This is a genomic window from Cyanobium usitatum str. Tous (assembly GCF_963920485.1).
Taxonomy (GTDB): Bacteria; Cyanobacteriota; Cyanobacteriia; order PCC-6307; family Cyanobiaceae; genus Cyanobium_A; species Cyanobium_A usitatum_A.
On the sequence record NZ_OY986431.1, the window covers coordinates 57672 to 170059 of the forward strand.

Consider the following 112388-nt stretch of genomic DNA (forward strand, 5'->3'; position numbering starts at 1 on the left):
AGCAGGGAAGGCAGGGCCAGCACCGCGAAATGGAGGGCAAGCACCATTGGATTGCCGCTGCCATCCATCAGGATCCAGCCCTTAGCCGTGAGACCTGCGAAGGATCCAGCTGTGCTCAGTCCTGAGGCAACCAGAAAGGTGGTGCGTTGATGCGGCCGCCAGCTCAAGCGCCTAGGCGGCGGCTGTCAAGGGCCTCAGCAACCATTGCCTTGGCGCCCACGACCTCGCCGATCAGGTCGTAGGTGTCGGCAGCGGAGATGCGCACCTGCACCATGGTGCCTGGTGCTGCGCAAAGTCCGCCCTCACCTGGATGAACCCGCACTTCGCCATCCACCTCGGGGGCGAAGCGGGCGCAGCGGCCGAGCATCTCGCCGCTGCTGGGGTTCTCCTGCTCGATCAGCACATCCACGATGCGGCCCACCCAGGCGGCGTTGCGGGCGGCGGCGATCGGCTGCTGTAGGGCCATCAGACGGTCCTTGCGCTCTGCTGCCACCTCGGCGGGCACCTGATCCGGCAGGTCGGCGGCGGGGGTGCCCTCCTCCGGTGAAAAGGTGAACACGCCCACGTGGTCGAACTGCTGCTCGCTCACGAAATCGAGCAGGTGCTGGAAGTGCTCTTCGGTTTCGCCAGGAAAGCCCACGATGAAGGTGGTGCGCAGCACCGACTCGGGCAGCTGTTCGCGGATCCGCCGCAGCACGCCGCCGGTTACGTCCGCTTGCCAGGGGCGGTTCATGGCCCGCAGCACCTCGGGGTGGCTGTGTTGCAGAGGCAGATCCAGATAGGGCAGCACGTTGGGCACCTCGCGGTAGGCCGTAAGCACTGCCTCGGTGAGGCCGGTGGGATAGGCGTAGTGAACGCGGATCCAGGGGATTTCCACCTCCCCCAGGGCCCGCAGCAGCTCCGCCAGCTGGGGCTTGCCGGCCAGATCGAGGCCGTAATTTGTGGTGATCTGGCTGATCAACACCAACTCCTTCACCCCTTGAGCCGCAAGCTGCTTTGCTTCAGCCACGATGCTCTCGATCGGGCGGGAGCGCTGATTGCCGCGCAGGTGGGGAATGATGCAGAAAGCACAGCGGTAGTCACAGCCTTCGGCCACCTTCAGGTAGGCCAAGGCTTCGCTGGTGGTGCGGTAGCGGGGCAGGTGCTCGTCGCCCACGAAGGTGGGGTTGGCGCTCACCTGATTGACCCGCTCGCCTGCCTCCACCCGCTCCAGCACGCTGACGATGTGTTGGTAGTCGCCGGTGCCCACGATCGCCTTGGCTTCGGGGAGGCTTTCGAGCAGCTCCTCCTGGAAGTGCTGGGCTAGGCAGCCCGCGATGATCAGCTCCTTGCCCTGTTCGGCTAGCTCTACCAGGGTGCGCACCGACTCCTCGCGTGCTTCCTGGATGAAGCTGCAGGTGTTCACAACCACCAGAGTGGCGTCGCTTTCATCGGCACTGACTCCGTAGCCAGCCTCGGCTAGCAGACCCAGCATGTGCTCGGTGTCCACGCGATTTTTTTCGCAGCCCAGGTGGGCAAAAGCAACGGTGGGCTTGGCTGCAGGAGCTTGGGTTTCCTGGGTCACAGTTTTGCCAGGGCAGGGAATCACCCTACGTTGCACGCTGACGGCACCCTGAAACCCTGGTTTGCGCCTGCCACAATCAGGCCAGCCTGGGCAACGACCCGTGACCTCAACCCGCCTCAGCCAGCGCCTTAGCTCCAGCCGGCGCCGTAGTGATCCGGCCCGCCGCTGGGCTCGGGTGGCCATGGCTGTATTGGCCACCATCGGCGCCATCGATACAGGCGCCATCACCCTGAAGCGCTGGGGTCTGCTGGGTCCGCTGAGTTGCCCTGGCGGAGCCGAGGGCTGCGACAAGGTGCTGAACAGCGCCTGGGGCAGCTTGTTTGGCCAGCCCCTGTCTTTGTTTGGCTGGCTGGCCTACGGGGCGGTGTTGCTGCTTGCTGTGCTGCCGCTGGTGCTGCGCGGCGACTCGAGAGCGGCCCTTGCTCAGCGCAGTTGGTGGGCCCTATTGCTGCTGAATACGGGCATGGCCGTTTTCAGCCTGTTGTTGATGGGCTTGATGGTTCTGAAGATTCAGGCCTTCTGTTTCTTCTGCGTACTCTCAGCGACTCTCAGCCTGAGCCTGCTAGTGATCAGTCTCGTGGGTGGGGAGTGGGAAGACCGCGGCCAGCTGGTGTTCCGGGCCGTGATCGTGGCCTTGTTGGTAGGCATGGTGGGCCTGGGTTGGGCGGCTTCTGTGGATCGCCCCGCCGCGGTGCGGGGGGCTGGGGTTCCTCCCGTAGTTGTGGCCACCAGTAGGCCAGAAGCGGTTGGCCTAGCAGAGCATCTCAGCCGCACCGGCGCGGTGATGTACACGGCCTACTGGTGCCCCCATTGCCATGAGCAGAAGGAGCTGTTCGGCAAAGAAGCGAGCGCCAAGTTGGGCCTGGTTGAGTGCGCTGCCGATGGCCAAAACAGCCAGAAGCCACTGTGCGACACCAAGGCAATTGAGGGCTTCCCCTCCTGGGAGATCAACGGCAAGCTCGATTCCGGCGTGAAGTCCCTAGCTGAGCTCGCTCGGCTTTCTGGTTACGCCGGCCCAGTGCCCTGAATAGGGGCGGTGCTTGGGGGCTGGTGCATCTGTTGATCGGTGTGGCGCTGCCAAAAGGGCTGGGCGTGGGGCGAATCGGTGCGGTGGTGTCCCCCCCGGCTCTCGGTGCGAAACAGAGCAGCTTCGATTAGCAGCTCGGTCAGCACCAGCCGTTGCTGCAGTTCCTGCAGCCGCCGCAGGGCGGGCACCGCCGCCGGGTCGAATTGGACGCTCTGGCCCGGCTCCAAGTTTTGTAGTTGCCGCCAGGCTTGGCTGGTTTCGAGTTGCCGGCGCTGGCCCCGCAGTTGCTGCAGGGCAGGCCCCAGGCAGTGGCCATTGCGCTCTACCCCAGCCACCTGCCAGCAGAGATCCCGCAGGGCGCTGATCTGGGCCTCCAGGCTCTGTTTTGAGGGCAAGGGCAGCTGGGTGGTGGTCGGCGGCTCTCCTTGGTTGGCCGCGGTTGGCCTGGCCGGCGCCAGCTCGATTGTGCCCAGCTGGCGGGCAAACACCAGGCACTCCATCAGCGAGTTGCTGGCTAGCCGGTTGGCCCCGTGCACGCCCGTGCAGGCCACTTCGCCTACGGCATAGAGGCCAGGCACGCTGGTGGCGGCTTGGAGATCGGTCCAAATGCCGCCCATCCAGTAGTGGGCTGCCGGTGCCACTGGTATCGGTTCCCGGGTGGGTTCTAGCCCGAGTTCGCGGCAACGCCCCAGGATCGTGGGGAACTGGCGCTCCAGACGCGGCAGTCCCACAGGCCGCAAATCCAGCCACAGATGGTCTACGCCTAGGGCCTGCATCCTTCTGGCCAGGGCGCGACTCACCTCATCCCTTGGGGCGAGATCTGCTCCCGGCAGCTGGGCCACCGGGCTGGCTCCCGACCCTTCCACCAGGCGCGCCCCTTCGCCGCGCACCGCCTCCGAGATCAGGAAGTGGGGCGCACCCGGCAGCATGAGGGCCGTGGGATGAAATTGCACAAACTCCAGATCGCGCAGTTGTGCGCCGGCTTGCCAGGCCATCACTACCCCGTCGCCGCTCGCCAGGCTGGGGTTGGTGGTGTGGGCGAAAAGGTGGCCTCCACCACCGGTGGCCAGCACCACCGCCCGGCTGGCAAGCCAGTGGAGGCGGTTTGCCTCGAGCACGGCCAGGCCCACACAGCGGCCCTGCTCCAACCAGAGTTGCCAGGCCACAACCCCCTTGCGCTGTTCGAGCCGGGGCCGGAGCAGCACCTCCCGTTCCAGGGCTTCCACCAGGGCACCGCCGGTGCGGTCTTGGGCATGCAGCACCCTCCGGTGGCTGTGGGCGGCCTCCAGGGTTGTGCTCAGATTTTCGCCGTCGCGGTCGAAGGCCATGCCCAGCTCCAGCAGGCGCGCCACGCAGGCTGGAGCGTCATGCACGAGCCGCTCAACCGCCGCATGGTCACAGAGCCCGGCCCCCGCCACCAGGGTGTCGTCGATGTGGCTCTGAAAGCTGTCGTTAGGTCTTGTTACTGCGGCGATACCTCCCTGGGCCCAACGGCTGGCGGATCGTGGCGTGCTGCTGGGATCACTGTCCTTGCTCAGCAACAGCACCCGCAGATGGCTGGGCAACTCCAGGCAGGCCATGAGCCCGGCTGCACCGCTGCCAACCACCACCACATCCCAGGACTGCTCTGCCATGGCGGCTGAAGACATCCGACAAAGGTCGGCACTAAAAAAGCCGCCGGAAGGCCCCGACGGCTTTCAAGAGAAGTGAATTTTAGACTTCAGCGGTACTGGCCATCGTTGATGCGGTCGTCGCCTTCGTTTAGGGCGATGACCGCATCAGTGACGGTGAAGTTGTCCTTGTACTTGTTGAACAGTTCCTTTTGGCGATCGGTCAGATCGAGGTTCAGCACATCGTCAACGCTGGCGTAGGGCCCCCCAAGGACGATTTTGCCGGCCAGGGTTGGATACATGCCGGGATAATCCTGGAAGCGGCGCACCGAACAGTTGTTGAGGTCCACCTTGCCGGCGCGCTCGGCGATTTTGTCGTCGGCCTGGTTGCGACGATCGGCTGCGTAAGCCGGGGGTGGAATCAGCAACGTGATCAAGAGGCCGGCCAGCACAACCCCACTAATCAGCCAGGCAACCAGCCGTTTCATCACGTCACTCCGTTGAACTACGGGAAGGGAGGCGACGCGACATCGGTCACCAGGAATCCAACGTTACAGAGCCATGCCGGAATCTCTACCTGTAACCCTCCAGGATTTGCAGTTCTTCAGATCAGGCCGCTGAGGGTCGGTGCCCCAAGGGCGGCCAGCAGGAAAAGGGCATCTACCGCCAAGGTTGTGGCCAAGGCTGCGCTGGTAATGCGTCCCACCTCGCCCAAACCCCAGAGCCAGCGGCAGCCTTGAACCAGCACAGCAGCGCAGAGCACAACCAACACCAGGCTTTGGGGGGCGAGCACTTGCTGGGCGGCAGCTTGCAGGAGCAGGGGTGCTTGGGTGCTGCCCGCATTGAGGACCAAGGGCCAGGAGGGCATCAGCCCGGTACCGGCTATGGCTGCATCAGTGGCTGCCGTACCAAGCAGGGACCCTAAATAGAAACCGCAGGCAACTTTCCAGCGGCTCTGCAGTCCTGCCAGAGCCAGGGGCAGAGCAAAGGCCTCGATGGGTAGGTGCCACACCGGATGGAGCCGGCACCAGCCCCAAAACAGGCTGCCAGCCAGCCAGCTGCCGCAGAAACCAACCAGCAATTCTCCGGCACGACTGGCTCGAGGATTGGGGTGCCGACTCAGGGCTAGTGCCAGGCCAAGCAGGGGCACCGTGAATAGAACCGCACTGAAAGGTGCTAGCCGCACCCAGGGAGCCTGCAGGAAAACTGGCAGGGTGACCAAAAATCCGCTGATCAGGCTCAGGCCAGGGTTGCGGCACAGTTGCAGCAACGCACGCAGCGAAGGTACGGGCGGAAGGCCTGCCGGGGCTATTGCGCTGGGAGGAGCCCCGACCACCAAAAATTGTGAAGAAAGATGCGCAACCTTAAGGGTTCAAGCGGGTAGGCGCGCCATAGGGTCGCTTCAGCTCGTGTTGCCCGCGATGTTTTTGCCGAACCTGCCTGTTGCGGTGATCGGTTTCTGGGAAGCCTGCTTTCGCTCCCTTGTGCTGGGGGTTTTGCAGGGGCTAACGGAGTTTTTACCGATCAGCAGCACCGCCCACCTCAAGGTGGTGCCGGTGTTGCTCGGCTGGGGCGACCCGGGGGTGGCGGTCACGGCGGTGATTCAGCTGGGCAGCATCGCGGCGGTGCTGGCCTATTTCCGCTCAGACCTGGCTGAAGTGTTGCGAGGCGTGGGCCGGGCCTGCCGCCACGGTCAGTGGGGCGAACCCTCTGCTCGCATGGGGGTCGCCATTGCCCTCGGCACTCTGCCGATTGTGTTTGCTGGTTCGGCTTTGAAGCTTTGGGTGCCCGATTACGACAACTCGCCGCTGCGCAGCATGGCCTCGATTGCGGTCGTGTCGATCGTGATGGCTTTGCTGTTGGCATTGGCCGAGCTGGTGGGTAGCCGTCGCCGCGAGCTGGTTGATGTGCAGCCCCGTGATGGTGTCTGGGTCGGCCTGGCTCAGGCCCTGGCTTTGGTGCCAGGCGTTTCCCGCTCGGGGAGCACCCTCACTGCCGCTTTGTTTGACAGCTGGCAGCGCCCGGCCGCCGCCCGCTTCTCCTTTTTGTTGGGCATTCCTGCAATCACCCTGGCGGGGCTGGTGTCGCTCAAGGAGGCATTCAGTGCGCCAACTGGTGGCGGCGCCGTGCCCTTGCTTGTCGGAATCGTTGCCGCTGCGGTGGTGTCCTGGTTGGCGATTGCCTGGTTGCTGCGCTTTCTGCAAACGAACAGCACCTGGGTATTTGTCGTCTATCGCCTGGTCTTCGGGGTTGGCATATTGATTTGGCTTGGCGCCAGGATGGGAGTCTGAATCCCTATCAGCTCCTAACGCCGTGTGGAATGAGCCCTCTGCGGGGATTGCCCTGGCTGCCCTCGATAGCAGCTCTCCGGGGGCGGTGCGCTTACCGGCCCCTGCCGTGGTCGCCTCGGTGGAGCCTGGTTCGATCGCTGAGGAGTTGGGCTTTCAGCCGGGCGACCGCCTGCTCAGCATCAATGGCAAGCGCCCGCGAGATCTGATCGATGTTCAGATGTTGGTGGGAGAGGAAGAGCTCACCTTGGAAGTTGAAGATCCCGATGGATCACTGCATACGATTGAGTTGGAGAAGGATCTCGACGAGGGTCTGGGCCTGGGATTCACCGAAGCTCTGTTCGATGGCCTCAAGCAGTGCAACAACGCCTGTCCGTTCTGCTTCATCGACCAGCAGCCACCGGGTCGCCGCAGCAGTCTCTACCTCAAAGATGACGATTACCGGCTCAGTTTTCTTTACGGCTCCTACCTAACACTCACCAATCTCACCGCTGCTGATTGGCAGCGGATCGAGGAACAGCGGCTTTCGCCCTTGTTCGTCTCCGTCCATGCCACCGAGCCTGAGCTGCGCAGCCGTTTGCTAGTCAATCCTCGGGCCGCTCTGCTGCTGGATCAGCTGGGCTGGTTCGCCCAGCGGGATTTGCAGATCCACGCCCAGGTGGTGGTGTGCCCGGGTATCAACGATGGCGCGGCCCTACTGCGCACCTTGCAGGATTTGGCCCAATTTGGCGGTGGCGATTGGCCCGCGGTGCTCTCCGTGGCTGTAGTGCCCGTGGGGCTTACCCGTTTTCGTCCCGACGGCGATGCTCTCGTACCCGTCGATCGCCAGTCTGCCCGCCAGGTAATCGCCTTGGTGGAGCCCCTGCAGCAGGGCTTTCAGCGGGATCTGGGTAGTCGTTTCGTTTGGTTGTCCGATGAGTGGTATCTGATGGCGGGGCTGCCGCTCCCCCCCCGGGCTGATTACGAGGATCTACCCCAGCAGGAAAACGGCGTGGGCAGCATTCGCGCCTTTATTGAGGCTCTTGAGCTCGCTACCCGGAAGCTGCCCAAGGCCCTGGCTAGGCCGCGGCGGCTGAGCTGGGTGGTGGGCCAGCTGGTGGCCGAAGCCCTAGAGCCGGTGGTGGCCAGGCTCAATGCGGTTGAGGGGCTTGAGTTGATTTTGCATGGCTTGCCCAGCCCTTACTGGGGACAGGAGCAGGTGGTTACGGGCCTGCTGACCGGTTCTGATCTGCTTACCGGCTTGGCTGGCTTGGATTTGGGCGAGGCCTTGCTGCTGCCAGCGGTGATGTTGCGCCAGGGCGAACCGGTATTCCTCGACGACCTCAGCCTGGCTGAGGTCGAGGCCCAGCTGCCGGTGCCTGTGCAGCTGCTGAAGGGTGCAGACGACCTTGTGGCCTCATGTTTAGGCAAGTTTCCATTAACTCCTTAAGATCGAAGCGATTAGGCTGATTTTGGCGTGCTCAATTTCACTTCCCGCTTAGCTCTGCTTTGCCTGCTGGGGGCTCCTTTACTGTCCTTTGCGGCCAAAGCTCAGGAGAAGCCAGACCCTGCTGCTTCCCAGGCGGATTTGACTTTGCCCATGTCTTCACCGTTGCCACTGGCGCCTGAAGCGCTGCGTCGCGACTCGACCACAAAGTTGCGGGGCTATCGGCCACGCCTAAACCCAACCCTTGTGACTCCGGCAGCCACCAAGCTGGCTCCTGGGCTTGAGAATCTGCCCGCACCCGCCTCCTTGGCGCTGCCGGTTAAGCCAGAGCAAGTGCGAATAACAGAGTTGCGCCCCCTTGGTTTAGTTGAAGTAGAAAACCTTGCCGAAGTCAACAACCCCAATCTCAAGGCGATTGCCAGCCAGGTAGATCAGGCTCAGAGCAATCTTCGAGCCCAAATTTCCCAGTGGTATCCCAACCTCAACTTGGAGGCAAATTCACTACCCGTTTACAACACCGGTGAGCAGAGCAACACGGTGTTTAACGGTGTTAAGCAGACTCAGGCCATTAATCGTTGGAATTTAGGAGCTGCTATCACGGCCCAGTGGTCACTAATCAATCCTCAGCGGGTGCCGACTATAGCGGCGGCGCGTGATCAATTTGAAAAGGCCAAGTTCCAATACGTCATTGCTCTACGGGATCTGCGATTGCAGGCAGCGTCTTCGTATTTTGATCTCCAGCAGTCTGACGACCAAGTCCGTATTGGTCAGGAGTCCGTACGCGCTTCTTTAGTTAGCTTGAGAGACTCCAAGGCAAGATTTCAGGCTGGTGTGGCTACAAAGCTAGAGGTGCTTGAAGCTGAAACCCAGCTTTCCCGTGATCAGCAGCTCTTGACCAACTCTCTAGCTGCCCAAGCAATCGCTCGCCGCACCTTGGCAGCTCTTTTGGATTTACCCCAAAATGTAACCCCAACCGCTAAGGATCCGGCAAGGGTCTTTGGCATTTGGCAGCCCTCGTTGCAGGAAAGCATTGTTGCGGCTTATACATTCCGTGAAGAGCTGGATCAGGCTTTGCTGGATATCTCAATCGCTAACAGCCAGGCTAATGCAGCATTGGGTGCTGTTCAGCCCTTCCTAAACATATTTGCTGCGTTTTCAGGCAGCGTTTTTGACGGCCAAGATCCTCAAGTTCTAAACGACCCCGCAGGCGATGGAACGGAATACAACACTGCTATTGGCCTCAACCTGAGCTGGCGCCTCTTTGATGGCGGAGCAGCTGCGGCCCAATCACGGCAAAATAAGCAGCTTGCCCAAGAAAATACCTTTCGCTTTGCCCAGCGCCGAGATGGCATTCGCCAGGAGGTTGAAACAAGTTTCTATGAACTTGAAAAAAATAACCGCAACATTGTGACTACCTCTAGGGAGGTGATTTCGGCGCGCGAATCCCTGCGGCTAGCTCGTCTGCGCTTCCAGGCTGGTGTGACAACCCAGCGAGAGGTGGTGGACAACCAGCGAGATCTCACTCAGGCAGAGGTGCGCTATTCCGGTTCAATCACTGACTACAACAAGCGTCTTGCCGAGCTGCGTCGCCGAACTGGCCTAGATCAAGTGGCTGGTTGCACGCCCCAGTCCCTACCGGCAGTCAAGCCTGCCGGCGCTTCAGATGTTCCCGTCGAACCCACACCCCTAATCCCTGCCTGTCAGGCAGCTGCCCAGGGAGCAGTCTGACGCCATGCTGGCGTCATCTGTAGATACACAGCCTTCACTTGGGCTGCCCAACACCTTCAGATTGGGTTTGTTCCAGGGGTGTTTGGGGTGCCTAGCCGTCGTCTTCGCGGGCCTGCTTAACAGGGTCATGCTCAGCGAGCTTGGGTTCCCGGGTTTACTGGTTGGTGGGGCCCTGGCATTTGAACAGTTTGTTGCTCCCTCCAGGGTGTTGTTCGGCCAAATTTCAGATGCCCATCCCTGGGCGGGTCGTCACCGGCTTCCATATATATGGCTGGGCACTTCCCTGTTTTGTGGCTTGGCGGTGCTCTCTGTTCCCCTGATCTTTCATGTGGGTCGCTTGCTTGAAGCCGCTTCCCAGCCCGAGTTGGCATTGGGGATCGCGGCGCTTTGCGGCCTGTTTGCTCTTTATGGCTTGGCGATTTCCCTCGCCGCCACACCCTATCTAGCCCTTGTGATTGATTGCACCAGCGAGGCTGAGCGCCCCCGGGCGGTGGGCCTGATTTGGTGTCTACTCACTGTTGGCATTGTGATCGGGGCAATCTCCATCAATCTGAGCTTGCGCAGTCTTGATGGCATCACCGATCCGGCCCTTTTAGAGCCTGTGTTGCTTGGCTTCATGGGCCGGGTGGCGGCAGTGGTGCTTGTGCTCACGGTTGTGGCCACCCTTGGGATCGAACCCAGCAACAAGCAACTTGACATAGCTGCGGGCGGGCAGCGCAGGGAGGATTCAATCACCCTGGCCCAGTCCTGGGTGCTTGTCAGCTCAAGCCGTCAGGTCTTGGTTTTTTTCTCCTTTCTGGTGCTGTTCACCCTGGGGTTGTTTCTACAGGACCCCATTCTCGAGAGCTACGCAGCAGACGTGTTTGGCATGCCGATTGCAGCCACGGCATCGCTGAACGCCATCTGGGGTATGGGAACTTTGACGGGCTTGCTCCTGGCTGGGCTATGGATCGTGCCCAAGTTTGGCAAATTGGCAACTGCACGCCTGGGTTGCCAGCTGATCCTGGTCAGCCTGGTCTTTTTGGCTCTCGCTGGGTTGGCGCCCCGTGTGCCGGTGCTGCAGGTCGTCATGCTCCTGTTTGGCTTGGCTGCGGGCATTGGGACCAACAGCGCCCTAGTGCTGATGCTTGATCTCACCTTGCCAGAGGCTGCGGGCACCTTTGTGGGGGTTTGGGGTATGGCCCAGGCCCTATCAAGGGCCTTAGGGAAAGTGCTCGGTGGTGGACTGCTTGATCTAGCCCGTTTTCTCCAACAGGCTTTTGAGCTTGCTCCGTCTGTTTATCTCCCCTATGCGCTGGTTTTAAGCGTTGAGGTGCTGGTTGCTTTTGGTGCCCTGGTGTTGCTGCGTAGCGTCAACCTGCGCCAATTCAGGGAGGATACGGGCCGCAGCCTCAGCAAGGTGCTGGCCCTAGAGCTCGGATGAACCCAACCCCCCCAGTGCCTTCACCCCCAGATCTCAATCCAGGCCTGGTTGAGCTGATCGATCTTGTGGCTGAACGGCAGCGGGCCGATTTCGGCCATATGGCTTCCGATCTCAAATCAGACGGCAGCCTGATCACGGCCTGTGACCGCTGGAGTGATGCGACCCTGGTTGAAGGATTGGCGCGCTTGTTTCCCGGTGAAGGGGTGCTGAGCGAGGAAGGCAACAAAGCAGTGCCTAAGACATCTGCTTATTGGGTGGTTGATCCCCTTGATGGCACCACTAATTTTGCTGCTGGGATTCCCTACTGGGCCATTTCGATAGCGCGTTTTGAGGCGGGTCGTCCCGTTCTGGCCGTGCTGGATGTGCCACCCCTGCGGCAGCGCATCGTGGCCATTCGCGGTCAGGGCGCCTGGCGTAATGGTCGCCCCCTGCTGGCTCCCTCCGGGCAGAGCCACCCTGCAGGCTGCGCTTCCTTATGTAGCCGTTCGATAGGAGTGCTGCAAAAGCTGCCCAATCAACGCTTCCCAGGAAAAATCCGTTTGCTTGGGGTGGCAAGCCTCAATCTTGTCAGTGTGGCTATGGGGCAAACGATCTCAGCCCTCGAGGCCACGCCCAAGATCTGGGATCTGGCAGCAGCGTGGTTGGTGCTCAGCGAGTTGGAATGCCCGATCCGTTGGCTGGTGCGATCACCGGAGTCGATCGATGCTGGCTCCGATCTGTCAGCAGCCGATTTCCCAGTGCTGGCGGCCGATCGGCCAGAAACCTTGGCCCGCTTTATGCCCTGGGCCGATGCGCTTGTGGCTGGATCCTTGCCATAAGGGCAACCTGGTTCTTGCCATAAGGGCAAGCGTGGTGATATGTTTTTGGACTGCGCGCAAGGGGGGAAGCCCCGGAAGCGAGCAGGCTTACGACGGAGGAGGCGAGAGCCGACGGTGTTGTAAGTTTTCTGAGTCGCTGAGAAGCGGCGTTCCGCCGAGAACTCCCGAGAGGGGGAGGAAGCGGAAGCACCTGGACAACTAAAAAGTTTAGGAACTGACGCTTTCACTGCGTCACGGATCAAGGGAGCCTGCACCGCCCGAGAGGGAGGGTGTTGGAGCTTTGATTTTTTAGCTGAGAGATTAGCTAGTGACGGAAATAGCAGTGAAGGTGTGAGGTCCCGTCAAAAAAAAACATAGCGTGACGCGCCTGTTGGTTGGTTTTTGTTGCCTTCTCACGAGGGAACAGGAGCTGGTGTGCCGATAGGAGAGGCGAGCGCGACCGGATCTGGGATTCGGGAAAGTCAAGAGGAAAGAAATTTCTGAATGCACTCTTTGAAACCTTCTGTCAGAGGAAGGGGCTCCAACTGTGAGACCTGCGCCAGTGGGTCAAAGCGGGTGAGAAGCAATTCAGGTTGAGGCGAAAGCCGATAGGACGTGAACTACAACGGAGAGTTTGATCCTGGCTCAGGATGAACGCTGGCGGCGTGCTTAACACATGCAAGTCGAACGAACCTTCGGGTTAGTGGCGGACGGGTGAGTAACGCGTGAGAATCTGCCCTCAGGAGGGGGATAACGGCTGGAAACGGCCGCTAATACCCCATATGCCGAGAGGTGAAATGAATTTCGCCTGAGGATGAGCTCGCGTCTGATTAGCTAGTTGGTGTGGTAAAGGCTCACCAAGGCATCGATCAGTAGCTGGTCTGAGAGGATGATCAGCCACACTGGGACTGAGACACGGCCCAGACTCCTACGGGAGGCAGCAGTGGGGAATTTTCCGCAATGGGCGCAAGCCTGACGGAGCAACGCCGCGTGAGGGATGAAGGCCTCTGGGCTGTAAACCTCTTTTATCAAGGAAGAAGATCTGACGGTACTTGATGAATAAGCCACGGCTAATTCCGTGCCAGCAGCCGCGGTAATACGGGAGTGGCAAGCGTTATCCGGAATTATTGGGCGTAAAGCGTCCGCAGGCGGTTTTACAAGTCTGTCGTTAAAACGTGGAGCTCAACTCCATTTCGGCGATGGAAACTGTAAGACTAGAGTGTGGTAGGGGCAGAGGGAATTCCCGGTGTAGCGGTGAAATGCGTAGATATCGGGAAGAACACCAGTGGCGAAGGCGCTCTGCTGGGCCATAACTGACGCTCATGGACGAAAGCTAGGGGAGCGAAAGGGATTAGATACCCCTGTAGTCCTAGCCGTAAACGATGAACACTAGGTGTCGGGGGAATCGACCCCCTCGGTGTCGTAGCCAACGCGTTAAGTGTTCCGCCTGGGGAGTACGCACGCAAGTGTGAAACTCAAAGGAATTGACGGGGGCCCGCACAAGCGGTGGAGTATGTGGTTTAATTCGATGCAACGCGAAGAACCTTACCAGGGTTTGACATCCTGCGAATCCCTTGGAAACTTGGGAGTGCCTTCGGGAGCGCAGTGACAGGTGGTGCATGGCTGTCGTCAGCTCGTGTCGTGAGATGTTGGGTTAAGTCCCGCAACGAGCGCAACCCACGTCTTTAGTTGCCAGCATTTAGTTGGGCACTCTAGAGAGACCGCCGGTGATAAACCGGAGGAAGGTGTGGATGACGTCAAGTCATCATGCCCCTTACATCCTGGGCTACACACGTACTACAATGCTACGGACAAAGGGCAGCAAACTCGCGAGAGCTAGCAAATCCCATAAACCGTGGCTCAGTTCAGATCGTAGGCTGCAACTCGCCTACGTGAAGGAGGAATCGCTAGTAATCGCAGGTCAGCATACTGCGGTGAATACGTTCCCGGGCCTTGTACACACCGCCCGTCACACCATGGAAGTTGGCCACGCCCGAAGTCGTTACTCCAACCCTTGTGGAGGAGGATGCCGAAGGTGGGGCTGATGACTGGGGTGAAGTCGTAACAAGGTAGCCGTACCGGAAGGTGCGGCTGGATCACCTCCTAACAGGGATACAATAACTAATTGTGATGTCTGAGTATTTTATTCTCAGGCCATGATTCTGTCATCTCTAAGGTCGATCGGTACCTCAATTTGAGCGTTCAAGAAGAGCTGAGTAATCAGTTTAGAGATGAACATCTTAATTTCAGTTCCTAAACTTTGTCTAGGTCACCCCACAGCGGGTAAAGCCGAGAACACTAATTTTTTTATTTGTGTTTGATCTGGCAAGCCGAAAGGCGAGCTAGGTTGCGGCGAGAGCTCCTGGGCCATTAGCTCAGGTGGTTAGAGCGCACCCCTGATAAGGGTGAGGTCCCTGGTTCAAGTCCAGGATGGCCCATTCGTGTTTGGGGGTTTAGCTCAGTTGGTAGAGCGCCTGCTTTGCAAGCAGGATGTCAGCGGTTCGAGTCCGCTAACCTCCATCCAATGATGATGCTCATCCCTCAATCTGTAACTGCAAGTATTGCAGTAAGGAGTTTAGCTGTGATTGTGATCTTGACTGTTGTTCGCTGAAGATTTCAGCTTCTTTTCATTCTTTCCGAGTTAATCAGATGTCTGGTTGATTAGTTTGGTTGAAAAGACGCTGGATTCAACCTTGCCCTGGAGACAGGGCTGTTTGAATGTCAGCAGAACCTTGACAACTGCATAGGTAAAGTCTGGAAATAAAGCATCTCATGGATGCTTGATTCTAGCTTGAGTTTTATCCAGCAATGGATAAGGCTTAAAGTTGGTATCAAGAAAATTCTATTGAGTTTTTAGAGCCGAGAGCTTCCAGTTTTCTTCTGAGCCCGCCGAGGGTTTGGGAGTTTGATCCTGGCATTCAAACCGCAGGAGATACTCAAAGAGATTTGAGTGTTGATTGTAGGTGAATCTAGAGAGAATAGGCCTCAACAGCCTGAAGGACTGGGAGTTGAAATTGGTCAAGCTACAAAGGGCTCACGGTGGATACCTTGGCACACAGAGGCGATGAAGGACGTGGTTACCTGCGATAAGTCTCGGGGAGCTGGAAACACGCTTTGATCCGGGAATTTCCGAATGGGGCAACCCTTAGAACGGCCGCCTGAATCCATAGGGCGGCACGAGCCAACCCAGCGAACTGAAACATCTTAGTAGCTGGAGGAAAGGAAAGTAAAAACGACTCCCTGAGTAGCGGCGAGCGAACGGGGAAGAGCCTAAACCGATGCTTCCGAGCATCGGGGTTGTGGGACAGCAACGTGGACCAACGGAGTTAGAAGAAGCGTTTGAATGGCGCGCCACAGAGGGTGAAAGCCCCGTATTCGAAAACAAAGTTGGCCTAGCTGTATCCCGAGTAGCACGGAGCACGTGAAATTCCGTGTGAATCTGCGAGGACCACCTCGTAAGGCTAAGTACTCCTGTGTGACCGATAGCGAAACAGTACCGCGAGGGAAAGGTGAAAAGAACCCCGGGAGGGGAGTGAAATAGAACATGAAACCGTGAGCTTACAAGCAATGGGAGCCCGACTAATCGGGTGACCGTGTGCCTGTTGAAGAATGAGCCGGCGACTTATAGGCACTGGCAGGTTAAACCGGGAATGGTGGAGCCATAGCGAAAGCGAGTCTGAATAGGGCGATCGTCAGTGTTTATAGACCCGAACCCGGGTGATCTAACCATGGCCAGGATGAAGCTTGGGTGATACCAAGTGGAGGTCCGAACCGACTGATGTTGAAAAATCAGCGGATGAGCTGTGGTTAGGGGTGAAATGCCAATCGAACCCGGAGCTAGCTGGTTCTCCCCGAAATACGTTGAGGCGTAGCGTCTAGTGCTCCAGCAGGGGGGTAAAGCCACCGTTTCGGTGCGGGCTGCGAGAGCGGTACCAAATCGATACGAACTCTGAATACCCTGTGTGTAACTAGGCAGTCAGACTGTGGGGGATAAGCTCCATGGTCGAAAGGGAAACAGCCCAGACCGCCAGCTAAGGTCCCCAAATCAATGCTGAGTGATAAAGGAGGTGGGATTGCCCAGACAACCAGGAGGTTTGCCTAGAAGCAGCCATCCTCAAAGGAGTGCGTAATAGCTCACTGGTCGAGCGATCCTGCGCCGAAAATGAACGGGGCTAAGCATTGTACCGAAGCTGCGGATTTGAGTCTTAATTGATTCCGATGGTAGGGGAGCGTTCCATGCGGGGTGAAGCGTTAGCGTAAGCGGGCGTGGACTACATGGAAGTGAGAATGTCGGCTTGAGTAGCGAAAACATGGGTGAGAATCCCATGCCCCGAAACCCTAAGGGTTCCTCCGGCAGGCTCGTCCGCGGAGGGTTAGTCAGGACCTAAGGCGAGGCCGAAAGGCGTAGTCGATGGACAACAGGTCAACATTCCTGTACCTGTGATGTTTTGGGAAGGGGGACGGAGAAGGCTAGCCAAGCCAGATGTTGGTTACTGGTCCAAGCGTTCGAGGCGTTGAGAACCGGCGAAAACGGTTTGAGCTGAGGCGTGAGTGCGAGCTGCTACGGCAGCGAAGTTGGTGACGTCATGCTTCCAAGAAAAGCCCTATACCCGTTAAGGCATCATGGCCTGTACCCGAAACCGACACAGGTGGGGTGGTAGAGAATACCGAGGGGCGCGAGGTAACTCTCTCTAAGGAACTCGGCAAAATGACCCCGTAACTTCGGGAGAAGGGGTGCCACCGCAAGGTGGTCGCAGTGAAGAGGCCCAGGCGACTGTTTACCAAAAACACAGGTCTCCGCTAAGTCGCAAGACGATGTATGGGGGCTGACGCCTGCCCAGTGCCGGAAGGTTAAGGAAGCTGGTCAGCGTAAGCGAAGCTAGCGACTGAAGCCCCGGTGAACGGCGGCCGTAACTATAACGGTCCTAAGGTAGCGAAATTCCTTGTCGGGTAAGTTCCGACCCGCACGAAAGGCGTAACGATCTGGGCGCTGTCTCGGAGAGAGGCTCGGCGAAATAGAATTGTCTGTGAAGATGCGGACTACGTGCACCCGGACAGAAAGACCCTATGAAGCTTTACTGTAGCTTGGTATTGTGCCCGGGCTCTGAATGCGCAGGATAGGTGGGAGGCTTTGATCAACAGCTTGTGGGTTGTTGTGAGCCAACGGTGAGATACCACTCTTTCAGAGCTAGGGTTCTAACAGTCACCCGTTATCCGGGGACTGGACAGTATCTGGTGGGCAGTTTGACTGGGGCGGTCGCCTCCTAAAAGGTAACGGAGGCGCGCAAAGGTTTGCTCAGGCTGGTTGGAAATCAGCCGACGAGTGTAAAAGCAGAAGCAAGCTTGACTGTGAGACCTACAAGTCGAACAGGGAGGAAACTCGGCTTTAGTGATCCGACGGTTCTGCGTGGAAGGGCCGTCGCTCAACGGATAAAAGTTACTCTAGGGATAACAGGCTGATCTCCCCCAAGAGTTCACATCGACGGGGAGGTTTGGCACCTCGATGTCGGCTCATCGCAACCTGGGGCTGAAGTCGGTCCCAAGGGTTGGGCTGTTCGCCCATTAAAGCGGTACGCGAGCTGGGTTCAGAACGTCGTGAGACAGTTCGGTCCATATCCGGTGCATGCGCAGGAATATTGAGAGGATTTCTCCCTAGTACGAGAGGACCGGGAGGAACGCACCTCTGGTGTACCAGTTATCGTGCCAACGGTAAACGCTGGGTAGCCATGTGCGGAGTGGATAACCGCTGAAAGCATCTAAGTGGGAAGCCCACCTCAAGATGAGTATTCCCATGGCGTTAGCCAGTAAGGTCACGGGAAGAACACCCGTTGATAGGCTCTATGTGGAAGCGCAGTAATGCGTGAAGCAGAGGAGTACTAATAGACCGAGGGCTTGACCAAAACTCAGGCTCTAAACAAAAGCTTGTTTCCAGTTCACAATCATCTGACCGTAAGGTTGAGTGTTTGTCTTACCTATGTAGTTCTCAGGGTTCAACCTGAGGATGAACACTATCCTGGTGTCCATGGCGCAGTGGACCCACTCCGATCCATCTCGAACTCGGCTGTGAAACGCTGCAGCGGCAACGATATTTGGGGGGCAGCCCCCTGAGAAAATAGCTCGATGCCAGGTAAAACATTCATCCCAATCAACTGCTGCATTCTCTTGAAAGAGGATGTGTCAGTTGACTCAAAAGCCACCCTTAGGGGTGGCTTTTTTGTTGGTTAAGCTTTTGCTTGGGTAATGACATTCTGGTTGGTAACTACGGCAGCTGCAGCTAGTCTCCATCTAGGCCCAGGTGGTTGATAGCTAGTGCGTTCAAGAGCTCTCTGGGACCTGCGTAGCTGGGATGGTGGCCAGAGAAAGAAATTGCTGCCTTTTTGGTTGGCTTATAAGTTGTGGCTGAAGCTCGACTGTGTCGATCTCAGTGCTGCCTTCGCATATCACAGTCTTCAGTCTTTGTTCCCTGTGCTTTTGATAGCACTTTCCATTGCGTCTAGGTTGCTCGGTGGCGATGAGGGTTTGGTTGAAAGATTGTTGGTAGTCGTTTCTGAGATCTTGCCCAACTCGGCGATGCCGATTTTCTCTTCAACATTGTCAGCTTTTTTAAGGCAAGGATTCGGGGCTGGAATCCTTGGTGCCGTTGTTTTGATTTTAACGGCAAGTAACGCCTATCTCACCTTGCAGCGTGGCGCTGATCGCCTTTGGTGGAATCGCCCAGCAGGGCTTGAGGATTTGCCATGGAAGCGTGTGGTAGTTCGCTATGTGCGATTGCGTATCAAGGCTTTTGGCCTGGTGTCATTATTCGCCCTTTTTATTGTGGTCGATCAGGCGTTCACCAGCATGCGACTGCTTGGTTCGGCAAGCTTGTGGGCCCGTGCCCTGGAGATTTTGCCTATCGCGCGTGATTTGCAGCGTCCCGTATCATCAATCCTCGATTTACTGATTTCGTTGTTGATTGCTATTGCCTTAGCCATGTTGTTGTTGTGGGTATTGCCTTCGCGTCGTGTCGCTTGGCAACCTCTGTTCCCTGGTGCTCTATTAATAGGCTCAACCCTCACCATCCTTAATTTTCTGCTTGCGCGCATTCTGTTGGCAGTGGGGGTGCGCTTCCAGGCCTATGGATTGGTGGGGGGTGTGCTTTTGTTGAGTCTTTGGGTTTGGTTGGTTGGAGTCATCATTTACTACGGTCAATGTTTGTGTGTCGTCCTGGATCGGCGCCAGCGCGTCAGGATGGATGTATCTGCCCCAATTGAGATCAGCTGATGCAGCGATCACGTACCTGGCTCTGGTTGTTGTTAGCGCTCTTGCTGCTCCTTGCACCCGGTCCGGCTGGGCGCTTCGTGCTCGACCTGCTTGGAGGCATCACCCTGCTCCTGGTGCTGTTGCCCCTATTGCTGGGAGCAGCTGGCTTCGTGGCTTGGCAGGTGATTCAAAGAAGGTTGCGTACCTGTGAAGCGTGTGGTTTTGCATCCATGGAGAAGGAATTTTGCCCAGCATGTGGCAACGCTTTTGCCGCGCCTACGGCCGGGGCAGAGTCTGGCGAGCAGTTTGACGTTAGTAATGTCACCATCGATGTACAGGTCCTTAACGAGGATGAACCATCCACTTGAGCTTGCTGCTATTTACTTGCCGCTAGGTTTGGGCCTTCAGCCGCGCGCTAATTCCTCCAATCGCCGCTCTCGTAAATACAAAAATAGTGGGGCTCCACATGCGAAGGCCAACGTCACGCAGCTGAGCAGTACCCATGGCAGACCCCGCATTTGTAGCCGCTTGCTCTCCTGCACGATCCAAATCACCACCGCTGTTGCCCCTATTGCCAGGTCTCTCGATAGGGAACTAGCAGCCGGATTTGCATTTGCAAGCCGCACAAACATGCCTAAGTCGAAGCTTGATCCGTATTCCCTGATGAAATCTAGATTTGCAAGCCAGGGTAGTACTGCACCGCTGATTGCTAAGGCCAGATACAGCCATTTCAAGGTTGAATTCCCCTGAATGGCTACGGTGGTGTTGCTAGAGCTGGTTTGGGAATCGGCTGCCATGTTTTTAGTCGGTTCTAGGTGAGTTCTTTAAAGGGGACTACCGCTATTTCTCCTTCCTGCCACAACATCACTTCCTGTTCCACATGGGCGAGTACCGCTTCACAGCGATCCAGATAGGCGCGGGCTTGCCGGTATAGACCTGTCATTTCTTCGACATCCAAGTCCGTGGCTTGCAGGGCTGATAAGGCAAGTTGCAGGGCGGTGTGGGCTTCGTCGTATGAGAGATCGGCGCCAACGTTTTGGCTGCCTTCATCCTCTTTTGTTTTGCTTGTGGCTTTTGCTTTAGGCATCGTTCAGGGGGTCGCCTCAAGAGCTTGATGCAGAATCTCGCGCACCACGGCGCTCGCCCGCCCATCTGTGAGTTGGGCGACGATTTCGCCCCCTTGTTCTAGTTGTTGCACGGAGCGGACCACAACCCCTTTGCCATTGCGCAGTAGGCAGAAGCCCCTTTTGAGCTGGTGTGCGGGTGAAAGTGCTTGCAGCAGTTGCCGGGCATGCCCCAGGGACTGGCGCCGACTGGTCACTAGGGCAAGGGGATGTACCCCCGCTAGTCGCTCCCGATCCCGCGTGAGTCGCTGACGTTCTCCCTGCAGCCTCATTTGGATCAGTTGCTGCAGGTGTCTCCCCTGCTGCTGCAATGTCTGAACCGCTACGCGGCGATCTGGCAGTAGGGCCACGAGGGCAGCGGTGGGGGTGGCGGCCCTGTAGTCGGCTACGAGGTCGGCAACGGTGGTGTCATCTTCGTGGCCAATGCCGCTGACTACGGGCACTGGGCAGGCGGCTAGACACCGGGCCAGATCTTCGTGATCAAACACGGCTAAGTCTTCGCGGCTGCCGCCGCCTCGGCCGATCACGATCGCATCGATACCCAACTGCTCCACTTGGGAGCTCAATTTCTCCAGGGTTCGGCAGATGGCTTCATGTACGGGGCCTTGTACGGGTATTGGCACCACGACCACCGCTGTTGCCGGCCAGCGCTCGGCGCTTGTGCGCAGCATGTCGGCCAACGCAGAGCTTGGACAGCTCGTGAGTAGGGCAATGCGCCTTGGGAAAGCGGGTAGGGGACGCTTGCGAGCTTGATCCAGCAAGCCATCGAGGGCCAGCCGCTCTCGCACCTGTTCGAACTGACGCAGCACGGAACTCAGGCTTGGTCTGATGTCGAGTGCCTGAACGCAGAGGCTTGCTCGGTTGCTCCAAAAGTTGAGCTTGCCCACCACTACTACCCCATCCCCGTCTTCGGGAACGAAGCTGAGCTTCGCCAGCTGGGAAGCCCAAACCACTGCCGAGATTGATGCCTGCTCGTCGACCAGGGTCATCCAGAGATGCCCCTTTTTGAGCTGGGGCCTGCTCACGGTTGCGTCAAGCAGAAACCGAGGTGCAAAGCCCCGCTCCAATAGGGATGCGACCGCGCCATTCAGTTCTGTCACGCCGTAGCGCGGTATGCCTGAAAATTCCCCGGCCGCCGTCACGGCTGGATCTGGCGGTAGCAGATCCACCAGTAGAGGCTCACCAGGCCTGCTATCAGCGCTACCGATCGCCCAATCGGATGGTCAACGCGGATCAGCCCTGCGGCGCAGATCACTAGGGCGCTGCTAAGCAGGCGCGAGCCATCGCGACGGTTGTTGACGTAAAAGCGGGCCAAGGCAGCCTTGCCGGAAAGATCCAGTTTGGGCTAGCCAGGGGCCCTATTGCCCCACGCCCCTCAGGCTCGATTACTCCCCTGTTGCAGCCTCGCTTTGGTCAGGGCCGTCGCCTGGGCCTGGCCCGGGTCTTCCGGCCAGGGGTGACGGGGGTAGCGCCCGCGCAGCTCCTTGCGCACCTCCGGGTAGCTGCGCTCCCAGAAGCCCGCCAGATCCTGGGTGATCGCCGCCGGCCGGCCGGCCGGTGTGAGCAGGTGCACGGTTACGGCTAGCTGACCTGAGAGCACCATTGGGTTTGTGCGAGCGCCGAATAGCTCCTGCAGCTTTACCGCCAGCACGGGCTGGCCGCTGCTGTAGTCGAGCTTGACTTGGCGGCCAGAGGGCACGGTCAGGGTCACTGGCAGCAGCTGATCGAGTTGGGGACGCAGGCTCCAGGGGGCGGCACCCCAGAGGGCTTCGCCTAGGGGTAGTCCCTGCAGGTCGTCGCGGCTGCTGAGGCCGTTGAGGTGGGGGCCGAGCCATTCATCTAGCTGGGCAAGTAGCTGCTGGGGGCTGCAGTCGGGCCATGGGTCGCCTAAGTGCCGGTGGGCCAGGTTGAGGCGTTGCTGGAGTTGGCGGCTGGCGGGATCCCATGGCAGAGCTTCCAATCCCAGCTGTCGCAGGCCCTCTAGAAGGGCGCTACGAATCAAGGCCGGTTCGGCTTCGCTCCAGCTGCGGCGCTCAAGCACCAGCGCCCCTAGTCGCAGGGAGCGTTCGCAGCGCACCCGTTGACCTTCTCCATCCCAGCGCGCCTCCACTACGACCTGGCCTTGGCCGCCGGTCTGCTCCGCCAGTTGTCGCATTTGGCCGATATCAAGGGGAATCGCCAGCTGGATGCGAGCGTCCTGACCCTGGCCATCAAGCTGGGCAACGGCCAGAGCAGGGCAGGCCACCAGAGGATCGTCTGCATGGAGCACGGCGCCGCGGCCGCCACTGAGTAGATAGCGGCCCGGCTTGCCTGCCCTGGCTAAGGCCAGCCGTTCGGGATAGGCGGCGGCAACTAGCGAGGCCGCCGCTTCTGACAGGGTTACTGATCGGCCAAGCGGCCTTGCGGTTGTAGGGCTGGAACCCTGGCCACCAAGTTGCCTGACCTGGCGGTGCAGCTGGCTTTGCAGCTGACGCAGGCGGCGCTGGGAGCTATCGCCAGGGCGGTCTTCCCCTAGCCAGTCAAGTCGACGCAGCAGGTCACTGCCGGCCTCCTGCTGGTTGAGGGGGTCGCGCTCGCTCAGCAGCACAGCCAGGCCGCAGGCCAGCTCCAGTTGGCCAAGTTGCTCGCCCAGCAGTAGCAGCTGGGCGAGGCGCGGATGCACCCCCAGTTGGGCCAGGCGCTGCCCGTGGCTGTTCAGCTGCCCGGTGGCGGCTAAGGCCCCAAGCTGGTCGAGCTGTAGACGGGCCTGCTGCAGGTGTGCAGGTGCTGGTGGGTCGATCCAGTGCAGGTTGCTGCCAAGGGGATCGCCCCACTGGGCCAGTTGCAGGGCCAGGGGCAGGGGATCTACCTCCAGCAACTCCGGTGGATCGAAGGCGGGACGGCGCTGCTGTTCAGCGGGCGACCAGAGGCGCAGGCAGCGACCTGGCCCCAGGCGCCCGGCCCGGCCGGCCCGTTGCTCAGCGCTGGCTTGGCTGGCGGGCACGGTGACGAGGCCATCAAGTCCACTTCCCGGATCGAAGCGGTTGCGGCGGCTCAGACCACTGTCGAGCACCAGGGCTACCCCGGCCAAGGTGAGGGAACTCTCAGCGATGGAGGTGGCTAGCACCACCTTGCCCGCGGCGCTGCTGGCCGGGCCAATAGCGCGGCCCTGGGCCTCCAGGGGCAGGTTGCCGTGCAGGGGAACGCACTCGACGCCCCGATGGCTGGGCTTGCCCCATTCGGTGGCGGCGATCGCCCGGCTGCAGTCCAGGATCTCCCTCTGCCCGGGGAGGAAAACCAGCACGGTTTCGCCGTCGCCGCGCTGCTCTAGCCAGTGCTGCTCAAGGGCGCGCACCAGCTGTTGCGCCAGCCTTTCGCCTGGTCGCGGTGGCTGGTGGCTTATCGCCACCGGATAGCAACGGCCTTCGCTGGTCAGCACGGTGGCGCCAGGCAACTGCTCCGCCAGCGGGGCCAGGTTGAGGGTGGCAGACATCAGCACCAGCCGCAGCTCTGGTCTCAGCAGCTCCCTGGCCTGACGCACCAGGGCAAGGGATAGGTCGGTGTCGGCGCCGCGCTCGTGGAATTCGTCAAAGATCAGGCAGTCGACCCGATCAAGGTCAGGGTTTGCCTGCAAGCGCCGCAGAAACAGGCCGTCTGTCAGCACCTCCAGGCGGGTGGCGGCTGAGATGCAGGATTCGAGTCGCACGCTGTAGCCAACTTGCTGGCCGAGGGGCTCACCGAGCTCGGCCGCCAGCCTTTGGGCTGCCGCTTTGGCTGCCAGACGACGGGGTTCCAGCATCCAGATGCGACCAGATGGGGCACCTGGCTTGCCCGCCTCCAGGTTCAGTCCTGACAGCAGAGCTAGGGGTACCCGAGTCGTTTTACCTGCCCCAGGGGGTGCCTGGAGCAGCACGGTGGCACCGGGCCTGCAGGCTTCGAGCAGCGGCGCCAGCAGGCCGTCAATTGGTAGCGGTGGTGTTGGCAGGGGCTGTCCTTGTGGAATCAGCGCACGTGGCGAATGCCATCTACCGGGTGGTACGCCTCGCCGGTGAGCTCTTCGTAGACGATCGCCGGCAGGCCGGTTTCAAACATGGTTTGCAAGGCCTCCTTTAGGTAAGGATTCCAGCCACCAGTGCTTACCTTGCCGTGGCGAACTGTCCAGTCCCAGGTGCCTTGCAGGTCTCGGGGGATGCGCCCCTCCCGGTCGCGACGGGCCACGAGATCCTGAGATTCAACCAGGCCTACCAAAATTGGATCCCTGCCGTAGGCAGGCGTGATGCTCAACTCCAGCCGAATCGGATCTTCCTTGATCAGCTTAAGGCGAAAACGAGGTGGCAGTTTGAGACTGGTCAGCACTGCAGCCACTATTCGGGTCCGTTGATCCACCGTCTGTCTCCGCTAAAAAACGCTTGCTCAACGGAGAGCCTATTCAGCTGAGGTCACCTGGGTAAGCAGCTTGCTCGTTGTCGCCGCTAAAGCGAACGGTCAACAGGTCTTCTTGGGTGATCTGACCATCTGAATCAAGCAGCTCCGGATGGATGGTGAGGCGGCCGGTGCGGTCGAGATTGGACCTGATGTCGGCTGCTTGTGTTGCAGGCGTACCCATGGCGTCTCTGTCGCCTGGACGGGGAATGGCGCGGAATCCCTGACCCATCACCTTGAAGGCTTGCCATAGCAGGGCCACAAAGCAGGCCCCGTAGAGCAGGGGTAAAAGTTGGGAGAGCACAGTGTTCATGGCCGTAAAGCTGGCCTCAGATGGGTGGTCGCGTGTCGCAATCCATCATTGCCTGGAGCGAGCCGTTTGGGGATCAACGACTGCTACCTCTCCGGTATTTGCAACCATCCAGGCCCACAGGGTGCTGCAGGCGGCACCGAAGGCGAGAAAAGCAATTAGCAGTCGCCCGGTGTCCATGGATTGAAAGATTTGTTAACCAATAATAGGGTTGATTTGGATTGCTTGTGGCGGCTGCGCTAGGAGGGCAATCCAGCCCTAGGCGTCTGCTAGCTAGTTGCTTACGGTTTTGACTAGTTGACTGTTGTGGTGATGTCTGATTTGCGGGCCTTGCCCTGGCTGGGTTCGGGGCTGATGGCGATGGCTCTGCTAGCACCCCCTGCCCCCTGGCCAGGCGCTGCCGCCCATGCCCAGAGTGCAACGTCAGTCGGCTTGAACCGCCAGTCATTTGTAGCCGCTGCTGTTCGCCGCGCTGGCCCCGCGGTCGTGACGATTGACACGGAACGGACCGTGACGGCCTCAGGTGGTGCTTCGGGAGGCTTGCCAAGGAGCCTGCTCGATGACCCCCTGTTTCGCCAATTTTTTGGCATGCCCCAGCTGCAACAGCAGCCCTCGCAGCGCACAGAGCGGGGGCAGGGAAGTGGCTTCATCTTTCAGGCTGAAGGCCTGATTTTGACCAATGCCCACGTGGTGGAGAAATCAGATCGGGTGACCGTGGGGCTGCAGGGTGGTCGTCGGGTTGAGGGCACGGTGGTCGGTCTTGATCGCCTCACGGATCTGGCGGTTGTGAGGTTGGCTGGCAATGGCCCCTGGCCAGTAGCGCCCCTGGGCAACTCCGACAGCTTGCAAGTGGGCGAGTGGGCAATTGCCGTAGGCAACCCATACGGCTTGGACAACACCGTGACCATGGGGATCATCAGCAATCTCAACCGCAACGCCAGCAAGCTGGGCATCACAGACAAGCGCTTGGATCTGATTCAGACCGATGCAGCAATTAACCCGGGCAATTCAGGTGGGCCGCTGCTGAATGCGGATGGCGAGGTTATCGGTATTAACACCTTGGTGCGAACCGGGCCTGGCGCGGGCTTGGGATTTGCTATTCCAATTAACCGGGCCCGCGATATTGCCGGCCAACTGATTAGTACTGGTCGTGTCAACCACCCGGTTATCGGCGTAAGTCTCGATGGAGTTCGCGCCGGGGATGGCACTGGACTTAAGCAAGGGGTGAGGGTAATGGCGGTTCAGGCTTCCTCACCGGCGGCCCGGGCAGGACTGCAAAAGGGCGATGTGATTATTGCGGTGGGTAATCAACCCATCGCTAGCCCCTCCCAGCTGGTGACAGCAGTGGAGCGGGCAGGGGTGGGGGGAAGATTGGCGCTTCGGGTGAGTAGGGCCGGAAACTTGATGCAATTAACGGTTGTTCCAGCCCAGTTAGCCCCAGCCCCCTAGGCCTCCTGCCCCCACGGACTGCCTAGGCTTGGAGGAACTTGGTTTGGTGCCCCGAGTTGCTGACGCATCACCCACTGGGTTGCCGCCTTCTGGCTATGCCAAGCCTGGAGAAGCTGCTTGGCGATTCCTTGCAGGGCTTGGAGGTCGGCTGTGGCCTCTATGGCCCTGTTCATGCGCTCGAGTTCAAACTGCTGGCCGAGGCTGAGGGCGAGTGGTTCAGACATGGCACACACCGTTTAACTGGTGGACGTCACAACCATACAAAGTGTTGCAATCGCTTGCGTAGCGGTTGCAACAGGGCGCCGCGCCTGTGCTGGTTTGCTGTTGTGCGGTAGTGGGTTGGCCGATGGCTTGGTTCAGTTCTTCTCACGGAGCTGTTCAACGCATGCCGTCACGCAGGCGCCGTCGTCCAGGGAGCATGTGGTGATGCATTCGAAATACACCTCCAGGGAGTCACTTTGGCCGCCACTTTCCTGATGGCCGGCGACTTGATAGCTGCTGCCCTGGGCGTTGGAGCCCATGTTTGAAACACCCATGACCTACTTCAGTTGCGACTCCTTGTCAGCCTATGCACACCAAACCAGGGGGGCTAGCGAAATGAGTCTTCCTGCCTAAGGGGCGGTGAAGTTCTGTGTACTTGCTGAGGCAGGGACTGGGAGCCGGGCTGCTCAGCTGGATTTTGACTGGGATTTGCGTGATGCCTGCTTGGCCTTGTTGGCTGCTTGTTTTGCCGTTTTGCGTTCTGCTTCTTCTGCCTGCCTGGCCAGGTCAGCTTCCTCTTCTTTCTTTGTTAGGTAATAGGAATAATCGCCGCGGTAGAGCACCAGTTGGCCATCTCGGATCTCCACGATCCGGTTGGCCACTCTGGAGATGAAATAGCGGTCGTGGCTCACCAGCAAGGCCGCCCCCTCGTAGTCGATCAGGGCGTCTTCCAGCATTTGCTTGGCTGGAATGTCAAGGTGATTTGTGGGCTCATCCAGCACAAGGAGGTTGCAGGGGCTGAGCAGCATCAAGGCCAGCGCCAGCCTGGCCTTCTCCCCTCCAGAGAGCTTGCCTGCCTCCTTGAATACGCTTTCGTTGCTGAAGCAGAAGCTGCCCAGCAGTGAGCGCACCTGGGTCTGAGTCCAGTCGGGCACTACCTCGAAGATCGTGTTGATCACGGTTTTGGAGAGGTCTAGGGCTTCGGCCTGGTTCTGCTCGAAGTAGTTCGCAATCACGTTGTGCTCCCCGAGGCTGGCGCAGCCGTCCTCGGGCTGTTCGCTGCCCATGATCAGCCGCAGCAGGGTTGATTTACCGGCGCCGTTAGGACCGACAAAGGCGATGCGGTCACCCCGTTCCACCTCCAGCTCAGCACCCAAAAACAGAATCTGCTCGCCGTAGCTGTGGGTCAGGTTTTTGATATCCGCCACCAGGCGCCCGGAGCGCGGTGCTTCGGGAAAGCGGAACCGCGGCCCGCCGACACCTTCGAGCGGAGCTTCGACTCGCTCGACTTTCTCCAGCAGTTTCTCCCGGCTTTTGGCTTGGGTGGAGCGGGTGGCACTGGCCCGAAAACGGTCGATGTAGGCCTGCTGGGCTCCCAGCTCCTTTTGTTGCCGATCAAATGCGGCCTGGGTTGCTTCGCGCTCCAGGACTTTCTGCTCTAGGTGCTGGCTGTAGTTGCCCAGGTAGGTGCGCGAAACCCCCCGCTCGGTCTCCACTATCTGGTTGCAGACCCGATCCAGGAAGGTGCGGTCGTGGCTGATCACCACTAGGGCCGCGGTCTGTTCGACCAGATAGCCCTCGAGCCACTGGATCGTTTCCACATCCAGATGGTTGGTGGGCTCGTCGAGCAGCAGCAGATCCGGCTCCTGGAGGAGGATTTTGCCGAGGGCGATGCGCATCTGCCAGCCGCCGGAATAATCCCCCACCAGCTGTTCGGCCCCCTCAGGGCTGAAGCCAATGGTGGGCAGCAGTTTGTCGATGCGGGCGTCGAGCTCGTAGCCGTGCAACGCCTCGAAACGGCTGTGCAGCCGGCCTAGCTCGTGGATCAGCTCGTCGAGATGGTCTGGGTCGCTGGCGGCCTGCTCGCTGGCCATTTCGTGCTCCAGCTGGTGCTGGCGAATCAGCACTTCAGCTGCTTCGCCGAAGGCCTGGAACAGCTCCTCTCGCACCGTGCGGGCTGGATCGACGTCGAATTCCTGTTGCAGGTAGGCAATGCGGGGTTCGCCTTGCTTCACCACCAGGCCACTGCTGGGCTCTTCCAGCCCGGCAATGATTTTCATCTGGGTGGACTTGCCAGCTCCGTTGACGCCCACCAGGCCAATGCGGTCTCCAGGCCTCACCTCCCAGGTGACATCCCGCAGCACCTCGCCGGTGGGATAAATCTTGCCGAGGCGTTCGAGGCGGAGCACGGAGAAGGGTCTAGGGACCAAGTCCATCATCCCTGGCGACCCGTCTGTAGGGGGGGCGCTAGGTAATCATCTGGTGCAGACTCGTCTCACCTGCCTGTGGGATGGCCATGATCAAACGCCTTGAGCAGGTGGCGGCTCTGGTTGTCGCAGCTGGTCTGGCGCTTGTCAGTTATTGGCTCTTTTTCAGCTGGGCAGGTGGGGAGCGTGATCAGCGACAACAGCGCCGCACAAACTCAGAGCCCCCCGCGAGCCTTCACCAGCCACTGCTTGCTGACGCTGTCATCCAGGCTGGAGATGTAGGTGCGGATTTCTTGGGAGCTGACCGGCAAGCCGAACTGCTGGCCGAGCTCAATGATTCGGCGAATGGCTCCGGAAGGATCCTGTAGGGCCTGGCGGAATAGCGCTTGGGTTAGGTCGTGGTCGGCACTGATTTGGGCGTAGAGCTCGGCAGCATTGCCGGCATGCAGAAGTCGTACGGGGTCGTCTCGTAGGGCGTCGTCTAGTAGGGCGTCGAGGTTGCTGGCGGTCATGGCAAACAGCAAATTGTCCTAACTCTAAAACGGACCGCTTTAGGCTGCTAGCTGGTTTTCGCCTTGTTCTGGTGTACCACAGGCGGAGGCATCTTCCATGCTGCGGGCATCTAGGCAAAGCACTTTGCGCAGCTCGGCGTAGTTGGCTGCCAAGGCGCCACGGCCCTCCTGCTGGGCGCCGTATTCGGCCCGCTGCAGAACGTGATGCAGGTGGGTGAGCAGGTAGGTGCTGATTACTGCGGAGACGAGCACATCGCTGCGTTCGGCGGTGAGGCGTTTGCGGCCCTGGGCAGCTGAGGCTGGGGTGGAGGCGCGTGGGGTGGAGGAACGGGGCACGGTGTGCACCTCCGATGGGGTGGTTGCCTTCAGCATAGTCTTGGATACTACCCTTGTGCATCTCTGTACACTGGTTTGTATCTGAGGGGTATGGGCTGGAGTTTGCAAGCTCCAGTTCTGGCCCACGCTTGCTTCACAATTCCGTGGCCACCCGGCAGACCTCCTCTAGTGGCAAGTCCAAATCACCCCGAATTCAGGTGGTGTTGCCCGAGGAGCTCTGCCAGCGGTTGGCTGAATTCGCGGATGCCGAGTCCCGCACGGTGAGCAATATGGCCAAGGTGCTGATCCAGCAGGGTGTGGAGCGGCTGCAGCAGGCCCAATCCAGCCAGGCTTCCCCGGTTTCGGCGGGTTTCCAGGCTGAGCTTTTTCGTCAGGGACTGGAGGCCAGTCAGGCCCAGAAACCCCAGCGCCTGCGGGGAGCTCCCCGCAGGGTTCGCTTGCACCGACCGGCTTGAGGACGGGCGCATAGCCCCAGCACGGCGCCGCCGCTGGCGCCGGTGACTGAGGGCAGATTCCCCTGATGCCCCAGGGCGTGCCACCAGGCCAGCAGGGCGAAGGCCAAGGCCTCTCGCTCCGCCTCGCCGATGCCAAATTCCGCCAGCGGCCGCACGATCAGGCCGCGGCAGCGGCGTTGCAGTTGTTCTAGGAGCAGGCTGTTGCGGCAGCCCCCGCCAGCCACCAGCAGCTCGATCGCTTGGCTCCCATGGCCCAAATCCTGGGCGACAACCGCGGCACTGAAGCCGGTCAGGGTGGCTAGGGCATCCGCCGCGTCTCTCCCCTTGACTTCGGCCAGCCGCCGCTCCAGGTCTGCCTGGCCGAATAGCTCTCGACCGGTGGACTTCGGCGGTGGGCTCTGGAAATAGGGCTCAGCTAACCAGCGTTGAATCAGGGCTTCATCGATCCTTCCACGGCGGGCCCACGCCCCATCAGTGTCATAGCTCTGCTGGCCGTCACTGAAGTGCATGGTCGCCAGGTCCAGCAGGCTATTAGCAGGACCACAGTCCCAACCCCGCACTGGCAGGCAACTTTCGGGGCCCTGGGCCGGTGGGATCAGGGTGAGGTTGGCGATGCCCCCCAGATTCAGTACCGCACGCCAGCCGCCGCAACGACCCAGTAGGGCCTGGTCTGCAGGTGGGACAAGCGGTGCTCCCTGGCCGCCCAGGGCCAGATCAGCACTGCGGAAATCGAATACCACCGGCGTAGCCAGCAGTTCCGCCAGCAGAGGACCTTGAAGTATTTGCCAGCTGGCACCCCGTTGACCAGCCCGGGGCGGGCGATGCCAGAGGGTCTGGCCGTGGCAGCCAACTAATTGGGCCCTGCCCTGGGGATCGCATGCTCTGGCGGCCAGAGCTTGCTGCTCGGTCACGGCTTCGGCCAATTCGAGCAGCGTTGAGCTATCGAACGATTGGCCTTGACCAATGCCAATTAGTTGGCGTTGGAGCTCGGTGGGGTAAGGGTTGAAGTGGTGCTTTTCCAGCCTCCAGTGCGGACGTTGGGGCGGCCCGCTGAAGCTGGCCAGGACGGCATCCACGCCATCGGCGCTTGTGCCGCTCATCAACCCCAACACCCGCATCAGCCCAGGCTCACTTGTTGGGCTGGGGGGTCATACGCAGGTAGGGCTTGATCTCAGTGACGCCCTTGGCAAACTTGGCGCGGGCATCTTCGGTGGAGATCGATGGCACCACCACGCAATCGTCGCCGTCTTTCCAGTTCACTGGGGTGGCCACGGAGTGGTTGTCGGTGAGCTGTAGGGAATCAATCACCCGCAGGATTTCGTGGAAGTTGCGGCCGGTGCTGGCGGGATAGGTGATCTGAAGGCGCAGTTTCTTGTTGGGATCGATGATGAACACCGAACGCACGGTCAGATTGTTAAGAGAGTTGGGGTGGATCATCCCGTAGAGGTCGCTCACCTTTTTGTCCGCATCCGCCAGGATCGGATAATCGACTGTTGTGTTCTGGGTTTCGTTGATGTCGCAGATCCAGCCGTTGTGGCTTTCGGCGGAATCAACGCTCAAGGCGATGGTTTTGACGTTGCGCTTTTCCCATTCAGGGCGAAGCCGCGAGACCTCTCCCAATTCTGTGGTGCAAACAGGGGTGTAGTCGGCCGGGTGGGAGAACAGCACAACCCAGCTGTCAGCGCCGAAGTCGTAGAGATTGATCTGCCCGAGCTGGGAGTCCTGGGTGAAGTCGGGAACGGTATCGCCGAGTTGGAGGGACATGGAGGCTGTAAGGGAGGAAGAAATCAAGTGATGATCGTGCCACAAGTCAGCGCGCAGATGTGGTGTTTTCGTTCTCAGGCGCTGACTCGGGCCAGCTGCGCAACTCCTGGCGCAGGTGCTGCAGGCCCAGGCAGGCGGTGGCGGAAATGAACAGGGCCGTTGGGGCTAGCGCCCGGGCTCGCTCCACCTCCCCGGCTGGGCAGCGGTCGATTTGATTGGCGATCAGGCGCCTGGGGGCGGTTGCTCCAAGGGAATCGAGGATGGTGTTGACGGTGTGCCACTGCTCGGGCCAGGCGGGGTCGGCTAGATCAACCACGACCAACAGCCCCTCAGCTTCAAGGGTTTCCTCCAGGGTTGAGCGGAAGGCTTCCAGCAGGGGCGGGGGCAAATCGCGGATGAAGCCCACCGTGTCAGTGAGCAGTACTGGTTCCGGCAGCTCAAGTCGCCGGGTGGTGGGATCGAGGGTGGCAAAGAGCTTGTTTTCTGCCAGTACGGCGCGGGCTTCGCTGGCCCTGGTTAAGGCGTTGAGCAGGGAGCTTTTACCGGCGTTGGTGTAACCCACTAGGGCCAGTCGCCGCAGTCCCTGGCGGCTGCGGCGCAACCGGGCCCGGTGCTCACCCAGCTGGCCCACCTCCCGCTGCAACCGCTCAATCCGGCGGGCGATGGCGCGGCGATCTTTTTCCAGTTGGGTTTCGCCCGGTCCCCGGGTGCCGATGCCTCCCCCCTGCCGCGACAGGCTGCGGCCGCGGCCTGTGAGCCTGGGCAGCCTGTAGCGCAGTTGGGCTAGCTCCACCTGCAGGCGCCCGGCGGCGCTGGCGGCCCGTTGGGCAAAGATGTCGAGAATCAGTTCACTGCGGTCGCTCACAGGCAGATCGAGGAGCCGCTCCAGATTGCGGGCTTGCACCGGTGTGAGCTCCCGGTCCGTAACTACCAGGGTGGCGCCGAGCCGCCGGGCCTCCAGGGCCGCTTCACCCACTTTCCCCTCACCCCAGAGGGTCTGGGGGGCAACCTGGCTGCGGCGCTGCTCCACCACTCCCACCGGTACGGCACCAGCGCTGTCTACGAGTCCCTCTAGTTCGGCGATTAGGCGCTGGGCCCGGCCGCGGTCGCCGGGGGTGAGGGCCAGCAGCAGCACCCGTTCAGGGCCATCTTGGTTGGCGCCAAAGGCGCTAGCGCTGGGTGCATTTGGCGGGGTGAGGCTGAGGGGATCGCGGCCGCACAGCTCGGCTAGATCTTCAGTGGCTTCGCTTGCCCAGGGCTCGGCGGCGTCGGGGTGGGCCACCAGCAATTGGGCGGGCCATTGGCCCCCGGCCCCCGCCCTGTCGCCGAAGCGCAGCCAAACGATGGGGGCTAGATCCAGCCCCACGATTCCCTCCTGGCGGCCGGCTTCAAGCTGTTTGGTTCGGCCGCAGCAAGTAATCAGCCGCAGCTCGGACCCCTGGCGGCGCTCCGAGCCGGGCAGGCGCTCCAGCAGCCGGCCCGATTGCTCCAGCGGGCCCACCCAGAGCAGCCGGCACAGGCCCCGGCTATCCACTACCAAGCTGAGCGGCAGCTCCAGCTCACGGCTTTCACTGGCAAGCCGCTGCAAGCAGAGCAATTCAGCTACCTGGTCGTCTGGATGGCGGCGGTGGCAGAGGCGTTCCAGGCGTCTTTTTTGGGCGGGTCGCAAGCCGGCCGTGCGCCCCGCCAGGCCGCCTTGTTTCACCACAGGCCTTGATTCATCACAGGCTTTGTTTCACCACAGATAGACAGCGATTAGGGATTTGATCATGGGCGCGCCTTGCTCACCACAAGCTTGGGCTCCGGGTCGCGTCACCGTGGCCAGTCCGCTAGCCAGCCGGCGACCACTTTGAACTGATGGGATTTGCCAGGTAAGCGGGCCAGGTAGGCCAGTTTGCGGATCTGAAATGCCGCTGCCCCCGCCAGGGTGAACCCGCCGCCAACGAGGCTTGCTTCACCTCGGCCCAGGCTCATCATTTCGCCGAGGTCGTTGTAGTTGAAGGGATCGAGGGGTTCGCCAGCGAGGGAATGCATCAGGTTGGCGGCCAGGCACTCAGCTTGTTGGAAGGCCACTTGGGCCGTGGCTGGCAGGGGTGACTCCTGCTGGGCGATGTCACCCAGGGCAAATAGGTGGGGCTGATCGACCACCTGCAGGGTGGGCTCGCAGCTCAGTCGTCCAAGTCGGTCGACGGGAATTGGCGGCTGGCATTCAAGCGATTGAAAGCGCAGGCCTGCAGTCCAGATAACCCCATCAACTTTGAGCTGCTCCGAGCCCGCTGGCCCCAGCAGCGTCAGTCCACCTGGTTGCACCGCCTCGACGCGGGTGTGGGTTCGCAGCCTCACATCCCGGCGTTGCAGGGCCTGCTCAGCCTGCTCTCGGTTGAAGGCCTTGGCCTGGGGCAGCAGTCCGGGGCCCTGCTCAATCAGGTCCACAATCGTGCTCCCCTGCAACTGGTCGGCCAGCTTGCAGGCCAATTCCACCCCGCTGGCACCAGCTCCCACCACGGCCAAGCGCTGTAGGGGCCGGGCCCGCTCCTTCAAGGTCTGGATTAGCCGCTGCAGGCGTTCCACGTCTGCCAAGGTGCGAAAACCGAGGCTGTATTCAGCTACGCCAGGGATGCCGAAATCATTGGCCTGGGCACCCGTGGCCAGCACCAGGCGGCTGAAGGGCAGGCAGCGGCCGCTGGCGGTGTGCACATGGGAAGACTGGGCGTCGATGCGCACAACCCGGTCCTGCAGCCAGGCCACCCCTTTGCCGGCCAGCAAACTGTCGTAGCGGGGTGCGATTTCCCAGCTGCGCAATTCGCCGCTCAGCAGTTCGTAGAGCAGGGGCAGGAATAGGAAGCGATCGTTGGGTTCGATCAGCAGGATTGGTGGATGTTGGCGGCGCTCTGCCAGGGCGAGGGCGGTGTAAAGCCCACCAAAACCCCCGCCCACAATCACCACCGGAGCGGTTGGCGGGGTTACCGCAGCCTGCGATCGCGCCGCCTCAGGATTCAGCATTGCTTGGGTGGTCTTTCGCCGGCACCTGCTTTTGAACCCTAACCAGCGACTTACTCAAAGGGCGATGATGGTCTGATGCAGACGGCTCCAGCCCCAGCTCTTCCCCTCGATGGCGCCGGTCGGCCGATCGATCTGGACGCTGCTAGGGCACTGCTTGCACCTTTGTCAGCCCAAGAGCGCCTGGGCTGGGCTCAGAACACCTTCGGGGCAGGGTTTGCCTTAACAACCAGCTTTGGCATCCAGTCGGCAGTTCTGCTGCACATGGCCAGTGAGCTGACCGCCAATACCGGCCGGCCCTTAACAGTGATCTGGGTTGATACGGGCTATCTGCCGCCGGAGACTTATCAATACGCCGAGCGCCTAGTAGAGCAGCTCCAGCTCCAATTAGTGGTTGCCCAGTCGGCAATGAGCCCGGCCCGGATGGAAGCTCTGCACGGCCGCCTTTGGGAAACCGACCAGGGTGGAGATCTGGAGCTTTATCACCGGATCCGCAAGGTGGAACCCCTCGACCGGGCCCTCACTGATCTAGCGGTGACCTGTTGGGCCAGTGGTGTGCGCGGCAGCCAGACCGACCACCGCAAGGCCATGGAACCGCTGGATGCGGTGCGTCAGCGCTGGTCGCTGCGGCCCCTTCTCTCCTGGAGTAAACGGGATGTTTACTACTACATGGAAGAGCATAAATTGCCCCAGCACCCGCTGTTTGAGCAGGGTTATTCCACGGTGGGCGACTGGCACTCCAGTGCTCCTGATCTGGGAGATGTCAGCGGCCGGGCGACCCGTTTCGGTGGGCTCCAACAGGAATGTGGCATCCATCTGCCGGGATTGATGGGCGAGGGCATCTGAGCGAGGGCCGTTGGCTGCTGATCGGCAACAGCCGATGGCACTGGGCAGAGGGTGAGCTGGGCTGCCTGCGTACCTGGAGTGCTCCAGCCGGTGTGGGAAAGCTTGAGGGTCTGGTTGCTTGGGCTGCGGTGGGCCCTGTGCCCGCCTCCGCTCCACTGCCGCGGGAGCGGCGTCTGCATTTGAAAGATGTGCCTTTGTTGGAGCAGCCTGGCTGGCTCGGGGTGGATCGTGCCCTGGTGGGTTGGCGGGCCTGGTGCCTTGCCTCTGGTCCCGTATTGGTGGCGGATGGCGGCACCGCCTTGAGCCTCACCCTGGTCACCAGCGAGGGCCGATTTGGGGGAGGACGCTTGCTAGCCGGAGCGGCCTTGCAGTTGCGGGCCCTGGCCGCTGAAACTGCAGGACTGCCTGGCTTGGAGCAGCCCTTGGACCTGCCTTTGGACCTCTGGCCTCGCTCCACACCAGAAGCTATGGCCGCTGGGGTTTTGCGAGGCCTGGCTGCCGCCTTGGCCGCGGCAGGGCGTGAAGCCCAAACCAGCTGCCCTGGCTGCAGCTTTTGGCTCACGGGAGGGGATGGCCCCCTGCTGAAACCATTGCTGCAGCAGCTGCTAGCCAGCTCCATGCCTCTGCAGCTGGCTCCGGACCTGGCCCTTGAGGCCTTGGCAGCACTCAGGCCAGGCCCAGATCGCTAAGGATGTCGTCCGCCATGGTTTCGGACTTCACCTTTGTGTAGATCTTTTCGATCTTTCCTTCTGCATCCACCACGAAGGTGTGGCGCATCATGCCCATGTATTCCTTGCCCATGAATTTCTTGAGCCCATAGCTCCCATAGGCCGCGGCCACTGCGCAGGGCTCGACGTCGCTTAGCAAGGTGAAGGGAAGGTCATATTTGGCGATGAATTTGGCGTGGCTGCTGGCGCCGTCTTTGCTGATGCCCAGCACGGTGATGCCTTGCTTCTCGAATGCCCCCCACTGATCCCGGAAATTGCAGGCTTCCTTGGTACAACCTGGGGTGTCGTCCTTGGGATAGAAGTAGATCACCACCCGTTTGCCCTGGAACTGGGAAAGTTTCACCGCCGTTCCGCTCTGGTCTGGCAAGGTGAAATCGGGAGCGGGATCGCCGAGTTGCAGGGCCATTGAAAGTTCAACCAAACACTTGCGTGAGCCTAGGCAGCAGCTTGGATCTGCCGCTGCGCCTAGCCCCCCAGCTTTGGCTGGGCTCTTTGGAGGGGGGCGACCTGGGTTGCCTATCTAGTGATGAACGCAGTTGGGGCTCGGCTCTGCCTGATCGGCAGCGAAGTCGTTACTTCCAGAGCCGGGCGCTGCTGCGGCGGCAGCTGGCTGAGTTTTTGGGCTGCGCTGCTGCCGAGGTGCCTCTCCATAGCCCGCCCGGTCAACCACCACTTTTAGGGGCTGGTCTGGGATGGGTCAGCCTCAGCCATAGCGGCGCTGGCTTGCTGATTGGCTACTCCGGCTCTCCCATCGGAGTCGATCTCGAATCCACTGCTCGACCTATGGAGCCCGCTGGACTGATGCGGCGATTTTATCCAGAGAAGGAGCAGGCTCAGTTGCGGGATTTGACTGGGGCGGAGCTACGGCGAGCGGTGCTCAATAGCTGGGTGTTGAAGGAAGCGGCTATCAAGTGGCGCCATCGCACCCTTGCAGCAGAACTGGCTCAGTGGTGTTACGACCACAGCAGCGGCAGCTTGCTAAATCTCAGTGATGGGGCCAAGCCGGATCACAGCAGCGCTCTGCAGCAGGATTGGCGTTGGGCGGCGGTTGGTGAGGGTTGTGCAGGTTTGATGTTGCAGTCGCCAGGACAGCCTGAAGAATTGATGGGACAGCAGGGCGCTTGATTGTTCTAAAAACGCAGATTTACTACTGAAATACAATGCAAATCTTTCGGTTTTGTGTCGATGCGCCACGCTGACTTGCATCTTTGGTGACATGCGGCACTGCGTGGCTACGTTCGGAATGAACTGATTCCATTACTCTCGTGATCAAGCGTTTGCTGGCCGGCCTTTTTGTGGGTACGGCCCTCTCGGCGGTGGCTATGCCAGCGTCCGCCGCAGTCGACAACAATCTCCCCGTTCGTTGGAACACCGGCGGCGCCGTGTGGTCTACCAACCAGGATGCCTTTAATACATTTCTGCAGTCTGGCGAAGTCACCGATCGGGGCCTGGAAGGGGGCCTGAACCGCTCCGGCTGGACTGCTGCCGAGGTGCGTGAAGGCATGAATAAGTCCTACAACGTGGACTTCGTTGGCGTCTCCCGCTTCCTCTACTCGGATGCCGGTGTGAAGTTCCTCAAGAACCAAACCACCAGCTACTTCCCTTACTGGAGCATGAACACCTTCGCGGTGCAGGCTCTGCGCTCGGCGATCGTGGCTGATGCCCGTGACGGCCAGATCTCCTCGGCCGGCATCATGAATGCCCTGCCTACCGACATGCGCCTAGCCGACTTCTGCAACACCTACACCGGTGCCCAGAACGTCTGTGCTGAAGGTCGTTGCCAAGGTGACGCCCAGTGCACCTCCCTGCTCTCCTGGTATGTGTTCCTGCCGGCCTGCATCCAGGCCAACCAGATGGCTGATCCCGTGGCTGAAGTACGCACAATGGCCCCAGCCCCGGTTCAGCAGGTCCAACCTGAGGCTATCCGCGGCCTCTGGTGAGCCTGGCCTTTGGTGAGCCTGCCCTTGGTGTTCGGCTCTCGCTAGGCGAGTCGCCACCTCAGCTGCCCCGGCTTGCGCCGGGGCTTTTTTATGTGTTTAGGGGCGTTTGCAGTGCGTCTGCACGCCTTGCCCTTACCAAGGTGTGCTCAAGGGCCTGGGGCAGGGGCTGGCCCAGCACACGGCTAAATGCTTCTCGCAGGCTTTGCACGGCATCACTGGCTAGGGGCTTGCCCCGGAGTGCGGCCATCGCTTCGAGATAGGAGCTGGCCGGGGTCAGCCAGCGTTCGATCAGCTCGGCAGTCAGCTCGAGTTGGAGTGATTCCTGCCACTGCTCCTGTTGCACTTGCCATCCCGCGGCGATCAAGCTGCGTTGGCTGATTAGGCCGGTGCTCTGGGCCTGGATCAGTCGCTGCCCCTCCAGGTGAGTTAGCTCCTCCAGCAAGGTTTGCAGGGGGGGTTCTGCCGTGCCGAGCAGGGACCGCAGGCCTGCTGCTGGACCGAGTTGGGGAGTGCTGAACAGCAGGCGCCATTGGCCGGTTTGGCCCAGCAGCGCGCCAGCTTGGCCGATCCAGGCCTCGATTTGTTCGGCGCTGAGGCCCTGCCAGGGTTGCCGCGCTATCACCCAGTCGAAGCGGGCATCGGAGTCAAGGGCGAGTTGCGGTTCGAGCTGGGAGTTAAGGGCGGCGGGGGTTTGGGGAGGCACCAGCAGCAGCTGGGGTTGGCGCAGGCTGTCGAGCACCTTCAGCTGGGCTTGCAGCCGCTCCCGGTCGGAGGCCTGGGCCACGGTGATCACTACCCCGCCCTCGGGCGTAGCGGCCAGGGGATCAAGGGCCCATAGCAACGACCTCGCTTCCAGCACCAGCACCCGCGCTTGGCGTTGCCAGATCACGCCTGCCCAGAAGCGATGTCTCAGGGTGTCGAGTCGTTCTCCCTCGGCGGCGGCTTGCCGCTGCAGCCAGCGCTCCAGCTGGGGATCTTCCGGACTGCTGCTAAGCACGTCGCCCTGATCCGCCGCCATCTCAGCGGCAGCCGCCAGCTGGGCGGCCCGTCGCTGTTGCAGGCGCTCGCGCCTCTGGCCCTCCCAGCCCAGGCTGCCCGGTTGCCAGAAAATCTCACCTTGAAGTGCGCCAGGCAAATACTGCTGGGCTACCCAGTGCTCGGCGTAGGCATGGGGGTAGCGGTAGCCCACTCCATCGCCAAAAGCCTGGCCATCACGGTTGGCATCGCGCAGGTGGGCGGGCACCTGCTGACGGTTGGCGCTGCGCACGCTTTTTAGGGCATCGAAGAAACCGAGCAAGCTGTTGCTCTTTTCCGCTCCCGCCAAATAGAGAGCTGCCTGGGCCAGCGGGTAAAGCCCCTCTGGCAATCCCACTCGCTCGAAGCTGGCCGCGCAGGCTTCCACCACCACCACGGCCTGGGGATCGGCTAAGCCGATGTCTTCCCCGGCAGCGATCAACATGCGCCGGAAGATAAAGCGAGGGTTTTCGCCTGCCTCCACCATGCGGGCCAACCAGAAAAGGGCCGCATCTGGATCGGAACCGCGCAACGATTTGATGAAGGCGCTGATTGTGTCGAAGTGGGCATCCCCCTGCTTGTCGTAGAGCACCGCGCGCTGCTGAATCGACTCCTCGGCGATGGTCAGATCGATCCTGATGGAGCCATCAGCACCGGGAGGAGTGGTCTCCACCGCCAGCTCCAGGGCATTCAGCAAGCTGCGGGCATCGCCGCCGGCCACATCAACCAGGTGGTCGGCCGCTGCTGCGGCTAGGTCAATCGAGCGTTCGCCATAGCCCACTGCCGGATCCCGCAGGGCCCGTTCCAGCAGCTGGCGCAGGTGTGCTGGCTCAAGCGGTTGCAGGCGAAACAACCGCGAACGGCTTACCAGGGCTTTGTTCACCTCGAAAAAGGGGTTTTCGGTGGTGGCTCCGATCAGATTCACCGTGCCGTTTTCTACCCAGGGCAGCAGGGCGTCTTGTTGTGCACTGTTGAAACGGTGCACCTCGTCGATGAACAGGGTGGTGCGCAGGCCATGGTGCGCCAGGCGCTGCTGGGCCGCGTCCACCTCGGCCCGCAGATCCTTGACGCCGGCAAGTACGGCATTGAGGCTGCTGAAGTGGGCCCTGGTGCTGCCAGCAATGATCCGGGCCAGGGTGGTTTTGCCCACCCCCGGCGGGCCGTGCAGGATCAGGTTGCCGACTCGATCTGCAGCGATGGCGCGTCTTAGCAGGCGTCCTACGCCGAGGATCGACTCTTGACCCACGAAGTCATCAAGGCTGCGGGGCCGCAGCCGGTCGGCCAGGGGCGCGACCCGGGCCAGGGTGATGTCGCGTTGATGGCTGAACAGGTCGCTCACGAGGTCGCCGCAGCGCCGTTCTGAGTCCATCATCGGCCTGCCGGCGATACGCTCCGGCCATGCGGCGCGCCCGATCCACCATCACACCCATGCTCCGCCCTGTTGTTTCCCCGCTATTGATTTTCACGGCGATGGCCTCTGCCCTGGTTGTGGGGTGTCAGCAGGGCCGCGAGCCAGCCCCGCGGCTGCCTGTGGTGCAGAGCCAGCGCCTGGAAACTGCCGAATTTCAGGCCAGTTTTGACACCGTGAGCACCCTGGAGGCCGAGGAGGAAGTGGATCTGGCGGCCCAGGCGGGGGGCCGCATTCAGCGATTGTTGGTGCGTCAAGGAGATCGGGTGAGCCAGGGTCAGCTGCTGCTGGTGCTCGACCAGGCCCAGCTCAGGGCCGAGGTGGCCAGCCTGCGCGCTCAGATGCAGACCAACCGCCTCAATTACCAGCGATATCAAGACCTGGCCCGTCAAGGTGCGGCCAGTGCCCTGCAGCGGGATGAATTTCGCCAGGCCTACATCGCTGCCCGCGAAGCCCTGGTGGCGAAGGAGGCCGATCTCGCCTTCAAGGATCTGCGGGCGCCGATCAGCGGCATGGTGGCCGATTTGCGCGTCAAGCAGGGCGATGTGATTGCCGCTGGCGTGCCGATTACCCGCGTGATCCGCAACGACAATCTCCTGGCTCGCATCGATGTACCTGCCACCTATGCCGATCGTGTTCGGCCGGGCCAGAGGGTGCTGCTGCTGGCCGCCTCCAGCTCCCAGCCCCTGGCGGAGGGCCCGGTGATCTCGGTAGATCCGGGGGTGAGTGCCCCAACTCAGACGCTGCTGGTGAAGGCGTCGTTTGCTAACCCGCGGGGCAGCCTGCGTAATGGCCAGCGCAGTCGCACGCGGCTGCTGCTGGATCGGCGCCAGGAGTTGGCCGTTCCCTTCACCGCGGTGACCAGGTTGGCAGGACAGCCATTTATATTTTTAGTGGGCAGCTTGGCTGAGCTGGAGCAGCGGCCAGGCAAGGCTCCCATCGCCGAGCTGCGCCGCTTGCCAAGAGGCACCCTGTTTGCCTTGCAAACTCCGGTGCAGCTGGGCGACTTGCAGGGAACCCTCTATCCACTGCAACGCCTTGGTGAGAGTGGTGTTCAGGGTGGTGATCGGGTGATCACCGCTGGTTTGCTCAATTTGCGCCACGGTGCCCCGGTGCAACTTGCGAGGCAGGCCAAAAAGGCAGGCATCCGGTAACTTGCCCTTGGATGCTCAGTGGATGTGAACAGAGCGGTTGCGGTCTCCTCTCTTCTAGGGCTGCTGTGCGCAGGGGGGTGTGCGACCAAACAGGCCTCCCGGCCACCGCTAGTAGTGCAGTCCGAAATCATCGGCGAGGCTGATTTCAGCCCCTCGATTGAGGTGATCAGCCAGCTCAGCTCCACCAGTGATGTGGCACTGCGCCCCGAGGTTGATGGGCGGGTGGTGAAGATCCTGGCGACCCAGGGCCAGCGGGTGAAGGCGGGCCAGCCGATCTTGGTGCTCGACAACGTGCAGCAATCGGCAAACCTGGATGCCAGCAAGGCCGAGGCCCGTAAGGATCTGGTTAACGCGGAGCGCTATATCTTTTTGAACGAGCAGGGAGCGGTATCCACCAAGGATCGCGACTTCTACGTCACCCAGGCGATTCAAAGCCGCGACCAAGTGCGCGCCAATGCGGCCACCTTGGGCTACAAATTCGTGACGGCACCGATCAGCGGCGAGATCGGCGATCTCGATACGGTGAAGTTGGGTGATTACGTGCGCCAGGGACAGGCGATCACCGGCATTGTCGACAACTCAAGTCTTTGGACCCTGATGGATGTGCCCGCCACCCGCTCATCGCGGGTGGCGCTTGGCCAGACCGTGCAGCTGGTGACCCAGGGCAACCCGCCTCTATCTGCGACGGGGAAGGTGGTGTTTATTTCCCCTTACTACGGAGTGAGCGGTAGTAGTTCTTCGCCAAACACGGTGCTGGTCAAGGCCTCCTTCCCCAACGCAACTGGCCAGCTCAAAACAGGTCAGTACGTGCGCAATCTGATTGTCACCGGCAACACCCGCCAGCTTTCCGTGCCGGTGCAGGCAGTGATGATGCAGGCCCAACAGCCTTTTGTTTATCGAGTGCTGCAACTCAGCCAGGTGCTCGCCAAGATCCGCGCCTCCACCCAAATTCCTGAGGCGCAGAAGCAGAAGCTTGAGGCCCTGCCGCCCAATACTCCGATCGTGGTGCAGACCCCAGTGCAGCTTGGGGAGCTGGAGGGCAATCGCTACCCGCTGGTCTCCGGCCTGCAGAAAGGAGAAAGGGTGGTCGTCTCAAATACGGCGCTGTTGCGTACCGGCATGCCAGTGAAACTCTCGAGCGGAAGCAACTGAGAAAGGTATGTCACTCTCCGATAATTTCATCAAGCGGCCTGTCCTTACTACCGTTTGCAGCATCCTGATCGTGCTGCTGGGAATCATTGCGATCCCCGGCCTGCCAATTGAAAACCTGCCGAATATTGCGCCACCACTCATTCAGGTGACCTCTAATTACGGCGGTGCTAATTCCATAGTGACGGAACAGGCCGTTACCAATCCGCTCGAGCAGCAGATCAACGGTGTGCCGGGCGCGGCCTATATCTCATCGACCAGCTCAAATACTGGTCAGAGCATTATTCAGGTTTATTTTGAGGAAGACACGGATATCAACATCGATCAGGTAAACGTTCAAAATCGCGTTTCCCTGGCCATGCCTCAGTTGCCCCAGCAGGTCTCGGCAACTGGGGTGTCGGTGATGCAGAGCACCCCATCGATTCTGCTGGCCTATCAGGTCACGTCTAGCCAGGGTCAATTTGATGCTTCCTATATCAACGGCTTGATTTATGAGCAGCTCTACTACCAGCTTGAGCGGGTCCCCGGAGTCGCTCAAGTCAATCTGCTGGGAGGTAGTAACCCTGCCTTCTGGCTGTTTGTTGATCCAAGCAAGCTCAGTGCCAACCAGCTGACTGCCGACCAAATCGTCAGTGCGGTCAAGAGTCAAAACAGCATCGCTATTGGTGGCCTGATTGGTGGTCCGCCAGCCGGAGGAGATCAGCTGTTCGCCTACCCGATCCTGGTGGCTGACAACGGCAACTTGATGTCGGTAGATCAGCTCAATGACCTAATAGTTGGTAAGTCACCCCAGGGCAATTTGCTACGGCTGCGCGATGTGGGCCAGGCTACTTACGGGTTTAATACCTTTGCTCAGCAGGCGGTGAGTTACGACGGGTTCCCGTCTATCACCGTTGCGGTATTCCAAACTCCAGAGAGCAATGCTCTAGATGTATCCGAGGCTGTGGTGGCCGTGATGAATCAATTCACCCAGTCAGCTCCGCCTGGGATCGCGGTTAAAGAAATTTATAATATCGGTCAGTTTATTGAGTCTGCGGTTGAAGGGGTAACTGATGCCCTTGGCCTAGCAATTGTGCTGGTGCTAGTGATTCTGTTTCTCTTTCTGCAGAACTGGCGAGCCACGGTGGTGCCCAGTCTGGCGATCCCGATCTCACTCATTGGTACTTTCGCCTTCATCAATGCTTTTGGATTTTCCATAAACCAGCTCACCTTGCTGGGCTTGGTGCTTGCTACTGGCTTGGTGGTGGATGACGCAATCGTGGTAATCGAGGCGGTTTCTAAAAATCTTGAGAGTGGCATGAGTCCACGCAAGGCGGCTATGGCCTGTATGGGTGAGCTAACTGGTGCTCTGATCGCTACATCGCTTGTGTTGATGGCGGTATTTGTGCCAGTAGCTTTTTACCCGGGTGGTATTGGCATCATCTACAAGCAATTCGCCCTCACGATCGCCTTTTCGATCGCCATCTCTACCTTCAATGCCCTGACCTTCTCGCCAATGATGTCGGCCCTGATTCTCAAGTCGGAGCAGCCTCCGAAGCCCAAGGGTTGGGGTTGGACCATCGGTGGTGTGGTAGTGGGCTTGGCCTTCGGCCGCTTCAGCGCCGCATCCTTTGGCGTCGGTGCCTACGTCTTTGGAGTTGTCGTGTTCGGGTTGGCTGGTAGCCGGCTTGCCTCAATTTTTGAGCAATTCAATCGGTTTTTTGCTTGGTTGCAGAGCAGTTATGCCCGCTTACTTGAGGTGCTGATCCGCCGCCGAAAATATGTTGTTGCTGGCCTCGCTGGCGGCATTGTGCTCACCGCGCTTGCTTTCTCGGCCCTGCCCTCGGCTTTCATCCCTGAGGAAGACCAGGGATATGGGGTGGGAATTTTCCAGTTGCAGAACGGTGCCTCCCTCAGTCTCACCCAGCAAACTGGCCTAGAGATTGCCAAGGTGCTCAAGGAGGAGCCTGACATCACGGCGGCTTCGGTGGTTAGCGGCTACGGCTTCAACGGCTCCAGCCCAGACCAGGGTGTGTTCTTCTTCGGCCTTAAGCCCCTTGAGGAGCGTAGTGGTGCTGATCAGAAAGCACCGGCAATTGTGGAGCGACTCAATGCCAAGCTTTCTAAAATTAGCAGTGGTCTAGTTGTTGCAGCCCAACCGCCCGCGATTCCTGGCTTCTCGGCCCAGGGTGGCTTTTACTTTCAGTTCAACGACTTAAGCAATGGCGCATACAGCTTTAACCAACTCGACGCCCTAGCTCAAAAGCTTGTGGCCGCTGGTACGGCATCCGATCAGTTTTCAAGCCTTTACACCCAGTTTATCCCCAGCGCCCCTGCATTTGGTCTGAAAATTGATCGCTCGATTATGGGCGCTCTGAACATCGATTTCCAGCAGGCGATGCAGACGATTGCCGTGCTCGCAGGTGGCAACTACTCAGGCTTGACCTATGAAAATGGCCAGGTGCGCAATATATATGTGCAGTCAGAGGCTTCCGGCCGCAGCACCCTTGAGGATGTGCTCAGTTACTACGTGCGCAATCGCGACAACAAACTAGTGCAGGTCAGTGAGTTTGCTTCGTCAGAACTGACCAGTGCCCCTCCGGTTATTAGTCACTACAACCTTTATCGAACAATTTTGATTCAGGGCGCGGAGGCGGTTGGTAAGAGTTCTGGCCAGGCCTTGACGGCTATTCAGCAGATCTTTAAGCGGCTTGATTTCAATAATATTGACTATGCATTCACTGGTCTGGCTTCCTTGCAGCTTTCTGCCGGTAACGCCAGTGTGCTCGTGTTTGGTCTGGGTATTTTGATAGTTTATTTAGTGCTTTCGGCCCAGTACGAGAGCTATGTCACCCCAGTCATTATTTTGATGACAGTCCCCTTGGCCATGCTTGGAGCACTGGTGTTCTTGTCCCTCCGCTCCATTGATCTAAATATTTATGCCCAGGTGGGTCTGGTTACCTTAATTGGCTTGGCTGCCAAGAACGGCATCTTGATTGTTGAGGTTGCTGAGCAGCATGTTGCCAATGGCATGAGCTTTGCGGAAGCGGCTATTTCTGCTGCTGAGTCACGCATGCGTCCAATTCTGATGACCGCGATCGCCTCGCTGGCTGGATTCCTGCCCCTTGTGGTGGCAACCACCGCTGGAGCAAATAGTCAGCAATCCCTAGGCACGGTGATATTTGGGGGGCTGCTAGTTGCCACAGTGCTTTCGCTTGGCGTTGTGCCTCCTTTCTATGTGGTGATTAAAAACTTTGAGGCTCGCTGGTTGCCTGAATCCACACCCGAGACAACCGCTTAGGTGATCACGGTGGGGCGATCCATCCCCGTGCGGGTTTTGATTTCGGCCAGTCCATCGATTGCCGTGATCAGCTCGCCGAGGGCGATTTGGGGATCCTGGCTGAGGTTGCCGCTGGGCTGCACATAGCTCTCGAGATACACCCGTAGGGTTGCCCCCTGGGTGCCAGTGCCTGAAAGGCGCAACACCACCCGGCTGCCGTCATCGAGCAGCAGTCGCAGCCCCTGGCCGGTTGTGAGGGAGCCGTCCACTGGATCGGTGTAGGCGAAGTCGTCGGCGGTAGCGACGCTGCGGCCGGCGAAGCTTTGGCCCACCAGCGCGGGCTGCATCTCCTTGATGCGGTTGTAGAGGCCGTGGGCGGCCTCGCTGGCGATGGCTTCGTAGTCGTGGCGAGAGTAGTAGTGCCGGCCGAAACGGCTCCAGTGCTCGGCCATGATCCTGCTCACCGGTGCCTGCTTCCTGGCCAGGATCTGCAGCCAGAAAAGCACCGCCCAGAGGCCATCTTTTTCGCGGATGTGGTTGCTGCCCGTGCCGAAGCTTTCCTCACCGCAAAGGGTGATGCGCCCCGCATCGAGCAGGTTGCCGAAGAATTTCCAGCCCGTTGGCGTTTCGAAGCAGGCCAGACCAAGCTCCTTTGCCACCACATCGGTGGCGGCGCTGGTGGGCATCGAGCGAGCCACACCGGCTAGGCCATCGGCATAGCCCGGGGCCAAGGTGGCGTTGGCGGTGAGTACCGCCAGGCTGTCGCTTGGGTTCACGAAGCAGCGCGCCCCCAACACCATGTTGCGGTCGCCGTCGCCATCGCAGGCGGCACCGAATTTGTAGGCATCGCTGCCCATCAGCAGCTCGGCTAGGTCATGGGCGTAGGTGAGGTTGGGATCGGGGTGGCCGCCGCCAAAATCTTCTAGGGGGATGCCGTTGCGCACCGTGCCCGCGGGAGCGCCAAGCAATTCTTCGAAGATCCGGCTGGCGTATGGGCCGGTCACCGCGTGCATGGCATCGAAGGCCATCGGAAAGTCGCCCCGCAATAGATCGCCGATCTGGTCGAAGTCGAACAGGCGCTGCATCAGCGCTACGTAGTCGTCTACGCCATCGATAACCTCAACCTGCAGGTCGCCAATGCTGCTGAGCCCTGGCGTTGAGAGGTCGGGATCGATGCAGCCTTCGCAGATCCGATAGCCGCCTAGTTCCAAGGTGGCGGCGTAAATCGCGTCGGTGATCGATTCCGGCGTGGGGCCGCCGTTGGCGCCGTTGATCTTGACGCCGAAATCGCCATCGGGGCCGCCGGGGTTATGGCTGGCCGAGAGAATCACCCCGCCCACGGCGCCGTGTTGACGTATCAGGTGGGAGGCGGCTGGGGTGGAGAGGATGCCTCCGGTGGTGGTAATCAGCCGGGCCACGCCATGGGCGGCGGCCATGCGGGCGATCACGTTGATGGCTGCGAGGTTGCCGTAGCGACCGTCACCTCCCACTACCAAGGTGCCGCCGGCCACGCCTGGCAGCACCTGCAGGCTCGCTTCGATGAAGCTCTCCAGGTAGTGGGGGGTCTGGAACTGGCGACTGCTCTTGCGCAGACCGGAGGTGCCGGGCTTCTGGTCGCTGAAAGGCTGGGCCAGGGAAATCTGCCGAATGCTCACGGGATTACTGCTGGTCATCGGCCGAATCCACAGGGGCACTGGGGCACCAAATTAGCCTTGGCTTGTCACCTTTTCAGAACTGACTAGCTTCCAAGGGAAGGCAGTTGATTGGGGACAGGGGTGTTGGCCGAAAACAGGTTTGCCAGTGGGCACATTTGGAGATTGGCTTGCTTAGCTGGCTTGGCGCTAACAGCCAGCTCCTTGGCGGCCACAGAAGCCGGCCGGGCGGCAGTGATGGGGGGAGCCCGCGCCCTTCCTTTGGCGGAGGCGGTGCAGCGCAGTCGGTTGGCAGCTGAAGCAGTGATCCAGCGACGCGGCAAGGAAACCTGCCTGCGCGGCAAGCTCACCAATGCCTTACTGGGCCTGTCAGCCAGCTGTGAAGTTGCTGCTCAGAAGGATGGTCTCTGTGCCTTGGCCGATCAGGCGGTGGTGCAGGTCGGCTGGTCGCTGGCTTTTATGGACAGCACTGCCCAGCAGGTGCTGAACCTGATCGAGAGCCAGCCGGGATCAGGTTCAGGATCAGGATCAGGACCCCGGAATTAGGTTGAACACACCTTTTTTCTCCTTGGGTTTGGTGTCGGTTTTGCTCGGGGCGACCGTGCGGGTCTGCTGCTTGCAGAAGGGGATCAGGTCTTGGCCGGCTCGGTTGAGAGCTTCGCGCCGCTCAAAAGTATTGGTGGCAGCTGGTTTGGCCCGTTCGCGGATCGTCCAGATGGCGTCCTTGCAGTTGGCGCCTAGGCGGGGGTGATCCAGCAGCGGATCGGCCATGGTGCTTGCCTTGCCGCAGGCTTCAACGGTGTTCTCCCTGCCGCAGGCGAAGGTTTGGAGCTGGAGCTCGCGCAACAGTTCCATGGAGGGATAGGGCGGGTCCTTGGGTGCGGCCTGTAGGGGGGCAGCCAGTAGGGCGATCAGGCCAAGGGCAAGTGCGGGATCAATCCGAGGCGCGGCCATGGTTCCACCGGGGTGGCTCCCATCATGGCGGTCCTGGCAGCGGGGCTAGTCCCTGGCGCAGCGGCTGTTGCTGCTGGCTCCAGTGGGCAGCGATTGCCGGGCCCACCAGGGGCGCGGCGATCGCCAGAGCCCCCCGCAACCAACCCTGCTGCCGCAACTGCTCTCCCCGGGCGGCTTCGGCGGCCTGCAGGGTTTGCATATCGGTGATTTCGGGCCGCCGCTCCGCCTCAATTTGGGCGGTCACCCCATCAAGGGCAGCGCCGCTGCAGCCGCTGCTCAGCACCGGCAATAAGCGTGTGGCGGCTACCCAGGCATCACGCAGGGCCATGTTGATGCCCTGGGCGCGCACCGGTCCCATCGGGTGGGCCGCATCGCCAAGCAGTAGCAGGCCTGGTTGGCACCAGCGCTCCGCTAGCCCCACCTGCACCGTCAGCCGGCTGGGCGCCCCCAATCCGCCGCTCCACTGCCGTAGCCAGGCCGCCAGCTGCGGCGGACTCAAAGCTGCCATCCGCTCGATCCAGCCTTCTCTGCTGAGCTCGGGTGTGGCTTTTGACTTGCCCACAACCCAGCCCAGCTGCAAGCCGCCGCTGGCGCTTTCGAAAGCGCTGAAAACCCCCTCGGGCCCCACCAGGGTGGTGAAGCAGCCAGCCAAGGGCGAGGCCGCGGTACTGGCCAGTTGAAACCAGAGCAAGTCGATCGGGCTGGGGTTGCTCTGCAGCGCTAGCCCTGCCTTCTGGCGCACCAGGGAGCCCCGGCCATCGCAGCCGACGACAAGGTCGGCAGGCAGCTGACGGCCATCGCGCAGTTGCACCCCCGCCAGCCGCTCCTGCTGCCAGAGCAGGTCGACCACCGGTTGCCCGCGCTCAATCGCAAAGGAGGGGTAGGTGCCGGCCAGTTTCAGCAAGGCCTCCAGCAGGGCTGGCTGGCTCACCAGGGTGCAGGGCCGGCTTGGATCGCCGTCGAGGGGCTCGGGGGCGGTGAATAGCTCCTGGCCATTCACCACGAAGCGCCATCCACCTAGGGGCCGGTGGGGCAGGTCTGGAATCAGCTCGAGTAGCCCCATGGCCGCCAGGGCCTCTAGCCCTGAGGGCATCAGCGCTTCGCCGCGGAATTGACGCTCCAGGCTGGTGCCGGCCTCCACCAGGGTTACGGCCACACCGCCACGGGCCAGCAGTAGGGCCAAGCTGGCGCCCGCCGGTCCGGCACCAACCACCACCACCTTGGGGCGGTGGCTCAAGGGGTCACTCAAACGAAGGAGTTGTAGTTGCGTGTGCCGCCGCTCACCGGGTCGACATGGCCCATCAACTGGCTTTTCTTGCTGAGCAAATACTCCACCAGCTCCTGCTGCACGGCCAGCAGTTCGTTGGTGCAGCCGCGGAATGCGGCCCGGTGGCGAATTTCATCGTGCCGGGTGTGGAGGTCGCGCAGCATCAGCTGGATGGCATCCAAGGTGGCTGAGGTGTTGCGGGAGGCCGGCTGGGAATCCATGGCCGCGAGATAAGGGAGGCATTAAGCGTAGGGGCGTTGCAGCGGCAGGGCATTGCCGAAGATCAGCAGTCACCAAACAAGGTGCTGGACACCTGGTGGAATGTTTCAAAGGTGACCTGGTTGTCCAGCCCGCTAACCGCTAGGGAAACGGTCTGCTGCCGCGGATTGCATTCCACCGCCAGGCTCACTGCCCTGGCGCCATGGTCAGCATGAAAAGCGGCGCTCTGGCCGTCAACGGCGTAGAGGGTTTCGGGGGCGTGGGTAAAACCGAGCTGGTTGGCCAGCACGCTGATCCCCGCTATGGACTCGCTGAGGCTGCCCTCGCTGCGAATGGCCGTGGTGTACACCACTGGCGCGGCTGGGGTTGAGTCTTCTGCGGGCAGGATGAAGGAGCCGGCTAGGGATTTGATCAGGCTTCCGGTTTTGCCCAAGCCGCCGCTTTTTGGCATGGTCTTGCTCCTCTCGCCGGGGGGTCCTGTGCGCTGAGCGTAGGGGTTGATCACCAGATGTGGTGTTTGGTGCTTGGATGGGCACCATTGGTGTGGCCCAATTACGGCGACCAGCCCTGGTCAGCTGCGCTGCACCCCACTGCCGCACTGATTCCGCTGCCGTTCCTGTTTGCGTTGCAGCCGGGGGGTGATGCCGAGCTCGGCGCCCTTCCAGAGCCGGTTGATTTCAGCTGTGAAGTGTTCGGCGAGCTGGGGGGAGTCGATCACCAGCAGGGTTTCGTCGTTTTGATGGGCGGCGCTGGGGCTCCAGTTGAAAGAGCCGGTGACCACGGTGCGGTTGTCGATCACGGCCAGCTTGTGGTGGAGCTTGTCGCCGCTGGCCAGCCGTGGTGTGCCGACACTCTCTAAGGGGCGCTGCCAGGGGCGGTTCGCCGCCTCCAGGCCGCAGCGGTGGTCGGGCAGCTTGGTGCCGAGAAGATCGAGCACTTCACTGAAGGCTCGGTTGGCGAAGCCGGGGTCGGCCAGTAGGCGGATCTTGACGCCTTGCTGCTGCAGTTTCTCCATCGCATTAGCCAGTCCCTGATCCGAGAACACGAACAGGGCCAGGTCGAGTTGCTTGCGGGTGACTGCGAGCAGCTTCTCCAACACCACCAGGCCCTGGTGGGGATCGCTGCGGCGATGGGGGGCGAACAGCACCGTCACCGGCGTTTGCCCCACCAGCAGCTGCTGGGGAGCCCCGCCGCCCTTACCCAGCCCAAAGCGGCTGTCGGGCTGGCCATCGGGGCCGTCGCCCCACATCCGCTCAAACTCGGCTGCAAAGGTGTGGGCCAGCTCACGGCTGCGCAGCCGCAGCAGGTGGTTGACGTTGCCGCGGCTGCGGTCTGCCCCCGGATCGCCGTGGATGCAGGAGGGGGTGAAATTGGCTGAGCCGGTCACCACCACGGCCCGGTCCACCACCATGAACTTGTGGTGCATCAGACCACTGCCAGCACTGCCATCGGCGGTGTCATCGATTAGGGGCACGCCAGCCTGCTGCAGGATCGCCACCGCATCCCCCCAACCGAGGGCCTTGAGCTGCTCATGGCGGTTGCGCTGGTGCGGCGCCAGATCGGCCGGATGCTCTTCGCTCCAGGGGCTGCTGTAGGTGTTTTCCAGCACCACCTTCACCGTCAGACCCTCGCGGTGCTTAGCCGCCAGCGCTTCGGCCAGCTTCGGCAGAGATAGCTCCTGCACCGCCACCAGGATCTCCCGCCGCGCCGACTGAATACTGGCCAGCACAAAGGCTTCCAGGTCGTCGCCTTGCCGCCATTGACCGTTGATCGGGCTGCGGTAGCGGCTGGTTTCGGCGTGGTTGAAGGCCAGCTCGATGCCCTTGGGCAGGGGCTTGGGCCGGGCTGACTGGCCGAGCAGCTGGGCGTCAGCGCTGCAACCAGCCATAGCCAAGGCCACAAGGCTTGCCCAGGCGAAGGGGTGGCGCGGCAAAGGGTTGGCTATGGCGACTCCGAGCGGTTGAGCTCAGAGTTCCCACGGCGCCTGTTAAATGGTCTGGCCTCAGTGGTGGCCTGGCATCTCGGCGGTGCGCAGCATCACCACAAACCAAGCAGTACCAATCAACACGGCGCTGAGCATGGCGGCTGGCAGGCCGAAGCGCATCAACACAACCGGCACAATCAGCGGAAAGGCCAGGGCTCCCGCCATCGGCGTGAGGGCTACGGCAGAACGCTTCAGTGCCAAGGCTCGATTTAGAACCATTCGCTTACGGCCTTTTCGGCTGGGTTGCTGTTGTCTTCAGGGGTGGAGCGGCTGAATTCCAGGGTGATGTTGCGCTTCTGCTCGCCATCGGCGGCCACAGCCTCGATCGGATAAAGCTGCTGACCATCCCGGAAGGGCACCTGGACTCGGAAGGTGCCATCGGTTGAGAGGGGCACTTCCTCACCACCAATGGTGAGGCGGGCAGCCGGGTCGGTGGCCCCGTACACAATCAGCTCAGCATCAGCCACAAGCCAGAACGAGCGTTGACGGGAAGCGACCCCGCCTATGCCAGAAGCGTTGCGTCCACTGGCCCAGATGCCGGCACCAGAGGTGTTCAGTTCACTGGTGTCTAGGCCGGCTGCCCCCAGCTCATGGAAAGCATCAGAACCCCTGCCAAGACTGCGCCAGCGGGCTGTAGCTGTTTGATAAAGGCGTTCATGCAGGCCTGCATCGGCTGGCTCCACCGGCGTTGGCAGGATGGCTGGAGCCGTGTCCAGCGAAAAGGGTACGAACTGATCAAGTATTTGCTCGCTGGGGTGCTGCGCCGGTACCCGTGCCACTGAAGAGAAGGCCAGGGATATCCAGCCGCCACTGCCTTTGCGATAGCCGAGTTCCACTCGGTAATCCCGGTCGCACAGGGGCACGGGCAAATACCACTCGGTGGCATGGCTGTCGACCACCACTTCCTGCAGGGTGTGGGGGTGGGCCGAGCCGCCGGGCAAGCCAGTTACGTCGGCTACGCGCAGGCAAAGCTGGGTGGCACCAGTTGCCAGGGCTGAGGCCCGATCGCTTTCGGAGATATCCCAGAACACGTAGGCCCACTGGGGATCGCGGGGCAGAAATACGACGCTGGTATTTGCTGTGCTGGGGCGGGGAGCGGGGGGTAGCTCTGCTTCGATTGCCTTAAGACTGATAGGCGTGTCCTCCTCATCCTGGCGATCATTGATGGCTGCCAGGAGTTCATCCTTGGACTTGCGGCTGTACAAGCTCACCCCAAGGTCGCTGGCGACCTGGCGCAGCTGACGCAGGGTCATGCGTGCCAATGCGGTGAGTGCCTGGGTCACAGCGACAGATTTCTTTTGGGATCAGTGTGGATGAGTTTCTCCTGGCAGGGGGAGCCCCACCTGGAGCCGTCAGTGGATGCTGACGGCAACGAGGCTGATTGCCCATAAAAAAGGCGGCCTTGAGGCCGCCTTGGTTTGTTTAAGGGACTGGCCTTAGCGGCCAATGCTGCGGTAAGGAACCTTGGCGAGGTAATCCATGCTGACGCTGCCGGAGGCTCCGCCTTGGCTGCGCATGGCAGGCAGATTGCGCACCCAGGGGAGGTAGTCCTCGGGGAAGCCGCCACGGCGCTGACGGGAGCGAGCGGGGATCGTTTTGGCGGTGCCGGTGTACACAACTTGGGGGAAGCCCAAGATGCCGCGGTAGTAGGCCTCGTATCGCGGAGTGGTGATGTTGAAGGGGGTTTCGCCCAGATCACGGGAGCCCACCACGCGGTTGCGGTGGAAAGGAACGGTGTCGTAACCAAAGGCATCCAGGTATTCCTGGCCGTTGAGGATGTCGTCAACCATGCCCTTGACCCCGCGGGTCATCAGCACGGCCGCCCAGGCGATCTCCTCAGACCTGCCGTGGGTGGGGCGACCCAGAAGCTTTTCCACCAGGTGGCGCACCACCCGATAGTTGCTGTTCAGGTTGTAGAAGCTGCGGGTGAAGGTGTCTGAGAGACATAGGGAGCGAATGAAATCCCGCACACTCATTTGGCCGTTGCGCAGCTGGCTCTCCAATGTCAGGTTGCGGTCGACCTTGAAGGCATAAAAGAAAATCTGTCGATAACACGACTCAATGACCAGATTTAGGTCTTTGGGATCCATAGCCCTGTCCATGGACATGGATTTGGGGTCCTCATCCGAACCCACCCGCAGCGGGTCAACCCGCGAGTTTTGGGTAGTGGGCGCGTACTTCAGGAGGGGCAGGGCCACACGACTTCATCATCCGTCGTTGCGGATCGTAGAAGTGCGGCTGCGGCCGGGTTCGTCTGGCCGAGACAGGGCTCACAGTCCGTAACGTTCGTCACCATCCCAGGGGAGACAGGGGCTGGTCGGAAACGGGCTCTTGGGCTGGGGTTTTGGCCCCAGGCTGCGGGCTGTCTAGCAGCCGTGTCTCCACGCAGAAGGACGCCGTATTGGAGAGGCCCTCAACCGTGCTGGTGCGCAGACGCACATTGGGGCCGGCAAAGCTGAATCGCTCCAGGCTGGCCATGGTTTCGTAGCCGGTGGTGAGCAGGAGCCCATCGCGCTCGTCCATGGCGAAATGGCCTGCCACGGGGGCGGTTTCGGCGTAGCCACGGTCGCGCAGCAGCAGGCCGGACCGGCCGAGCTCATCGGTGGGGATCAGGCCGAAAACGCTTTCCCCTTCATGGGCTTCTCCGGCTTTATCCCACGCCATTGAGGCGTTCCAGGTCACCCGGCAGCCCCCCACGAGGCCGGCGGGATTTTCGCCGTGGAGCTCGGCGATGGCGATTAGGCGGGGGTCGGCTGCGGCGATCTCCACCACCTCAATGAAGGAGCCTCCCGCCTCAGCTCGCCGGTGCAGCAGGTGGTGGCTGCTGCGCTGGGAGCGCCAGCGACCGCAGCTAAGGCGGAAAAAGCTAAGGGCGTCGGCGATCGACTCGGTTTGGATTTCGCTCACTGGCGTGCTGGGGCTGTGAATGTGGCTTTGGCTGGGGCGATGATCGCAAGCCGCGGCGATTAGGTCGCCCAGCTCTAGGGCCAATGGTGACCGGCCCAGGGTGGTGGCCAGTTGCTGCAGCTGCCTGCCCGCCGCCTCCAATTGCTCCACCAGAACTGCCTGGAAGTAGGGGGCGTCCGCGAGGGCGGGCTGCTGGCTGGCCCAGGCGCGCATCACGTCATGGTCTGGGAGGGCCCCTGCGGGCTGGTGGGCTGCGATCGCCTGCAGGCTGCGCAGGCTGTGGGCAAGAAGGCGCAGATGGTGCCTCTCCAAGGCGGGCAGGAGAGTGGCCTCCAGCTCCGCCAGTTCCGCTGCTGAAAGCGGACCTTGAACTTGGGGTGGCGGTGCTTCAGTCGTCACGGCGGGGCGTCAGGCGAAAGCCGCAAGAGTGACCCTTCTCCAGGCGCCATTGCACCCGATCGACCTGGCAGTCGGGAAAGGTGTGGCGAATGAGCTGCAGCTCCTGGTCGCAGATGCAGGGGAATTGTTCGGCGATGCGCATTACGGAACAGTGAAATTCACTGAGCATCCAGGCTTGAGGGTCGCCGGCGTCTTGGGAGCATTCCGCTAGATACCCCTCTTGCCGGCGTAGAACTACCAGCTGCTCCAGCCGCTCAGGAAGCGAGCCGGCGCCGATGCGGTGGCGGTAGGCGTCAGCCTGCTGAATGGCTTGTTGTAGTAGGAGTTCGTGCAGGGTTTCCGGTGGCAGGTTGCCAGCCAGAGATTGCAGCAGGCCGAGGGCGAAATGGTCGCTGCCATCGGGAAATTGTCCCTGGCCTTTGGCGGTAAGGCGCCAGTGATTGCTGGGCCTGCCCGGACCCTCCGCCGCTGGAGTGGACTCGACCAAACCATCATCTTCCAAGCCACGCAGATGGCGACGCACAACCTGCACCGACATCTCCAGGTGAGTGGCTAGGGCGCTCGCGGTGGCCTCTCCATGCCTAACCAGCAAGGTGAGCACCGTATCCCGGGTGGATGCCGGATCGGCGTGCTGGTGAATGATTTGGGGAATGGCGCTCACGGCAAAGGCCGGTTGAGACAACGATGCCACGACTGGCTTGAGGTTGGGGATTGGGCCCCGCTGGCGGCCTTGGTGTCTTAGGCTCAATCACTAACGAAACAGATTAGTTTCGTAATGGTCTGCTGGTAAGTCTCCTTGCTGGCTGCCGATGGCGCCCCATGCCGAGGTGCTGTTTGACTATCGCCTTCTGATCACCTTCCCTTTCGAGCCATGTCCGACACTCCGGCCAGTTCGACCGCTGAGAGCCCCGCAGGGAGCTCGCCGGCGCACTCCGACAGCTTGGAGGTGATTCGAAAGTTTGCCGAAACCTACGCGCAGCGCACCGGTACCTACTTCTGTAGTGATTCCGGTGTGACCGCGGTGGTGCTCGCTGGCCTGGCTAAGCATAAAGACGAGCTTGGTGGTGCCCTTTGCCCCTGCCGTCATTACGAGGACAAGCAGGCAGAGGTTTCCCAAGCTTTTTGGAATTGCCCCTGCGTGCCCATGCGGGAGCGTAAGGAGTGCCACTGCATGCTGTTTCTCACTGAGGACAATGCTTTCCGCTGTGATAAGCAGACGATTTCCCTAGACGAAGTTAAAGCCCTTACTGCCAGCTGAGTCGGTTTACCTCGATGAGCACTGCAACCGTTGGCGATCTAGTTTCGCAGCCGTATAAGCACGGTTTCGTCACTGATATTGAAACCGAAAAGATCGCCAAGGGTCTGAGTGAAGACGTTGTGCGTCTGATCTCCTCGAAGAAAAGCGAGCCTGAGTTTTTATTGGCTTTTCGGCTGCGGGCCTATCGGCAATGGCTGCAGATGCAGTCACCAGATTGGGCGGCGCTGGGTTTCCCGCAGATTGATTATCAAAACATCATCTACTACGCAGCCCCTAAGCAGCAGGAGAAAAAAGCCAGTCTTGATGAGGTTGACCCCAAGCTGCTGGAAACATTTGAAAAACTTGGCATCCCCCTAAGTGAGCAGAAGCGCCTATCGAACGTGGCAGTTGACGCCGTTTTTGACAGCGTCTCAATCGCCACCACCTATCGCGAAAAGCTGGCTGAGCATGGCGTTGTTTTTTGCTCAATAAGTGAGGCTGTCAAGGAGTATCCAGGCTTGGTTGAGAAGTACCTTGGCACAGTCGTCCCAAGTAACGACAACTATTTTGCTGCCCTGAATTCGGCGGTTTTTAGTGATGGTTCTTTTGTTTTTATTCCAAAGGGCGTAGCTTGCCCAATGGAGTTGTCAACATATTTCCGGATCAATTCCGCCGATACGGGCCAGTTTGAGCGCACTTTGATCATTGCTGAAGAGGGCGCTTCTGTTAGTTATTTAGAGGGGTGCACGGCCCCGATGTTTGATACCAATCAGCTCCATGCAGCCGTTGTGGAGTTGGTGGTGCTCGATGATGCTTCTATTAAATACTCCACGGTTCAGAACTGGTATGCCGGTGACGAGCACGGCGTGGGCGGCATTTATAACTTCGTCACCAAGCGTGGCCAATGCCGAGGCGACCGCAGCCGGATCAGCTGGACTCAGGTGGAAACTGGCTCAGCAATTACTTGGAAGTATCCCAGTTGTGTGCTGCAGGGTGCTGACTCGGTGGGCGAGTTTTATTCGGTAGCCCTCACTAATAACTATCAGCAGGCTGATACTGGTACCAAGATGATTCACGTCGGTCCGAGGACCCGTTCAACCATTGTGAGCAAGGGCATTAGCGCTGGCCATTCATCTAATAGCTATCGCGGTCTTGTGCAGATTGGGCCTAAAGCTGTAGGGGCTAAGAATTACAGTCAATGTGATTCGATGTTGATTGGTGATCAAGCTGGCGCCAATACCTATCCCTATATCCGCTCTCAGCAACCGGATGCCGCAGTGGAGCATGAGGCAAGCACTTGCCGCATCTCCGCAGATCAACTCTTTTACCTGCAAAGCCGGGGCATTGGGTTTGAAGAGGCGGTTTCGATGATGGTCAGCGGTTTTTGCCGCGACGTGTTTAATCAATTGCCCATGGAATTTGCCGCTGAGGCAGACAAATTGCTTGCCCTCAAGCTCGAGGGATCCGTGGGCTGAGCCGCGCCGATCTGTTCTATCTGTCCGTTCCCCCTTCCCCGCCTTCCCTTACCTGCTGTGATTCGCCCAGACGCCCCGGTATTGCTCGAAATTTGTGATCTGCACGCGCGGGTCGAGGAGCAGCCAATCCTTAAGGGGGTCAACCTCACGATCCGAGCTGGGGAAATTCACGCGGTGATGGGGCGTAATGGCAGCGGCAAAAGCACCCTTTCCAAAGTTCTGGCTGGCCATCCCGCCTATGCGGTCACAGCCGGCTCTGTTTCCTACATGGGCGCAGACCTACTTGAGCTAGCGCCAGAGCAGCGCTCTCGCCTGGGCTTGTTCCTGGGATTTCAATACCCGGTGGAGATCCCGGGGGTTAGCAACCTTGAATTCCTACGGGTTTCCACTAATGCTCGCCGCGCTCAAAGGGGTGAGGAGGAGCTGGACACCTTTGCCTTCGAAGACCTTGTGCGTGAGCGCCTCAAGGTGGTGCAGATGGATCCGGCCTTCTTAGATCGCAGTGTCAACGAAGGCTTCTCGGGTGGCGAAAAAAAGCGCAACGAGATCTTGCAGATGGCGCTACTTGAGCCTCTAGTGGCGATTCTCGATGAAACCGATTCTGGCCTTGATATCGACGCCCTACGCATCGTGGCTGATGGGGTCAATCAACTCGCTGGCCCGGACAATGCCACCTTGTTGATCACCCACTACCAGCGCTTGCTGGATCTGATCACCCCCGATTACGTCCATGTGATGGCGGCTGGCCAGATCCTGCGCACCGGAGGCAAGGAGCTGGCCTTGGAGCTTGAGCGCACTGGTTACGAATGGGTGGATCAGGAGCTGGCCAGCCTGAGCCGGGAACCTGCGGAGGTGCTGTGATGCCAGCTGCGGTTATGCCAAATACTGCTGAATGGCTCACCCAGCTTGCTGGCCTGCCCCTGCCGGGCCGAAGTCAGGAGGAGTGGCGATTCACAGGCCTGGCTGCCCTTGAGGCCTTGGCGCCCGAACTCTGGAGTGGTGTCGATCCATTCGCCCAACTCAGCTTGCCTGCGGGCATTAGCCGGATCGAAGCTGATCAGGCTCAGGGGTTCCAGCAGCAGGTGCTCAAAGCCACAGGCGGCAGCGATGCTTGGTCGGTGCGGCTAAACCAAGGCGCTTCGCCCCGCTGTCTGGCTTTGCGGGTGGCTGGAGCGGCTGGTCCGCTGCAATTGAATTGTGATGCCGGTGCGGCGCCGGGACTGCTGGCATTGCAGCTGGTGCTCGTGCTTGAGGAGGGCGCCAGCTTGGAGCTGCTGATCCAGCACGGCTCCAGTGGCCCCAATGCCACCAGCTTGGTAGCGGTTGCCCAGCTTGGCCGCGGCGCCCAGCTCAATCTGGGGCTGCTGGCGCCTGGCGATGCCCGCGCCTGCCTGCTCAGCCACCTGTCGATCAGCCAGGCCCCCGCCAGCTCCCTCCAGCTCACCACCGCAGTTGGGGGGTGGGCCCTAAGCCGGCTCGAGCCCCGCATCAGCCAGCTGGAGGGAGCGGCCCATACCCGGCTGCGGGCCCTGCAGCTGGTGGATGGCCAAGAGTTGGCCGACACCCACAGCCAAGTGCGTTTTGAAGGCCCCGATGGGCAGCTCGACCAGCTCCACAAGGTGGTAGCTGATGGGGCCGGACGCAGCGTGTTCAACGGGGCCGTCCGGGTGCCGCGCAGCGCCCAGCAAACCAACGCCGCCCAGCTCAGCCGCAGCCTGTTGCTCTCCGATCGGGCCCGAGTTGATACCAAACCCGAGCTCGAAATCGTCGCGGACGATGTCAAGTGCGCCCACGGCGCCACCATTAGTCGGCTGCAGCAGAACGAGCTTTTTTATCTGCAGAGCCGGGGTATTGGCTCCGAACAAGCCTCACGCTTGCTGTTGCGGGGCTACTGCGAGGAGGTGTTGCGCGAGCTTCCCGCGGCGGCGGCGGCCCTGAATCCGCTAAAGCTGCTGCTGCGGGAGCATCCATGACCACCAGCACCTCAGCAGCCCCGCCCAGCCTTGAGGTGGTGGCGCCAAATCTTGCTGCCCTCACCCGGCCTGATTTCCCCCTGCTGGCCCAAACGGCTTGCCTTGGCCAGCCGCTTATCTACCTGGATTACGCCGCCACCAGCCAGAAGCCCCGTCAGGTACTGGCGGCCCTGCAGCACTACTACGACCACGACAACGCCAACGTGCACCGCGGTGCCCACCAGCTCAGTGCTCGTGCCACCGAAGGTTTTGAGGCGGCCCGCAGCAAAACTGCCACCTTCATCGGTGCGGCCAACGCGCGCGAGATCGTGTTCACCCGAAATGCCAGCGAGGCGATCAACCTGGTGGCTCGCAGCTGGGGCGAGGCCAACTTGGGCCCCGGCGATGAGGTGTTGCTCACGGTGATGGAGCACCACTCCAACCTGGTGCCCTGGCAGCTGCTGGCCCAGCGCACTGGCTGCGTGCTGCGCCATGCGGGGCTAACTGAGAGTGGTGAGCTGGATCTGGAAGATCTGCGCTGCCAGATCAATGAGCGCACCAAGCTGGTGAGCCTGGTGCAGGTGAGCAACACCCTCGGCTGCCTCAATCCGATTGAGCAGGTGGTGGCCCTGGCCCACGGCGCCGGCGCCCTGGTGCTGGTGGACGCCTGCCAGAGCCTGCCCCATCTGGTGGTGAATGTGGCCCAGCTGGGCTGCGATTTCCTGGTGGGCAGTTCCCACAAGCTGTGCGGCCCCACCGGTATGGGCTTTCTTTGGGCCCGCGAGGCCTTGCTTGAGGCGATGCCGCCCTTCCTGGGCGGCGGCGAGATGATTCAGGACGTCTATCTCGATCACAGCAGCTGGGCCGAGTTGCCGCACAAATTTGAGGCGGGCACCCCGGCCATTGGCGAGGCGATCGGCATGGGCGCCGCCCTCGACTACCTCAGTGCCATTGGTCTCGAGCGCATTCACGCCTGGGAGCAGCAGCTCACACGCCAGCTGTTTGAGCGTCTCCAGGCGATCGAGGGGGTACGCATTTTGGGTCCCACCCCCGAGCAACAACCCGACCGCGGCGCCCTGGCGGCCTTCACGGTGGATGGCCTGCACGCCAACGACATCGCCGCCCTGCTGGATTCAGCCGGCATTTGCATCCGCAGCGGCCACCACTGCACCCAGCCCCTGCACCGCCTCTACGGCCTCCCCGGCTCAGCCAGAGCCAGTCTGGGCTTCACCACCACCCCGGAAGAGATCGACCGCTTCGCTGAGGAGCTTGAGGGCACGATCACCTTCCTGCGTGAGCACAGTTAGTTGGCTGGCAATTCGCTTAGGGCAGTGGCGGCCGCTCGCTCACCTGCTTCGATTGCTCCCTCGAAATAACCCGGCCATCTCGGGGAAACCTCGCTGCCCGCCCAGATCACCCGGCCGTGGTTGGCAGCTGCTAGCCGGGCTGGGCCTGTCCAGGTGCCGGGGATCAGGAAGCTGGTAAAGGCGCCGCCGCTCCAGGGCTCCTTGTTCCAGTTGTGCTCCACCAGCTCAAGCGGCTTGGCCGCTTCTGGCCCCCAGTAGGCCACTAGGTCGTCAATGACCAGCTGCCGCCGCTGCAGGGCTGGCATGGCGCCAAGCCTCAGGGCGCGCTCGCCAGCAATGAAGCCGGCCAACACTGCCGGCTGGCCTTCCGGAGGTCCGCTGTCGGCGGTGAGCTCTAGGAACGGCAGATCGCCACTCCCCAGGCCGTTGAGCCCCTGCTCGCGCCAGAAGGGCCTGGCATAGATGGCCAGAATTTTGATCATTGCTCCCATGGGTGAGCGCTGCAGCAGGGCGCTAAGGGCTGCGCTCAGGGGTGGCTCGAAGCGGATCGCCAACCGCAGCGGTGGCGGGATGGCCACGATGGCGCTGGCGGCGTGATGCTGCTCCCCGCTGCTGTCCACCAGGCAAACGCCGTGGCTGTCTTGAACGATGGCCTGCACGGGCCGGTTCAGCCGCAGGCAGCCGGGCGCTTGGGCCTCCAGGGTGGAGGCCAGCCGCTGGGCTACGGCTCCGGCTCCGCCGCGCACCAGCCAGGCTTCCGGGCTCTCCGTCTGGGGGGCCACGGCCTGGGTCCAGGCCAGGTGAAGGATCGAAGCCTCCCAGGGTTCAAAGCCGCCGGAGCCGCCCACGCGGCAGAGCCACTCGAGGGGCAGGCGGGCCAGGGGGATGGTGGTGTGTCGCTCGGCCCACTGCGCCACCGTGACGCGGTCGAGCTGCTCGGCATTGGGCGTGCGCCAGGGCTGGTGAGGATCCACTTGGGCCACCAGGGTGCTGAATTCCCGCTGCAGGTCCTCAAAGGCTTCCAGCTCTGCTGCAGTCAGGCCGAGGCTCTCAGGTTTGAAGAAGAGATGGCTTGACGCAAAGTCTTTTGCCAGGGGCGCTTCCACCCTGCTGCCGCGCCAGTGGAAGACGCCGCGGTCGCCGTAGTGGCTGGCAAAGCGCTCGAGTGCCAGCTCATCCAGCAGGGCCGCGAAGCGGTGGTGGCTGGCGCCGCCCCACTGGCCGCCCAGGTCAATGACGCTGCCATTGGCGCTGGTGCTGCTCAGCATGCGCCCGCCTACCCGGCTCCGGGCTTCCAGCACCCGCACCCCGCGGCCGGCGCTTTGCAGCCGGCGGGCAGCGACCAGGCCCGAGAGCCCGGCACCCACGATCAGCACATCCACTTTCTTAGTTATGGCTTGATCGGCTGGGGGCGTTGCGCTCAGATTGGCAAGCTTTGGCAGCGAGGGCCGTTTGGGTTTCGATGATTTCTGAGAGCCAGGGCTGGCCCGAGTTGTTTCTGGCGGTGCTGGGCGGCCGGGCCCCTGGCTGTCACATCGAGCTCCACGACGTGCGCTTCGTGGCCGGCGCCACGATCGAAGGGGCGCTGCCGGAGCTGCGGCGGCAGTGGTTCGGGAGGCGTGAGGGCCTGCACCTGGACAGCTACATGGCGGTGCGAGCGGTGGATGGCTTCGCGGTGAGCCTCGGGCGCGAGCCGTCCGCGCCCCGGCCCGAGCGGCTTTGGTTTGTGAACCTGGGCGCCTACCGCCCCGACTCCCTAGCGGAGCTGCACCACTTCGGCCTGGTGGTGGCCCGCTCGCCCCAGGCGGCCAAGGCGGCGGCTAAGCGCCATTGGCTGCTTGGCGCCCTGCAGCAGCACAAGGACGATCTGGTGGGCGTAGACGACTGCCTGGCGATCGAGCAGCTGGAGCTGCTGGGTGGCGAGCGCTGGCATGTGCAGCTGGAGCCCCACCTTGAGGGCCTGAGCCAGAGCCAGGTGCCGGATTGGTTTGGCTACCGGCTGATTTGAGCAGGCAGGGGTGTGGCTTTGACAGGCTGCGGGAATCTGTACAAGTTGTACGGATTGCGGGACGGAGCCTGACGGGATCGTTCCGGTTGTGGTGCTGCGTCTTCCCTCCTCCAGGGATGATCAAGGGCCGATCTCGCGCTTCCCGCCCCATGAACATCGACGGCAAGCCCTGGCGCACGATCTGGCTGGAGCCAGACGGGGGCTCGGGCTCTCATGCGGTTGGCGTAATCGATCAGACCCTGCTGCCCCACCAGTTCACGACGCGCACCCTGCGCAGCTGCGCTGAGGCGGCTGATGCGATCCGCACGATGGTGGTGCGCGGGGCGCCTCTGATCGGCGTGACGGGCGCCTACGGGCTGATGCTGGCCCTGCAGTCGGACCCTGGCGACGCCTCTCTGGCGGCGGCCTTTGAGCAACTCAATGCCACCCGGCCCACGGCGATCAACCTGCGCTGGGCCCTGGAGCGGGTGCGGGCCAAGGTGCAGCCGCTGCCGCCGGTCGAGCGGGCCGAGGCGGCCAGGTTGGAGGCCGCGGCGATCGCCGATGAGGACGTGGCCATGGGCGAGGCCATCGGCGAGCACGGCCTGGCGATCTTCCGGCAGCTGGCGGCGGCCCGCCCCGGTGCCAGGCTCAATGTGCTCACCCACTGCAACGCCGGCTGGCTGGCCACAGTGGACTGGGGCACGGCCCTGGCCCCCATCTACAAGGCCCACCGCGCCGGGTTGAACATCCATGTGTGGGTGGACGAGACCCGCCCCCGCAACCAGGGCGCCTCACTGACGGCCTTTGAGCTGGCTCAGGAGGGTGTGCCCCACACCGTGATCGTGGATAACGCCGGCGGCCACCTGATGCAGCACGGCCAGGTGGACGCGGTGATCGTGGGCACCGACCGCACCACCCGCCGCGGCGATGTGTGCAACAAGATCGGCACCTATCTCAAGGCCCTGGCGGCCCACGACAACGGTGTGCCCTTTTATGTAGCCCTGCCCGCCTCCACGATCGACTGGACGATTGGCGATGGCGTGGCCGAGATCCCGATCGAGGCCCGCAGCGCCGAGGAGGTGACCCACATCCAGGGGCGGGCACCGGATGGCGCGATCACCACGGTGCAGCTAACGCCAACGGGCAGCGCCGGCTTCAACCCGGCCTTTGATGTCACGCCGGCGCGGCTGGTGACGGGCCTGATCACCGAGCGGGGCGTGGCCGCGGCCACGGAGGCTGGGCTGCAGGAGCTTTATGGCAATGACTGAGCAGGAGCTGCGCCAGCAGCTCGTGGAGGTGTCCCGGCGCCTAAACGCCAGCGGGCTCAATCAGGGCACCTCCGGCAACCTATCGGTGCGTATTCCTGGTGGCCTGCTGATCACGCCCAGCTCCCTGCCCTTCGAGCAGATGCAGCCGCAGGATCTGGTGGCGATTGCTGGCAGCGGCAAGCCACTTGGGGCGGCAGCTGGCCAGCGGCGGCCCTCCTCCGAGTGGCGGCTGCACGCCGATCTCCTCGCCAGCCGGCCTGAGATCCAGGCGGTGCTGCATTGCCATTCGATCCATGCCACGGCCATCGCCTGCCACGGCCGCCCCATCCCCCCCTTCCACTACATGACCGCGGTGGCCGGCGGCGATGACATCCGCTGCGCCGCCTACGCCACCTTTGGCACCGCCGAGCTTTCGGCCCTTGCTGTGCAGGCCATGGAGGATCGGCTGGCCTGCCTGCTGGCCCAGCACGGCCAGGTGACGCTCGGCACCAGCCTCGATCAGGCCCTGCGCATCGCCGTTGAGGTGGAGACTCTGGCCCAGATGTATCTGCAGGCCCTGCAACTCGGCGAGCCACCGCTGCTCAGCGCCGCCCAGATGGCCGCGGTGCATCACCAGTTTCGCTCCCTGCACTACGGCGCCGGCGCCTGATTGCGCGCCAGCCACAGCCCGGTGCCGCCAAACAGCAGCACCAGGGCAAAGCAGAAGCCGGTCCACAGCGGCAGCCCCCAGCCCGCCACCGCTAGCGGCGCCACCACCGTCACCACCCCTCCAGCCAAAAACGGCTGCAGCATCAGCTGCTTAATCGAGAAGGCCGGCAGGGCGTCGCTGCGGTCGTCTGGATCGGCCATGCGCAGCAGCAGCAGGCCGCTGGCCGCCACTCCCGTGGCCTGGCCAAACTCAATCACCGCCCGCTCAAACCAGTCGGCGGGCAGCAGCCGCGGGGCTAGCAGCAGGGTTACCGCCAGGTTCCACACCAGGCCGCCTAGGGCAAGCACCGTGAGCGGCAGCCAGTCGGCCTTGAGCAGGGCCAGATCCAGCCCGGCGGTGGCCGCTGTAATCAGCAAATCTGCCGAAAGGGTGCCCACCTGGCCCTGCACCACGGAAGAGGCCCAGTGGGCCTTGCCACTGCGCTCCAGCGCCAGCCGCACCAGCAGCGAGCCCACGATCGCCAGCGGGAACACCGGCAGCGCATCAACAACGCTGGCAACGCCATCCCCCAGTCCTGCGGTGAGCCAGCGCAGCCCGCCCAGCAGCCCTACGCCAGTCAGCACGGCAAGGCCCACCAGGGCCAGGTTCACAGCCCAGGCCGCCGCCCAGGCCATTGCACCACCTGAATCGCCGCTGGCAGCGCTGGCGCTTTCGCTGGCGGCGCTGCCTGGGGCATCGGTCCGCAGCCAGCCGCGGCTGCGGGCCAGCACCACCACCAGCCCTCCCACCAAAGTGGAGGAGAGCAGCCCCACCGTGGCCATGGCTAAGCCCAAAGCCTGGCCGCCGGGAAAGCCCAGGGCCGCGTAGCTCGGCCCCATTGCCGCGGCGGAGCCATGGCCGCCCTCGTAGGCCACCTCGATCAGGCAGGCCATCACCGGGCTCACCCCCAGCCAGGGCTGCAGCACCAGCAGCACCGCCAGGCCGCCCACCACGTATTGGCCGAAGGCCAACACCAGCGCCAGCGACACCTGCCCTGACACCGGTCGCCACAGCCCCTCCAGTTTGGGCAGGGGTTTGCCGAGCAGCAGCGAGCCGAACACCAGGGTGAGCAGCACCAGCGGCAGATCGGCCCATAGCTGCATCACCTCAGGAGACAAAAGCGGCAGGGGGCCGCCCGGGGCCAGCAGTAGGCCCAGCAGTCCGGCCAGCAGGGCTTCGGGGATGCCCCAGAGCCGTAGCTGCAACCGGGCACCAAGGGCTCGTCCCACCGCCAGGATCAGGCTGAGGCAGGTAAGGGCCAGGCCCAACCAGCCGAAGCTGGGCAGCAGGTCGCTCGCCAAGGTTGCGATCACAGGTTGAAGTGCCGGCGGAAGAAGGCCTCGGTGGCCTCCAGGACGCGGATCAAGGTGGCACCATTGCGGAAGCCGTGGCCCTCCTGCGGGAAGCGGTGCACCTCCACCGGGATGGCGTTGGCTGCGAGCGCTGCTGCCATGCGGTCGGTCTGCTCCGGTGGCACCACCTTGTCATCGAGGCCCTGAAAAAAGATCACGGGGCAGCGGATTTGATCGGCGTGGGCGAGGGGCGAGCGGGCCTCGTAGGTGGCGCGCGCTTCCGGCCAGGCACCGATCAGACCATCGAGATAGCGGGCTTCAAAGCGATGGCTCTCAGACGCCAACGCGCTGGGGTCGGCTACGCCGTAGCGGCTCGCGCCGGCGCGAAATACGTCCTTGAAGCAGAGGGCGGCCAGGGTGGTGAAACCGCCGGCACTGCCGCCTTCGATGGCGATGCGGTCGGGATCGGCCCGGCCCGCCGCCACCAGGGCTTGGGCGGCGGCGGCGCAATCGTCCACATCCACCACGCCCCACTGGCCAGCGAGCCGCTGCCGATAGGCGCGGCCGAAGCCGGTCGAGCCGCCGTAGTTCACATCCACCACCCCCCAGCCTCGACTCGTCCAAAACTGAATGGCAAGGTTCAGGGCCGTGCGGGCCATGGCGGTGGGGCCGCTGTGGCTTTTTACCAGCAAGGGTGCCCGGCGGTGGGCTCCCCCGGCTGGGGGGTAAAACCAGGCGTGGCTGCGGGCGCCGCCGTGGCCCTTAAACCACAGCTCCTGCGGCAGGCTGATCGCCTCCAGCGCCAGAGGGCAGGCTGCAGCAGGGCTGTGCCACCAGTTGCCGCTTGCCATGTCTAGCTCGAGCAGGCCCGCGGCTTCAGTTGCTGAACCGGCGATGCAGGCCAGTCGTCCCCTTTCGGCGCAAACGCCGGCCAGATCATCAAAGGGGATGGCCAGGGGTTGCCACTGGCCGGCGTCTCCGCCCTGGTTCGGCAGCTCCACCCGCCCCAGCTGCCAGCGCCCCTGCAGGCAGGCGGTGGCCAGCAGCTGCTCGCCATCCCAAGCTTGGGTGCCCATACCGAACACCCACTGGGGCAGTCCGAATTCCGCCTGCATGGGCAGCAGCGGCCGCCAATGCAGCGGCGCCTCTGCGCCGAGTCCCTCGGCGTTGTCGAGCTGCTCGAGGTTCCAGAAGCCGGAGCGATCGTTTGCCACCACCAGGTGGGGCCCGCACCAGAGCGGCTGGAACACCGAAATATTCGGGTTTGGCTCCACCCCCGATCCTGCTACCAGGTGGCGGCCTCTGAGCTGGCCTGCCGCATCGAAGTGCCCCAGCCACAGCTGGCTGCGCTCCCAGGGCATGAAGGGCTGCTGCCACTCCACCCAGGCCAGCCCTGCGCCGGAGGGGCTTAGGGCCGGATAGCCGCAGAAGTCGGCTGGCTCCACCAGCGGCTGGGGTTCGCCACCTTCCAGCCCAACAGCCACCAGCTGGTCGCGCCCAGCACCTCCATCACTCACGCTCTCTAGTACGCCAATCCAGCGGTCGCGGCCGGCATCGATCAAGCCGCCGCCGTAGGCACCTGGCGAGCTGAGCCGTCGCGGCTGGCAATCGCTGCTATCGAGCTCCAGCAGCCAGAGGCAGCGGTCGCCGTCGTGGCTGAACACCGCTACCGGCCGGCCATCTCTCCGGTGGCCCAGGGCCGTACTGCCGCCTCCGTATTCATGCACCCGGCTGCGCAGATTCCAGCTGCCAGGGGTTAGCTCCTCTGCTGGCTGGTCTGGCCCCAGGCGCCGCAGCAGGGTCGTGCGCCCCCCTTGATGGGGGCGCTGCTCCAGCCAATAGAGCACCCCGTCGAGTAGCCGTGGCTCCCGCAGGCTGGGGGTTTGGCCCACCACAACAGCGGCGGGAAGGGCTCCAGGGGGATCAGCCACCGCATACACCGACGGAGAACGACTTAAAGTGAATTTCGTTCGATCAAGTATCGCGTTGGCCCGCAGTTCAGCCGGCAGCTTCGCCCAGATGGCACGCTCCGCCGTTCAGGCAAACCGCGGCGTTCAAGTGCCCAAGGATGCCCTTGAGGAGTCCCCCCTCACAATCCACACCCTTGGCGATGGGGTGCTGCGCGCCCCTGCCAAGCGCATCAGCAAGGTTGATGAGAGTGTGCGAGATCTGGCCCGGGACATGCTGCGCAGCATGTACGCGGCCAAGGGCATCGGTTTGGCGGCACCCCAGGTGGGAGTGCATAAGCAGTTGCTGGTGATTGATCTTGATCCCGAGAATGCCGCTGCGGCGCCGCTGGTTTTGATCAATCCCGAAATCGCCTGCTTCGGCGCTGCGATCGAGACCTACGAGGAAGGCTGTCTCAGCATTCCTGGTGTTTACCTGAATGTGGTGCGCCCGGCCACGGTCGAAGTCAGCTATCGCGACGAGATGGGCCGCCCCCAACGGGTCAAGGCTGATGGTTTGCTGGCCCGCTGCATCCAGCACGAGATGGACCACCTCGAAGGTGTGCTTTTCGTAGATCGGGTTACCGATGAGCTCAGCCTCAATGAAGGCCTGCTGGAAAAAGGCTTTCAACGGGCAGATGTCCGTTCCATCCGCTGATCGTTTTTCTCCATGCCGATGAAACCCCTGGCCGGCTTGTTTCTGGCCCTGGCCTGCCTCCTGGGCATCGCTTCCACCGGCTCAGTGTTTGAGCTGGCCTATGGCGACCCCGACCTGGGCCTGCAGGCCACCCGTTGGATTCTCTGCCTGAGCCTGCCTGGCACGGTTGCGGCCCTGTTGGTGGCCATCCGGATCAACAAGCCGGCCTAGCCCTAGCCGGATGCCGTGCATACGATTAAGCCCATGTTGCTTACCAATGCCGTGATGCGATTGCCCCGACTGGGTGCCAATTCCCTCCCCCTGGCAGCTGGAGCTTTCGCCACTGGGGTGGCCTTTGCTGCCAACCCAGCCGTGGCCAGCGCCCTGTTTCAAGCTGCGGATCTCAGCCAGGAGCGTTTTGTGCTGGTGGCAGCGCCGATCGGCGATGGCGTCCGCGCTCAGCTCAACATCTATGAGCAGGTAAAGCCGACCAGGCCCTGTTTTGCCGTAGCTCCTGGCTCACCAGCTCCGGTGGATCCCTTGCTTGCAACTTTTGATTTCAGCGGCATCTGCAGCCGCTTCATCGACGCCAACGGCTACTCGGTGCGTGTAGGCGGCGCAGATCTGGCCACGAGTTATCGCCTAACAGTTCTGCGTCAGAGCGGCGACAACGTGCTGCTGGCCGTGCCCACCAAGGCCGGGGCGGGCCCAGAAATGCTGGTTGCCCGCACCCAGGGTCCGGGCGCTGGCTTCCTGCAGTTGGTGTTTGAACCGGGCTGGCAGCTCAAGCGGCGGGCCTACGGCGGTCGAAATCTGGGCCACGTGTATCTCTACCGCGATACCTGGCCAGATACGGCGATCCAGCCTGGGCTGCCAGAGGTGGCGCCCAGCCCCATTTCAGACCTCTCTGGCGTCGGGCGCTGACCTGGAAGCAGGGGGAATGGTCGGCGCGGAAAGGCAGTTGCTACATTGGCAAGCTCTGTGAGCAGCGCAGCGCTTCATGACCCAGGTCACCGTCGGCGAAAACGAAGGGATTGAATCGGCCCTGCGCCGCTTCAAGCGCCAGGTGTCTAAGGCGGGCATCTTCGCTGACCTAAAGCGTCTGCGTCACCACGAGACACCGGTAGAGAAGTACAAGCGCAAGGCCCAGCAGCGCCGCCGCCGCCGTTGATTGCTTTGATCTTGTCTCCCGCTTAGCGAGTTACCCCTTGATCAAACGACCGGTAGGTGAGCGCTTCGGCAATTGCAGTTGCGCCAATGCTGGCTTGATCGTTTAGGTCGGCGATCGTTTGGGCAACCCGCAGCAGCCTGGCGCCAGCCCTGGCACTGAGTTGCCGGTGCTGAATCGCAGCCTCCCACACCTCTAAGGCTTCGCCTTCCAGTTGAAGCACTTGCTGCAACTGACCTCCGGCGATGCGGCTGTTGCAGCAGCCCCCCGGATTGCGGGCAGCCATGTGGGCGCGGGCCCGGCGGACTCTTGCTCGCACCTCAGCGCTTGATTCGTCTCTGGTTGGGCTGACGCAGTGGGCTCGAAACGGTGCCGTCAGTGCGGCGCTGGATGGCCGTCGCATCACCACCTGCAAATCAATGCGATCCAGCAGCGGGCCCGACAACCGGCCCCAGTAGCGCCGCCGCTGGCCCTCGCCGCAGCTGCAGCTGCGCTCTGGATCGCCAAACCAGCCGCAGGGGCAGGGATTGGCCGCGGCCACTAGGGTGATGCGGCAGGGGAAACGAGTTCGCTGGCGGGCGCGGTGAATCCAGACTTCGCCGTCTTCTAAGGGTTGGCGCAATTGGTCGAGCACGGAGCGGCGAAATTCGGCCAGCTCATCGAGAAACAGCACTCCGTGGTGAGCCAGGGCCAGCTCCCCTGGTCTGGGTTGGCCACCTCCACCGATCAGCCCTGGCCCGGAGCAGCTGTGGTGGGGGCTGCGAAAGGGGCGGGTTTGCAGCAAGCCCTGGCTGCTGTCCAGCAGGCCCGCCACCGAGTGGACGGCTGTGAGCTCAAGGGCTTCCGCCGGATCGAGCGGGGGTAGCAGCCCCGCCAGTCGCTGGGCCAGCATTGTTTTGCCGCTGCCGGGTGGGCCGCAGAGCAGCAGGTGGTGGCCTCCGGCCGCGGCGATCTCCAGGGCCCGGCGCCCGTGGGGCTGCCCTTTGACGTCGGCAAGATCATCCGCCGGGGGCCTGGCGGCTATCAGCGCCTTGGCTGGGTTAAGGGCGGGGGCGTGAGCACGGGCAGGTGCGGCCGGACGGGCCCGCGGATGCTGCAGCCGCCATAAGGCCTGGCCGAGATCGGCGGCGCCCCACACCCGCAGCCCCTCCACCAATGCGGCCTCCCAGGCATTGGCCTGGGGCACGACCAGGGCCCGGGCGCCATGGTTCCGGGCCGCAATCGCAATCGCCAGCACCCCCCGGATCGGCCGCAAGCTGCCGTCCAGTCCCAACTCACCGGCGCTCCAAACCTCGTTGTTGCTTGCTGCATCCAGCTGGCCACTGGCCAGCAGCAGGCCCAGGGCGATCGGCAGGTCAAAAGCCGGCCCCTCCTTGCGCAGGTCGGCGGGGGCCAGATTGACCACCACCCGCGTCAGCGGCACCTTCAGGCTGCTGTGGCGTATGGCCGAGCGCACCCGCTCCCGGGCTTCTTGCACCGCCGCATCGGCTAGGCCCACCAGCTGCAGGCCCGGCAAGCCGGGAGCCAGATCCACCTCCACCAGCACTGGCCTGGCCTCCAGGCCTTGCAGCGCTGCCGTCTTGCACCGTGCCAACATCACGCCATGGGCCACTACCTCGTTAGTGCCACCCCTGTCCCACCCCCTTTGCCCCTGTGAGCCAAGACACGATCTTTGGGCGCATCCTCCGCGGCGAGATCCCCTGCGATCAGGTGTATGCAGATGAGCATTGCCTGGCTTTCCGCGACGTAACGCCCCAGGCTCCAGTCCATGTGCTGGTGATTCCACGCCAGCCGATTGCCCAGCTTGCTGATGCCACCGCAGGGCACGAGGCCCTGCTCGGCCACCTGTTGCTGGTGGCTGTCCAGGTGGCCCGCCAGGAGGGTCTGGAGTCGTTCCGCACGGTTATTAACAGCGGCGCGGATGCGGGCCAGACCGTGTTTCACCTGCATGTGCATGTGCTTGGTGGGCGTCCGCTGGCCTGGCCCCCGGGCTGACCGCGGGCCCGCGACAATGACCTGATCCGACCTGCCCCATGAACCCCTTCAAGGCTCTTCGCGGTCAACTGGCGAAGTTGCAGCGCCTGGCCCAGCCCTATTTCCTGCCGGTAGACGACACCAAGAGCTGGCAGTTTCTACTGCTGGTGGTGGCGTTGCTTGCGGTGGTGGTAGGCAGCACCTTGTTGCTACTCACTGGGGTTTTGGCCCTGACCGGGGCCTTGATCCCCGAATTGCGCAGTCGTTTCCTGCCCGGGGTGCCCGAGCAGGTGGCAGCAATTTGGAGCGGCCCGATCGGGCCGCTGGTGATGGTGCTGCTGGCCGGTGGGTTGGGCTGTTTTGTGGCTTTCCGCGGCAAGTTGCGACACGGGCGCTGGTTGCCCTGGTTGTTGATGGCGGTGATCACCCTGCTGATCTTGGTTATCAATGGCATCAATGTGGGGATTAGCTATGTAGCTCGCAATATTGAAAATTCTCTGGTCGGCTATAAGGCTGAGGAGTTTTGGAAGATCGTTGCTATTTATGCTTTTTGCTTGGTTATCGCCCTGCCGATCAGGGCTGTTCAGAGTTATTTAATACCCAAGCTTGGCCTGCTGTGGCGCGAGTGGCTGAGCGGCCGCCTGTTGAGCCGATATCTTTCAAATCGGGCTTATTACGTTCTCAATCCGAATGATGAGTCAATCGAGGAGATTGACAACCCCGATCAGCGCATTTCGCAAGATACGGCCAGTTTTACCGGCACTAGTCTTAGCGTCACGGTTGAGATAATATCTGCCCTGCTTACTTTCGTCAGTTTTATAATTGTATTGTGGACTATTAGCGAGAAGCTGGCCTTGGTGCTTCTTACTTATTCTGTTGGTGGCACTGCTCTAATTGTATTTGCCAGTCGGAAGCTGGTGAGCCTGAACTATCAGCAGCTCAAGCTGGAGGCTGATTTTCGCTATGGACTGGTTCATATTCGCGATAACGCTGAATCCATTGCTTTCTATCGGGGCGAGCAACAGGAGGGTCGTGAGGCAGGCAGGAGGCTGGAAGGGGCGATTAGAAATTATGATCGCTTGATCATCTGGGAGGCGCTAATTAGTGTCATTCAGCGATCCTATGATTATTTTTCTCGCTTCCTGCCTTGGCTGGTGATCGCACCGATCTATTTTGCCAAGGAGGTCGATTTCGGTGTCTTCGGCCAAGCCGGCTTCGCCTTCTCGATGGTGTTCTCTTCGGTCAGCTACATCGTTAACAACATTGATCGCCTCGCCGCCTTCTCAGCTTCGATCAGCCGGCTTGAGGGTTTTCAGGGCAAGGTTGATTCAATCGGCATTGAAGCTGCAGCGCTTGAAGCCCAGTTGGCCGCCACGAGCGCCGTTAGCAGTGGGAATTCGATTCTGGTTAGCCATGTCGACTTGGTGCCGCCCCGCACCAATCGCATCTTGATCCGCGACCTCAGTGTTGAGGTGAATCTTCATCAGCGTTTGCTGGTTGTGGGCCCATCTGGCTGCGGCAAAACCTCTTTCTTGCGCATGGTCAGTGGGCTGTGGCCCCCAGCTGCTGGTCGGGTGGAGCGCCCCAGCGAGGGAGATCTGCTGTTCATTCCTCAGAAGCCTTACATGCTGCTTGGCAGCCTGCGCGAGCAGCTTTGCTATCCGCTCCAGCCTGATCGCTTTAGTGACGAACAGCTGCGCCATGTTTTGGAGCAGGTGCGGCTGCCCGAGCTTGTTGGGCGCTACCCCGATCTCGACATCATTCAGGATTGGCCTCGCTTGCTTTCCCTGGGCGAGCAACAGCGTTTGGCCTTTGCACGTCTGCTGCTCAATTCACCGAGTTTTGTTGTCCTAGATGAGGCCACCAGCGCCCTCGATGTGGCAACTGAGCGTCACCTTTATTGCCTGTTGGCTGAGCGGGAGATGGCTTTTGTGAGCGTCGGTCATAGGCCCACCCTCACCGCCTTCCATGACACCGTGCTGGAGCTCGATGGCAGCGGCAACTGGCGCCTGCTACCCGCGGCCGGCTATGACGTGGGCCGCCACGCCTGATCCCCTACCTGACCCCATGCCTGAACCAAGCCCCGACCAGACCCCAGAAATCAGCCCTACAACTAGTGCAACAACCGGCGAAGTGCCGGCCTTTGGTTGGAGCGGCTACGCCGAGCGGGTCAATGGTCGCTTTGCCATGGTGGGTTTCATTGCCGTGCTGCTGATCGAAGCCCTGAGCGGCGAGACGTTTCTGCGCTGGGCTGGCCTGGTGCCCTGAGCGCCTGGTGCTCTAAGGCATTTGCACCAGATCCACCTGCCAGATCCCGCCCCTGCTCACCTGCACAGCCAGCTGGCGACCATCGGCCTGCAGCTGTACCTGGCGGGCAACGCCGCTGGGCACCATGGGTATGGGTTGCAGGCTCTGCACGGAGCGCCGGTAGAGCACCAACTCGGTGCGTCCCTCCAGCTGCCGCACCAGGGCAATTCGCTCTCCTGCAGCGTCGACGCTCACGCTCACCGGTTGGGCATCAGCCCGGTTGAGCCCCGGCAGGTCTACGGGCTGCTGGCGCTCCAGATCCAGCAGCAGCACCTGTTCTCGGCCACCCCGGCCGCTAATTAGGGCCAGCCAGCGGCCTGAGAGGGCTGGATCCCGGTTGGCACCTAGGGCTTCCAGCCTGGAGTTGAGCGGCGCTAGGGGCTGGGGCATGGGGGCAAGGCAGCCGCCCAGTAGCAGGCCTATTGCGGCGGCTGCGAGGGCTCTATTTGGCAGCGAGCTCCTCATGGCGAGGGCTGGGCTCCGCCCCCCTGAACGGCAAGGCCGCCGGGCAGGTCTGGCTCAAGCAGACTGCGCAGATCAAACAGCTGCACGCGCCACTGGCCAGCCTGGGCCACCTGCACCGCCAGCTGGCGTGCCTCCGGGGACAGGCTTAGGCGCACTGCAGTCCTGTCCGCCGGTAGGGGAAGCCGGTGCAGGTTGCCGTTGGCCCGGTCTTCGATCAGGGCCAGTCTTTGGTTTCCCTGTTGCACCAGGGCCGCCACATAACGACCGTTCCAGCTCAGGGAGGGGGAGCTATGGGGCTGGCGGTTTTGGAAATGGCGCAGGGGCACGATTCGGCCGCTGGGCTGCTCCTGCAACAGCAGGGTGGCCCGGCCGCCGCGATCAACCACTGAGGCAAGAAATCGCCCCTGGCCGCTAAGGGCGGGTTCTTGGCGGCTGTTGCCGTTGAATACCCCAACCGGACTGACACTGCGCCGGGCCAGCCACGCTCCACCAGAGCAGCCACTGACAAGCAAACTCAAGGCTGTCAGCAGCAGGGCAGACACCCCTAGGGGCCCCAATCTGTTGGCGGCGAAAAGCTTCAGTCGTCGAAGCGGGAGCTGTTGTCCCGGGGGCTAGTGCCTCGGGGGCTGGGCTCGGGGCGACTGGACGGTTTCACTGGGGTGAAGTCCGCATCACTGATATCGCTTGCCGCTGGCCGATTGCTTCTGCCGCTGGCAGGGTTTGCTGGGCTGATCGGTGAGCCCTGGGGCACGCCCGCTGGTTGGGAAGCCCTAGGCGCTTCTGGGGCAGGAGAAGGCGGAGTGGGTGCGGGCCTGCGGCTGGAGCGAGGCATGGCCTCACTAGCGGCGACGGGCCGGCTGCCGCGCCGGGGCTCAACTGCGGCATCTCGATCACGCCTGCGGGCACCGAAATCGATACTGGGCCGGCTAGAGCTTTGGGGTGCCCAATCCTCTTGGGCAGGGCGGCGGCTGGCGGCCCTTTCCGGGATGGCGGCCCTACTGCTGGGCCGGGGTGCCCGGTAAAAGTCTTCCTCCTCTGGCGCATCGCCTTCGCCGCGGGAGGGTATGCGGCGCCTCAGCGGCTCGGGCTCATCAAAGCGATCTGTAGAGGCCTCGCCCCAGGCGCGGCCACCCATTCTGGGCCTGTAGGGGCCTGGTTCAGGCATTGGTTCGTCGTCGTCGAAGTAGGACGACCGGCGCGCCTGCTCAGTGGTTACCCCGCGCAGGCGCACACTTTCGTAGGCGAAAAAGACAGTGGTGCCCGCGAGCAGAAACTGACCAAATTGCAGGATTGGATCGAGGCGCCACCCTTGAAAAAACAGGATGCCGCCGCAGAGCAGGCCAACCGCAGCGAAAAAGACGTCGTAATCGCGGGCGAGGGCGGGCTTGAAGCTCCGCATGAAATAAAGCAGTGCACCGCCCACCGCAAGCACTATGCCCACGATGCTGGCCCAGTTCAGGCTGGCATTAACCACGGTTTTTCACCCGAGAGTCCGTCTCGTAAGTGTAGGCAGCTGAGCCCGAGCAGCCAGAGACTTTGGAGTTACTCAGGGGCTGGAAGCTCAAAGGCGACGATCAAGCTGATCGTTTTGGCTGATCAGGACCAGCCCGATCGTGATGGGCACCACCACGATCACGGCGCCGGCAAGCAGGCTGGTCAGGAAATTGGCCAGGGATGGCGTCATGGCAGGAACAGCTCTATGGCTTGATTCGTGGCGCGATCCTAGGCAGTGGTGGCGGCTTCCTACGCTGGGAGCTCAGCTACTTAGAGCTTTGTGACGGCAGCCCCCTCCTTACCCCAGTCCTGGCTGCCGTTGTTGTCCGGCGTGCACTTGGCCCTGGCCCTGGGCCTGGCGCTTTGGACCTTGCTTTTTCTGTTTCGCATCGTGCTCACCTGGTATCCCCAGATTGACCTGAGCCGCGGAGCGATGCGCCTGGTCGGAGCCCCTACCGAGCCCTTGCTTGCCCTCACCCGTCGGCTGATCAAACCAATCGGTGGCGTTGATGTGACGCCGGTGGTGTGGGTGGGCCTGCTCAGCCTGGTGCGGGAAATTTTGGTGGGGCAGCAGGGGCTTGTCAGTCAGGTGTTGTTTCGAGCCCAAAGCGCTGGAATCGGCTGAACTGAGATCCGGCTTAGCTGCCCTTCTGCGGAAGCATGTCCTGCTCCACAAATTTGGTGTGTACGTCGCCCGCCTGGAATTCGGGGCGATCCAGCAGTTGCAGGTGAAAGTCGATGGTGGTGGGAATGCCAGTCACCGCGCATTCCGATAGGGCCCGGCGCAGCCGCCTGAGGGCGTGGGGGCGATCCGTGCCCCAGACGATCACCTTGCCAATCAAGGAGTCGTAGAAGGGCGGAATTTCATAGCCGGTGTAAACGTGGCTATCGACCCGCACACCGGGGCCGCCAGGAGGTAGCCAGCCGGTGATTTTGCCGGGGGCGGGCCGGAAGTTTTGGCGGGGGTCTTCTGCGTTAATGCGCGCCTCGATGGCGTGCCCGCAGAGCTTGATCTGGTCTTGGGTGACCGAAATCGGCTCCCCACCGGCAATACGCAACTGTTCGGCGATCAGATCTACCCCTGTGACCATCTCGGTGACCGGATGTTCCACCTGGATGCGGGTATTCATTTCCATGAAATAAAACTCCCCGCTGCGGTCCACCAGGAATTCCACGGTGCCGGCGCCCTCGTAGCCAATGGTGCGGGCGGCGGCCACGGCCGCATCGCCCATCTGGCGGCGCAGGTCGGCGTTGATGGCCACGCTGGGAGCCTCTTCCAGCAGCTTTTGATGGCGGCGCTGGATCGAGCAGTCGCGCTCGCCCAGGTGGATCACGTTGCCGTGGCGATCGGCCAGCACCTGTACTTCCACGTGCCGGGGCCGGTCGATGAATTTCTCCATGTAGAGGCCAGGGTTGCCGAAGGCAGCCTCCGCTTCCCCCTGGGCCGCTTTGAACAGGCTCTCGATTTGATCGGGCCCAGGCACCAGGCGCATGCCGCGGCCGCCGCCGCCAGCGGTGGCCTTGATCATCACCGGATAGCCCATCGATTCGGCCAATCGCGCAGCCTCCTCCGGGCTGGCCAGCAAGCCGGCACTACCGGGGATGGTGGGCACCCCCACCCGTTCCATGGTGGCCTTAGCGGTCGACTTATCTCCCATCGAGCGGATGGCCTCGGGGGAGGGACCCACAAACGTGATGCCGTGGTCGGCGCAGATCTCGGCGAAGCGGTCGTTTTCGGCCAGAAAGCCGTAGCCGGGGTGAATTGCGTCAGCACCCCGGGAGGTGGCCGCCGCCAAAATGTTGGGGATGTGGAGGTAGCTCTTGCTGCTGGGCGCTTCGCCAACGCATACGGCTTCGTCGGCGAGCTGCACGTGCAGGGCGTTTTTATCCACCGTGCTGTAGACCGCGACGGTGGGAATGCCGAGCTCCCGGCAGGTGCGCAGGATGCGTAGGGCTATCTCGCCACGGTTGGCGATCAGCAGCTTGCCGATGGGCATCCGCGGCGTCTCAGCTGATATGGGCTGAGGCGGACTGTATCAGTGCTGCCTGGACATCTCCCTCAGAGGGTTCTGGCGCCGGCGATGGGTATATTGCTCGCACCGGAACGCCCAGCGATCCGAACCACATGCGGATGTGGTGGAATTGGTAGACACGCACGTTTGAGGGGCGTGTGGCTTCGGCCTTACGAGTTCAAGTCTCGTCATCCGCATTTCTTAATTCGAGCCATCCAGGCCTTGCCCGAATCGATCCGGCCCTCGGCAGCGATCGTGCTTGTCAGCAACGGCCCCGGAGAGCTGTCCACCTGGGTTCGCCCCCTCGCCCAGCGCCTGCATCGCCAGATGCCGCTGCTGCCTGAGGTGCCTGGGGCAGCCTGCAGCCTCAAGTTGCTGCTTGTGCCCTGTCCAAACGGCACGGGACAGGAGCATCGAGCCGCCGCCGCCTGGGGCCTGTTTGAGCGCATCGTGCCGGCGCGTCAATTTTGGTCGCTGCTACTGCGCCCCAAGCGGTTTGGCCCCTGGCCCCGCCAGGGCCTGGTGGTGTTTTTAGGGGGTGATCAGTTTTGGACCGTGCTGCTCTCGGCACGGCTTGGTTACCGCCATCTCACCTATGCGGAATGGGTGGCCCGCTGGCCCCGCTGGAACGATCGCATCGCTGCCATGGGCCCCCTGGCTGCTGACCAGTTGGCGCCGCGTTGGGCATCCCGCTGCACGGTGGTGGGTGACCTGATGGCAGACCTCTCGGAGTCGGCCCGCAGTGAGGCGCCCTTGCCGGCAGGGGAGTGGTTGGCGCTGCTGCCGGGCTCGAAGCGGGCCAAGTTGCGCGTGGGCATGCCGTTTTTGCTGGAGACGGCCGACCGGTTGGCGGCCCTGCGTCCTGGCTGTTGCTTTCTGCTGCCCTTGGCACCTACCACTGCGGTGGAGGAGCTGCTGACTCAGGCAGGCCCGGCCAATCCGATCGCCCGTACCTACCGGTCGGGTCAGCCCCGCCTGCTGGCTCCGGATCTACTTGAGACGCCAGCTGGCACCAGGATTCGGCTGGTTCGGGAGAATCCGGCTTACGGCCGCTTGAGCCAGTGCTCCCTGGCCCTCACCACCGTGGGCGCCAATACCGCCGAACTGGCTGCTTTGGGGGTGCCGATGTTGGTGCTGGTGCCAACCCAGCACCTGCACGTCATGCAGGCCTGGGATGGACTGGCCGGATTGCTGGGGCGGTTGCCCCTGCTGCGCTGGCTGTTTGGGGTGCTGATTACGGCCTGGCGGCTGCGCCACCGGGGCTTTCTGGCCTCGCCCAACATTGCCGCTGGCCGCTTGGTGGTGCCGGAGCGGGTTGGAGCGATCACCCCTGAGGCCATCGCCGCTGAAGCCGCCGACTGGCTGGCGGCACCGGAGCGACTGGAGCAGATGCGCGCCGATCTGCGCAGCCTGCGGGGCCAGCCGGGGGCGGTGGCCAGCCTGGCGGCTCTGGTGCAGGAGCTGCTGCCCCCTGAGCTGAGTGCCCCTGAGCTGAAATCCCCCAACTGAGCTGCCTAGGCTTGCGGCTCATTTTCGCTGAGTCCGATGGCCGACGCTGCTAATTCTTCCGACCCTTCAGCCTGCGGCCTCGACAGTGGCTTGGCCCGCGGGGCCAGCGAGGAGCAGTGGCGCCAGCAGCTGACGCCTGAGCAGTTCCGGGTTGCCCGGCAGGGCGGCACCGAGCGTGCCTTCAGCGGCGCCTACTGGAACCAGAAGGGCAATGGCAGTTACCACTGCATCTGCTGTGATGCCGAGCTCTACAGCAGCGCCACCAAGTTTGATTCCGGTACCGGCTGGCCCAGTTTCTGGGATGGGGTAAGCGCTGCTGCGATCAGCACCCACACCGATAACGCCCACGGCATGGTGCGCACCGAAATTCGCTGCGCAAATTGCGACGCCCACCTTGGCCACGTTTTCAACGACGGCCCGGCCCCAACCGGTCAGCGCCACTGCGTCAATTCGGCTTCCCTGGCCTTCAAAGCGAGCTGAGAGGGATTTTTCTTACCAGGGGTCTTCAAGGTCGTTGCTGGCCAGGTCTTCAGCCTCCACATCCAGGGGTTCCCGGTAGGGGGTGGGGGCGGGCCGCCTCTCTAGGGGGCGTGCCTGCCTGGGCAGGGGTTCGGCCTGCAGGGGGCGGCGAATGGGTTCCGTTGGACGCTCGACGTAGCGTGATTCTTCGTAACGCGGTTGCTCGTAGCGGCTCTCCTCCTCGTCGAGGTAGCGGCGCTGGCGCAGGGGTTCCCGTTGGCGCTGCTCATCGAGTTCGACGTAATCGAACTCCTCATCGGGCTCGAAGCTCTGGCTAGTGGCCGGCTGGATGCGGCGCTGTTCCTGCACCGCCGGCTGGCCCGCCGCCAGTTGGTTTTCCACGGGCACCATTCCGGTGCGGTATCGATCCCGCTCCTCCTGCTCCCAGCTCGGCCCCCCAATACCAAGCTTCTCCAGCAGCCCAGATCCCAACTGCTTGAGCTTGTCTTCGGCGCCCTCGTAAACAATGATCCGATCCGGCCCGCTGCTGACGATCTCTTCAACGGTGAGTTCCCAGGTGCTCAGTACGCCTTCACCCAGTAGGGGCACTCCCAGGGCGCCGATCACCAGGGTGGCCAGCTCGCCGGTTTCGATGTCGAAGCTGAAGCCCAGCACCCGGCCCAGCTGGTCTCCCGCTTCGGTGATCACCTGGCAGTTGATCACCTTGCCGTAACGGTCAGGATTGAAGCCTTCGGCCAGCGAATCGGCGGAATCCACCAGGATCACATCGCCCACCTGGCGGATCCGGTCGAGGGGCATCCAGCGCGGCAGGCCTGGCAGGAAGCGGGTCAGAGGGTTGTCGCGCAGGCCCAGCGCCACCACTTCGCGCCGGTCGATGTCCACCACCACCTCGCCCACCACGCCCAGCCGGCGGCCGGTGTCGCGGGTGATCACCTGGGTGCCCATCAGCTCGGAGCGCAACCAGAGGCGATCGCTAGGGGCGGCAGCCGTTGCGCCGGGATCAGCGGAAGGGGGGATGGAGGAGGTCAATGAAAGGGTCGTACCCGTGGCCCAGTCGACCCATTGTGGCTCACCTGCTCCGCTGGGGAAGGGGCGGCTCAGGCGGCGGGCGGTAACCCGACCACCTGGGTGTGGGCGCCCCGGGCCTGGGTGACGCCAATGGTGCGGGTGGCGGCGGCGATCATCGGGCGCCGGTGGCTCACCACCATGAATTGGGCCTGGTCTGCCTGGCCGGCAATCAGGGCGGCCAGGCGCTCCACGTTGACGCCGTCGAGAAAGCTGTCAACTTCGTCTAATGCGTAGAAGGGCGAAGGGCGGAAGCGCTGCAGGGCAAACAGGAAGCTCAGCGCCGTGAGCGATTTCTCGCCTCCACTCATGGAGTTGAGCCGCCGCACCGCCTTGCCCTTGGGGTGGGCCACCAGGGTGAGGCCACCTTCAAGGGGTGCTTCCGGGTTTTCCAGCTGCAGGTGCCCCTCGCCGTCGGATAGCCCTTCAAAGATTGTGCGGAAATGGCCATCCACGGCTGTGAAGGCTTCAAGGAAGGCCTCCTGGCGCAAGGTGGCCACGGTTTCGATGCGTAGCAGCAGCTCTTCGCGCTCCTTGCTAAGCACTTCGAGCCGCTCCTCCAATTCCGCCAAGCGGGTTTCCAGCTGCTCAAGCTCCTCAAGGGCGAGCATGTTCACCGGTTCGAGGGCTTCCATCCGGGCTTGCAGACTGCGCAGCTCCGCCTGCAGGGCCTCTAGGCCCGCCTGCCGCACCTCCTCGGGGATCTCCGGCAGGGGCTCGGGCAGTTCCCGCTCGAGTTGGGCCAGGCGCAGTTGGTCGCCACGCTGCTGTTCGGCCAGCGATTCGATCTCCTCGCCGAGGCGTTGCAGTTCCCATTGGCGCTTTTGCAGGGCCTGGCGCTGGGCGGCCAGCTGGGCTTCGGCGGCATCGCGGGCGCGGCGGCTTTCGCCAAAGCGGGTTTGCAGCTGCTTTTGCTCGGCGGCCAAGGTGCTGCGTCGCTCCTGATCCGCCTGGTGCTGCTCTTTCCAGCGAGCTCGCTCCGCCACCAGGGTGTTCACAGCGGCCACCAGCCGCTGTTCATCGGCGCTTAGGGCCTCGAGCTGGTTGCTGAGGCGCTCGGCGCTCAGGGCCCGTTCGCGCCGGGCCGCCAGCAGACCATCACGCTGGCTGCGGGCCGTGGCCAGGGCCGTGTCGGCTGCCTCTAGCTCGCTCTGCAGCCCCTGCCAGCGGGCCGCATCACCGGAGGATTGCACCGCAGCCTCGGCCTCTTCCAGGCTGATGAGTTGTTGCTGCAGGGGCAACAGCAGGGAATCAAGTTGCTGCTGGCGCTGCAGATCGCTCTGCAAGGCCTGCTGCAGTTGGCCCAGGCGGCTGCCCAGCTGCTGCTGGCGTTGCAGTTGGGGGGCCAGGGCCCGCTGGGCGGCGCTGCGCTCGGCCTCCAGGCCCGCCTGGCGCTGCTGGTGCTCCAGCAGCCGGGGGCGTAGGGCTTCGAGCCGCTGACCCAGCTCCGCTTCCTTGCGGCGGCAGGCCAGCAGGCTCTCGCCCAGCTCCAGCAAGCGCTGGCGCAGGGGTTCGGCTTCGTCGCCGTCCTGGCTGCGGCCGAAGCAGAGCTGGCTGCCCCGCTGTTGCAGGCTGCCGCCGGTCATGGCGCCGCTCTTCTCCAGCAGTTCGCCGTCGAGGGTCACGGCCCGGCAGCGGCCCAGTTCGCGTCTGGCATTGGCCAGGCTGTCGAACACCAGGGTGTCGCCAAAGACGTAGCGGAATACCTCGGCGTAGACGGGCTCGTAACCCACCAGATCCACCGCCTTGCCCACCAGCCCACCGCTGCCCGCGCCGCCACCACGTTGCAGGGCGGCTCCGCCGCTACCACTGGAGCCGCCACCGGAGCCACCACGAATTTTGTTGAGCGGCAGGAAGGTGAGCCGGCCTGCCCGGCGACTTTTGAGCAGCTCGATCGCCCGGGCGGCGATGCGGTCGTCGTCGACCACCACCTGGCCGAGGCGCCCCCCGGCGGCCACTTCCAGCGCCAAGCGCACCCGCTCCTCCACTTCGCCGAGCTGGGCCACCGGCCCGTGGATGCCGTCCATGCCAGCCTCCAGCAGCACCCGCAGGGCACCGGTGCCGCGGCTTTCCTGCAGGGTTTCGCGGCGGCTGTCTAGTCGGGCGATCTCGCGCTCGAGCTGGGTTTGCTCCTGCTCGAGGCGGCTGCGGGTGCGCTGCTGCAGGGCCAGGGCTTCGGCCAGCTCCTGCACCTGCTGCTGCTCCGCTCGGGTGGCTTCCAGCACCTGCTGCCAGCTGCTTTCGGTGGCCTCCAGTTGCTGCTGGGCACTGCGATGGCTGGCCCCTTCCTGCTGCTCTTCGGCGCCGAGCTCGGCCAGGCGCTCCTGGTGCTGCCGCAGCCGCTCCTGCAGTTGTTGACGCTCGGCCTCCAGGGGGCCGAGCTGCTCGCCCAGCTGCTGGCGCGCGCGGCTGCGCTGCTGCTGTTCCTCCAACCAGCTGCCGGAGCGCCCCGCCACCTCGCCGAGCCGGCGGCGCGATAGCTCCACGGCGGCTTCGGCAGCGCGGCAGCCGGCCTCGGCGTCGCTGAGAGCGGCTTGGTCGGAACTGGCCTCGAGGGCTTGCTGCTGCTGGCGCAGCTCGCCCTGGGTGCGGGCCAGCTCGTGGCGCTGGCGTTGCAGGGCCTCGGCATCGAGCTGGTGTTTGCCTGCCTGGCGGGTTAGTTCGCGGCCACTGGCTTCCAGACCGGCCAGCTCGGCTTGCACGGCGATCAGCTGGTCTTCACCGAGGGCCTTGACCTCAGCTTGGAGCTGTTCGAGCACGGCGGCGGCGGCAGTCAGGCCCGTTTCGCCCTCGCTGATCGCCTCGCGTTCAGCCTGTTGCTGACTGGCGAGGCTGGCGCTGCGTTGCAGCAAGGCAGTCTGGCTCGCCTGGGCTGCTTCAAAGGCCAGTACCTGCTCCTGCAGGCGGCCGTTGTGGTGGCGCTGGCGCAAGTCTTGATAGGTGCGGGCCTTGGCGCAGTCGCGCTCAAGTTTCTGGCGGGAGCTGAGCAGCTCCTGCTGCACGATTGAGCAGCGCTCCTGACGCTCCTGCACCTCATCAAGCTTGCCGCGGCTCTGTTCGATGCGGCTGTCGAATAGGGCGACACCAGCTAGCTCGTCGATGATGCCGCGCCGGTCTCGGGCGCTCATGGAGACGATGCGGGTGACGTCACCCTGCATGACCACATTGCTGCCTTCAGGATCCACTCGCAGGCGCCGCAGCTGGCTCTGAAGCTGCTGCAGATTGCAACTCACGCCATCGGCGCTGAAGCTGCTGGCATAGGTGCCGCCGGGGGCAACCCGCAGGCGCCGGCTAACGGTCCACTCCTGTTGGCCTGGCTTGATCCAGGGCCCTTCTTCTGGCGGCTCCAGGCCAGCCTCGGCCTGGTCGGGTTGCCACTCACTGAGGTCGAAGCGCACGCTCACCGAGGTTTCGGCGGCCTTGCCCTCGCGCAGCATGGCGCTGTTGATTAGATCGGGCAGACGATCTGCCCGCATGCCGCGGCTGCTGGCCAGGCCCAGACAAAACAACACCGCATCAAGGATGTTGCTTTTGCCGGAGCCGTTAGGGCCCGTGACCACCGTGAAACCTTCTTGCAGCGGGATCGTGATCGAGCCGCCAAAGGACTTGAAGTGGGTGAGCTCGACCTGATTGATGTGAACCAACAGGCCCGTGCGCCGAGCAGCAGAAATGTAGCGGAGGGTTTCGAAAGCTCAACCCCCTCCTTACCTTGAGGACTGAGCTTCGCAGTCGCCCCCGCTCCCCATGACCGCAGAACTGCCATGACCGCTGAAACGCCTCCCCGCGCCGCCAGCCCAGAGGGCTTCCGCGACCGTTTTGAGACCCTGATCCCCACCATTCAGCGGGAGTGGCCGGCCGTTGCCCGCCAAACCCTGGAGGCCACCCGGGGCAGTTTTGATGAGGTGGTTGAGGTGATTTCCAGCCAGACCGGCCGCACCGCTAGTGCGGTGAAGGACCAGTTGCTTGAGCTGCTTGAGGTGGCCGGGGATCAGACCAGCCGCCTAGCGGACAACCTGGCGCCCTTGGAGGCCCAGCTGGAAAACCTGCTCGATGAGCTCAACACCACCTTGCGGCCCCGCATTGAGAAGCCGGTGCGGGAGCGTCCGCTGATGGCGATCGGCATCGCCACTGGAGTGGGCGTGCTGCTGGGTCTGCTGCTTGCCTCGGGCCGGCGTTCGTCATGACGGATCAAAACTCGCCAGGCCCGGCCCGGGTGGCGGCGGGCCGGGTCGGCGCCCTGCTGACTTCGGTGATGGACCTGCACGTGCGTATCGCGCTGCAGGAGGTGGATCGGGAGAAGCGGCGCTTGATCAGTGGGGCCCTGCTGCTCAGCGGCGGCCTAGCCCTGCTGCTGCTGGCCCTCATCGGCGCCGAGCTGGCTTTGCTGCTGGGGCTGCACGCGGCCCAGGGGCTGAGCTGGATCCATGCCGCCTTGGCTGTGGCGGCCCTGAATCTCGTGCTGGCTGGGATTTTTCTGCGGGTGGGCGGCCACCTGCTCAAGGGCCCCTACCTACCGGAAACCACCGCCGGCCTCAGCAAAACCACTCGCGCAATCTTGGGTCGTTAGCGCACCTCGTAGTGCAGCCAACGGCAGTCGATGCCGCCGTTGCTGATTGGGATGCGGCGGCTGGCCTTCATTTTGAGGGCGCCGGTGAGCTCTGGGTTGCCGCTGAGCAGCCACAGGCTCCAGCCGCCGCAACGCTCCTTCACCATGCGGCCCAGGTCGGCGTATAGAGGCTCCAGGCCCTCACGCTCGCCGATGCGCTCGCCATAGGGCGGGTTGCACACCAAGATCCCCGGCCCGGGCGGAGGCATGAAGTCGCGGCAGTCGCCCAGGCTCAGTTCCAGGGCACTTGCGATGCCGGCAGCCTCAGCGTTGCCTTGGGCTTGATCAAGCACGCCGGGATCCTGCTCCCGGCCAACGATGGGCGCCAGGGCTTCTCCGCTGGGGAGCGTCTCTCGGGCCAGGTCGCTGGCCGCTTGCCTCTCTTGCTGCCAGAGCTGGGAGTCGAACTTTGGCCAGCGCTCCAGGGCGAAGTGGCGGCCCAGACCCGGCGCCCGGCCCAGGGCCAGGCAGGCCGCCTCAATCAGCAGGGTGCCGGAGCCGCAAAGGGGGTCGGCCAGGGGCACCGAGCCATCCCAGCCGGTGAGGGCGATCAGGCCGGCGGCGAGGTTTTCCTTGAGCGGGGCCAGGCCCATCGCTGCCCGGTAGCCGCGGCGGTGCAGGCTGCCGCCGCTGCCATCGAGGCTCAGGGCTGCTTCGCCGCCGCCCAGGTGCAGGTGGATGGAGAGGTCGGGATTGTCTAAGTCAACGGAGGAGCGGGCGCCCCACTGCTGGCGCTGCAGATCCACCAGGGCATTTTTGACCTGCAGGGCGCTGTAGTGACTGTGGTTGAGGCCAGGAGCGCTGCCGGTGGCATCGACCCGGAAGGTGGCGCCAGGAGGCAGCCAGCGGCTCCAGTCGACGGCGCGCTGCACACCGTCGTAGAGCTCGTCTTTGCTACGGCAGGGAAATTGAGCCAGTTCAAGCAGGAGCCGGAAGGGCAGGCGGGCTTGCAGGTGCAGCCGGTAGTAGCCAGCCAGGTCTGTTTGGAAGCGCACGGCCCGGCGTAGGCGTGCTACGGCTTGGCAGCCCAAGGCCGTGAGCTCAGTTGCCGCGGCGTCTTCGAGGCCCGGTGGCACAACCGCTATTCCGCTGATTGATGTGCTGTTTAGTTCGGTGATGCCCACCCCTGCGTCGGCCCTTGCTTGCTGCCACAATGAACCAGTCTGGTTTCGACCTGACTAGGTGGCTCACACCAGTGCTTCGGACAGCGGTTCGATTCCGCTCAGCTCCATTCCCCCATCTCGGGGCTGCAATGGTTTCGACGGGGTATAAGGAGGGTGACTGAAGCCTGCTCGGTAAGAGCAAATCCGTAACAGCGAATAACATCGTTCGTTTCTCCCGTCAGACCGCCCCCGTGGCCGCCTGACCCTTTAAGGGAGATGGGGTGAGATCAGCCTTATCACCCAAATGATCCATGGGGCCTGGAAGGGCCCTTTTAAGTAAGTACGGCAAGGGTTTTACGGTTTTTCGCCCAAGGCTGTTCTTTGTCCATGGACGAAATGTGGACAAATTGGGGCCAATGAACCCCGAGCAGCTTCAAAGCCTTGCCGTGCTGGCCCTAGCAATGGTGCCGGTGGCAGTGCTGTGGTGGGTCTGGATCCGAATGCTGGACTGATTGCTGCCACTGCGCCCAACTCACCCCTTGATGCCACCGGCGCCTATGTGAACGCTTACCCACTGACGATCAGATTTACACCACTTTGACGCAGTGGTGAATGCCATAGCTCACATACACGTAAAACCGCCCAGGCTCACCAAAGAGCGTTTCGTTGATGGGGGAGCGGCGGCGGTAGCCGTGACAGGCGGGGTCGTCTTGGGAATACGCCTCCGTTTCCACAATGACCCCCCACAGCAGCTCGCCATCTGGTTGGCGTTTCACCAGCAGGCAGCCGATGAGCTCGGGAGCGACGACCTCGGCGGGGCGGGCGAAGAAGCTCTGGGGGGAGGGCTGGGAGGGCGTGGTGGCTGTGGGAGAGGCTTTGGTGAGGTCGCTGATGCCATCCTGCTGCCAACCCAATAACTGACCTAAAAACCCATATGCCGCAACACTTTGCAGCAATGTGGGGAAAATATTTTCCTTGATGCAGCGCTCTATCCGTCTCAGCCTGTCGCTGGCGGGCACTGCCGCACTTGCACTGGCATCACTGCCTCTTGCCATCAGACCTGCAGTGGCTCAGGAGGCACCCGCAGCATCAGCAGAGCCAAAGGCTGAAAGCACTGAGGCAGCAGATCTTGGCGTGATGGGCGTCAACCTCAGGGATGCCGTCAAGTTCAACTACGGCTTTCAAGGAGCACTACAAGGTGCTGGCACTCCTAACCAAGCAGGCATTGGCGCCTTTATTCCACTCCACGTCGGCAGCAACGGCGTTGCCTTTGTGGATGTGCTCGTGAATGCCAACTTCAGTGACTACAGCGGTTACAGCAGCATCATTAATACTGACGTTTCAGGAACCACCTTCTCTACTTCCACACGCCTGGGTTACCGCTGGCTCAACAGCAACCGCTCTTGGATGTTTGGTGTCAATGCGGGTTATGACAGCCGACCAATGGCAACGGGTCCTGCTGATACAGGTGTCAATGTCACCAACTCACAAACGGTGTTCTTTCAGCAGGTAGCCGCATCTTTGGAGGCAGTATCCAATACCTGGAACTTCAATGCCTATGCGCTGGTGCCGATTGGCGATACGGAGCAGCAGCTCAATAGCGTTTATGACGGCGGGGCTCTGGATACCTACGGCTTAGACGCTGGCTACAGCATCACCCCAGATTTCAAGGCATCGGTTGGTTACTACTACCAAAATGGCGATTTGGGTGACGCCAATGGTTCTGGTGTGCGAGGCAGGCTTGCTTACAACCTCACCAATGGGCTCACCGTTGGCGCCAATCTCTCCTACGACCAAGCATTTGAGACCAGGGTTTCGGCAGACATCAAATATCGCTTTGGCGCTAATGGTTATGGCGCACCAAGCATTAGAAAGCAGCAGCCCGTGGTGATGCCTGTTATTCAGGCGCTATCAACAACGCCAGCCAACAGGGATGTGCGGGTGCACGATTGCCTGACGGGTTTTAACGGTGATTTTCTGTACTGTATCCCTATAATATAATATTAAATTAAATACACCCTAACTCCAAGAGCCCCTGCCACCACAGGGGCTTTTTATTTCGTCAACCACCCCCAACGAGCCTCAATAAGCCTCCAATACCTGGCACCATCGCCCACCACCACCGCTAATCTTGAGCCACTTTTCCCGCCCCAAAGCATCCCAAATATTGCCACCCACAGCAAAGCCACACCTCACTATTCTCAACTTCTACTGATACATCTATTTCCCCAGCGCAACTACCAAATACTTCGCTCCCTATCGCCATCACGGATGCCGTTGACTCTTCTAAATCTCACCGCTATTTGATGCCACTCTTCAGGGATTTGACTGAGGCGACAATCAAAAGCAAACGGTAGTTGAGTTTGCCCTGGTGATACTCGTTTCTTTTTGCTCCTGCTGCTTCTGCTGGTCTCTACCAATCGCTTCAGCATCCGTGAGCCCCAGTGGCACTTAGGTGCCCCTTTGCTGTGATGGCGATACTGCTGGCAGAAATACTCATAACGCTTGGAGCATCCTTTCAGGGTTGGTGCCAGGGTTAGGAAACTTGGGTGCCATTCACTGATGCCATCACTCTCCAACCTGCCGTAGTGCCCGTAGTTGGAATAGGGGTCATAAAATCCCTTTCTCACTCCTGCTGCTTTGGGATTGGCGTGGATATACCTGAGTGTATTCAGCACTCGTCTGTGGTCTTTAGGAGCAATCGCAGTGGCGTAATACCTTGCCTCCCAGAAGTGCCCGCAACGCCCAGCAAGGCGGTTGAGTGCCATTGCTGAATACCAACCCACCCAGTGCATCAAACGGGGAAGTTGAGAGGCATCGTCAGGTCTGATAAGAAGGTGTAGGTGATTTGCCATTAAACACACCGCATACAACCTGTGTGGGATTTTTGCTTGTGCTTTAGCGAGCACTGAGAGCAACACATCCCGCCGCAAACCTTTGGCAATCAGAAACTGACGGCTGTTACATCTAAGCGTGATGTGAAATGAATACCCCTGAGGCAGGCAGCGTGGTGAGCGGGGCATTTGATGAGAGCAGTAGGTGATTACCTTGATGCTCTTCCTTTTGGCGTCTTCTGGTATTCAGTTTGTATTTGATTGATGAGAAGACCCTGAAGGTCTCTATAAGCCTTATTGACCTTCTGCACCTCAAGGAGCATCGCTGCTTCCACATCAGGCAGCCGAATGGTGATGGTCTTCACCTGAATGCCTCTACCTGCTCCAATCTTTCCAGCTTCTCAGCAATCGCTTCTCTACAGAATGCTGAGATGTTGAGGCAGCGGCTTCTCTTCAGGAGCAGCAGTGCCTGATGGAGCCTGTGGGCATCGCCTTCTGGGTTGCGGCAACTCACAGCCCTAGAATCAGAGTAATCCTGTATGACTTGCGAGCCTCTGTCGTCAACAAAGCTTTTATTCTGTCTAAAATAGAAAAAGATTGTGCGATGCCTGTGAGTTAAGGAATGATCAATAAAGACCTGGCTACAGGTGCTGCAGCCTTAAAGCGCACCTACGTGATTGCCCCAGAAGCATTGCCGCAACTGGTGGTTGCCTTTTCGGTTGGCATTGAGTTAATGCGCCGAGAATTGCTCATGTACTTATGGCGGAATGAGTGATGGCAGGTCGAAGCGCTACTACTGAACGCGTCAACTGGGCACTTGAACTGCTCATGGCGGGCCGCGGCAGTACTGCTGTGGTGACGGAACTGTCGCAACGTGAGGGGATCAGTAGGCGGCAAGCGCAACGCATCACAGCCAAAGCGCATGAAATCCTTGTCACTGATTTGGATCAAACAGAGAGAAAGCACTTGGTTGCTCAGTTGGTGCACATCCTCATGGAAGCCGCCGCCCAAGCACTTAAAGCAAAAAATTCTGGTGCTGTGGTGGGAATAAGTAAAGAATTGCGGGTACTAGTCGGACTTGGTGCTGACACCTCACCAAGGAACAGCAGGTTTGGGAATTTTGCTCATTGAGGAAGTTACCAAACGTTGGACGGGTTTTATCTGCTGTTTGTGTCTCCCATATCAACTCAATCGAAATGTCATCTCAGTGCCTCCCATGCCTCCCTGGAGCGGATCGATGGTCAGGACGAACCGCCACCTCCGCCATCAGGCCCTGGAGAGGGTTTTGGTCAGCCAAAAGAAGGCAAGAAACGAGCCAAAGGTGATTTCCGCGGCATCAAGCTCAGCAACAAGACCCACCGCTCAACGACGGATCCAGACGCACTACTGGCCCGCAAGTCCAGCGCTCACCCGGCACTGCCCAGCTACCGAGGCCATGTGCTCATGGACAACCGCCATGCCCTGATCGTGGATTGCCAAGTCACCCAAGCGGTGGCGGCGAGTCAACCACATCAGCCTTGACGGGCCTGGCCCAGCCAACCAATACGTTGTCGGTGAGCGTGCGGGGTTGAATTTGGATTGCCAGACTCTGATTTCGGTAACTTAACCGATCGCAGATGTCTGAGATCACCGCACTGAAGGCACTGCGTGCAACGACGTCGAGGTCGACCGATGAGCTCACTTGTAGAACTCCGAACTCACTCCACCGTCGATTAAGATGTCGGACCCAGTAATATAGCCGGCTCCCGGTCCCGCCAGAAAGAGCACCGCGGCGGCGACCTCCGTTGGCTCGCCGAGCCGACCTATGGGGTGAGCTGCAGCCCACTTGTCACGCATCTCCGGTCCAGTGGCGTCAGCAAACTGCTCCGCCGTAATCTGCACCAGAGGAGTATCGATGGTGCCGGGCGATATGCTCACGGCACGAATTCCCTCGTGAGCATGATCGATCGCGATCGTTCTGGTCAGGCCAAGGACAGCAGCTTTCGAAGCTGAATAAGCCGCGGTCATTTTCTGGGAGGCGTGGGCAAGGATTGACGCCGTATTGATGATCACCCCACCCCCGTTCTTGCGTAACAGAGGGATAGCGATTTGGCCGAAAGAAATTGCGCAGTTACGTTCACGGCGAACGTAGTCCGCCAGTCACTGAGCTCGAGTACTTCAACAGTTCCGTAGCGAGTAATCCCAACGTTGTTGAACACGAGCTTAAGAAGTTGTGTTTTTTTGTCAGTGGAGGCGAAAGCTGCAGCGATCTGGTCAGGGTCAGAAACATCGCATCGCACAAATGACCCGCCTATCTCCGAGGCGATGGCCTCTCCGGGTTCCTCAAGAACATCAGCAATCGTGACGTACCAGCCATTCGCGGCAAGGAGCTCCGCGGTCGCTTGTCCAATGCCTCGCGAGCCGCCAAAAATCAGGGCGCCGTTCATTCTGAGACCTTGAAGGGCGTGCTTGCTCGCCCTTGTACGCCCGGTCGGCACGCAAAGACTGAACCCGCGAGAGGCTCTGCATCCAATTGATCTGGAGTGAGCTTGTATGCCGCGGTCGTAATGAACAGCGTGCCGAGGTCTTCACCGCCGAAGCAGCAGCTCGTCACTTGTGACACCGGGAGCTTCACGGAACCTACAAGAACGCCGGCGGGAGAGAAGCGCCGAACCTCTCCCGTCCCAAAATAGGCAACCCAGATATGTCCCTCGCTGTCGACTGTCAATCCATCGGGCATCCCTGTACCGGGCTCCCCGGGCACCAGGGCGCGTCGGTTGGCTAACTCACCCGCGACTAAGTCAAAATCAAAAACATCAACGGCGTACGTTCCCGAGTCAATAAAGAACATCTTGGTTGCATCAGGGCTCCAGTCCAGTCCGTTCGAGATGGTCAGGTCAGGTAGCACCTTGACAAATGACCGACCATCCACTCGGTACAGTGACGCAGCCCCTTCGGCGAAATCAAAAGCCATCGTTCCAGCCCAGAGTCGCCCAAGAGAATCGATCTTCGCGTCGTTCATGCGGTTGCCACGGTTGTCGCTCTCAATTGCCGCAACCAAAGCCTGACCCTGGCCATTTCCATCCGTTAGATAAACCCCGTCGCGAGCAGCGACAACTAAGCCACCCGCGGAGGTGGGCGCCGCAGCTCCTACTTCTTGCCCGAAGTCAAAGTGTCGAAGTTCGGCCTCAGAAGGGTGGTAGCGATAAATCCGACCTGGAGAAACATCCACGAAGAGCAAGCTGTTGGTTGCCACATCCCACACTGGCCCCTCACCGACGTCGAGACGCAGTTGGAGCAGAGGTTCGTCAACGGACAAGTCCATATATGGCTTCCTTTCCATTAGGGCATCCCTAAAGAGGCGCCACCATCGATGAGCAAAGTGGTTCCCGTAACATTCCGAGCTTGATCAGACAAAAGAAACGCTGCGCCGTGAGCCACGTCCTCGGGCGTCTGCAACCGACCTAGAGGAACTGTCCGTGTTATTCGCTCGGCATACTCCGGATTTCGCTCCGCCTCTGCTTTCGCCAATCCGGCGTTGACGATTCCGGGTGCGATGACATTGACACGGATGTCGTATCTCGCCCACTCCAATGCGAGTGTCTTGGCGCCCATGGCAATTGCCGCTTTGGTCGACGAGTAACTCAGCAATTCTGGCCACGGTCTATCGCCCACCCATGAACCCGTAAAGAGCATCGATCCACCCCCGTGGCTAAGCATGTTGTTCGCGATTAGTCTGGCCAGCCGAAAGTTGCCGACAAGGTTGACATTGATGTGACTGTGGAAGGTCTCGTCTTCGAAACTCATCGCTGCCTCAGGAACCACAATGCCGGCATTACCAATATAAGCCCCCAAATCTGGGTGCTTAGTTATCGCCTTAACGGAAGCCGAGGCATCTGTCACATCAAGTTGCTCATAAGTGCCTCCCCAGCCCGTGCTGCAGCAGTGCCATGGCGGTGAGCTCTGAGCTGTTGGCCGAGCCGATCACAGCTGCGATTCGCCCAGCACAACACCCGAGCACTATCAGGATTCCGGTCCCATTCCGGTGAGCAGATCGCCCTGGCTGCCGCGGCCTGCCATGAGCCCTGATGGGGGTGCAGCACCACCGAACCAGCGGCATCAGACCGGCTGCTGGTGGGCCACACCAAACCAGGGTGAGAGGCCTTCCTGACGGCGGTGGCCAGGGCCAACACCGCGCCACCATTCCTCACCACCTCGGTGAGCACGGCGGTGGTGGGTGCCTGCAACCTGCTTGATGAAATTGCAGTGGCACCACACCGCAACAGAACACCCGCTCACTTCGGACGCTTCGGCAGGAGCAACACACACCCGTGAGCAACGCTGAAGAGATCGCTGCCGCCTTTGACCGCGTAGATGCGCTGCTGGTAGCTGCCACTGCTGCGGCACCTGCTGTTGCCTTGCTGGCGGCCCGTGCTGCTGAACGTGGCATCAGCGAAGCCAAGCTGGCAAACCACCTGCACATAGGCAACCCCACGGTGCTGCGATGGGTTCTGCGGTTGGAGCCTGCCACCGCTGACCGCTACACCGCCCGAGGAAACGGGAGAGAACCTCACCACTGATCAATGTTTGTGACATGGTTATTGCAATACATTTGTCGAATCCCTAATTTTAACTGAAGTTTTATTTGAATTATGCTGAGAAATCGCTTTCTGACACTCTTGCTTGCTATGCCAATTGCATTAGCACCTCCATCTTTTGCGGAAGAAGAGTGGAGAGATCGCGACTGCAGGCGTGTTGACGGCGTAGCAGAGCTTTGTCGCCACAGGGAATCAATTGGGATCTTTTATGATGACGGTGCCTGGGTAAATGGTTACTGCGATAAAGGAGGTGATGAATACGACATTGAATACGAAGGTCTAAGCAAAAGGGAAGCGATCGACTGGGTTATAACATATTGTCGTTATTAATTCAGGGCCAGCTATATAGATGCTTCCGATGGCACAGCGGCGGTTCAGTACATACGGCTGCAACTCGGGGTAGGAGTGAGCTTGAGCAGCGACCAGAGTGCTCCGTACTGGGCCGCTGATAGCGAAAGTTCTTTCTGCATATGGGCCCCGAGGGGTGAGCCCGGTCCGGATGACGCCCCGAACTCAGTGTTCAGCTCACGCAGAGTCTTGCAAATGTCTTCAAGGTCTGAGTTGAGGTTGTCAGCTGCCGCAGCAGGCCCAGCCAATAGGACAACAGCAGCAGCGGCTAGTAGGTGGCGCAAAGCTCAGCAGCAGATGCGGCATTATCCCGCGGTTTTGCCCACTGAAGCCAGCGAGATCGTGAGATTGGACACGCCTAAGGACAAAACCCACCGCCTAGCCGTAGAACTATTCAGCGGTCTTGGCGATGAGCAGGGCCCCTAATTGCAGTCCCGGCGGTTGGTGAGACTCGCCAATCGCAGAATCTGGCCAACTCACACTGTCTCCCCAGCAGGTACGCAAAAAGCCAGAAACCTAGTTGCTGCAAGGGTTATGAGGTCGAGTTCCATCACGCTGCCTCCTGCACGGGAATAGCGAAGCCACTAGCGCGTCGCTTGGCTGCCTGCTCCAGTGTTTGCAACAGGTCTGGGAGTTCCTCGTCACTCCAGCCGCTTAGGTCTTTGCTGTGACCCAGCTCGCGGATGCGTTGTTCGAGAGGTTGCCGGCAAGTGGGTGGCATGTGGGTGGCAACATGCCCAGAAGCGTTGTCGTCACTGCCGTTTGGTCGTGTGGCAACCTCGGCAACCTCAAAAAAGCTACATATGGCGCCGTGCTGCTCCTGCTGCTCCTGCTTTTCAGGTTTTAACGACTGATCTTGACTTTTAGAGGTTGCCGAGGTTGCCACCCCATTAAAAGCATTGGCATCACAAGCGTTTGGGGCTGTTACCAGGCATGTTGCCGAGGTTGCCGAGGTTGCCACCTGCGGCCATAAGCCCAGCTTCCTTTCACCACCATTTGCTCGCCTCTGCTTGTGGCGCCAACCAAGTGATTCCGCCAGCTCCCGTACGCGTTTTCCGTGGTGGGTGTTTTGGCGCTCGCTGGCCATTCCGATGTGATCGAGAAACTCACACGCCTGCACCGGGATGTGTTGCTCCTGTTGCCGCCGGCTTAGGTACTTGCTGAGCGCGGGCATCCATACGTCTTGCTCGCGGAAGTCGTCGTTCTGCTGCTCAGAAGCATCGGCAAGGCCATCGGGCAGCATCGGCAGCTCGCCACTGCGGTAGGCCAATACAGCCGACTTCCAGATGCCATCACGGGCTTCTGCAAGGCCAGCACGATCAAGTTTCTCGGTGCCATCAATCGGCACAACCCAGAAGCGGCGGTTCCCGGTGTCATCGCGCAGGAACACCCTTTTGTTGACGGTTGCGCAGAAGACAGAAGGCCGCTTCATACGCTCCGGCACCTTGCCGTATGGCACCCGCACCAGGTCGGTGGTGGTGGTGAGCATGTTCTTGATCTTGCCGGCGGCTTTGGCTCCCGTGAGTGACTCCAGCTCTGCTAACTCAAAAATCCAGCAGCAGTGAACATTCAGCGTCCAATCTTTGTCTTGATCGGGGATTGTGCTGGTGAACCACTCGGGTGATGCCAGCTCTCGAAGCTCGCTGGATTTGCCGATGCCTTGAACGTCGGACTGGAGCACTAGGCAATAGTCCATCTGACAGCCGGGGTCGATTGCGCGAGCAACAGCACCGATTAGCCATTTGCGCACCATTGCTTTGTGCAATGCACTTGCAGCGCGGAAGAACCGCGGCGCCACTTGATCTAGGTCAAACGCTGCGATGGCTGGATCAGCTTCAACTCGCTTCAGGTACTCGCGTACCGGGTGAAAAGGATTGCGCCTTGCCGCTAGCAGTAGGCCCGCTTCAGCAGCTTCTGATCCGATGATCCAGCCCGCTTCTGATAGCTCGCCATGCAGGAGGGTCACTTCCCAGTCTTTCAGCGGTACGCGATCCACCGCGGGCATCAGCGCCACCTCGTCAAAACCAAGCCGGCTGCCTAGCTCGCTGGTAAGGCGCCCAGAAAGATCGCCAATGGCCATCTTGCTGCGCATCGGCGGCCCTTCTTTTTGTTGCCGCCAGCCAGAACCGCGGGCATCCAAAACGGCTTGAATCCCGGTGCTAGTGATGGCGGGCTTGCTGGTTCTGGCGGTTTTGCGGCGCCTGTCTGGATCTGGCGCAACGAACACCGAGAACTCGTCCCCGGTGCCTTGCACCTTGCTGAAAGCCCATATGGTGCCTTGCTTGTCGGTGATCTCATCGCCAGGCTTTAACCCCATTGGCGGCTTAAAGGTGCTCCCGTGAAAGCACCTGATGGTTTTGCCGTCTTTGTGTTGTGAGCAATAGCCGGTTGTATCCCTGCCGCATATCGGGCATGGGTTAAGTGATCGCCAATCACCTTTGCCGGTGCTTCTGGCTTTTGTGGTGGCGGCTTTGGTGGTGGTGTCGCCTGCAATGGTCAGCGCCGCTTGCCACCACGCCGTAGGTATCGGCGCTAGTTCTTCAACTGCAAGACCATCGGGCCAGTAGTAGTTGCCGCCGCTGTCGTGGTGCTGCCCGAGAACCACCACCTGGCCCCCGGTGGAATGGAACACCTCCACCGCCTCGCCTTTCTCGATGACGTTGCCGGCGTCATCCTTCACCGCGTCTTTGGTGTGTTCCTTTGGCTTTGCATTGCCGAATTGCTGCTGCTGCGTAGTGGTGAGCGTGAACGCAACCTTGAAGCGGTTTGGGTCGGTGTCTCGATGGATCTGCCACGTCTTAGTTGCCCTCGGGTCGCAGTTGTGATCCAGCAGCCACTCCAGCGCGGTAACCCCATCGACATCGAAGACGAGCAGGCCGTTACCCGTTCGGACACCACAACCAATCGCGGCTCCGGATTCCGCTATCTGCTCAGCTTTGAACGCTGCTTGCTGCCACCGACTTAGGTGTCTGCCGGTAACCAAATGGATAGGGGCTTTGTCGGTGCCAACAGCCAGCAGCGGCGCCCTTAGTTGGCTTAGGCGCTCGACCTGTAGACGCCAGTTAGGGACGTCACATACGTTGCGTACCTGTTGTGATGACAGTGTGAGTAGGTCTTTTTCTGTCTCACGGCTGCTGGTAGCAACTAAAACACTGGGGTTTGGCGACTTCTCTTGAGATTGATCAGCTTCGTTGGCAGAGACGCATCGTCCTAGATCAGCACTGTCTAGGTCCAAGACATCATGAGAATTGGCAGCTACGATGGTGGTTGAGCTTTCCATCGCTTGGCTGCCGTGCATGGCAGCCTCTTTCATGCCACTGCCTCAAGCGCGCTGAAGGTTTCAACGGCGCTGACAGGCACCCTCCGGAAGTCGGTAAATGCCTGGTCTGTTTGCTCTGGAAACCACTGCAGTGGTGCGCCTGTCGTGAGCCCCCCGTAGCGGTAGTGGGTGCCCTCTACAAAGGGGGCGCGCTGTTGCTTCCGAAGTCGAAGAAGGGTTTTGGGGTGAATGCCAAGGCGTTCTGCCATGGCGGCGGTGTCAACCCAGATTCGGGTGTTTGACATGGCGGCGAAGCCGCAGCAGATTTGCTGCGGGGTGTGCCGTCCCAGTTCTCGAAATGCAGCAGCTCGCGTTGAAGAGCCCTTGCAAACCTAACGACGCTTTCGCGTTCCTTTTGGTTTTGCCAGGGGCCTGTGAACTTGAAGTCCGGGTCATCAAGGCGAACTTTCTTTCGGGTCCACCTGATAACCCAAGCCTCTACTGCGCGGCGATCTGGAATCGCGGTAGGTGTCGGCAGAGGACTTCGAGTCCGTATCGGTTTTGTGAGCAGCGACATCCCAGGGGACGGCTTTTTTACCGCTTCCACCGGGGCGCCCGCAGCCGCTTGTCCGATCTGGCAAGTTAACTATAGCCCCCATGGGCGGTGCTGGACTACCCGGCGCTACTCCATAGGTGGTGTTACGCCAAAACTTTCTGGAAAGCGGCTGCCGTTGTCGCTTCTGATGCCCAGCGATAGCTGCTGCTATGTACAGCCACCGAGTGCCCCATGGATGCGGCTATGGCGCCCATTTCAACCTCGTAGCGATGGCATCGCAGGCTGTAACTATCCCGGAATGTGTAACTGCGTAGCCATTCGCCGCGAGCTTCGCAGCGGTTCCGCAACTCTTTCCATTCAGGCTGACCACGTAGGAACTGCTCGACGTAGTGCCCGTTCAGCTCACGGGGTCTGCCGTTGGCACCGAGAGGCAGCTCAAGCAGTCCAGCAGCCATTGCGCCTACCAGATTCCAGTGTTGCTGCGCGTTAGCGGCGTCCTTCACTGGACATGGCTCAATCCAGCGTGGATCTGTGAGCTGCCCGCCGCAGTTTTTCTGGTACGAGCACCACATGCCGAGGCTGCCGTCCTCACGTTGTTTGGCTTGGATGTGCTGCAGCTCAATCGGGCGCAACCCATAGAGGGCAAGCAGCTTCAGCACGTTTGCCCACCGGCTGTTCCGAGCCTCAACGCCGTCGATCAGATACAAGATTTCTCCGTCTTCCAATGCTGCTTTGACCCGTTTCTTTGGTGCCTTGCCGCGCAGCTCCTTGATGCTTGCAACGTCGATGCGCCAGCAGCCTGGGGCTCTATGACGGGCGATGGCGTGGTCAGTGAGGTTTCGGACCGCGATGCAGCAGGCGGCGCGACTGGCTGCTTTCCCTTGCCACTTCTCAAGGGTCCGGCGCAGAAGTTCGTGTCCATCGTTGGGCGTGTTTCGGCTGTCAAGAACCCTTAGGGCTTCTGTGATGTACGGGGCGTAGTTGTCGCGCCATGTAGACGACAGGATCTCGTTGCGGCCCTCCATGAGAGCTGCCTTAAGACCCTTCTCAACGACCTTCCAGTCGGTGCCAAGACGCATGGTGTCGCTGCCGGCCCGCACTATCTCGAGGGCTCCTTTGACGGTTGCCTGCCCGGATCCGACCAGCCGATAAATCTGGCCGATTAGTTGCAGCGCCCTGTTCTGACTTTCCTTGCACCAGTCCAGGGGCAGTACGCAGGTTTCTGATGCCTGCCCCGGCATCCGCACTTTGAGCTGGATTTTTCCCGCGCCGCTCGGGTTCACGGTCCATCCGCGACTGACCTTTGCCGCGCTCCGGAACGATGCCTCCCATGGCGGCTTGGTGGCTTCCCTAGGCATTGGCTGAGCACGGGCTTGTCCACAATTATGGACAAAAATGCTCCTTGAGGTCAACAGATGCTTCCTTGGATTCCCTTAGATGCCCTGCTGTGGCTGGAAAAAGCTCTTATGGCTGTGGCGAATAAATTTCTATCACCCAAATGATCCATGGGGCCTGGAAGGGCCCTTTTTAGTGGCTGGGGGTGGGATCTCGCGCGAAGCAGCTGCCGGCTCGGCCACTACAGATTCGGCAGCTACTGCGTCAAAAGCCGCTGATCGCGATGTTTTAGCAACCCCTCGGCGGGCAAAACTCAGCCGCTTTGTGCTGCGCGGTCTGCGCATCGCTGCCAGGCTGAACCGTGCCCACCTGCCGCAAGGGAAAGGACAATGCTCAACGCGCTGGTTGCCATGGCCCTGAGTCTGATGCTGCTGCTGACGGCACCCGGCGCCGATGCGAGTAGCAGTGCTGGGCAGCAGTTCCTCTGTGAGGGCGATCCCCTGGAAGCCTTGGCCTTCAAGGGCGCGGTGGATGCGGCGGATATCCCCAACAGCAACGCCAACTCCGTGCCAGGAGCCTTCGTGGTGCTGCGTTGGCGAAACGTGAGTCTGCAACTCCCCCGCACCAACAACGCCGGCGTTCCCAGTTACTCCGATGGCCGCTGGTGGTGGCAGGCACGCGATCCAGATCACCCAGAGTTCGCCCAGCTGCGCGGAACTGTGGAGCGCTACAGCTGCGAGCGCCAAGACTGAGGGCTTGATTCACCAAGCGCCGCTGACTCTTGGCTGCCGGTATTTACCACCATGAAGATCTAGTCGCCAAAAAGCACAACAACAAGGGCTATGAAGGTGGCACCTGAAGCCCAATGGGTCAGTCCATAGATCAGGGACCTGAATCTCTTTAGTTTAGAATCCAGGCAAGTCAGACATCCTTCTTTGTGGTCAAATTTCAATTTGAGTTCACTCCTAAGCAAGACGCCGAGTTCAGGCAGCTTGTGGCCAAGCAGAGAATTGCTGCCATGGCTATTGCCGTGCTGGTTCTTGTCAAGGCGGGGGGGGCTTTGGCTGGCGCAATGTCCTCTAACTGGCAGCAGGTGATGTTTATGTCACTTTCTTTTGTGGCATCAATGTACTCCTGTTACGCGCTTTACTTAAGCAGCATGAATCTCTACCGGATTACCAAGTCGAGTGGAGGCGATATGGGCCATCTATTCGCCGGATTGCAGGGCCTGCAGAATTGCTTTGCTGCATTGGCCCTGGCTATCCTGTTCAATATTATTCCTGATTATTTGATCGGCTAGGAATCTTGGTTGCGTTGCTTTCCGGGTCTAATGATTCGACGTTTTGCTGTGGATCTGCAGGTGCCAGTTTTTTTGTAATTGCTCTTCTCTGCTAAATGATCCTCCAGTTTGCGCTGCAAAATCAGGCCGGAGAGCACAACTGTGATGGCATTTGCAATGATGAGGGGACCGTTGCGCGCGAAGATGCCATAGACGAGCCAGAGGGCAATCCCACTGGTAAAAAGGGCATACATGCTGAGGGAGATGCCCCGGGTGTCCCCGCTGCTGAGGGTTCTCATGGCTTGGGGAATAAAGCTCAGCGTGGTTAAAGAAGCAGCTATATAACCAAGGATTTCAATGGCTGGAGAGAGTTGGCTCATGGTGATTTAATTAAAACAATAGAATGTCTTTGCTGGTCTAAGAAAATCAAGGTACTTATTAGGATTCGAAGGCTAGCAAGGCTTGAATTGAGCCTTGTTTTTATCGCCAGCGCGTGTGGCAATTTGCTGCCTCGCAGGGAAGTCCTCAAGCTGGAAAATCAGGGTGAGGTTGTTGGGGCCATCGCCAGGATCGGCTCCCTGTTGCGTTCGCAGGAGGGAGTGGAGCAACGACTGCCCTTGCATGGATCCCGCCATCTTGGGCGCCATGGGCTCTCTGGCGACCCGGCCCTGTGGTTGCCTGGAGGCTGGCACCCTCTGATGGCTCCTGGAGCGATGGCCTGTCCCCTCTGCGGCAGTTGGTCGGTTAAGGCGGATCGCAGCCTGGCTGGACGGCTGGTGTGTGGCCGTTGCGCCAGGCCGCTGGGGGCAGCCCAGACGCCCCGGCGTCAGCGGCGCTCCCGATCGAGGCGCCCAGGTCTGTCTCTGGGCATCGGCCTGCTTGCGCTGCTGGCCTTGGCGGCGTTGTTGGCAGCCTGGGATCAGCAGCGGCTCAGATTCACTGCGCCGCCCGAGCGCCTTGTTCCTAACTCCCAGCCAAGAACCCCAGGATTGTTCTGAGCCTTGCGCTTTAGAGATTCAAAAGGGGCCGTAGGGTTTGCACAGCTGCTGCTTCAGGGTCGCCCGATTGCCCGCATCACTGCCCCCTGGCAGAGGCCGCCATGGGAGCACAACGGAATCGGCTGGCCGTTTACAGAAGCGCCGCTGGGCGCACCGCTAGTCATGTTTTGAGCTGAGCTGCCACCAAGCGGAGCGGAGGAAGGGCCTGGGCTGGAGACTGAACCTGCTGCCGCCTGCTGGGTGGTGGCGGTATTAACGGTGTTGCGGGCTTTATCAAGCACACCTGTGTAAGCAGGCATGGAGGTGCCCTGCAGGGTGCCTTGAATAGCGCTGGCTCCCACCATGGGCGCCACTCCTTGGGCTAGGGCATTGCCGGCTGGCAACAGGGCAGCCGCAACCAGGGCGGCTGTCAGCAGATTCATAGTCATATTGAGATGCGAGGGGGATCAAGGCTGGCTTGGCTTGGCAGCTCCGCTAAAGCCGCTCCACACTCTCAGTTCTTCAATTGTTTGTACACCTTCGCGGCGCTCCTTGCCCGCTAGGTCCCAGGTGGGGAAAGCCCGTATCTGGGCGGCCATACAGCGGCTGCGGCCAGCGTCAGTTTTGTCGCATTCCACGTAGGGGAGGGCATTGCCGCCTTCCTTGCCAAACAGGTTTTTTTGCTGGAAGCAGGCCGGGCACCACCAGGCGCCATAAAAAACAGCTCCCTTGGCGCGCAGGTGGGCGCTGAGCGCTTTTTGCTCCGGGGTCGAAGCAGCAAGGGCCTCCCCCAAGGTGGCAGTGGTGGAGCTGCTGGAAGAGTTGACCCCGCTACCGGCGCTGGCAGTGGCCGTAAAGCCAAGCAGCACTGTGCTCAGGGCAATCAGCAGGCCGGAGCGCAGGGAGCCAAACCGGGGCATCAGCTTCCAAAATCAACAACCAAAACTAGTTCCGTTGCTTGTTTTTGCCTGTCTGTGTGGGCAAAACAGAGCCGATCGCCGCGCCGCCGCGTTCGGCCTTCCGCCCTTCCTTGGCCCAGCAGAAGTTCCCAGCTGCTGAGACACTGCATAGGTGCGGTGGTTTTGGGGTCGATGAGCGCGAACGGCTACCGCGATTACTTCAGTGTGCTCGGGGTGGAGCGTGGCGCTGATGCCGACGCCATCAAGCGCGCCTTTCGCAAGCTGGCCCGCCAGTACCACCCGGACGTGAACCCCAATGATGCGGGGGCTGAGGCCAAGTTCAAGGAGGTGAGCGAGGCCTATGAAGTGCTCTCCGATCCAGATAAGCGCCGGCGCTACGAGCAATTTGGCCAGTATTGGAGCCAGGCGGGCGGTGGCTCGGCCAGTGGCGGCGTCGACGTTGATTTTGGCCGCTACGGCAACTTCGACGACTTCATCAACGACCTGCTGGGTCGTTTTGGCGGCCCCTCCCCCGGCGGCGGCGCCCCGGGAGGTTTTGGTTTCAGTTCGGGCTTTCCTGGTGGCTTTGCTGGTGGCATGCCCGGCGGCGGCCGCGGCGCCCCGATCAATCTCGATGCCGAAGCCAGCATCAGCCTCTCCTTTGCCGATGCTTTCCGCGGCTCCGAGCGCACCTTGGCCGTCAACGACGAGCGGGTGCAGGTGCGCATCCCGCCAGGTGTGAAGCACGGCAGCCGCCTGCGGCTCAAGGGCAAGGGCAACCTGCAGCCCGGCACCGGCCGCCGCGGCGACCTCTACCTCAATTTGCAGCTGCAGGAGCATTCGGTGTGGAAGCTCGATGGCGACCAGCTGCGCGCTGAGCTGCCCCTCAGCCTCGATGAATTGGCCCTAGGCGGTGAGGTGCGGGTGGCGACCCCCGATGGGGAGGCCTCCGTGCAAGTGCCCCCTGGCATGACCCTGGGCCGCAGCCTGCGGCTCAGGGGCAAGGGCTGGCCCCTCAAGGACGGCCGCGGCGACCTGCTGCTTACGCCGGTGCTCAAGTTGCCCGACCAGCTCAGCGCCGAGGAGCGCCAGCTGCTGGAGCAGTTGCGTGCCGCCCGCAGCGCCGATCCCCGCTCTGGCTGGATTCAGGCGGCCCGTCTCTAGGATCCGCGCCAGCCAGGCCGTTTTCATGGAGCTCACCTACCGTCCCCGCCGATTGCGCCGCACCCCGGCTTTACGGGCGCTGGTGCGGGAACATCACCTAAGTGCTGCCGACTTTATTTATCCGCTCTTCGTGCACGAAGGCGCCACTAACGAGCCCATTGGTGCCATGCCAGGAGCTATGCGCTGGAGTCTCGAAGGCTTGGTGCAGGAGGTGGGCCGCGCTTGGGACTTGGGCATCCGCTGCGTTGTGCTGTTTCCCAAGGTGGCAGATGGCCTTAAAACCGAAGACGGCGCCGAATGCTTCAACGAAGGTGGCCTAATACCCCGAGCTATTCGCCGGCTCAAGGAGGTGCACCCCGAGATGGCGATCATGACGGATGTGGCCCTCGATCCCTACTCCTGCGACGGCCATGACGGCATCGTCAGCGAGGAAGGGGTGGTGCTCAATGATGAAACGGTGGCGATCCTCTGCCGCCAGGCCGTTGCCCAAGCTCGGGCCGGGGCGGATTTGATCGGCCCCAGCGACATGATGGATGGCCGCGTTGGGGCCATCCGCGAAGCCCTCGATGAGGAGGGATTTGAGCATATCGGCATTATTAGCTATACAGCTAAATACTCTTCTGCTTATTACGGTCCCTTCCGCGAAGCCCTTGATTCGGCTCCTCGGGTTGGCGCGGGCAAGCCAATCCCAAATGATAAATCAACCTATCAAATGGATCCGTCCAATGGACGTGAAGCGCTCACTGAAGCCCTGCTCGATGAACAGGAGGGGGCTGACATTTTGATGGTCAAGCCTGGCCTTGCCTACTTAGATATCATCTACCGTCTGCGTGGCGAAACGGAGCTGCCAATTGCGGCTTACAACGTAAGCGGTGAATACGCCATGGTGAAGGCCGCCGCTGAAAAGGGCTGGATTGATGAGCGGGCCGTGGTGCTGGAAACCCTGCTGTGCTTTAAGCGGGCTGGGGCTAATTTGATCCTCACCTACCACGCCTGTGATGCGGCGCAGTGGCTGCGCCAGGGCTAGTGACATCAGCTATCTGATGTTCCTATCCTCGCCTTGGCTGGCACCGCCTGGCTGCTGCTGGTGGTGAAGCTCGAGCAGATCCTCAAGATCCGGTTCTGTAGCCCACAATGAACTCACCCGGTTCAGTTGCCATGGCTCCTGCTGCTGTTCATCACCTTGGCCATGTGGCACTGCGGGTGCAGGACATGGAGCGGGCTAAGGCCTTCTATGTCTCCCTAGGCCTGCAGCTCTGCTGGGATGCCCCCGATTGGGCCTATTTGCAGTGGCCTGGGGCCGGCACGGGTTTGGCCCTGCTCAGCCCTAGTTACAAAGCTGCCGGGCCCCATTTTGCTTTCCATTTCCGCGACCGCTCAGAGGTGGATGCGGTGCACGCCCAGCTTGTGGCGGCCGGCCGCTCCTGCGGCCCGGTGCATGACCATCGTGACGGCACTGCCAGCTTCTATCTCCAAGACCCGGAAGGCAACTGGCTCGAGATGCTCTACGAGCCCCCTGGCGGCATCCCCTCCAACCTGCCCGGGTGATCGACGTCACCGCCCCGTTGGCCCCAATTCAGCAGGAGGCCCTGGAGCTGCTCGAGTGGCCGCGGCTCGCGGAGCAGCTGGCCAGCTTCGCCAGCACAGCTCCGGGCCGCTGTGCCTGCCTGGAGCTTGCCCTGCCCGCTTGCCTGGCTGCCAGCCGCAGCTTGCTAGCTGAAACCACCGAGCTGCTCGGCCTCGACGGGCTGCTGGAGGGGGGATTGAGTTTCCAGGGAGTTGCCGACATCGCGGCGCTGGTGACCCTCTGCGCTAAGGGCGGCATGGCTCCGGGCGAGGAGTTGCTGGCCCTGGCTACCACCCTGGCTGCGGCCCGCCGGCTGCGGCGCCAGATCGACGATCCCCAGCTGCGGCCCGTATGCACGGCCCTGGTGGCCGAGCTGCGCACCCTGCCGGAGCTGGAGCAGCGGCTGCATTTCTGCCTTGAAGAGGGCGGCCGGGTGGCGGATCGGGCCAGTCCGCCCCTGGAGGAGTTGCGGCGTCAGCTGCTTGGGGCTCGCTCAGATCGGCGGGATCGACTGCAGGAGCTGATGCGACGCTGCGGCGTCATGCTCCAGGACACGGTGATCTCGGAGCGCAACGGCCGTCCCGTGCTGGCTGTGAAGGCTGGCGCTGCCGCTCAGTTGCCGGGGCTGGTGCACGACAGCTCGGCTTCGGGACAAACGGTGTTTATCGAACCCCAGGCGGTGATTGCCCTGGGCAATCGCATACGCGACCTGGAGGGGCGCGAGCGGGAACTGGAGCGGGCTGTGCTGACGGCCCTGAGCGCCCAGGTGGGCGAGGAGGCTGAAGCTCTGGCCGCACTCCAGCAGGTGCTGGTGCGCCTGGATGCGGGGGTGGCCCGGGCGCGCTACGGCCAATGGTTGGGGGCGGTACGCCCGGAGCTGGCAGACGACCCCAGCGCGCCCTTCGAGCTGCGGGAGCTGCGCCACCCCCTGCTGCTTTGGCAGCAGCGGCGTCAGGGCGGCCATGCGGTGGTGCCCGTGAGTCTGCTGGTGGCAGCGGAGCTGCGGGTGGTGGCGATCACCGGCCCCAATACCGGCGGCAAAACCGTGACCCTCAAAAGCGTCGGCTTGGCGGCTCTTATGGCTCGAGCTGGCCTGTTTCTGCCCTGTAGCGGCACGCCGCGGCTGCCCTGGTGCAGCCAGGTGCTGGCCGACATCGGCGATGAGCAATCGCTGCAACAAAACCTCTCCACCTTCAGCGGCCACATCCGCCGCATCGCCCGCATCCTCGAAGCTCTTCCCGCTGCTGGCGGCGCCTCCCTGGTGCTGCTCGATGAGGTGGGGGCAGGCACCGATCCCCTCGAGGGTTCGGCCCTGGCCACGGCCCTGCTCAAGCACCTAGCCGATCGGGCCCGGCTCACGATTGCTACCACCCACTTCGGTGAGCTCAAAGCTCTCAAATACGCCGATCCACGCTTCGAGAACGCTTCGGTGGCCTTCGATGTGGACACCCTCTCGCCCACTTACCGGCTGCAGTGGGGTATCCCGGGTCGCAGCAACGCCCTGGCGATTGCCCGCCGGCTGGGGCTGGGGGAGCCGGTGCTGGAGCTCGCCGCCGCCCAGTTGGAGCCCCTAGGCGAAGGCGAGGTGAACCAGGTGATCGCTGGCCTGGAAAATCAGCGTCAACGCCAGCAGGAGGCCGCCGAGGAGGCCGCTGCCCTGCTGGCGCGCACCGAGTTGCTGCACGAGGAGCTGCTGCTGCGCTGGCAACAGCAGACCCAGCAGAGCGCCGAGCTACAGGAACAGCGGCGCCAGCAGTTGGAGCGCTCGATTCGTCAGGGGCAAAACGAGGTGAAGCGCATCATCAGGAGGCTGCGCCAGGGCCCTGATGGGGGGGAGGCCAGCAGCGCCGCCCTAGGCGAAACCGCCCGCCAGGCCGGCCAGCGGCTCAAATCGCTTGAGCAGCAGCACCGCCCCACCCCGGAGCGGCGCGAGCACCGGGGCTGGATGCCCGCCGTTGGCGACCGGGTGCGGCTGTTGTCCTTGGGCAAGGCCGCTGAGGTGCTTTCCCTCGCCGATGACGGCCGGGAACTCACGGTGCGCTGTGGGGTGATGCGGCTGACCCTGGAGCTGGCCGGCATTGAGGGGCTGCATGGCGAAAAACCCTCACCCCCTGAGGTGCGGGTGCAGGTGAAGGGTCAGCGGGGGCTGGGGGGCCGGGGCCCGGAGGTGCGCTCCGAGCGCAACACCGTTGATGTGCGCGGCCTGCGGGTGCATGAGGCGGAGGCCCAGCTGGAGGAGCGCCTCCGCGCCGCCAATGGCCCCGTGTGGGTGATCCACGGCATCGGCACGGGCAAGCTCAAGCGTGGCCTGCGGGCCTGGTTGGCAACGGTGCCCTACGTGGAGCGGGTGAGTGACGCTGAGCAGGGCGACGGCGGGGCTGGCTGCAGCGTGATTTACGTGAAATAGGGGAGGGTCGGCTCCAGGCTTGCGGGCTCAGGGGGCAGGGGCAGGGCTTCGCCGCTGGCGTCAAACAGGCGCCAGCCGCGGGGATCAATATCGAGGTGCAGGCTGGCCCCAGGCGGCAGGATTGTTTCAGGGCTGACCCGCACCTGCACCAGATGACCGCCCTCCTCCAGGCGGCAGGTGAGCAGTTGTTCGTTGCCAAGGGCTTCGCCATGGCTCACCTCGGCCCGCAGGTTGCGGTTGGTGGCGGGAGCTAGCTGGAAGTGCTCGGGCCGCAGTCCGCCAGTGAGCGCCTCGCCGGCCCGGGCCGCCAGCACCTCGGCCAGGGGACCCTCCACCGCCAGCTTGCGGCTGCCTAGCTGCACCTGGCCCGCGCCGATCGCCCTTACCGGCAGCAGATTCATGGGCGGGCTGCCGATGAACTGGGCTACAAACAAATTGGCGGGCCACTGGTAGAGCTGCATCGGTGTGCCGAGCTGCTGCAGCCGGCCGGCGTTGAGCACGGCGATGCGGTGGCCCATGGTCATGGCCTCCACCTGGTCGTGGGTGACATACAGGGTGGTGGTGCCCAGGCGTCGCTGCAGCTCAACGATTTGGGTGCGGGTGCCGGTGCGCAGCTTGGCGTCGAGGTTGCTGAGCGGTTCGTCCATCAGGAACACCGCCGGCGCCCGGGCGATGGCCCGGCCCAGGGCAACCCGCTGCTTCTGGCCGCCGGAAAGCTCCTTGGGCAGCCGATCGAGTAGCTGGCCTAGCTCCAGGGTTTCCGCTACCTCGGCGATGCGCTGAGCAATGCGCTCCTCGCGCCGTGAGCGCAGCCGCAAGGGCCCTGGCAGCCGCCTGGTGGCCAGGTGCAGGCTGTCTTGAAGCTGCTCAAGGGCCGTGCGGTTGCGGCTGCGGCGCAGGCCGAAGCCGATGTTGCCGGCCACCGTTAGATGGGGATAGAGCGCATAGCTCTGGAACACCATGGCCACGTCCCGTTGGGCTGGGCGCAGGGAGCTCACGGGCCGATTGCCCACGAAGATCTCCCCCTGGCTGGGCTGCTCTAGGCCAGCCAGTAGACGCAGCAGGGTGCTTTTGCCGCAGCCTGAGGGCCCAACCAATACCAAAAATTCGCCGTCCTGAATCTGTAGATCCAGCTGGCGCAGCACCTGCACCGGATCACCACCGCGCCGGGGTGGGTAGGTCTTGCTGACCTGCTGGAAGCGAACCTCTGCCAAGACGGGCCTTCAGACGGCGCGATCCTAGGTTTGTTCCAATGCAATTCATCGATCAAGCCCGCGTAACGGTCAAGGCCGGCCGAGGCGGCGACGGAATCGTGGCGTTTCGCCGCGAGAAATATGTGCCAGCCGGTGGCCCTTCCGGCGGCGATGGCGGCCGTGGTGCCGACGTGCTGCTGGTGGCTGACGCCAACCTCCAGACCCTGCTGGATTTCAAGTACAAGCGGCAGTTTTTGGCGGTCGATGGTCGCCGGGGCGGGCCCAACCGCTGCACCGGTGCCAGCGGTAACCAGCTGGTGATCAAGGTGCCCTGCGGCACGGTGGTGCGCGATGCCCGCACCTCAATTTTGCTAGGTGATCTCACCGATGCGGGTGAGGAGCTACTGGTGGCCTTTGGCGGCCGCGGCGGCCTGGGCAATGCCCACTACCTCAGCAACCGCAACCGGGCCCCGGAGAAGTTCACCGAGGGCCGGGAGGGGGAGGAGTGGCTGCTGCAGCTGGAGCTCAAGCTGCTGGCTGAAGTTGGCATCATCGGCTTGCCCAATGCCGGCAAGAGCACCCTGATTTCGGTGCTTTCGGCAGCTCGGCCCAAGATCGCCGATTACCCCTTCACCACCCTGGTGCCCAACCTGGGGGTGGTACGCCGTCCCAGTGGTGATGGCACAGTTTTTGCCGACATTCCTGGTTTGATCGCTGGAGCGGCCCAGGGGGCAGGGCTGGGGCACGACTTCCTACGCCACATCGAGCGCACCCGGCTGCTGATCCACCTGATCGATTCCAGCGCTGAGGATGTGGTCGCCGACTTGAACGTGGTCGAGGGGGAGCTCACGGCCTACGGCCATGGCCTCGACCAGAGGCCCCGCATAGTGGTGCTCAACAAGATTGAATTGCTCGATCCAGCCAGCCTTGAAGAGCTGGTGGAGAAAGTGAGCCAGCAGGTGCAGGCCCGTGGTGGCTTGCCCGTTCTGGCTATTTCAGCTGCGGCCTCAAAAAATTTGCCGAAGCTGCTGGCCGCGGTGTGGCAGCAGCTCGGCATCGTTCAGCCCTAGGCAGTTCAACCTTAGGCAGCTCAGCCTTAGGCATTCAGTCGTCGTAGACGCGGCACTCGGGGGCCGAAGGGTTCAGGTCACAGAACACTTCAAGCGGGGTGGGGTCGTGGCTGTCCTCAGGATGGTGGTCTTTGAACTCCTTGAGACCCTGGAGTTCTTCCTCCAAGTGGCGAAGCTTGCCCAGGTCGCCGGCGGCCTTGGCTGCCTCGATCTCGCTCTGGTCCTGCTGGATGTGCTCGTCGATGCTTTTCATTCGGATACCGGCCACTAGAGACCGGAGCTCGTCGCCGCTCACCTTACGGGCGCCTGTTCTGGATCGTCGTCTTGTGGGCCCACTGCTACCTCTTTGAGCAGCACCAATGGCGCCGGGAGCTGAGCTTTGGCATTGTGTTGGATTGACCACAATGTGCGCCCGTTTCACTCCGCCAGCTCGCTGAGTTCGAGCCAGCGCTCCTCGCCGCCATGGATGCGTTCCGTTAAAGCGGCCAGCTCCTGGGTGATTTCTTCGAGGGCGGCGTAGTCGCTGCCTGAATTGGCCAGGGCCAGCTCCAGGTCTCGGCGCTGCTGCTCCCAGACCGGCAGGTTTAGCTCCAATTCGCCCAGCTCCCGACCCTCCTTGAAGCTCCGCCGCCGCGTCTGGGACTTGCTGGCTTGGGGCGCTACCGGGGCTGGACTCTTGGGGGGCTTGGGGGTGGTCTGGCGGCTGGAGCTCGCCTCTAGGTAGGCGCTGTAGTTGCCCTCAAAGCGCTGCAGCTCGCCATTCTCAAAGCAGAACAGCCGATCCACGGTGCGATCGAGAAAGTAGCGGTCGTGGGAGACCACCACCACGCAGCCGCGGAAGTCTTCAAGGAAGTCTTCGAGCACGCTCAGGGTCTGCACGTCCAAGTCGTTGGTGGGCTCGTCGAGCAGCAGCACGTTGGGGGCCTCGATCAGCAGCCGGCAGAGATGCAGCCGCCGTCGCTCGCCGCCGGAGAGCTTGGCCACCGGTTGGTGCTGCTGGGCTGGTGGAAACAGGAAGCGCTCCAGCAACTGGGAGGCACTCAGCTCCTCGCCATCCACCGCCACCCGGCTGGCGGCGGCCTGAACCACGTCCAGCACCTTCTGGTCGGGCTTGAGCAGCACGTCGCTGTGCTGGTCGAAGTAGGCGAGCTTCACGGTGGAGCCCAGCTCCAGGCTGCCGCCGCTGGGCTGGCGCCGGCCCGCT

General features: G+C 61.8%; 111 protein-coding genes, 3 tRNA genes, 3 rRNA genes and 4 pseudogenes (2 of these 121 cut by a window edge). 58 read left to right on the top strand and 63 right to left on the bottom strand.

Annotation, left to right across the window (positions count from 1 at the left end):
• Together U9970_RS00350 and rimO are read right to left on the bottom strand one after the other, a co-directional pair.
• Positions 1-167, bottom strand: the 5' portion of a protein-coding gene (locus U9970_RS00350) for an MFS transporter (protein ID WP_322764811.1). It extends 1057 nt beyond the left edge of the window; 167 of the gene's 1224 nt are visible here — the first part of the coding sequence; the start codon lies at positions 165-167; the stop codon falls past the left edge of the window.
• Entirely contained in the window at positions 164-1588 is a 1425-nt protein-coding gene (gene rimO / locus U9970_RS00355) for a 30S ribosomal protein S12 methylthiotransferase RimO (RefSeq protein ID WP_407653054.1), read from the bottom strand. The genes U9970_RS00350 and rimO overlap by 4 nt, the downstream gene beginning before the upstream one ends.
• 76 nt (positions 1589-1664) lie before the next feature.
• Here rimO and U9970_RS00360 point away from each other — a divergent pair, with 76 nt between their 5' ends.
• The gene (locus tag U9970_RS00360) at positions 1665-2591 is read left to right on the top strand and encodes a vitamin K epoxide reductase family protein (RefSeq protein WP_322764812.1); all 927 of its coding nucleotides are present in this window, start codon (positions 1665-1667) and stop codon (positions 2589-2591) included.
• On the opposite strand, the gene nadB is transcribed toward U9970_RS00360, so the two are convergent.
• The 3 genes from nadB to U9970_RS00375 form a co-directional block, all read right to left on the bottom strand.
• The gene (nadB, locus tag U9970_RS00365) at positions 2570-4225 is read right to left on the bottom strand and encodes an L-aspartate oxidase (protein WP_322764813.1); all 1656 of its coding nucleotides are present in this window, start codon (positions 4223-4225) and stop codon (positions 2570-2572) included. The genes U9970_RS00360 and nadB overlap by 22 nt on opposite strands.
• An 86-nt stretch (positions 4226-4311) precedes the next feature.
• Positions 4312-4689 (bottom strand): photosystem II complex extrinsic protein PsbU, encoded by a 378-nt coding sequence (gene psbU / locus U9970_RS00370; protein WP_254937849.1) that lies wholly within the window; start codon positions 4687-4689, stop codon positions 4312-4314.
• A gap of 116 nt (positions 4690-4805) precedes the next feature.
• Positions 4806-5471, bottom strand: coding sequence for a DUF3120 domain-containing protein (locus U9970_RS00375; RefSeq protein WP_322764814.1), 666 nt, complete (start codon positions 5469-5471; stop codon positions 4806-4808).
• A 151-nt stretch (positions 5472-5622) separates the two neighbouring features.
• On the opposite strand from U9970_RS00375, the gene U9970_RS00380 reads away from it, so the two are divergent.
• From U9970_RS00380 to U9970_RS00435, 12 genes are all read left to right on the top strand, one after another.
• On the top strand, positions 5623-6492 hold the full coding sequence (locus U9970_RS00380; RefSeq protein ID WP_322764815.1) for an undecaprenyl-diphosphate phosphatase: 870 nt from the start codon (positions 5623-5625) through the stop codon (positions 6490-6492).
• 22 nt (positions 6493-6514) lie between these two features.
• A complete protein-coding gene (locus U9970_RS00385) occupies positions 6515-7918 on the top strand; it encodes a TIGR03279 family radical SAM protein (RefSeq protein ID WP_322764816.1) in 1404 nt (467 codons plus the stop codon).
• A 150-nt stretch (positions 7919-8068) separates the two neighbouring features.
• Positions 8069-9643 (top strand): TolC family protein, encoded by a 1575-nt coding sequence (locus tag U9970_RS00390; protein WP_407653055.1) that lies wholly within the window; start codon positions 8069-8071, stop codon positions 9641-9643.
• A 127-nt stretch (positions 9644-9770) separates the two neighbouring features.
• Entirely contained in the window at positions 9771-11066 is a 1296-nt protein-coding gene (locus tag U9970_RS00395; protein ID WP_322764818.1) for a BCD family MFS transporter, read from the top strand.
• Positions 11063-11884 carry an inositol monophosphatase family protein gene (locus tag U9970_RS00400; RefSeq protein WP_322764819.1) on the top strand — a complete coding sequence of 274 codons (822 nt, stop codon included), beginning with the start codon at positions 11063-11065 and terminating at the stop codon, positions 11882-11884. The genes U9970_RS00395 and U9970_RS00400 overlap by 4 nt, the downstream gene beginning before the upstream one ends.
• 601 nt (positions 11885-12485) lie before the next feature.
• Positions 12486-13970 (top strand): 16S ribosomal RNA (locus U9970_RS00405).
• A gap of 257 nt (positions 13971-14227) precedes the next feature.
• Positions 14228-14301: transfer RNA gene (locus tag U9970_RS00410), tRNA-Ile, on the top strand.
• Between the two features lie 9 nt (positions 14302-14310).
• Positions 14311-14383 (top strand) — tRNA-Ala (locus U9970_RS00415).
• A gap of 496 nt (positions 14384-14879) precedes the next feature.
• Positions 14880-17763, top strand: a 23S ribosomal RNA gene (locus tag U9970_RS00420).
• A gap of 112 nt (positions 17764-17875) precedes the next feature.
• Positions 17876-17992: ribosomal RNA gene (gene rrf, locus U9970_RS00425) — 5S ribosomal RNA — on the top strand.
• Together the 16S, 23S and 5S rRNA genes with 2 tRNA genes alongside form the textbook arrangement of a ribosomal RNA operon.
• Positions 17993-18172: 180 nt before the next feature.
• Positions 18173-19126 (top strand): YihY/virulence factor BrkB family protein, encoded by a 954-nt coding sequence (locus tag U9970_RS00430; RefSeq protein ID WP_322764820.1) that lies wholly within the window; start codon positions 18173-18175, stop codon positions 19124-19126.
• A 77-nt stretch (positions 19127-19203) separates the two neighbouring features.
• Complete coding sequence (locus tag U9970_RS00435) at positions 19204-19473, top strand: hypothetical protein (protein ID WP_322764821.1); 270 nt, start codon at positions 19204-19206, stop codon at positions 19471-19473.
• 36 nt (positions 19474-19509) lie between these two features.
• Here U9970_RS00435 and U9970_RS00440 read toward each other — a convergent pair whose 3' ends face one another.
• From U9970_RS00440 to U9970_RS00470, 7 genes are read right to left on the bottom strand one after another with little or no spacing between them, the layout of a single operon-like run.
• Positions 19510-19902 (bottom strand): DUF2834 domain-containing protein, encoded by a 393-nt coding sequence (locus U9970_RS00440; RefSeq protein WP_322764822.1) that lies wholly within the window; start codon positions 19900-19902, stop codon positions 19510-19512.
• Between the two features lie 14 nt (positions 19903-19916).
• The gene (locus U9970_RS00445; RefSeq protein ID WP_322764823.1) at positions 19917-20192 is read right to left on the bottom strand and encodes an exodeoxyribonuclease VII small subunit; all 276 of its coding nucleotides are present in this window, start codon (positions 20190-20192) and stop codon (positions 19917-19919) included.
• A gap of 3 nt (positions 20193-20195) precedes the next feature.
• Positions 20196-21398, bottom strand: coding sequence for an exodeoxyribonuclease VII large subunit (gene xseA / locus U9970_RS00450; RefSeq protein WP_322764824.1), 1203 nt, complete (start codon positions 21396-21398; stop codon positions 20196-20198).
• Positions 21368-21544, bottom strand: a complete 177-nt coding sequence (locus U9970_RS00455; RefSeq protein WP_322764825.1) for a hypothetical protein — start codon at positions 21542-21544, stop codon at positions 21368-21370. Before U9970_RS00455 ends, xseA begins: the two co-directional genes overlap by 31 nt.
• A gap of 60 nt (positions 21545-21604) precedes the next feature.
• Entirely contained in the window at positions 21605-24214 is a 2610-nt protein-coding gene (hrpB, locus tag U9970_RS00460; RefSeq protein ID WP_322765963.1) for an ATP-dependent helicase HrpB, read from the bottom strand.
• Positions 24211-24594 (bottom strand): hypothetical protein, encoded by a 384-nt coding sequence (locus U9970_RS00465; protein ID WP_106632550.1) that lies wholly within the window; start codon positions 24592-24594, stop codon positions 24211-24213. Before U9970_RS00465 ends, hrpB begins: the two co-directional genes overlap by 4 nt.
• A 43-nt stretch (positions 24595-24637) precedes the next feature.
• Positions 24638-24943 (bottom strand): DUF2973 domain-containing protein, encoded by a 306-nt coding sequence (locus U9970_RS00470; protein ID WP_322764826.1) that lies wholly within the window; start codon positions 24941-24943, stop codon positions 24638-24640.
• Between the two features lie 309 nt (positions 24944-25252).
• Between U9970_RS00470 and U9970_RS00475 the strand changes: the two genes are divergently transcribed.
• Positions 25253-26389: a trypsin-like peptidase domain-containing protein gene (locus U9970_RS00475; RefSeq protein WP_322764827.1), complete on the top strand. Its 1137-nt coding sequence runs from the start codon at positions 25253-25255 to the stop codon at positions 26387-26389.
• Here the strand turns inward: U9970_RS00475 and U9970_RS00480 are convergent.
• The 5 genes from U9970_RS00480 to U9970_RS00500 all read right to left on the bottom strand — a co-directional run bounded on the left by U9970_RS00480 (position 26386) and on the right by U9970_RS00500 (position 29645).
• Entirely contained in the window at positions 26386-26613 is a 228-nt protein-coding gene (locus U9970_RS00480; RefSeq protein ID WP_322764828.1) for a hypothetical protein, read from the bottom strand. The two genes, U9970_RS00475 and U9970_RS00480, sit on opposite strands and share 4 nt — an antisense overlap.
• Positions 26614-26745: 132 nt before the next feature.
• Positions 26746-26925, bottom strand: coding sequence for a hypothetical protein (locus U9970_RS00485; RefSeq protein ID WP_322764829.1), 180 nt, complete (start codon positions 26923-26925; stop codon positions 26746-26748).
• Between the two features lie 132 nt (positions 26926-27057).
• Positions 27058-28779, bottom strand: a complete 1722-nt coding sequence (locus U9970_RS00490; protein ID WP_322764830.1) for an ABC transporter ATP-binding protein — start codon at positions 28777-28779, stop codon at positions 27058-27060.
• A gap of 233 nt (positions 28780-29012) precedes the next feature.
• Entirely contained in the window at positions 29013-29246 is a 234-nt protein-coding gene (locus U9970_RS00495; RefSeq protein WP_407653095.1) for a hypothetical protein, read from the bottom strand.
• Between the two features lie 102 nt (positions 29247-29348).
• Entirely contained in the window at positions 29349-29645 is a 297-nt protein-coding gene (locus U9970_RS00500) for a hypothetical protein (protein ID WP_322764832.1), read from the bottom strand.
• Positions 29646-29788: 143 nt separating this feature from the next.
• Here U9970_RS00500 and U9970_RS00505 point away from each other — a divergent pair, with 143 nt between their 5' ends.
• Entirely contained in the window at positions 29789-30100 is a 312-nt protein-coding gene (locus U9970_RS00505; RefSeq protein WP_322765964.1) for a ribbon-helix-helix domain-containing protein, read from the top strand.
• Here the strand turns inward: U9970_RS00505 and U9970_RS00510 are convergent.
• From U9970_RS00510 to U9970_RS00525, 4 genes are all read right to left on the bottom strand, one after another.
• Positions 30034-31218, bottom strand: a complete 1185-nt coding sequence (locus U9970_RS00510) for an anhydro-N-acetylmuramic acid kinase (RefSeq protein WP_322764833.1) — start codon at positions 31216-31218, stop codon at positions 30034-30036. The two genes, U9970_RS00505 and U9970_RS00510, sit on opposite strands and share 67 nt — an antisense overlap.
• Before the next feature lie 10 nt (positions 31219-31228).
• Entirely contained in the window at positions 31229-31864 is a 636-nt protein-coding gene (locus tag U9970_RS00515) for a peroxiredoxin (protein WP_322764834.1), read from the bottom strand.
• A gap of 46 nt (positions 31865-31910) precedes the next feature.
• On the bottom strand, positions 31911-33569 hold the full coding sequence (hflX, locus tag U9970_RS00520) for a GTPase HflX (RefSeq protein WP_322764835.1): 1659 nt from the start codon (positions 33567-33569) through the stop codon (positions 31911-31913).
• A gap of 107 nt (positions 33570-33676) precedes the next feature.
• Positions 33677-34810 (bottom strand): NAD(P)/FAD-dependent oxidoreductase, encoded by a 1134-nt coding sequence (locus tag U9970_RS00525; RefSeq protein ID WP_322764836.1) that lies wholly within the window; start codon positions 34808-34810, stop codon positions 33677-33679.
• Between the two features lie 132 nt (positions 34811-34942).
• Between U9970_RS00525 and U9970_RS00530 the strand changes: the two genes are divergently transcribed.
• Positions 34943-35710 carry a phosphoadenylyl-sulfate reductase gene (locus U9970_RS00530; RefSeq protein ID WP_322764837.1) on the top strand — a complete coding sequence of 256 codons (768 nt, stop codon included), beginning with the start codon at positions 34943-34945 and terminating at the stop codon, positions 35708-35710.
• Positions 35668-36399 carry a type III pantothenate kinase gene (locus U9970_RS00535; RefSeq protein WP_322764838.1) on the top strand — a complete coding sequence of 244 codons (732 nt, stop codon included), beginning with the start codon at positions 35668-35670 and terminating at the stop codon, positions 36397-36399. The genes U9970_RS00530 and U9970_RS00535 overlap by 43 nt, the downstream gene beginning before the upstream one ends.
• Here U9970_RS00535 and bcp read toward each other — a convergent pair.
• Complete coding sequence (bcp, locus tag U9970_RS00540; protein ID WP_322764839.1) at positions 36377-36844, bottom strand: thioredoxin-dependent thiol peroxidase; 468 nt, start codon at positions 36842-36844, stop codon at positions 36377-36379. The two genes, U9970_RS00535 and bcp, sit on opposite strands and share 23 nt — an antisense overlap.
• A gap of 23 nt (positions 36845-36867) precedes the next feature.
• Between bcp and U9970_RS00545 the strand changes: the two genes are divergently transcribed.
• Positions 36868-37563 (top strand): 4'-phosphopantetheinyl transferase family protein, encoded by a 696-nt coding sequence (locus U9970_RS00545; RefSeq protein ID WP_322764840.1) that lies wholly within the window; start codon positions 36868-36870, stop codon positions 37561-37563.
• Positions 37564-37703: 140 nt separating this feature from the next.
• Positions 37704-38378: an alpha/beta hydrolase gene (locus tag U9970_RS00550; protein WP_407653057.1), complete on the top strand. Its 675-nt coding sequence runs from the start codon at positions 37704-37706 to the stop codon at positions 38376-38378.
• Positions 38379-38466: 88 nt separating this feature from the next.
• On the opposite strand, the gene U9970_RS00555 is transcribed toward U9970_RS00550, so the two are convergent.
• Positions 38467-40731 carry an AAA family ATPase gene (locus U9970_RS00555; RefSeq protein ID WP_273330046.1) on the bottom strand — a complete coding sequence of 755 codons (2265 nt, stop codon included), beginning with the start codon at positions 40729-40731 and terminating at the stop codon, positions 38467-38469.
• A 131-nt stretch (positions 40732-40862) separates the two neighbouring features.
• Here U9970_RS00555 and U9970_RS00560 point away from each other — a divergent pair, with 131 nt between their 5' ends.
• From U9970_RS00560 to U9970_RS00570, 3 genes are read left to right on the top strand one after another with little or no spacing between them, the layout of a single operon-like run.
• Complete coding sequence (locus U9970_RS00560; protein ID WP_322764841.1) at positions 40863-41954, top strand: efflux RND transporter periplasmic adaptor subunit; 1092 nt, start codon at positions 40863-40865, stop codon at positions 41952-41954.
• Positions 41955-41978: 24 nt separating this feature from the next.
• The gene (locus U9970_RS00565) at positions 41979-43106 is read left to right on the top strand and encodes an efflux RND transporter periplasmic adaptor subunit (protein ID WP_407653058.1); all 1128 of its coding nucleotides are present in this window, start codon (positions 41979-41981) and stop codon (positions 43104-43106) included.
• A 7-nt stretch (positions 43107-43113) separates the two neighbouring features.
• On the top strand, positions 43114-46383 hold the full coding sequence (locus U9970_RS00570) for an efflux RND transporter permease subunit (RefSeq protein ID WP_322764842.1): 3270 nt from the start codon (positions 43114-43116) through the stop codon (positions 46381-46383).
• Here the strand turns inward: U9970_RS00570 and U9970_RS00575 are convergent.
• Entirely contained in the window at positions 46380-48035 is a 1656-nt protein-coding gene (locus tag U9970_RS00575) for an alpha-D-glucose phosphate-specific phosphoglucomutase (protein ID WP_254999192.1), read from the bottom strand. The two genes, U9970_RS00570 and U9970_RS00575, sit on opposite strands and share 4 nt — an antisense overlap.
• Positions 48036-48218: 183 nt before the next feature.
• On the opposite strand from U9970_RS00575, the gene U9970_RS00580 reads away from it, so the two are divergent.
• Positions 48219-48560: a hypothetical protein gene (locus U9970_RS00580; RefSeq protein ID WP_322764843.1), complete on the top strand. Its 342-nt coding sequence runs from the start codon at positions 48219-48221 to the stop codon at positions 48558-48560.
• On the opposite strand, the gene U9970_RS00585 is transcribed toward U9970_RS00580, so the two are convergent.
• From U9970_RS00585 to sufR, 10 genes are all read right to left on the bottom strand, one after another.
• Entirely contained in the window at positions 48543-48968 is a 426-nt protein-coding gene (locus U9970_RS00585) for a hypothetical protein (protein WP_322764844.1), read from the bottom strand. The two genes, U9970_RS00580 and U9970_RS00585, sit on opposite strands and share 18 nt — an antisense overlap.
• A 22-nt stretch (positions 48969-48990) precedes the next feature.
• On the bottom strand, positions 48991-50205 hold the full coding sequence (locus U9970_RS00590; RefSeq protein ID WP_322764845.1) for an FAD-dependent monooxygenase: 1215 nt from the start codon (positions 50203-50205) through the stop codon (positions 48991-48993).
• 8 nt (positions 50206-50213) lie between these two features.
• On the bottom strand, positions 50214-50456 hold the full coding sequence (locus U9970_RS00595) for a hypothetical protein (protein ID WP_322764846.1): 243 nt from the start codon (positions 50454-50456) through the stop codon (positions 50214-50216).
• Positions 50457-50518: 62 nt separating this feature from the next.
• Positions 50519-50905, bottom strand: a complete 387-nt coding sequence (locus U9970_RS00600; RefSeq protein ID WP_322764847.1) for a hypothetical protein — start codon at positions 50903-50905, stop codon at positions 50519-50521.
• 120 nt (positions 50906-51025) lie between these two features.
• On the bottom strand, positions 51026-52342 hold the full coding sequence (locus tag U9970_RS00605) for a phospholipase D-like domain-containing protein (RefSeq protein WP_322765966.1): 1317 nt from the start codon (positions 52340-52342) through the stop codon (positions 51026-51028).
• A gap of 114 nt (positions 52343-52456) precedes the next feature.
• Positions 52457-52639: a hypothetical protein gene (locus U9970_RS00610; protein ID WP_254942744.1), complete on the bottom strand. Its 183-nt coding sequence runs from the start codon at positions 52637-52639 to the stop codon at positions 52457-52459.
• A gap of 8 nt (positions 52640-52647) precedes the next feature.
• Positions 52648-53721 (bottom strand): DUF4912 domain-containing protein, encoded by a 1074-nt coding sequence (locus U9970_RS00615; RefSeq protein ID WP_322764848.1) that lies wholly within the window; start codon positions 53719-53721, stop codon positions 52648-52650.
• A 153-nt stretch (positions 53722-53874) separates the two neighbouring features.
• Entirely contained in the window at positions 53875-54636 is a 762-nt protein-coding gene (locus U9970_RS00620; protein WP_322764849.1) for a phycobilisome rod-core linker polypeptide, read from the bottom strand.
• Positions 54637-54727: 91 nt separating this feature from the next.
• The gene (locus tag U9970_RS00625; RefSeq protein WP_407653096.1) at positions 54728-55345 is read right to left on the bottom strand and encodes a phycobiliprotein lyase; all 618 of its coding nucleotides are present in this window, start codon (positions 55343-55345) and stop codon (positions 54728-54730) included.
• A 388-nt stretch (positions 55346-55733) separates the two neighbouring features.
• Positions 55734-56405 (bottom strand): iron-sulfur cluster biosynthesis transcriptional regulator SufR, encoded by a 672-nt coding sequence (sufR, locus tag U9970_RS00630; protein WP_322764850.1) that lies wholly within the window; start codon positions 56403-56405, stop codon positions 55734-55736.
• Positions 56406-56615: 210 nt separating this feature from the next.
• On the opposite strand from sufR, the gene U9970_RS00635 reads away from it, so the two are divergent.
• Genes U9970_RS00635 through U9970_RS00655 form a run of 5 tightly spaced genes read left to right on the top strand, consistent with a single transcriptional unit; the run spans position 56616 to position 61715 of the window.
• A complete protein-coding gene (locus tag U9970_RS00635) occupies positions 56616-57002 on the top strand; it encodes a ferredoxin-thioredoxin reductase catalytic domain-containing protein (RefSeq protein WP_322764851.1) in 387 nt (128 codons plus the stop codon).
• A gap of 14 nt (positions 57003-57016) precedes the next feature.
• The gene (sufB, locus tag U9970_RS00640; RefSeq protein ID WP_322764852.1) at positions 57017-58456 is read left to right on the top strand and encodes a Fe-S cluster assembly protein SufB; all 1440 of its coding nucleotides are present in this window, start codon (positions 57017-57019) and stop codon (positions 58454-58456) included.
• Positions 58457-58513: 57 nt separating this feature from the next.
• A complete protein-coding gene (gene sufC / locus U9970_RS00645; protein WP_322764853.1) occupies positions 58514-59317 on the top strand; it encodes a Fe-S cluster assembly ATPase SufC in 804 nt (267 codons plus the stop codon).
• A 14-nt stretch (positions 59318-59331) separates the two neighbouring features.
• Positions 59332-60429 carry a SufD family Fe-S cluster assembly protein gene (locus tag U9970_RS00650; protein ID WP_322764854.1) on the top strand — a complete coding sequence of 366 codons (1098 nt, stop codon included), beginning with the start codon at positions 59332-59334 and terminating at the stop codon, positions 60427-60429.
• Positions 60426-61715 (top strand): SufS family cysteine desulfurase, encoded by a 1290-nt coding sequence (locus U9970_RS00655; RefSeq protein ID WP_322764855.1) that lies wholly within the window; start codon positions 60426-60428, stop codon positions 61713-61715. The genes U9970_RS00650 and U9970_RS00655 overlap by 4 nt, the downstream gene beginning before the upstream one ends.
• Here the strand turns inward: U9970_RS00655 and U9970_RS00660 are convergent.
• Complete coding sequence (locus U9970_RS00660; RefSeq protein ID WP_322764856.1) at positions 61712-63097, bottom strand: flavin monoamine oxidase family protein; 1386 nt, start codon at positions 63095-63097, stop codon at positions 61712-61714. The two genes, U9970_RS00655 and U9970_RS00660, sit on opposite strands and share 4 nt — an antisense overlap.
• A gap of 80 nt (positions 63098-63177) precedes the next feature.
• Here U9970_RS00660 and U9970_RS00665 point away from each other — a divergent pair, with 80 nt between their 5' ends.
• From U9970_RS00665 to U9970_RS00675, 3 genes are all read left to right on the top strand, one after another.
• Positions 63178-63723, top strand: a complete 546-nt coding sequence (locus U9970_RS00665; protein ID WP_322764857.1) for a DUF1543 domain-containing protein — start codon at positions 63178-63180, stop codon at positions 63721-63723.
• 149 nt (positions 63724-63872) lie between these two features.
• Positions 63873-64973, top strand: coding sequence for an S-methyl-5-thioribose-1-phosphate isomerase (gene mtnA, locus U9970_RS00670; RefSeq protein WP_322764858.1), 1101 nt, complete (start codon positions 63873-63875; stop codon positions 64971-64973).
• Entirely contained in the window at positions 64966-65622 is a 657-nt protein-coding gene (locus tag U9970_RS00675; RefSeq protein ID WP_322764859.1) for a class II aldolase/adducin family protein, read from the top strand. Before mtnA ends, U9970_RS00675 begins: the two co-directional genes overlap by 8 nt.
• Here the strand turns inward: U9970_RS00675 and U9970_RS00680 are convergent.
• Together U9970_RS00680 and U9970_RS00685 are read right to left on the bottom strand one after the other, a co-directional pair.
• The gene (locus tag U9970_RS00680) at positions 65604-66974 is read right to left on the bottom strand and encodes a sodium/glutamate symporter family protein (RefSeq protein WP_322764860.1); all 1371 of its coding nucleotides are present in this window, start codon (positions 66972-66974) and stop codon (positions 65604-65606) included. The two genes, U9970_RS00675 and U9970_RS00680, sit on opposite strands and share 19 nt — an antisense overlap.
• Positions 66971-68884: a S9 family peptidase gene (locus tag U9970_RS00685; protein WP_322764861.1), complete on the bottom strand. Its 1914-nt coding sequence runs from the start codon at positions 68882-68884 to the stop codon at positions 66971-66973. Before U9970_RS00685 ends, U9970_RS00680 begins: the two co-directional genes overlap by 4 nt.
• Before the next feature lie 88 nt (positions 68885-68972).
• Between U9970_RS00685 and def the strand changes: the two genes are divergently transcribed.
• The 4 genes from def to rpsU all read left to right on the top strand — a co-directional run bounded on the left by def (position 68973) and on the right by rpsU (position 70707).
• On the top strand, positions 68973-69557 hold the full coding sequence (def, locus tag U9970_RS00690) for a peptide deformylase (protein ID WP_322765968.1): 585 nt from the start codon (positions 68973-68975) through the stop codon (positions 69555-69557).
• Between the two features lie 12 nt (positions 69558-69569).
• On the top strand, positions 69570-69767 hold the full coding sequence (locus tag U9970_RS00695) for a hypothetical protein (RefSeq protein ID WP_322764862.1): 198 nt from the start codon (positions 69570-69572) through the stop codon (positions 69765-69767).
• A gap of 54 nt (positions 69768-69821) precedes the next feature.
• Entirely contained in the window at positions 69822-70460 is a 639-nt protein-coding gene (locus U9970_RS00700) for a DUF3747 domain-containing protein (protein WP_322764863.1), read from the top strand.
• 76 nt (positions 70461-70536) lie between these two features.
• Positions 70537-70707, top strand: a complete 171-nt coding sequence (gene rpsU, locus U9970_RS00705) for a 30S ribosomal protein S21 (RefSeq protein ID WP_010304532.1) — start codon at positions 70537-70539, stop codon at positions 70705-70707.
• Positions 70708-70729: 22 nt separating this feature from the next.
• On the opposite strand, the gene U9970_RS00710 is transcribed toward rpsU, so the two are convergent.
• Positions 70730-72301, bottom strand: coding sequence for a YifB family Mg chelatase-like AAA ATPase (locus U9970_RS00710; RefSeq protein WP_322764864.1), 1572 nt, complete (start codon positions 72299-72301; stop codon positions 70730-70732).
• Between the two features lie 56 nt (positions 72302-72357).
• On the opposite strand from U9970_RS00710, the gene U9970_RS00715 reads away from it, so the two are divergent.
• The 3 genes from U9970_RS00715 to U9970_RS00725 are packed head-to-tail and all read left to right on the top strand — an operon-like array spanning position 72358 to position 74946.
• A complete protein-coding gene (locus U9970_RS00715) occupies positions 72358-72699 on the top strand; it encodes a histidine triad nucleotide-binding protein (protein WP_322764865.1) in 342 nt (113 codons plus the stop codon).
• 38 nt (positions 72700-72737) lie between these two features.
• Positions 72738-74729, top strand: coding sequence for an ABC transporter ATP-binding protein/permease (locus U9970_RS00720; RefSeq protein WP_322764866.1), 1992 nt, complete (start codon positions 72738-72740; stop codon positions 74727-74729).
• Positions 74730-74745: 16 nt separating this feature from the next.
• Entirely contained in the window at positions 74746-74946 is a 201-nt protein-coding gene (locus tag U9970_RS00725; protein WP_322764867.1) for a chlorophyll a/b-binding protein, read from the top strand.
• Between the two features lie 12 nt (positions 74947-74958).
• Here the strand turns inward: U9970_RS00725 and U9970_RS00730 are convergent, their stop codons facing one another.
• The 4 genes from U9970_RS00730 to psbX form a co-directional block, all read right to left on the bottom strand.
• On the bottom strand, positions 74959-75450 hold the full coding sequence (locus tag U9970_RS00730) for a TolB family protein (protein WP_322764868.1): 492 nt from the start codon (positions 75448-75450) through the stop codon (positions 74959-74961).
• A complete protein-coding gene (locus U9970_RS00735) occupies positions 75447-75968 on the bottom strand; it encodes a Tol biopolymer transporter periplasmic protein (protein ID WP_322764869.1) in 522 nt (173 codons plus the stop codon). Before U9970_RS00735 ends, U9970_RS00730 begins: the two co-directional genes overlap by 4 nt.
• Before the next feature lie 59 nt (positions 75969-76027).
• Positions 76028-76924 (bottom strand): Ycf66 family protein, encoded by an 897-nt coding sequence (locus tag U9970_RS00740; protein WP_322764870.1) that lies wholly within the window; start codon positions 76922-76924, stop codon positions 76028-76030.
• 87 nt (positions 76925-77011) lie between these two features.
• Positions 77012-77134 carry a photosystem II reaction center X protein gene (gene psbX, locus U9970_RS00745; RefSeq protein WP_106632598.1) on the bottom strand — a complete coding sequence of 41 codons (123 nt, stop codon included), beginning with the start codon at positions 77132-77134 and terminating at the stop codon, positions 77012-77014.
• A gap of 90 nt (positions 77135-77224) precedes the next feature.
• On the opposite strand from psbX, the gene U9970_RS00750 reads away from it, so the two are divergent.
• Positions 77225-77569, top strand: coding sequence for a YggT family protein (locus U9970_RS00750; RefSeq protein ID WP_322764871.1), 345 nt, complete (start codon positions 77225-77227; stop codon positions 77567-77569).
• Between the two features lie 13 nt (positions 77570-77582).
• On the opposite strand, the gene accC is transcribed toward U9970_RS00750, so the two are convergent.
• Complete coding sequence (accC, locus tag U9970_RS00755) at positions 77583-78941, bottom strand: acetyl-CoA carboxylase biotin carboxylase subunit (protein ID WP_322764872.1); 1359 nt, start codon at positions 78939-78941, stop codon at positions 77583-77585.
• 130 nt (positions 78942-79071) lie between these two features.
• Here accC and U9970_RS00760 point away from each other — a divergent pair.
• The 3 genes from U9970_RS00760 (at position 79072) to msrB (ending at position 80945) form a co-directional block, all read left to right on the top strand.
• A tRNA-Leu gene (locus U9970_RS00760) sits at positions 79072-79153 on the top strand.
• 16 nt (positions 79154-79169) lie between these two features.
• Positions 79170-80465 carry a glycosyltransferase family protein gene (locus U9970_RS00765; RefSeq protein ID WP_322765969.1) on the top strand — a complete coding sequence of 432 codons (1296 nt, stop codon included), beginning with the start codon at positions 79170-79172 and terminating at the stop codon, positions 80463-80465.
• A gap of 36 nt (positions 80466-80501) precedes the next feature.
• Positions 80502-80945 (top strand): peptide-methionine (R)-S-oxide reductase MsrB, encoded by a 444-nt coding sequence (gene msrB, locus U9970_RS00770; protein ID WP_322764873.1) that lies wholly within the window; start codon positions 80502-80504, stop codon positions 80943-80945.
• Between the two features lie 12 nt (positions 80946-80957).
• On the opposite strand, the gene U9970_RS00775 is transcribed toward msrB, so the two are convergent.
• Positions 80958-81974 carry a PRC-barrel domain-containing protein gene (locus U9970_RS00775; protein WP_322764874.1) on the bottom strand — a complete coding sequence of 339 codons (1017 nt, stop codon included), beginning with the start codon at positions 81972-81974 and terminating at the stop codon, positions 80958-80960.
• Positions 81975-82042: 68 nt separating this feature from the next.
• On the bottom strand, positions 82043-85654 hold the full coding sequence (gene smc / locus U9970_RS00780) for a chromosome segregation protein SMC (RefSeq protein WP_322764875.1): 3612 nt from the start codon (positions 85652-85654) through the stop codon (positions 82043-82045).
• 117 nt (positions 85655-85771) lie between these two features.
• Between smc and U9970_RS00785 the strand changes: the two genes are divergently transcribed.
• The gene (locus U9970_RS00785) at positions 85772-86194 is read left to right on the top strand and encodes a glycine zipper domain-containing protein (protein ID WP_254960439.1); all 423 of its coding nucleotides are present in this window, start codon (positions 85772-85774) and stop codon (positions 86192-86194) included.
• The gene (locus U9970_RS00790) at positions 86191-86577 is read left to right on the top strand and encodes a phage holin family protein (protein ID WP_322764876.1); all 387 of its coding nucleotides are present in this window, start codon (positions 86191-86193) and stop codon (positions 86575-86577) included. Before U9970_RS00785 ends, U9970_RS00790 begins: the two co-directional genes overlap by 4 nt.
• On the opposite strand, the gene U9970_RS00795 is transcribed toward U9970_RS00790, so the two are convergent.
• Both U9970_RS00795 and U9970_RS00800 read right to left on the bottom strand, forming a co-directional pair.
• Positions 86574-87740 (bottom strand): THUMP domain-containing class I SAM-dependent RNA methyltransferase, encoded by a 1167-nt coding sequence (locus U9970_RS00795; protein WP_322765970.1) that lies wholly within the window; start codon positions 87738-87740, stop codon positions 86574-86576. The genes U9970_RS00790 and U9970_RS00795 overlap by 4 nt on opposite strands.
• A 569-nt stretch (positions 87741-88309) precedes the next feature.
• A pseudogene (locus U9970_RS00800) lies at positions 88310-88612 on the bottom strand (DNA-3-methyladenine glycosylase); the annotation flags it as partial.
• Between the two features lie 85 nt (positions 88613-88697).
• On the opposite strand from U9970_RS00800, the gene U9970_RS00805 reads away from it, so the two are divergent.
• Positions 88698-89720, top strand: a complete 1023-nt coding sequence (locus U9970_RS00805) for a carbamoyl-phosphate synthase (RefSeq protein WP_322764877.1) — start codon at positions 88698-88700, stop codon at positions 89718-89720.
• Between the two features lie 236 nt (positions 89721-89956).
• Here U9970_RS00805 and U9970_RS00810 read toward each other — a convergent pair whose 3' ends face one another.
• A complete protein-coding gene (locus U9970_RS00810) occupies positions 89957-90742 on the bottom strand; it encodes a transposase (RefSeq protein ID WP_322764878.1) in 786 nt (261 codons plus the stop codon).
• 20 nt (positions 90743-90762) lie between these two features.
• Positions 90763-90918: a hypothetical protein gene (locus U9970_RS00815; protein ID WP_322764879.1), complete on the bottom strand. Its 156-nt coding sequence runs from the start codon at positions 90916-90918 to the stop codon at positions 90763-90765.
• A 257-nt stretch (positions 90919-91175) separates the two neighbouring features.
• Between U9970_RS00815 and U9970_RS00820 the strand changes: the two genes are divergently transcribed.
• The 3 genes and pseudogenes from U9970_RS00820 to U9970_RS00830 all read left to right on the top strand — a co-directional run.
• A complete protein-coding gene (locus tag U9970_RS00820; RefSeq protein ID WP_322764880.1) occupies positions 91176-91328 on the top strand; it encodes a hypothetical protein in 153 nt (50 codons plus the stop codon).
• The gene (locus U9970_RS00825; protein ID WP_322764881.1) at positions 91328-91684 is read left to right on the top strand and encodes a hypothetical protein; all 357 of its coding nucleotides are present in this window, start codon (positions 91328-91330) and stop codon (positions 91682-91684) included. The genes U9970_RS00820 and U9970_RS00825 overlap by 1 nt, the downstream gene beginning before the upstream one ends.
• A gap of 78 nt (positions 91685-91762) precedes the next feature.
• Positions 91763-92059: pseudogene (locus tag U9970_RS00830) on the top strand (IS5/IS1182 family transposase); the annotation flags it as partial.
• Between the two features lie 171 nt (positions 92060-92230).
• Here U9970_RS00830 and U9970_RS14235 read toward each other — a convergent pair.
• The 4 genes and pseudogenes from U9970_RS14235 to U9970_RS00855 all read right to left on the bottom strand — a co-directional run bounded on the left by U9970_RS14235 (position 92231) and on the right by U9970_RS00855 (position 94779).
• A pseudogene (locus U9970_RS14235) lies at positions 92231-92979 on the bottom strand (SDR family NAD(P)-dependent oxidoreductase).
• Positions 92976-93857 carry an SMP-30/gluconolactonase/LRE family protein gene (locus tag U9970_RS00845; protein WP_322764884.1) on the bottom strand — a complete coding sequence of 294 codons (882 nt, stop codon included), beginning with the start codon at positions 93855-93857 and terminating at the stop codon, positions 92976-92978. The pseudogene U9970_RS14235 and the gene U9970_RS00845 overlap by 4 nt, the downstream one beginning before the upstream one ends.
• A 17-nt stretch (positions 93858-93874) precedes the next feature.
• Positions 93875-94435, bottom strand: a complete 561-nt coding sequence (locus tag U9970_RS00850) for an SDR family NAD(P)-dependent oxidoreductase (RefSeq protein ID WP_322764885.1) — start codon at positions 94433-94435, stop codon at positions 93875-93877.
• Positions 94432-94779, bottom strand: a complete 348-nt coding sequence (locus U9970_RS00855) for a hypothetical protein (RefSeq protein ID WP_322764886.1) — start codon at positions 94777-94779, stop codon at positions 94432-94434. The genes U9970_RS00850 and U9970_RS00855 overlap by 4 nt, the downstream gene beginning before the upstream one ends.
• A gap of 84 nt (positions 94780-94863) precedes the next feature.
• Here U9970_RS00855 and U9970_RS00860 point away from each other — a divergent pair, with 84 nt between their 5' ends.
• On the top strand, positions 94864-95112 hold the full coding sequence (locus tag U9970_RS00860; protein WP_322764887.1) for a hypothetical protein: 249 nt from the start codon (positions 94864-94866) through the stop codon (positions 95110-95112).
• 916 nt (positions 95113-96028) lie between these two features.
• On the opposite strand, the gene U9970_RS00865 is transcribed toward U9970_RS00860, so the two are convergent.
• Complete coding sequence (locus tag U9970_RS00865) at positions 96029-97732, bottom strand: VapE domain-containing protein (protein ID WP_322764888.1); 1704 nt, start codon at positions 97730-97732, stop codon at positions 96029-96031.
• Positions 97733-97916: 184 nt separating this feature from the next.
• Here U9970_RS00865 and U9970_RS00870 point away from each other — a divergent pair, with 184 nt between their 5' ends.
• Positions 97917-98045 carry a hypothetical protein gene (locus U9970_RS00870; RefSeq protein ID WP_322764889.1) on the top strand — a complete coding sequence of 43 codons (129 nt, stop codon included), beginning with the start codon at positions 97917-97919 and terminating at the stop codon, positions 98043-98045.
• Between the two features lie 11 nt (positions 98046-98056).
• Here the strand turns inward: U9970_RS00870 and U9970_RS14240 are convergent.
• From U9970_RS14240 to U9970_RS00885, 3 genes and pseudogenes are all read right to left on the bottom strand, one after another.
• Positions 98057-98791: pseudogene (locus U9970_RS14240) on the bottom strand (hypothetical protein); the annotation flags it as partial.
• On the bottom strand, positions 98788-99042 hold the full coding sequence (locus U9970_RS00880; protein WP_322764891.1) for a hypothetical protein: 255 nt from the start codon (positions 99040-99042) through the stop codon (positions 98788-98790). The pseudogene U9970_RS14240 and the gene U9970_RS00880, both read right to left, overlap by 4 nt.
• 394 nt (positions 99043-99436) lie before the next feature.
• Entirely contained in the window at positions 99437-100576 is a 1140-nt protein-coding gene (locus tag U9970_RS00885; protein ID WP_322764892.1) for a site-specific integrase, read from the bottom strand.
• A 441-nt stretch (positions 100577-101017) separates the two neighbouring features.
• Here U9970_RS00885 and U9970_RS00890 point away from each other — a divergent pair, with 441 nt between their 5' ends.
• Positions 101018-101380 (top strand): hypothetical protein, encoded by a 363-nt coding sequence (locus tag U9970_RS00890; RefSeq protein ID WP_322764893.1) that lies wholly within the window; start codon positions 101018-101020, stop codon positions 101378-101380.
• Positions 101381-101565: 185 nt separating this feature from the next.
• A complete protein-coding gene (locus tag U9970_RS00895) occupies positions 101566-101928 on the top strand; it encodes a hypothetical protein (RefSeq protein ID WP_322764894.1) in 363 nt (120 codons plus the stop codon).
• Here U9970_RS00895 and U9970_RS00900 read toward each other — a convergent pair.
• A complete protein-coding gene (locus tag U9970_RS00900; RefSeq protein ID WP_322764895.1) occupies positions 101925-102287 on the bottom strand; it encodes a SemiSWEET transporter in 363 nt (120 codons plus the stop codon). The genes U9970_RS00895 and U9970_RS00900 overlap by 4 nt on opposite strands.
• A 123-nt stretch (positions 102288-102410) precedes the next feature.
• Here U9970_RS00900 and U9970_RS00905 point away from each other — a divergent pair, with 123 nt between their 5' ends.
• Positions 102411-102905: a hypothetical protein gene (locus U9970_RS00905; RefSeq protein ID WP_322764896.1), complete on the top strand. Its 495-nt coding sequence runs from the start codon at positions 102411-102413 to the stop codon at positions 102903-102905.
• Between the two features lie 53 nt (positions 102906-102958).
• Here the strand turns inward: U9970_RS00905 and U9970_RS00910 are convergent, their stop codons facing one another.
• Both U9970_RS00910 and U9970_RS00915 read right to left on the bottom strand, forming a co-directional pair.
• Positions 102959-103333, bottom strand: coding sequence for a hypothetical protein (locus tag U9970_RS00910; protein WP_322764897.1), 375 nt, complete (start codon positions 103331-103333; stop codon positions 102959-102961).
• An 18-nt stretch (positions 103334-103351) separates the two neighbouring features.
• Positions 103352-103804 (bottom strand): hypothetical protein, encoded by a 453-nt coding sequence (locus U9970_RS00915; protein WP_322764898.1) that lies wholly within the window; start codon positions 103802-103804, stop codon positions 103352-103354.
• A gap of 171 nt (positions 103805-103975) precedes the next feature.
• Here U9970_RS00915 and U9970_RS00920 point away from each other — a divergent pair, with 171 nt between their 5' ends.
• The 4 genes from U9970_RS00920 (at position 103976) to U9970_RS00935 (ending at position 108921) form a co-directional block, all read left to right on the top strand.
• The gene (locus U9970_RS00920; protein ID WP_322764899.1) at positions 103976-104947 is read left to right on the top strand and encodes a J domain-containing protein; all 972 of its coding nucleotides are present in this window, start codon (positions 103976-103978) and stop codon (positions 104945-104947) included.
• Between the two features lie 25 nt (positions 104948-104972).
• On the top strand, positions 104973-105974 hold the full coding sequence (hemB, locus tag U9970_RS00925) for a porphobilinogen synthase (protein ID WP_322764900.1): 1002 nt from the start codon (positions 104973-104975) through the stop codon (positions 105972-105974).
• A 131-nt stretch (positions 105975-106105) separates the two neighbouring features.
• Positions 106106-106495 (top strand): VOC family protein, encoded by a 390-nt coding sequence (locus tag U9970_RS00930; RefSeq protein ID WP_254999133.1) that lies wholly within the window; start codon positions 106106-106108, stop codon positions 106493-106495.
• Positions 106492-108921 (top strand): endonuclease MutS2, encoded by a 2430-nt coding sequence (locus tag U9970_RS00935; protein WP_322764901.1) that lies wholly within the window; start codon positions 106492-106494, stop codon positions 108919-108921. The genes U9970_RS00930 and U9970_RS00935 overlap by 4 nt, the downstream gene beginning before the upstream one ends.
• Here the strand turns inward: U9970_RS00935 and U9970_RS00940 are convergent.
• The gene (locus tag U9970_RS00940) at positions 108909-110135 is read right to left on the bottom strand and encodes an ABC transporter ATP-binding protein (protein WP_322764902.1); all 1227 of its coding nucleotides are present in this window, start codon (positions 110133-110135) and stop codon (positions 108909-108911) included. The two genes, U9970_RS00935 and U9970_RS00940, sit on opposite strands and share 13 nt — an antisense overlap.
• Positions 110136-110173: 38 nt before the next feature.
• Between U9970_RS00940 and obgE the strand changes: the two genes are divergently transcribed.
• Entirely contained in the window at positions 110174-111184 is a 1011-nt protein-coding gene (obgE, locus tag U9970_RS00945) for a GTPase ObgE (protein WP_322764903.1), read from the top strand.
• Positions 111185-111218: 34 nt separating this feature from the next.
• On the opposite strand, the gene U9970_RS00950 is transcribed toward obgE, so the two are convergent.
• Both U9970_RS00950 and U9970_RS00955 read right to left on the bottom strand, forming a co-directional pair.
• Positions 111219-111437: a CP12 domain-containing protein gene (locus U9970_RS00950; RefSeq protein ID WP_322764904.1), complete on the bottom strand. Its 219-nt coding sequence runs from the start codon at positions 111435-111437 to the stop codon at positions 111219-111221.
• A gap of 164 nt (positions 111438-111601) precedes the next feature.
• On the bottom strand, positions 111602-112388 hold the 3' end of the coding sequence (locus U9970_RS00955) for an ABC-F family ATP-binding cassette domain-containing protein (protein WP_322764905.1). The gene runs 1103 nt beyond the window's last position; 787 of the gene's 1890 nt are visible here — the last part of the coding sequence; its start codon lies beyond the right edge, outside the window; its stop codon occupies positions 111602-111604.

What these genes read in the sequence shown, in the direction of transcription:
- nadB (WP_322764813.1), bottom strand. Translation starts at nt 4,225, where the DNA reads ATGGCAGAGCAGTCCTGGGATGTGGTGGTGGTTGGCAGCGGTGCAGCC.
- accC (WP_322764872.1), bottom strand. Translation starts at nt 78,941, where the DNA reads ATGCCCATCGGCAAGCTGCTGATCGCCAACCGTGGCGAGATAGCCCTA.
- U9970_RS00880 (WP_322764891.1), bottom strand. Translation starts at nt 99,042, where the DNA reads ATGTCAAACACCCGAATCTGGGTTGACACCGCCGCCATGGCAGAACGC.
- psbU (WP_254937849.1), bottom strand. Translation starts at nt 4,689, where the DNA reads ATGAAACGGCTGGTTGCCTGGCTGATTAGTGGGGTTGTGCTGGCCGGC.
- U9970_RS00480 (WP_322764828.1), bottom strand. Translation starts at nt 26,613, where the DNA reads ATGTCTGAACCACTCGCCCTCAGCCTCGGCCAGCAGTTTGAACTCGAG.
- rpsU (WP_010304532.1), top strand. Translation starts at nt 70,537, where the DNA reads ATGACCCAGGTCACCGTCGGCGAAAACGAAGGGATTGAATCGGCCCTG.
- hemB (WP_322764900.1), top strand. Translation starts at nt 104,973, where the DNA reads ATGGAGCTCACCTACCGTCCCCGCCGATTGCGCCGCACCCCGGCTTTA.
- U9970_RS00605 (WP_322765966.1), bottom strand. Translation starts at nt 52,342, where the DNA reads ATGGCTGGTTGCAGCGCTGACGCCCAGCTGCTCGGCCAGTCAGCCCGG.
- U9970_RS00510 (WP_322764833.1), bottom strand. Translation starts at nt 31,218, where the DNA reads ATGCGGGTGTTGGGGTTGATGAGCGGCACAAGCGCCGATGGCGTGGAT.
- U9970_RS00730 (WP_322764868.1), bottom strand. Translation starts at nt 75,450, where the DNA reads ATGAGGAGCTCGCTGCCAAATAGAGCCCTCGCAGCCGCCGCAATAGGC.
- U9970_RS00805 (WP_322764877.1), top strand. Translation starts at nt 88,698, where the DNA reads ATGCAGCGCTCTATCCGTCTCAGCCTGTCGCTGGCGGGCACTGCCGCA.
- U9970_RS00910 (WP_322764897.1), bottom strand. Translation starts at nt 103,333, where the DNA reads ATGACTATGAATCTGCTGACAGCCGCCCTGGTTGCGGCTGCCCTGTTG.
- U9970_RS00700 (WP_322764863.1), top strand. Translation starts at nt 69,822, where the DNA reads ATGCGATTGCCCCGACTGGGTGCCAATTCCCTCCCCCTGGCAGCTGGA.
- U9970_RS00400 (WP_322764819.1), top strand. Translation starts at nt 11,063, where the DNA reads ATGAACCCAACCCCCCCAGTGCCTTCACCCCCAGATCTCAATCCAGGC.
- msrB (WP_322764873.1), top strand. Translation starts at nt 80,502, where the DNA reads ATGGCCGACGCTGCTAATTCTTCCGACCCTTCAGCCTGCGGCCTCGAC.
- U9970_RS00600 (WP_322764847.1), bottom strand. Translation starts at nt 50,905, where the DNA reads ATGCCAAAAAGCGGCGGCTTGGGCAAAACCGGAAGCCTGATCAAATCC.
- U9970_RS00470 (WP_322764826.1), bottom strand. Translation starts at nt 24,943, where the DNA reads ATGAACACTGTGCTCTCCCAACTTTTACCCCTGCTCTACGGGGCCTGC.
- U9970_RS00695 (WP_322764862.1), top strand. Translation starts at nt 69,570, where the DNA reads ATGCCGATGAAACCCCTGGCCGGCTTGTTTCTGGCCCTGGCCTGCCTC.
- U9970_RS00380 (WP_322764815.1), top strand. Translation starts at nt 5,623, where the DNA reads ATGTTTTTGCCGAACCTGCCTGTTGCGGTGATCGGTTTCTGGGAAGCC.
- U9970_RS00485 (WP_322764829.1), bottom strand. Translation starts at nt 26,925, where the DNA reads ATGGGTGTTTCAAACATGGGCTCCAACGCCCAGGGCAGCAGCTATCAA.
- mtnA (WP_322764858.1), top strand. Translation starts at nt 63,873, where the DNA reads ATGAACATCGACGGCAAGCCCTGGCGCACGATCTGGCTGGAGCCAGAC.
- U9970_RS00585 (WP_322764844.1), bottom strand. Translation starts at nt 48,968, where the DNA reads ATGGCCGCGCCTCGGATTGATCCCGCACTTGCCCTTGGCCTGATCGCC.
- U9970_RS00915 (WP_322764898.1), bottom strand. Translation starts at nt 103,804, where the DNA reads ATGCCCCGGTTTGGCTCCCTGCGCTCCGGCCTGCTGATTGCCCTGAGC.
- U9970_RS00675 (WP_322764859.1), top strand. Translation starts at nt 64,966, where the DNA reads ATGACTGAGCAGGAGCTGCGCCAGCAGCTCGTGGAGGTGTCCCGGCGC.
- U9970_RS00825 (WP_322764881.1), top strand. Translation starts at nt 91,328, where the DNA reads ATGGCAGGTCGAAGCGCTACTACTGAACGCGTCAACTGGGCACTTGAA.
- def (WP_322765968.1), top strand. Translation starts at nt 68,973, where the DNA reads ATGGCACGCTCCGCCGTTCAGGCAAACCGCGGCGTTCAAGTGCCCAAG.
- U9970_RS00665 (WP_322764857.1), top strand. Translation starts at nt 63,178, where the DNA reads ATGATTTCTGAGAGCCAGGGCTGGCCCGAGTTGTTTCTGGCGGTGCTG.
- U9970_RS00930 (WP_254999133.1), top strand. Translation starts at nt 106,106, where the DNA reads ATGGCTCCTGCTGCTGTTCATCACCTTGGCCATGTGGCACTGCGGGTG.
- U9970_RS00395 (WP_322764818.1), top strand. Translation starts at nt 9,771, where the DNA reads ATGCTCAGCGAGCTTGGGTTCCCGGGTTTACTGGTTGGTGGGGCCCTG.
- U9970_RS00655 (WP_322764855.1), top strand. Translation starts at nt 60,426, where the DNA reads ATGACCACCAGCACCTCAGCAGCCCCGCCCAGCCTTGAGGTGGTGGCG.
- U9970_RS00820 (WP_322764880.1), top strand. Translation starts at nt 91,176, where the DNA reads ATGATCAATAAAGACCTGGCTACAGGTGCTGCAGCCTTAAAGCGCACC.
- U9970_RS00560 (WP_322764841.1), top strand. Translation starts at nt 40,863, where the DNA reads ATGGCCTCTGCCCTGGTTGTGGGGTGTCAGCAGGGCCGCGAGCCAGCC.
- U9970_RS00720 (WP_322764866.1), top strand. Translation starts at nt 72,738, where the DNA reads ATGAACCCCTTCAAGGCTCTTCGCGGTCAACTGGCGAAGTTGCAGCGC.
- U9970_RS00595 (WP_322764846.1), bottom strand. Translation starts at nt 50,456, where the DNA reads ATGGATTCCCAGCCGGCCTCCCGCAACACCTCAGCCACCTTGGATGCC.
- U9970_RS00515 (WP_322764834.1), bottom strand. Translation starts at nt 31,864, where the DNA reads ATGTCCCTCCAACTCGGCGATACCGTTCCCGACTTCACCCAGGACTCC.
- U9970_RS00650 (WP_322764854.1), top strand. Translation starts at nt 59,332, where the DNA reads ATGCCAAATACTGCTGAATGGCTCACCCAGCTTGCTGGCCTGCCCCTG.
- U9970_RS00390 (WP_407653055.1), top strand. Translation starts at nt 8,069, where the DNA reads ATGTCTTCACCGTTGCCACTGGCGCCTGAAGCGCTGCGTCGCGACTCG.
- obgE (WP_322764903.1), top strand. Translation starts at nt 110,174, where the DNA reads ATGCAATTCATCGATCAAGCCCGCGTAACGGTCAAGGCCGGCCGAGGC.
- U9970_RS00790 (WP_322764876.1), top strand. Translation starts at nt 86,191, where the DNA reads ATGACGGATCAAAACTCGCCAGGCCCGGCCCGGGTGGCGGCGGGCCGG.
- bcp (WP_322764839.1), bottom strand. Translation starts at nt 36,844, where the DNA reads ATGGCCCTGCAACTCGGCGATCCCGCTCCCGATTTCACCTTGCCAGAC.
- U9970_RS00570 (WP_322764842.1), top strand. Translation starts at nt 43,114, where the DNA reads ATGTCACTCTCCGATAATTTCATCAAGCGGCCTGTCCTTACTACCGTT.
- U9970_RS00530 (WP_322764837.1), top strand. Translation starts at nt 34,943, where the DNA reads ATGCAGACGGCTCCAGCCCCAGCTCTTCCCCTCGATGGCGCCGGTCGG.
- U9970_RS00890 (WP_322764893.1), top strand. Translation starts at nt 101,018, where the DNA reads ATGCTCAACGCGCTGGTTGCCATGGCCCTGAGTCTGATGCTGCTGCTG.
- U9970_RS00950 (WP_322764904.1), bottom strand. Translation starts at nt 111,437, where the DNA reads ATGAAAAGCATCGACGAGCACATCCAGCAGGACCAGAGCGAGATCGAG.
- U9970_RS00635 (WP_322764851.1), top strand. Translation starts at nt 56,616, where the DNA reads ATGTCCGACACTCCGGCCAGTTCGACCGCTGAGAGCCCCGCAGGGAGC.
- U9970_RS00900 (WP_322764895.1), bottom strand. Translation starts at nt 102,287, where the DNA reads ATGAGCCAACTCTCTCCAGCCATTGAAATCCTTGGTTATATAGCTGCT.
- psbX (WP_106632598.1), bottom strand. Translation starts at nt 77,134, where the DNA reads ATGACGCCATCCCTGGCCAATTTCCTGACCAGCCTGCTTGCCGGCGCC.
- sufB (WP_322764852.1), top strand. Translation starts at nt 57,017, where the DNA reads ATGAGCACTGCAACCGTTGGCGATCTAGTTTCGCAGCCGTATAAGCAC.
- U9970_RS00810 (WP_322764878.1), bottom strand. Translation starts at nt 90,742, where the DNA reads ATGCCCCGCTCACCACGCTGCCTGCCTCAGGGGTATTCATTTCACATC.
- U9970_RS00535 (WP_322764838.1), top strand. Translation starts at nt 35,668, where the DNA reads ATGTGGCATCCATCTGCCGGGATTGATGGGCGAGGGCATCTGAGCGAG.
- U9970_RS00920 (WP_322764899.1), top strand. Translation starts at nt 103,976, where the DNA reads ATGAGCGCGAACGGCTACCGCGATTACTTCAGTGTGCTCGGGGTGGAG.
- U9970_RS00785 (WP_254960439.1), top strand. Translation starts at nt 85,772, where the DNA reads ATGACCGCTGAAACGCCTCCCCGCGCCGCCAGCCCAGAGGGCTTCCGC.
- U9970_RS00475 (WP_322764827.1), top strand. Translation starts at nt 25,253, where the DNA reads ATGTCTGATTTGCGGGCCTTGCCCTGGCTGGGTTCGGGGCTGATGGCG.
- U9970_RS00445 (WP_322764823.1), bottom strand. Translation starts at nt 20,192, where the DNA reads ATGCCTAAAGCAAAAGCCACAAGCAAAACAAAAGAGGATGAAGGCAGC.
- U9970_RS00575 (WP_254999192.1), bottom strand. Translation starts at nt 48,035, where the DNA reads ATGACCAGCAGTAATCCCGTGAGCATTCGGCAGATTTCCCTGGCCCAG.
- U9970_RS00710 (WP_322764864.1), bottom strand. Translation starts at nt 72,301, where the DNA reads ATGTTGGCACGGTGCAAGACGGCAGCGCTGCAAGGCCTGGAGGCCAGG.
- U9970_RS00725 (WP_322764867.1), top strand. Translation starts at nt 74,746, where the DNA reads ATGCCTGAACCAAGCCCCGACCAGACCCCAGAAATCAGCCCTACAACT.
- U9970_RS00845 (WP_322764884.1), bottom strand. Translation starts at nt 93,857, where the DNA reads ATGGACTTGTCCGTTGACGAACCTCTGCTCCAACTGCGTCTCGACGTC.
- U9970_RS00440 (WP_322764822.1), bottom strand. Translation starts at nt 19,902, where the DNA reads ATGGCAGCCGATTCCCAAACCAGCTCTAGCAACACCACCGTAGCCATT.